Origin of the sequence: Micromonospora sp. NPDC093277 (assembly GCF_044765245.1) — a bacterium.
In the GTDB taxonomy this organism is placed as follows: Bacteria; Actinomycetota; Actinomycetes; order Mycobacteriales; family Micromonosporaceae; genus Micromonospora.
Genome location: NZ_JBIWJO010000004.1, coordinates 292,396 through 407,269, shown reverse-complemented (window position 1 = coordinate 407,269; position 114,874 = coordinate 292,396). Strand labels below are relative to the sequence as shown.

The 114,874-nt window shown below is 72.2% G+C and carries 101 protein-coding genes, 1 tRNA gene and 2 pseudogenes (1 of these 104 cut by a window edge); 40 read left to right on the top strand and 64 right to left on the bottom strand.

Features of this window, described 5'->3' with window-relative positions; all coding sequences use genetic code 11:
* Positions 1-2 precede the first annotated feature (2 nt).
* The 5 genes from thpR to ACIRG9_RS12160 all read right to left on the bottom strand — a co-directional run bounded on the left by thpR (position 3) and on the right by ACIRG9_RS12160 (position 3,234).
* Positions 3-581 carry an RNA 2',3'-cyclic phosphodiesterase gene (gene thpR, locus ACIRG9_RS12180; protein ID WP_402854045.1) on the bottom strand — a complete coding sequence of 193 codons (579 nt, stop codon included), beginning with the start codon at positions 579-581 and terminating at the stop codon, positions 3-5.
* A gap of 13 nt (positions 582-594) precedes the next feature.
* Positions 595-1,098, bottom strand: a complete 504-nt coding sequence (locus ACIRG9_RS12175; RefSeq protein WP_402854043.1) for a hypothetical protein — start codon at positions 1,096-1,098, stop codon at positions 595-597.
* Positions 1,099-1,217: 119 nt separating this feature from the next.
* On the bottom strand, positions 1,218-2,504 hold the full coding sequence (locus ACIRG9_RS12170) for an MFS transporter (RefSeq protein ID WP_402854040.1): 1,287 nt from the start codon (positions 2,502-2,504) through the stop codon (positions 1,218-1,220).
* A 72-nt stretch (positions 2,505-2,576) separates the two neighbouring features.
* Entirely contained in the window at positions 2,577-3,026 is a 450-nt protein-coding gene (locus ACIRG9_RS12165; protein WP_197673931.1) for a MarR family winged helix-turn-helix transcriptional regulator, read from the bottom strand.
* Positions 3,027-3,078: 52 nt separating this feature from the next.
* Positions 3,079-3,234 (bottom strand): hypothetical protein, encoded by a 156-nt coding sequence (locus ACIRG9_RS12160; RefSeq protein ID WP_402854037.1) that lies wholly within the window; start codon positions 3,232-3,234, stop codon positions 3,079-3,081.
* 17 nt (positions 3,235-3,251) lie between these two features.
* Between ACIRG9_RS12160 and ACIRG9_RS12155 the strand changes: the two genes are divergently transcribed.
* On the top strand, positions 3,252-3,512 hold the full coding sequence (locus ACIRG9_RS12155; RefSeq protein ID WP_402854034.1) for a DUF2530 domain-containing protein: 261 nt from the start codon (positions 3,252-3,254) through the stop codon (positions 3,510-3,512).
* A 20-nt stretch (positions 3,513-3,532) separates the two neighbouring features.
* Here ACIRG9_RS12155 and ACIRG9_RS12150 read toward each other — a convergent pair whose 3' ends face one another.
* Complete coding sequence (locus ACIRG9_RS12150) at positions 3,533-4,372, bottom strand: DUF3027 domain-containing protein (RefSeq protein WP_402854031.1); 840 nt, start codon at positions 4,370-4,372, stop codon at positions 3,533-3,535.
* An 86-nt stretch (positions 4,373-4,458) separates the two neighbouring features.
* Here ACIRG9_RS12150 and ACIRG9_RS12145 point away from each other — a divergent pair, with 86 nt between their 5' ends.
* From ACIRG9_RS12145 to ACIRG9_RS12135, 3 genes are all read left to right on the top strand, one after another.
* The gene (locus tag ACIRG9_RS12145) at positions 4,459-6,072 is read left to right on the top strand and encodes an MFS transporter (protein WP_402854028.1); all 1,614 of its coding nucleotides are present in this window, start codon (positions 4,459-4,461) and stop codon (positions 6,070-6,072) included.
* Entirely contained in the window at positions 6,069-6,719 is a 651-nt protein-coding gene (locus ACIRG9_RS12140) for a futalosine hydrolase (protein WP_402854025.1), read from the top strand. Before ACIRG9_RS12145 ends, ACIRG9_RS12140 begins: the two co-directional genes overlap by 4 nt.
* Positions 6,720-7,268: 549 nt before the next feature.
* Entirely contained in the window at positions 7,269-8,099 is an 831-nt protein-coding gene (locus ACIRG9_RS12135; protein WP_402854023.1) for a 1,4-dihydroxy-6-naphthoate synthase, read from the top strand.
* On the opposite strand, the gene ACIRG9_RS12130 is transcribed toward ACIRG9_RS12135, so the two are convergent.
* Both ACIRG9_RS12130 and ACIRG9_RS12125 read right to left on the bottom strand, forming a co-directional pair.
* Positions 8,060-8,446: a cold-shock protein gene (locus tag ACIRG9_RS12130; RefSeq protein ID WP_088997128.1), complete on the bottom strand. Its 387-nt coding sequence runs from the start codon at positions 8,444-8,446 to the stop codon at positions 8,060-8,062. The genes ACIRG9_RS12135 and ACIRG9_RS12130 overlap by 40 nt on opposite strands.
* Before the next feature lie 28 nt (positions 8,447-8,474).
* Positions 8,475-9,098 (bottom strand): HAD family hydrolase, encoded by a 624-nt coding sequence (locus tag ACIRG9_RS12125; protein WP_402854020.1) that lies wholly within the window; start codon positions 9,096-9,098, stop codon positions 8,475-8,477.
* Positions 9,099-9,181: 83 nt separating this feature from the next.
* Here ACIRG9_RS12125 and ACIRG9_RS12120 point away from each other — a divergent pair, with 83 nt between their 5' ends.
* The gene (locus ACIRG9_RS12120; RefSeq protein ID WP_402854018.1) at positions 9,182-11,650 is read left to right on the top strand and encodes a helicase-associated domain-containing protein; all 2,469 of its coding nucleotides are present in this window, start codon (positions 9,182-9,184) and stop codon (positions 11,648-11,650) included.
* A gap of 19 nt (positions 11,651-11,669) precedes the next feature.
* Here the strand turns inward: ACIRG9_RS12120 and ACIRG9_RS12115 are convergent, their stop codons facing one another.
* Positions 11,670-11,906 carry a hypothetical protein gene (locus ACIRG9_RS12115; protein ID WP_402854016.1) on the bottom strand — a complete coding sequence of 79 codons (237 nt, stop codon included), beginning with the start codon at positions 11,904-11,906 and terminating at the stop codon, positions 11,670-11,672.
* A 110-nt stretch (positions 11,907-12,016) separates the two neighbouring features.
* Positions 12,017-12,901 carry a L,D-transpeptidase family protein gene (locus ACIRG9_RS12110; protein ID WP_402854014.1) on the bottom strand — a complete coding sequence of 295 codons (885 nt, stop codon included), beginning with the start codon at positions 12,899-12,901 and terminating at the stop codon, positions 12,017-12,019.
* Between the two features lie 173 nt (positions 12,902-13,074).
* On the opposite strand from ACIRG9_RS12110, the gene ACIRG9_RS12105 reads away from it, so the two are divergent.
* Both ACIRG9_RS12105 and ACIRG9_RS12100 read left to right on the top strand, forming a co-directional pair.
* Positions 13,075-14,754, top strand: coding sequence for a DNA repair helicase XPB (locus ACIRG9_RS12105; protein ID WP_402854011.1), 1,680 nt, complete (start codon positions 13,075-13,077; stop codon positions 14,752-14,754).
* Positions 14,755-15,116: 362 nt separating this feature from the next.
* Positions 15,117-15,242 (top strand): hypothetical protein, encoded by a 126-nt coding sequence (locus tag ACIRG9_RS12100; RefSeq protein WP_402854008.1) that lies wholly within the window; start codon positions 15,117-15,119, stop codon positions 15,240-15,242.
* 338 nt (positions 15,243-15,580) lie between these two features.
* On the opposite strand, the gene ACIRG9_RS12095 is transcribed toward ACIRG9_RS12100, so the two are convergent.
* Positions 15,581-16,450, bottom strand: a complete 870-nt coding sequence (locus ACIRG9_RS12095) for a GNAT family N-acetyltransferase (RefSeq protein WP_402854292.1) — start codon at positions 16,448-16,450, stop codon at positions 15,581-15,583.
* A 334-nt stretch (positions 16,451-16,784) separates the two neighbouring features.
* Between ACIRG9_RS12095 and ACIRG9_RS12090 the strand changes: the two genes are divergently transcribed.
* Positions 16,785-17,231 carry a DUF1801 domain-containing protein gene (locus tag ACIRG9_RS12090; RefSeq protein ID WP_402854006.1) on the top strand — a complete coding sequence of 149 codons (447 nt, stop codon included), beginning with the start codon at positions 16,785-16,787 and terminating at the stop codon, positions 17,229-17,231.
* Between the two features lie 74 nt (positions 17,232-17,305).
* On the opposite strand, the gene ACIRG9_RS12085 is transcribed toward ACIRG9_RS12090, so the two are convergent.
* Positions 17,306-18,058, bottom strand: coding sequence for a TIGR03089 family protein (locus tag ACIRG9_RS12085; protein ID WP_402854003.1), 753 nt, complete (start codon positions 18,056-18,058; stop codon positions 17,306-17,308).
* 228 nt (positions 18,059-18,286) lie between these two features.
* Between ACIRG9_RS12085 and ACIRG9_RS12080 the strand changes: the two genes are divergently transcribed.
* Positions 18,287-18,727 carry a sigma factor-like helix-turn-helix DNA-binding protein gene (locus ACIRG9_RS12080; RefSeq protein ID WP_402854001.1) on the top strand — a complete coding sequence of 147 codons (441 nt, stop codon included), beginning with the start codon at positions 18,287-18,289 and terminating at the stop codon, positions 18,725-18,727.
* Positions 18,724-19,302, top strand: coding sequence for a hypothetical protein (locus tag ACIRG9_RS12075; RefSeq protein WP_402853998.1), 579 nt, complete (start codon positions 18,724-18,726; stop codon positions 19,300-19,302). Before ACIRG9_RS12080 ends, ACIRG9_RS12075 begins: the two co-directional genes overlap by 4 nt.
* 58 nt (positions 19,303-19,360) lie before the next feature.
* On the opposite strand, the gene ligD (ACIRG9_RS12070) is transcribed toward ACIRG9_RS12075, so the two are convergent.
* A complete protein-coding gene (gene ligD, locus ACIRG9_RS12070) occupies positions 19,361-20,272 on the bottom strand; it encodes a non-homologous end-joining DNA ligase (protein ID WP_402853995.1) in 912 nt (303 codons plus the stop codon).
* Positions 20,262-21,203, bottom strand: coding sequence for a non-homologous end-joining DNA ligase (ligD, locus tag ACIRG9_RS12065; RefSeq protein WP_402853993.1), 942 nt, complete (start codon positions 21,201-21,203; stop codon positions 20,262-20,264). The genes ligD (ACIRG9_RS12070) and ligD (ACIRG9_RS12065) overlap by 11 nt, the downstream gene beginning before the upstream one ends.
* Before the next feature lie 85 nt (positions 21,204-21,288).
* Between ligD (ACIRG9_RS12065) and ACIRG9_RS12060 the strand changes: the two genes are divergently transcribed.
* Positions 21,289-22,335, top strand: a complete 1,047-nt coding sequence (locus tag ACIRG9_RS12060) for a Ku protein (RefSeq protein WP_402853990.1) — start codon at positions 21,289-21,291, stop codon at positions 22,333-22,335.
* An 85-nt stretch (positions 22,336-22,420) separates the two neighbouring features.
* On the opposite strand, the gene ACIRG9_RS12055 is transcribed toward ACIRG9_RS12060, so the two are convergent.
* Positions 22,421-23,380, bottom strand: coding sequence for a zinc metalloprotease (locus tag ACIRG9_RS12055; RefSeq protein ID WP_402853987.1), 960 nt, complete (start codon positions 23,378-23,380; stop codon positions 22,421-22,423).
* Positions 23,381-23,716: 336 nt separating this feature from the next.
* Between ACIRG9_RS12055 and ACIRG9_RS12050 the strand changes: the two genes are divergently transcribed.
* The 4 genes from ACIRG9_RS12050 (at position 23,717) to ACIRG9_RS12035 (ending at position 27,240) form a co-directional block, all read left to right on the top strand.
* The gene (locus ACIRG9_RS12050; RefSeq protein WP_402853985.1) at positions 23,717-24,385 is read left to right on the top strand and encodes an FKBP-type peptidyl-prolyl cis-trans isomerase; all 669 of its coding nucleotides are present in this window, start codon (positions 23,717-23,719) and stop codon (positions 24,383-24,385) included.
* A gap of 137 nt (positions 24,386-24,522) precedes the next feature.
* The gene (locus tag ACIRG9_RS12045; protein ID WP_402854290.1) at positions 24,523-25,380 is read left to right on the top strand and encodes a hypothetical protein; all 858 of its coding nucleotides are present in this window, start codon (positions 24,523-24,525) and stop codon (positions 25,378-25,380) included.
* Positions 25,381-25,424: 44 nt separating this feature from the next.
* Positions 25,425-26,078, top strand: a complete 654-nt coding sequence (locus tag ACIRG9_RS12040) for an HAD family hydrolase (protein ID WP_402853983.1) — start codon at positions 25,425-25,427, stop codon at positions 26,076-26,078.
* A gap of 148 nt (positions 26,079-26,226) precedes the next feature.
* Entirely contained in the window at positions 26,227-27,240 is a 1,014-nt protein-coding gene (locus tag ACIRG9_RS12035; protein ID WP_402853980.1) for an NADPH:quinone reductase, read from the top strand.
* 186 nt (positions 27,241-27,426) lie between these two features.
* Here the strand turns inward: ACIRG9_RS12035 and ACIRG9_RS12030 are convergent, their stop codons facing one another.
* Complete coding sequence (locus ACIRG9_RS12030) at positions 27,427-29,076, bottom strand: fatty acid--CoA ligase (RefSeq protein WP_402853978.1); 1,650 nt, start codon at positions 29,074-29,076, stop codon at positions 27,427-27,429.
* An 84-nt stretch (positions 29,077-29,160) separates the two neighbouring features.
* Between ACIRG9_RS12030 and ACIRG9_RS12025 the strand changes: the two genes are divergently transcribed.
* Positions 29,161-29,652, top strand: a complete 492-nt coding sequence (locus tag ACIRG9_RS12025) for an NUDIX domain-containing protein (protein WP_402853976.1) — start codon at positions 29,161-29,163, stop codon at positions 29,650-29,652.
* Between the two features lie 20 nt (positions 29,653-29,672).
* On the opposite strand, the gene ACIRG9_RS12020 is transcribed toward ACIRG9_RS12025, so the two are convergent.
* Positions 29,673-31,322, bottom strand: a complete 1,650-nt coding sequence (locus ACIRG9_RS12020; protein WP_402853974.1) for an MDR family MFS transporter — start codon at positions 31,320-31,322, stop codon at positions 29,673-29,675.
* A gap of 123 nt (positions 31,323-31,445) precedes the next feature.
* On the opposite strand from ACIRG9_RS12020, the gene rfaE2 reads away from it, so the two are divergent.
* Together rfaE2 and ACIRG9_RS12010 are read left to right on the top strand one after the other, a co-directional pair.
* The gene (rfaE2, locus tag ACIRG9_RS12015; protein ID WP_402853971.1) at positions 31,446-33,293 is read left to right on the top strand and encodes a D-glycero-beta-D-manno-heptose 1-phosphate adenylyltransferase; all 1,848 of its coding nucleotides are present in this window, start codon (positions 31,446-31,448) and stop codon (positions 33,291-33,293) included.
* Positions 33,290-34,138 (top strand): annotated as a pseudogene (locus ACIRG9_RS12010) (glycosyltransferase family A protein); the annotation flags it as partial. The gene rfaE2 and the pseudogene ACIRG9_RS12010, both read left to right, overlap by 4 nt.
* Positions 34,139-34,143: 5 nt before the next feature.
* Here ACIRG9_RS12010 and ACIRG9_RS12005 read toward each other — a convergent pair.
* The 3 genes from ACIRG9_RS12005 to ACIRG9_RS11995 are packed head-to-tail and all read right to left on the bottom strand — an operon-like array spanning position 34,144 to position 36,297.
* Positions 34,144-35,250: a glycosyltransferase family 9 protein gene (locus tag ACIRG9_RS12005; RefSeq protein ID WP_402853969.1), complete on the bottom strand. Its 1,107-nt coding sequence runs from the start codon at positions 35,248-35,250 to the stop codon at positions 34,144-34,146.
* Positions 35,251-35,257: 7 nt separating this feature from the next.
* Positions 35,258-35,794 (bottom strand): Hsp20/alpha crystallin family protein, encoded by a 537-nt coding sequence (locus tag ACIRG9_RS12000; RefSeq protein WP_402853967.1) that lies wholly within the window; start codon positions 35,792-35,794, stop codon positions 35,258-35,260.
* Positions 35,791-36,297, bottom strand: coding sequence for a DUF2231 domain-containing protein (locus ACIRG9_RS11995; protein ID WP_402853964.1), 507 nt, complete (start codon positions 36,295-36,297; stop codon positions 35,791-35,793). The genes ACIRG9_RS12000 and ACIRG9_RS11995 overlap by 4 nt, the downstream gene beginning before the upstream one ends.
* A gap of 162 nt (positions 36,298-36,459) precedes the next feature.
* Between ACIRG9_RS11995 and ACIRG9_RS11990 the strand changes: the two genes are divergently transcribed.
* The gene (locus ACIRG9_RS11990; protein ID WP_402853961.1) at positions 36,460-37,089 is read left to right on the top strand and encodes a pyridoxamine 5'-phosphate oxidase family protein; all 630 of its coding nucleotides are present in this window, start codon (positions 36,460-36,462) and stop codon (positions 37,087-37,089) included.
* Positions 37,090-37,159: 70 nt separating this feature from the next.
* Here the strand turns inward: ACIRG9_RS11990 and ACIRG9_RS11985 are convergent, their stop codons facing one another.
* Positions 37,160-39,994, bottom strand: coding sequence for a S8 family serine peptidase (locus ACIRG9_RS11985; protein WP_402853959.1), 2,835 nt, complete (start codon positions 39,992-39,994; stop codon positions 37,160-37,162).
* A gap of 312 nt (positions 39,995-40,306) precedes the next feature.
* Between ACIRG9_RS11985 and ACIRG9_RS11980 the strand changes: the two genes are divergently transcribed.
* Entirely contained in the window at positions 40,307-40,621 is a 315-nt protein-coding gene (locus tag ACIRG9_RS11980) for a hypothetical protein (protein WP_402853957.1), read from the top strand.
* A gap of 284 nt (positions 40,622-40,905) precedes the next feature.
* A complete protein-coding gene (locus tag ACIRG9_RS11975; RefSeq protein ID WP_402853955.1) occupies positions 40,906-41,505 on the top strand; it encodes a hypothetical protein in 600 nt (199 codons plus the stop codon).
* Between the two features lie 272 nt (positions 41,506-41,777).
* Here the strand turns inward: ACIRG9_RS11975 and ACIRG9_RS11970 are convergent, their stop codons facing one another.
* On the bottom strand, positions 41,778-42,140 hold the full coding sequence (locus ACIRG9_RS11970; RefSeq protein ID WP_402853952.1) for a VOC family protein: 363 nt from the start codon (positions 42,138-42,140) through the stop codon (positions 41,778-41,780).
* A gap of 130 nt (positions 42,141-42,270) precedes the next feature.
* Positions 42,271-42,344: transfer RNA gene (locus ACIRG9_RS11965), tRNA-Thr, on the bottom strand.
* 172 nt (positions 42,345-42,516) lie between these two features.
* On the opposite strand from ACIRG9_RS11965, the gene ACIRG9_RS11960 reads away from it, so the two are divergent.
* Positions 42,517-44,220, top strand: coding sequence for a metallophosphoesterase family protein (locus ACIRG9_RS11960; RefSeq protein ID WP_402854287.1), 1,704 nt, complete (start codon positions 42,517-42,519; stop codon positions 44,218-44,220).
* A gap of 115 nt (positions 44,221-44,335) precedes the next feature.
* Here ACIRG9_RS11960 and ACIRG9_RS11955 read toward each other — a convergent pair whose 3' ends face one another.
* From ACIRG9_RS11955 to tmk, 6 genes are all read right to left on the bottom strand, one after another.
* Entirely contained in the window at positions 44,336-45,175 is an 840-nt protein-coding gene (locus ACIRG9_RS11955; protein ID WP_402853949.1) for a stage 0 sporulation family protein, read from the bottom strand.
* A gap of 319 nt (positions 45,176-45,494) precedes the next feature.
* On the bottom strand, positions 45,495-46,157 hold the full coding sequence (locus ACIRG9_RS11950; protein ID WP_402853946.1) for a hypothetical protein: 663 nt from the start codon (positions 46,155-46,157) through the stop codon (positions 45,495-45,497).
* Positions 46,157-46,462: a hypothetical protein gene (locus tag ACIRG9_RS11945; protein WP_402853944.1), complete on the bottom strand. Its 306-nt coding sequence runs from the start codon at positions 46,460-46,462 to the stop codon at positions 46,157-46,159. Before ACIRG9_RS11945 ends, ACIRG9_RS11950 begins: the two co-directional genes overlap by 1 nt.
* A gap of 1 nt (position 46,463) precedes the next feature.
* Entirely contained in the window at positions 46,464-46,793 is a 330-nt protein-coding gene (locus ACIRG9_RS11940) for a YbaB/EbfC family nucleoid-associated protein (protein WP_402853941.1), read from the bottom strand.
* A gap of 194 nt (positions 46,794-46,987) precedes the next feature.
* A complete protein-coding gene (locus tag ACIRG9_RS11935; RefSeq protein ID WP_402853938.1) occupies positions 46,988-48,331 on the bottom strand; it encodes a DNA polymerase III subunit delta' in 1,344 nt (447 codons plus the stop codon).
* On the bottom strand, positions 48,331-50,394 hold the full coding sequence (tmk, locus tag ACIRG9_RS11930) for a dTMP kinase (protein ID WP_402854285.1): 2,064 nt from the start codon (positions 50,392-50,394) through the stop codon (positions 48,331-48,333). Before tmk ends, ACIRG9_RS11935 begins: the two co-directional genes overlap by 1 nt.
* Positions 50,395-50,703: 309 nt before the next feature.
* On the opposite strand from tmk, the gene ACIRG9_RS11925 reads away from it, so the two are divergent.
* Positions 50,704-51,912 (top strand): amino acid deaminase/aldolase, encoded by a 1,209-nt coding sequence (locus tag ACIRG9_RS11925; RefSeq protein ID WP_402853935.1) that lies wholly within the window; start codon positions 50,704-50,706, stop codon positions 51,910-51,912.
* Between the two features lie 117 nt (positions 51,913-52,029).
* On the opposite strand, the gene ACIRG9_RS11920 is transcribed toward ACIRG9_RS11925, so the two are convergent.
* Positions 52,030-52,605 carry a TetR family transcriptional regulator gene (locus ACIRG9_RS11920; RefSeq protein ID WP_402854282.1) on the bottom strand — a complete coding sequence of 192 codons (576 nt, stop codon included), beginning with the start codon at positions 52,603-52,605 and terminating at the stop codon, positions 52,030-52,032.
* 225 nt (positions 52,606-52,830) lie between these two features.
* On the opposite strand from ACIRG9_RS11920, the gene ACIRG9_RS11915 reads away from it, so the two are divergent.
* Positions 52,831-54,138: a D-arabinono-1,4-lactone oxidase gene (locus ACIRG9_RS11915; protein ID WP_402853932.1), complete on the top strand. Its 1,308-nt coding sequence runs from the start codon at positions 52,831-52,833 to the stop codon at positions 54,136-54,138.
* 72 nt (positions 54,139-54,210) lie between these two features.
* On the opposite strand, the gene topA is transcribed toward ACIRG9_RS11915, so the two are convergent.
* From topA to ACIRG9_RS11885, 6 genes are all read right to left on the bottom strand, one after another.
* Entirely contained in the window at positions 54,211-56,961 is a 2,751-nt protein-coding gene (gene topA, locus ACIRG9_RS11910; RefSeq protein WP_402853929.1) for a type I DNA topoisomerase, read from the bottom strand.
* A gap of 377 nt (positions 56,962-57,338) precedes the next feature.
* Positions 57,339-57,944, bottom strand: coding sequence for a hypothetical protein (locus ACIRG9_RS11905; protein WP_402853927.1), 606 nt, complete (start codon positions 57,942-57,944; stop codon positions 57,339-57,341).
* Entirely contained in the window at positions 57,935-58,474 is a 540-nt protein-coding gene (locus ACIRG9_RS11900) for a hypothetical protein (protein ID WP_402853925.1), read from the bottom strand. The genes ACIRG9_RS11905 and ACIRG9_RS11900 overlap by 10 nt, the downstream gene beginning before the upstream one ends.
* Before the next feature lie 125 nt (positions 58,475-58,599).
* Positions 58,600-60,951: a sodium-translocating pyrophosphatase gene (locus ACIRG9_RS11895; RefSeq protein ID WP_402853923.1), complete on the bottom strand. Its 2,352-nt coding sequence runs from the start codon at positions 60,949-60,951 to the stop codon at positions 58,600-58,602.
* A 319-nt stretch (positions 60,952-61,270) separates the two neighbouring features.
* Positions 61,271-61,705 (bottom strand): ATP-binding protein, encoded by a 435-nt coding sequence (locus tag ACIRG9_RS11890; RefSeq protein ID WP_402853920.1) that lies wholly within the window; start codon positions 61,703-61,705, stop codon positions 61,271-61,273.
* A complete protein-coding gene (locus ACIRG9_RS11885; RefSeq protein ID WP_402853918.1) occupies positions 61,705-62,061 on the bottom strand; it encodes an STAS domain-containing protein in 357 nt (118 codons plus the stop codon). Before ACIRG9_RS11885 ends, ACIRG9_RS11890 begins: the two co-directional genes overlap by 1 nt.
* A gap of 49 nt (positions 62,062-62,110) precedes the next feature.
* On the opposite strand from ACIRG9_RS11885, the gene ACIRG9_RS11880 reads away from it, so the two are divergent.
* Together ACIRG9_RS11880 and ACIRG9_RS11875 are read left to right on the top strand one after the other, a co-directional pair.
* A complete protein-coding gene (locus tag ACIRG9_RS11880; RefSeq protein ID WP_402853915.1) occupies positions 62,111-64,738 on the top strand; it encodes a DEAD/DEAH box helicase in 2,628 nt (875 codons plus the stop codon).
* A gap of 70 nt (positions 64,739-64,808) precedes the next feature.
* Positions 64,809-65,387 (top strand): hypothetical protein, encoded by a 579-nt coding sequence (locus ACIRG9_RS11875; protein ID WP_402853912.1) that lies wholly within the window; start codon positions 64,809-64,811, stop codon positions 65,385-65,387.
* A 148-nt stretch (positions 65,388-65,535) separates the two neighbouring features.
* Here ACIRG9_RS11875 and ACIRG9_RS11870 read toward each other — a convergent pair whose 3' ends face one another.
* The 7 genes from ACIRG9_RS11870 to ssd all read right to left on the bottom strand — a co-directional run bounded on the left by ACIRG9_RS11870 (position 65,536) and on the right by ssd (position 70,982).
* A complete protein-coding gene (locus tag ACIRG9_RS11870; protein ID WP_402854279.1) occupies positions 65,536-65,904 on the bottom strand; it encodes an Rv3654c family TadE-like protein in 369 nt (122 codons plus the stop codon).
* Between the two features lie 83 nt (positions 65,905-65,987).
* Positions 65,988-66,371 carry a TadE family type IV pilus minor pilin gene (locus ACIRG9_RS11865; protein ID WP_402854277.1) on the bottom strand — a complete coding sequence of 128 codons (384 nt, stop codon included), beginning with the start codon at positions 66,369-66,371 and terminating at the stop codon, positions 65,988-65,990.
* A gap of 131 nt (positions 66,372-66,502) precedes the next feature.
* The gene (locus ACIRG9_RS11860) at positions 66,503-66,670 is read right to left on the bottom strand and encodes a DUF4244 domain-containing protein (protein WP_091062778.1); all 168 of its coding nucleotides are present in this window, start codon (positions 66,668-66,670) and stop codon (positions 66,503-66,505) included.
* A 22-nt stretch (positions 66,671-66,692) separates the two neighbouring features.
* Positions 66,693-67,430, bottom strand: a complete 738-nt coding sequence (locus tag ACIRG9_RS11855) for a type II secretion system F family protein (RefSeq protein ID WP_402853909.1) — start codon at positions 67,428-67,430, stop codon at positions 66,693-66,695.
* Positions 67,430-68,677: a hypothetical protein gene (locus ACIRG9_RS11850; protein ID WP_402853906.1), complete on the bottom strand. Its 1,248-nt coding sequence runs from the start codon at positions 68,675-68,677 to the stop codon at positions 67,430-67,432. Before ACIRG9_RS11850 ends, ACIRG9_RS11855 begins: the two co-directional genes overlap by 1 nt.
* A complete protein-coding gene (locus ACIRG9_RS11845; protein WP_402853903.1) occupies positions 68,674-69,882 on the bottom strand; it encodes a TadA family conjugal transfer-associated ATPase in 1,209 nt (402 codons plus the stop codon). The genes ACIRG9_RS11850 and ACIRG9_RS11845 overlap by 4 nt, the downstream gene beginning before the upstream one ends.
* Positions 69,879-70,982, bottom strand: a complete 1,104-nt coding sequence (gene ssd / locus ACIRG9_RS11840; protein ID WP_402853901.1) for a septum site-determining protein Ssd — start codon at positions 70,980-70,982, stop codon at positions 69,879-69,881. Before ssd ends, ACIRG9_RS11845 begins: the two co-directional genes overlap by 4 nt.
* 232 nt (positions 70,983-71,214) lie before the next feature.
* Here ssd and ACIRG9_RS11835 point away from each other — a divergent pair, with 232 nt between their 5' ends.
* A complete protein-coding gene (locus ACIRG9_RS11835) occupies positions 71,215-71,400 on the top strand; it encodes a hypothetical protein (protein ID WP_402853899.1) in 186 nt (61 codons plus the stop codon).
* Between the two features lie 15 nt (positions 71,401-71,415).
* On the opposite strand, the gene ACIRG9_RS11830 is transcribed toward ACIRG9_RS11835, so the two are convergent.
* Entirely contained in the window at positions 71,416-71,655 is a 240-nt protein-coding gene (locus ACIRG9_RS11830) for a hypothetical protein (RefSeq protein ID WP_402853896.1), read from the bottom strand.
* A 494-nt stretch (positions 71,656-72,149) separates the two neighbouring features.
* Here ACIRG9_RS11830 and ACIRG9_RS11825 point away from each other — a divergent pair, with 494 nt between their 5' ends.
* On the top strand, positions 72,150-72,956 hold the full coding sequence (locus tag ACIRG9_RS11825; RefSeq protein WP_402853893.1) for an HAD family hydrolase: 807 nt from the start codon (positions 72,150-72,152) through the stop codon (positions 72,954-72,956).
* 53 nt (positions 72,957-73,009) lie between these two features.
* Here the strand turns inward: ACIRG9_RS11825 and ACIRG9_RS11820 are convergent, their stop codons facing one another.
* Positions 73,010-73,756, bottom strand: a complete 747-nt coding sequence (locus ACIRG9_RS11820; protein WP_402853890.1) for an oxidoreductase — start codon at positions 73,754-73,756, stop codon at positions 73,010-73,012.
* A 241-nt stretch (positions 73,757-73,997) separates the two neighbouring features.
* Between ACIRG9_RS11820 and acs the strand changes: the two genes are divergently transcribed.
* The 5 genes from acs to ACIRG9_RS11795 all read left to right on the top strand — a co-directional run bounded on the left by acs (position 73,998) and on the right by ACIRG9_RS11795 (position 85,500).
* Positions 73,998-75,989 carry an acetate--CoA ligase gene (gene acs / locus ACIRG9_RS11815; RefSeq protein ID WP_402853887.1) on the top strand — a complete coding sequence of 664 codons (1,992 nt, stop codon included), beginning with the start codon at positions 73,998-74,000 and terminating at the stop codon, positions 75,987-75,989.
* A 235-nt stretch (positions 75,990-76,224) separates the two neighbouring features.
* The gene (locus tag ACIRG9_RS11810) at positions 76,225-79,014 is read left to right on the top strand and encodes an immune inhibitor A domain-containing protein (protein ID WP_402853884.1); all 2,790 of its coding nucleotides are present in this window, start codon (positions 76,225-76,227) and stop codon (positions 79,012-79,014) included.
* Positions 79,015-79,389: 375 nt separating this feature from the next.
* A complete protein-coding gene (locus ACIRG9_RS11805) occupies positions 79,390-81,693 on the top strand; it encodes an immune inhibitor A domain-containing protein (protein WP_402853881.1) in 2,304 nt (767 codons plus the stop codon).
* A gap of 281 nt (positions 81,694-81,974) precedes the next feature.
* Positions 81,975-84,377: an immune inhibitor A domain-containing protein gene (locus tag ACIRG9_RS11800; RefSeq protein ID WP_402854275.1), complete on the top strand. Its 2,403-nt coding sequence runs from the start codon at positions 81,975-81,977 to the stop codon at positions 84,375-84,377.
* Positions 84,378-84,567: 190 nt separating this feature from the next.
* Positions 84,568-85,500: an alpha/beta fold hydrolase gene (locus ACIRG9_RS11795; RefSeq protein WP_402853878.1), complete on the top strand. Its 933-nt coding sequence runs from the start codon at positions 84,568-84,570 to the stop codon at positions 85,498-85,500.
* A 1-nt stretch (position 85,501) separates the two neighbouring features.
* Here ACIRG9_RS11795 and ACIRG9_RS11790 read toward each other — a convergent pair whose 3' ends face one another.
* Both ACIRG9_RS11790 and ACIRG9_RS11785 read right to left on the bottom strand, forming a co-directional pair.
* The gene (locus tag ACIRG9_RS11790; protein WP_402853875.1) at positions 85,502-85,867 is read right to left on the bottom strand and encodes a hypothetical protein; all 366 of its coding nucleotides are present in this window, start codon (positions 85,865-85,867) and stop codon (positions 85,502-85,504) included.
* Positions 85,864-88,617, bottom strand: a complete 2,754-nt coding sequence (locus ACIRG9_RS11785) for an SseB family protein (RefSeq protein ID WP_402854272.1) — start codon at positions 88,615-88,617, stop codon at positions 85,864-85,866. The genes ACIRG9_RS11790 and ACIRG9_RS11785 overlap by 4 nt, the downstream gene beginning before the upstream one ends.
* Positions 88,618-88,808: 191 nt before the next feature.
* On the opposite strand from ACIRG9_RS11785, the gene mycP reads away from it, so the two are divergent.
* A complete protein-coding gene (mycP, locus tag ACIRG9_RS11780; RefSeq protein WP_402853872.1) occupies positions 88,809-90,035 on the top strand; it encodes a type VII secretion-associated serine protease mycosin in 1,227 nt (408 codons plus the stop codon).
* Positions 90,036-90,134: 99 nt separating this feature from the next.
* On the opposite strand, the gene ACIRG9_RS11775 is transcribed toward mycP, so the two are convergent.
* Both ACIRG9_RS11775 and ACIRG9_RS11770 read right to left on the bottom strand, forming a co-directional pair.
* Positions 90,135-90,428: a WXG100 family type VII secretion target gene (locus tag ACIRG9_RS11775; protein WP_402853870.1), complete on the bottom strand. Its 294-nt coding sequence runs from the start codon at positions 90,426-90,428 to the stop codon at positions 90,135-90,137.
* A gap of 18 nt (positions 90,429-90,446) precedes the next feature.
* Complete coding sequence (locus tag ACIRG9_RS11770) at positions 90,447-90,764, bottom strand: WXG100 family type VII secretion target (RefSeq protein WP_402854270.1); 318 nt, start codon at positions 90,762-90,764, stop codon at positions 90,447-90,449.
* Between the two features lie 234 nt (positions 90,765-90,998).
* Here ACIRG9_RS11770 and eccE point away from each other — a divergent pair, with 234 nt between their 5' ends.
* From eccE to rarD, 4 genes are all read left to right on the top strand, one after another.
* Positions 90,999-92,807 carry a type VII secretion protein EccE gene (gene eccE / locus ACIRG9_RS11765; RefSeq protein ID WP_402853867.1) on the top strand — a complete coding sequence of 603 codons (1,809 nt, stop codon included), beginning with the start codon at positions 90,999-91,001 and terminating at the stop codon, positions 92,805-92,807.
* A 66-nt stretch (positions 92,808-92,873) separates the two neighbouring features.
* Positions 92,874-93,260 (top strand): phage holin family protein, encoded by a 387-nt coding sequence (locus ACIRG9_RS11760; protein ID WP_402853864.1) that lies wholly within the window; start codon positions 92,874-92,876, stop codon positions 93,258-93,260.
* 297 nt (positions 93,261-93,557) lie between these two features.
* On the top strand, positions 93,558-94,046 hold the full coding sequence (locus ACIRG9_RS11755; protein ID WP_402853861.1) for a GNAT family N-acetyltransferase: 489 nt from the start codon (positions 93,558-93,560) through the stop codon (positions 94,044-94,046).
* Positions 94,043-94,969 carry an EamA family transporter RarD gene (gene rarD / locus ACIRG9_RS11750; protein ID WP_402853858.1) on the top strand — a complete coding sequence of 309 codons (927 nt, stop codon included), beginning with the start codon at positions 94,043-94,045 and terminating at the stop codon, positions 94,967-94,969. The genes ACIRG9_RS11755 and rarD overlap by 4 nt, the downstream gene beginning before the upstream one ends.
* A 9-nt stretch (positions 94,970-94,978) precedes the next feature.
* Here the strand turns inward: rarD and ACIRG9_RS11745 are convergent, their stop codons facing one another.
* Entirely contained in the window at positions 94,979-95,668 is a 690-nt protein-coding gene (locus ACIRG9_RS11745; RefSeq protein ID WP_402853855.1) for an anti-sigma factor family protein, read from the bottom strand.
* The gene (locus tag ACIRG9_RS11740; RefSeq protein ID WP_402854267.1) at positions 95,665-96,159 is read right to left on the bottom strand and encodes a sigma-70 family RNA polymerase sigma factor; all 495 of its coding nucleotides are present in this window, start codon (positions 96,157-96,159) and stop codon (positions 95,665-95,667) included. The genes ACIRG9_RS11745 and ACIRG9_RS11740 overlap by 4 nt, the downstream gene beginning before the upstream one ends.
* A 245-nt stretch (positions 96,160-96,404) precedes the next feature.
* Here ACIRG9_RS11740 and ACIRG9_RS11735 point away from each other — a divergent pair, with 245 nt between their 5' ends.
* Positions 96,405-98,540: a PhoX family protein gene (locus ACIRG9_RS11735; protein WP_402853852.1), complete on the top strand. Its 2,136-nt coding sequence runs from the start codon at positions 96,405-96,407 to the stop codon at positions 98,538-98,540.
* 164 nt (positions 98,541-98,704) lie between these two features.
* On the opposite strand, the gene ACIRG9_RS11730 is transcribed toward ACIRG9_RS11735, so the two are convergent.
* Positions 98,705-99,487, bottom strand: coding sequence for an IclR family transcriptional regulator (locus ACIRG9_RS11730; RefSeq protein WP_402853849.1), 783 nt, complete (start codon positions 99,485-99,487; stop codon positions 98,705-98,707).
* Between the two features lie 155 nt (positions 99,488-99,642).
* Here ACIRG9_RS11730 and ACIRG9_RS11725 point away from each other — a divergent pair, with 155 nt between their 5' ends.
* Positions 99,643-100,848 carry an MFS transporter gene (locus ACIRG9_RS11725; RefSeq protein ID WP_402853846.1) on the top strand — a complete coding sequence of 402 codons (1,206 nt, stop codon included), beginning with the start codon at positions 99,643-99,645 and terminating at the stop codon, positions 100,846-100,848.
* A gap of 72 nt (positions 100,849-100,920) precedes the next feature.
* Here ACIRG9_RS11725 and ACIRG9_RS11720 read toward each other — a convergent pair whose 3' ends face one another.
* The 12 genes and pseudogenes from ACIRG9_RS11720 to ACIRG9_RS11665 all read right to left on the bottom strand — a co-directional run.
* Positions 100,921-102,003, bottom strand: a complete 1,083-nt coding sequence (locus tag ACIRG9_RS11720; protein ID WP_402853843.1) for a polyprenyl synthetase family protein — start codon at positions 102,001-102,003, stop codon at positions 100,921-100,923.
* Positions 102,004-102,091: 88 nt separating this feature from the next.
* Positions 102,092-103,645 (bottom strand): NADH-quinone oxidoreductase subunit NuoN, encoded by a 1,554-nt coding sequence (gene nuoN, locus ACIRG9_RS11715; RefSeq protein WP_402853840.1) that lies wholly within the window; start codon positions 103,643-103,645, stop codon positions 102,092-102,094.
* Positions 103,642-105,174 (bottom strand): NADH-quinone oxidoreductase subunit M, encoded by a 1,533-nt coding sequence (locus ACIRG9_RS11710; RefSeq protein ID WP_402853837.1) that lies wholly within the window; start codon positions 105,172-105,174, stop codon positions 103,642-103,644. The genes nuoN and ACIRG9_RS11710 overlap by 4 nt, the downstream gene beginning before the upstream one ends.
* A gap of 64 nt (positions 105,175-105,238) precedes the next feature.
* A complete protein-coding gene (nuoL, locus tag ACIRG9_RS11705) occupies positions 105,239-107,182 on the bottom strand; it encodes an NADH-quinone oxidoreductase subunit L (protein WP_402853834.1) in 1,944 nt (647 codons plus the stop codon).
* Between the two features lie 26 nt (positions 107,183-107,208).
* Entirely contained in the window at positions 107,209-107,508 is a 300-nt protein-coding gene (nuoK, locus tag ACIRG9_RS11700; protein ID WP_088959269.1) for an NADH-quinone oxidoreductase subunit NuoK, read from the bottom strand.
* Complete coding sequence (locus tag ACIRG9_RS11695; RefSeq protein ID WP_402853832.1) at positions 107,505-108,275, bottom strand: NADH-quinone oxidoreductase subunit J; 771 nt, start codon at positions 108,273-108,275, stop codon at positions 107,505-107,507. The genes nuoK and ACIRG9_RS11695 overlap by 4 nt, the downstream gene beginning before the upstream one ends.
* A complete protein-coding gene (gene nuoI / locus ACIRG9_RS11690) occupies positions 108,272-108,847 on the bottom strand; it encodes an NADH-quinone oxidoreductase subunit NuoI (protein ID WP_402853829.1) in 576 nt (191 codons plus the stop codon). The genes ACIRG9_RS11695 and nuoI overlap by 4 nt, the downstream gene beginning before the upstream one ends.
* 1 nt (position 108,848) lies before the next feature.
* Positions 108,849-110,207, bottom strand: a complete 1,359-nt coding sequence (gene nuoH / locus ACIRG9_RS11685) for an NADH-quinone oxidoreductase subunit NuoH (protein WP_402853826.1) — start codon at positions 110,205-110,207, stop codon at positions 108,849-108,851.
* A complete protein-coding gene (locus tag ACIRG9_RS11680) occupies positions 110,204-112,720 on the bottom strand; it encodes an NADH-quinone oxidoreductase subunit G (RefSeq protein WP_402853823.1) in 2,517 nt (838 codons plus the stop codon). The genes nuoH and ACIRG9_RS11680 overlap by 4 nt, the downstream gene beginning before the upstream one ends.
* Positions 112,720-114,036, bottom strand: a complete 1,317-nt coding sequence (gene nuoF / locus ACIRG9_RS11675) for an NADH-quinone oxidoreductase subunit NuoF (RefSeq protein WP_402853820.1) — start codon at positions 114,034-114,036, stop codon at positions 112,720-112,722. The genes ACIRG9_RS11680 and nuoF overlap by 1 nt, the downstream gene beginning before the upstream one ends.
* Positions 114,036-114,734 (bottom strand): annotated as a pseudogene (nuoE, locus tag ACIRG9_RS11670) (NADH-quinone oxidoreductase subunit NuoE); the annotation flags it as partial. The gene nuoF and the pseudogene nuoE, both read right to left, overlap by 1 nt.
* A protein-coding gene (locus ACIRG9_RS11665) for an NADH-quinone oxidoreductase subunit D (protein WP_402853817.1) crosses the window boundary here: on the bottom strand, positions 114,731-114,874 show its end. It continues 1,185 nt past the right edge of the window; 144 of the gene's 1,329 nt are visible here — the last part of the coding sequence; its start codon lies off the right edge, out of view; the stop codon is at positions 114,731-114,733. The pseudogene nuoE and the gene ACIRG9_RS11665, both read right to left, overlap by 4 nt.

The window sequence follows — 114,874 nt, the reverse complement described above, 5'->3', positions numbered from 1 at the left end:
GGTCAGACGGGCCAGGCGGCGAGGCGATCGTAGGTGGGACGGGGGCCCGGGTGGCTGCGGACCAGCACCAACTCCTCCGCCGGCCACTCCGGGCCGAGGTAGGCGTGCAGGGCCTCCCGGTCGGCCAGCACGTCGGCACGGTCGACCCGGTCGCCGGGACGGGCGACGGTCAGATGTGCCCGGAACGGCTTCTCGTCGTGCGGCAGCTTGGCGCGGCGCAACCCGAACCGGATCAGCCGGACCAGCACCGCCAGCGCCTCGACGTCACCCTGGACATCCACCCAGAGCACGGTGAACCGGCCCCGCCCGAAGCTGCCCCCGCCCCCGAGGCGGAGCCACGGCGAGCTGTCCCGGCCGCCCCGGAACGTCTCGGCGGCCAGGCCGAGCGCGCTCTCCACGTCGACCAGCCGGTCCTCGGGCACGTCGCCGAGGAAGGCCAGGGTGAGGTGGGCGTTGGCCGGGTCGGCCAGCCGGACGTTGGTGCCGGCCGCGGAGGCGGCGCCGATCCGCAGCCGGGCCACCTGGGCGGTGAGATCGTCGACCGCCGGCCGGGGTGGGTAGACCGCGACGAAGAGCCGCATCCGAGTCGCCGGGTCAGCGGTGTCGCTGGTGGTGGCCGGGGCGGGCCGCGGGCAGCGTGAGCCCGGCGGCGTGCAGCAGCCCCTCCACCCGTACCCGCTCGATCTCCCGGTCCACGCCGTCCAGCTCGGCGAGGTGCTCGGTGATGCCCAGCGCCCGGCAGGCGGCCCGCAGCCGCTCGTCGTACGTGTCGATGATCGCGCCGTGCCACACCACCGGGCGGTCGACGGCGGCGAGCCGGTGGCCGCCGAGCCGGCGCAGGTCGGTGGCGAGCTGTTGCAGGGGACGCCGGTCCGCCCGGTCGAGCTCGGTGAGGTCGATGTCGCGGGTGAGCGCGTCGGCCTCGATGGCCCGGTCCAGCCGGGCGATGGTACGCCGTTCCCGCCGCTGTTCGCGCCATTCTGCCCACCAGCAGATCACCCGGTCGAGGATCTCGTCGGCGCAGAAAATCAGCGCGAAGACGGCGGGCAGGCAGCAAACAGCGAGGATTGCCAGCACCAGCAGTAGTCCCCGCGCCACGTATCGACGCTAAGGCCCTTCGTTGCGGCCCGCCACCGGATTCCCCAGATCCGGCTGAATGAATAACGCCGAGGATCGGTCCCCGGGGCGGGAACCGGTCCTCGGCGTCACTCAACGGGTCATTCGGCGCCGGGCGACACCACGTAGAAGCGGGGCATGGGCAGCACCCGCATCCGCAGCCGGGCGCCGGAGCGACGCAGCTGCCAGGTGAGCGCGAGGAGCGCCACGGCCAGCGAGATCAGCCCGCCGATCCAGATGCTCGCCCCGGCGCCGTAGGTCTCGGCCACCCAGCCGATGACCGGCGCGCCGACCGGGTTGGTGCCGAGGAAGACCAGCACCCAGAGCGCCATCACCCGGCCCCGGAAGGCGGCGTCGACGCTGAGCTGGACCCGCTGGTTCGAGGCCTGGGCGAAGAAGACCATGAAGAACCCGGTCGGCAGCAGCAGCGCCACCACCAGCCAGTACGCCGGGGCTAGCCCGACCAGGGTGCCGAAGGTGGCGCAGCCGATCGCCGCGCCGAGCACCAGCCAGACCGAGGGGCGGGTGCGCCGTCCGGTGCCGGCCAGGGCGCCGGCCAGCGCACCGGCCGCGAGGGCGGTGCTGAACAGGCCGAACGAGGCGGCACCGGTGTTGAACACGGTCTTGGCCAGCGCGGCGAGAGTCAGCTGGAAGTTGAACAGGCTCATCCCGATCACCGACATCAGCGCCATCGGCAGCAGTATGTCGGGGCGGCGGGCGACGTATCGCAGGCCGTCCACCACTCGGGCCTGGTCGCGCTCGCCGGCCGGCGGCAGGTCCTTGCGGTACAGCTCGGAGGTACGCATCCGGACCACGTTGACCAGCGGGGCGATCGAGCTGAGCGCGGTGAACATGAAGACCGGCCCGACGTCGAACGCGGCGATGGCCAGACCGGCGACGGCCGGGCCGACTATCCGGGCCGAGTTGAAGGTGGCCGCGTTGAGCGAGAGCGCGTTGGGCAGCAGCGGCACGCCGACCAGCTCGGAGACGAACGCCTGCCGGACCGGGGTTTCCACCGCGTTGGCGACGCCGAGCAGGAGGGCGAACGTGAAGACGTGCCAGAGCTGCACCAGCCCGGTGATCACCAGCAGGCTCATCACCAGCGCCAGCGAGGTCCAGAACGCGTTGGCGATGAAGAGCAGCATCCGCTTGTCGTACCGGTCGGCGAGCCGGCCGGAGAGCAGGGTCAGCAGCAGGACGGGGGTGAACTGGAACGCGGTGACCACGCCGAGCGCGGTGGCGGAGTTGTCGCTGAGCTCGAGGACGAGCCAGTCCTGGGCGATGAACATCATCCAGACGCCGATCAACTTGATCAGCTGTCCGGTGGCAAAGAGCCGGTAGTTACGGACTCGTAGGGACTGGAACATCGTGCTCAGCTTCGCCCGCACTCTTGGTGCGCCTCCTCGCGTCGGTACGCTTCATCCACGCCGGACGGGGCGGAGAGCACGACGCGTCGTGGCTCAGGCGCGAGCGATCCCTTGGAGGATGTTGGCGGCCCGCCGCAGCGTGTCGCGTTCCTCCTCGGTCAGCGCGGCCAGCCGGTCGGCCAGCCACTCGTTGCGGGCCCGCTCGAACTGTTCGAGCACGGCCCGCCCTCCCTCGGTCGCCGCGAGGATGACCTGCCGGCCGTCGGTCGGGTGGGGGGTGCGCTGCACGAGGCCGCGCTCCTCCAGCTTCGCGACGATCTTGGTCATCGTTGGCGGCTGCACCCGCTCGACGTCGGCCAGCTCCCGGGGCGTCAGGGCACCAGCCAGGTTGAGGCTGGTGAGCGCCGAGACCTGGGTGACCGTCAGGTCACCGACCGGGCGAGCCTGTCGGACCCGCCGGTTGAGTCGGGTGATCGCATCACGCAGCTGAGTGGCCAGCTGCGCCGGTGGCACGCGTTTCGCCGTCACCGTCCGCTCCGTCACACTAGTTAGCTTAACTAATAAGCCTGGCTAACGACATGCGATATGACCAGACTCACCAGAAGATCGTTTTGTCCCCGCGCCGGAACACCACGAACCCGATCGGCCCGCGCGGGAAGTACAGGATGAACGCCAGCGCCGCGACGTACAACAGGGGGTGGATGTCAAGGGCGTTATCCCTGGCCAACCTGATCACCACGTACGCGCGCACGCCCGTATGCTGTGCGCGTGTCCCAGGAGCAACCGCCGCGGCCCGAGCCGCTCGACCCACCGATGGTGCCGTTCGCCGTCGCCGGGCTGATCGCCTGGGCGGTGGTCGGGCTGGTGCTGCTGATCTTCTTCCGCGGTTGGCTCACCGAGCACGGGCACCAGGACTGGCTCTGGACCTGCCTGGCCGGTTTCCTGTGGGGCTTTCCCGGTCTCGCCGTGATGATGCGGCACGACGCCAACCGGCGTCGCCGCCGGGAGGCCGCCGCCCGCCAGGGCTGACCGTCAGTCGCGGCCGACCGTCACGGGTGGCCGTACGGCTCGGCCGGCTCGGCCGCCTCCACCGAGCCGGGAGCCCGGCTCACCGACACCGCCTCGACCGCGCTGTCGTCGTAGACCGTGGGCAGCTCGTCGACCGGGGTCTCGGTCGTCTCGGCCAGCGTCTCCGAGTGCGCGCCGCAGCCGTGGTCGGCGCTCACCACCCGGCCGTCGTCGGGCGCGTAGAAGTTGCCGCAGGCGCCGAAGGACTGCCGCAGCGAACCGGCGAGCGGCAGATAGAAGCCACAGGTGCCGCAGCGGGCACCGGCCGGCGCGGCCACCGAGATCGCGGCGTCCGGGCCGTGTTCGCCGTCGTACCAGCGCTGGGCGGCCTCCGAGCGGCCCTCCCGGGACAGCACCCGGGGCCGGCCCAGGCCCAGCTCCCACGCGGCCTCCTCGACCGCCGGATCGTCGGAGAGCAGGTAGCCCGGGGCCAGGCGCTCGTCGTCCGCCGGAGTCGGCAGCAGGTCGCCCGGGCCCAGGTCGCCCGGCTTGAGCCGCTCCTGCCAGGGCACCCAACCGGGGGCGAGCAGCGCGTCGGGGCCGGGCAGCAGGACCGTCTCGCAGATCGTGACGTTGCGGCTGCGCGGCACCCGGGTCACCGTGACCGCCCAGCGCCAGCCGCGGTAGCCCGCCAGCCGGCACTCGAAGTAGTGGGTGACGAGCCGATCGCCCTCGGCGACGGCCTGGAGGTGATCGCCGACGTCGGCGGGGTCCACCTCGATGATGGCGGCGCGGGCCACCTCGACGGCGGCGGCGCACACCTGGTCGAGCCGGGGAGCGCGGGCGGAGGCGGGCCTGGTCACCCGCCCATTGTTCCCCATGCCCACCGTCGACTGTCAGGCACTCCCCGGAGTCGTTCTACCGGGTGGCGGAGCGCGCATGGATCAGATGGGCAAGGATGGGACACATGCCGCTGTCCTCCCGCTCCGGCCGGTCCGCCCTCGGGCGCGCCGTCGGCACCGGCATCCGCGCCACCCGCCTGCTGCTGCGCGGCTCCGTGCACAGCGGCCGGTGGATGACCCGACGGGCCGGTTCGGCCCGGGCCCGCAGCGCCGGCAACGAGGTGGGCATGGTCCGCCTCTTCGACCTGCACGCCCTCTCCTGCGCCGGGGACACCCTGATCGCCATCGGCCTGGCCGGCACGATCTTCTTCGACGTGCCGCTGGGCGAGGCCCGCAACAAGGTCGCGCTATACCTGCTGGTGACCATGGTGCCGTTCGCCATGCTCGCCCCGGTGGTCGGGCCGCTGCTGGACCACTTCCGGCACGGCCGCCGGTACGCGCTGGCGACCACCATGCTCGGCCGGGCCTTCCTCGCCTGGCTGATCTCCGACTACATCGGCAGCTTCGGGCTCTACCCGGCGGCGTTCGGCGTGCTCGCCCTCTCCCGGGCGTACGGGGTGGCCCGCTCGGCGGCGGTGCCGAGGCTGCTGCCCGAGGGCCTGGGGCTGTCCCAGGTGGGTGCCCGGGCGAGCGTCTACGGCACGGTGGCCGGTGGCCTGGTCGCCCCGCTCGGGCTGGCCGCGTTCTGGTTCGGGCCGCAGTGGTCGGTCCGGGTGGCCTCGCTGATCTTCCTGGTCGGCATGGTGATCGCGCTGCGCCTGCCGCCGAAGGCGGATTCCGAGCCCCCGGAGCGGGTGCCGCAGCCCTTCCGGGCGCTGCGCCGGCGGAACGGGGAACGACCGCTGGGCCGGGGCCGACCCGCCGGCCGCCTGGTGATCGCCACCCTGATCGGCGCGGCGGCGCTACGTGGCGTGTACGGCTTCCTGCTGCTCTTCCTGGCCTTCGCGATCAAGGCCGGCGACCTGACCACCGACTTCTTCGGCCGGACACTGGGCGCACAGGGCGCACTCGGCCTGGTCGGTGGCGCGCTGGCGGTGGGCAGCTTCCTGGCCACCGCGGTCGGCACCCGGCTGCGGATCCACCGGCCGACCGCGATCCAGTCCAGCGGCATGGTCATCGTGGCCGGGGTGGCGGCGCTGGCCGCGCTGAAGTTCTCGCTGCCCATGGTGGCGTTGTTCTGCCTGGTGGCAGCCCTGTTCAGCGGGATCGCCAAGCTCGCGGTCGACGCGTCGATCCAGGAACGGATCCCGGAGCGGCTGCGGGCGAGTTCGTTCGCCCACTCGGAGACCGCGCTCATGCTCGCGTTCGTGGCCGGCGGCGGGCTCGGGCTCGTCCCGTTCACCGGCCGGGTCGGAATCGCCGTCGCCGCCTGCGGCGCGGCGCTGGTGGCCGCACGCGGTGTGCTGGTGGCCAGCCGGCTACGCAAGGAACGCCTGATCGGCCGGCCGCTCGGCGACGACGAGCTGGCCGACGAACAGACGGAGGAGTCGGCCGACCCGACCCCCACCTCGCCGGCCCCGACGTCGGGCGGTACGCCCACCGGTACGCCCACCACCGAGCAGGACGACGCACTCGTGCCGCCCGGCTTCCACATCTACCGGCCCTCCTCCTCCACGGTCGGCGGGCCGGGCGGGGTGGACGAGGAGAACCGGCGGGGGCCACGGGGGCCGCTCGGGTGACCGGACTGCTGGTGGTGACCGCCGTACCCGCCGAGGCGGAGGCGGTCCGGGCGGGCCTGACCGACCCCACGGTCACCGTCGCCCCGGTCGGGGTGGGCCCCGCCGTGGCCGGAGCCGCCACCGCCCGGCTGCTGGCGCTCGCCGAGGCGGCCGGTCGGCCGTACCGGGCGGTGGTCAGCGCGGGCATCGCCGGCGGCTTCGTCGACCGGGTGGCGGTCGGCGACACGGTGCTGGCGACCCGCAGCGTGGCGGCCGACCTGGGGGCCGAGTCGCCGGAGGGCTTTCTCCCGCTGGAGGAGCTGGGCATGCCGGCCGATCTGCTGGGCATCGGCAGCGGCGTACCCGCCGACCCAGGGCTGCTCGACGCCCTGCGTGCCGCCCTGCCGGTGGCCACGGTCGGCACGGTACTGACGGTCAACACGGTGACCGGCACCGCCGCGAGCACCGCGGCGCTCGCGGCACGGCACCCGGACGCGGTGGCGGAGGCCATGGAGGGGTACGGCGTCGCCGTCGCCGCCGCGCAGGCCGGCCTGCCCTTCGCCGAGCTGCGTACGATCTCCAACCCGATCGGGCCTCGGGACCGGGAATCCTGGCGGATGCGGGAGGCGTTCGCCGCCCTCACCGCGGCGGCGGTCGCGCTGCACTGACTTCCCGATCCATGCGGACGGCAGCGTTGCGCCGTCCGGGAGAACCAGCCGCACCGCGGCGGGTCGGCTCGCCTCCAGCTTGAACCCGCAGGCGAGCAGGAAGCTGATGCCGGGCTCATCGGCTAGGGCCATGCTCCACACGGCCTCCCGCCCCGGATTCAACAGCCGAACACCGGCCTGTGGATAACCCTGTGGACATCCGCTCTCTGGCTGGCAGAGGTGTGGATAGCGAGGCCCTTTGGAGCTGAATCGCCGGTGATATCGCTGGCCGCGCCAAGCGGCGCGTCAAACCGCCCGCCCGCTGGTCCACCTCCCCCGCCACCCCGGGGCCGATCAAGGCCTGCCGAGGCGACGCGGCTCGGGTGATCCACTCCGTGTCGCGTAAACGGCGGCTTCCGCCGCAGCGGTGGCCACCACATACCGCACACGAAGTCGATCAAGGGGTAGCGATTCGTCTGTGACATCAGGTCCAAAGGCGGCGACAAGTCTTCAGCCCGTCGGCGGGACCGGGGTGGCGGTCGGGCTTCGGCCCGGGGTTACGGTGGGGGCGTGGCGCTCTCCCTGGCGATCTCCCCCTGCCCCAACGACACCTTCGTCTTCGACGCCCTGGTGCACGGCCGGGTGCCGGGCGCGCCACCGGTCGAGGTGACCTACGCCGACGTGGACGTGACCAACACTGCCGCCGAGCGTGGGGCGTTCGACCTGGTGAAGGTGAGCTACGCGGCGCTGCCCTGGCTGCTCGACGACTACCACCTGCTGCCCTGCGGCGGTGCGCTGGGCCGGGGCTGCGGGCCGCTGGTGCTCACCCGGGGCGACCGGGCCGATCTGTCCGGCGCGACCGTGGCGGTGCCCGGCGAGCGGACCACGGCGTACCTGCTGTTCCGGCTCTGGGCGGCGGATCGCCCGCCGGCGCGGATCGAGGTGGTGCCGTTCCACGAGATCATGCCGGGCGTCGCCGCCGGCCGGTACGACGCCGGGCTGGTGATCCACGAGGCCCGGTTCACCTACCCCCGGCACGGGCTGACCGCGCTGGTCGACCTCGGCGAGTGGTGGGAGCGTGACACCGGCCTACCGATCCCGCTCGGCGCGATCCTGGCCCGCAAGGGCGCGGTCGACCCGGTCGAGGCCGCCGCCTGGATCCGCGAGTCGGTACGCCAGGCGTGGGCCGACCCGGAGGCCAGCCGGGAGTACGTCCTCGCGCACGCGCAGGAGATGGAGCCCGACGTGGTGGACCGGCACATCGCCCTCTACGTCAACGACTTCACCGCCGACCTGGGAGAGGCCGGCCTCGCCGCCGTCGAGGCGCTGCTGGGCCGGGCCGCCGACGCCGGGCTCGTCCCTCAGACCTCCAGCTCGCGCGCCACCGCGTGGACCAGCTGAGCAATCTTCTGCGCGGTCTTCCGGTCGGGGAAGCGACCCCGGCGCAGGTCCGGCTGGACCTTCGCCTCCAGCACCTTGATCATGTCCTCGACCAGGCCGTGCAGCTCCTCGGCCGGCCGGCGGCGCAGCTCCGCCACGGACGGCGGCGCCTCCAGCAGCTTCACGCCCATCGCCTGCGCGCCGCGCCGGCTGTCGACCACGCTGAAATCGACCCGCTGGCCGCCCTTCAGGTCGGTGACGCCCGCCGGCAGCGCGCCCTTGGGCAGAAACACGTCGCCACCCTCATCACTGGTGACGAACCCGTATCCCTTGGCCGCGTCATACCACTTCACTCGACCCGTCGGCACCTGACAACCCCTGCTTCGCTCGAGACAACTACCCCCTCAAGGCTAGCCGGATGATCCGATCCAGCGCCGCCGGGAATCCACTGAGATCATCCAGAACCGTGTGCGCTCCGGCGTCCCGCAGTTCGTCCTGCGTACAGGGCCCGGTCGCCACTCCCACACCTGGGATTCCCGCCGTTTTCGCGGCCACCATGTCCGCCACGTGATCCCCGACGTAGAGGGCCGCGCCGTGCTCCCGCAACGCGGTCGCCTTCTGCTCGGCGAAAAGATCCCCGGCCAACTCGTCGACGGACAACCCGAGGTGGTCCAGGTGCAGCTTCGCCAGCCGGCCGATCTTCGAGGTCACCACCATCACCCGGCCGCCACGCGCGTGCACCGCCTCGATCGCGGCCTCCGCACCGGGCATCGGCAGGCTCGGGGTGATCGCATACGCCGGGTACAGGTCGCGGTAGACGGCCGCCGCCTCCTCCACCCGCTCGGGCGGGAACCAGCGGGCGATCTCCACCCGCAGCGGCGGGCCGAGCCGCGACACCGCCGCATCCGCGTCCACGAACACACCGGTACGCGCGGTCAGCGCCCGGTACGCGGCGGCGATGCCGGGGCGCGAGTCGACCAGGGTCATGTCGAGGTCGAAACCGACCATCAGTGCGGGCATGCCGAGAACCTACCCGCCCAACCGGACCGAGCCGGACGTCCGAGGGGCGCGACGGCCCCTCGCCGGGCTAGCGTGGTACGACGATGACCACCTCACTCGCCGACCATCTACGGGCCCTCCCCGACGAGTCCCTCGCCGCCCTCCTCCAACTGCGGCCGGACCTCGTCGTGCCGGTGCCGGCCGACGTCTCCGCCCTCGCCATCCGGGCCCAGTCGCGGGTCTCCGTGGCCCGGGCCCTCGACGGGCTGGACCAGTTCACCCTCCAGATCCTGGACGCCGCCCGCCTCACCCGTGACCCCGAGGGCGGCGGCACCGCGACCGACGCGATCCTGGCGCTGGCCACCACCGGCCCGCACCCGCCCGCCCCGACCGCCGTCCGGCGCGCGGTCGACAGGCTCCGCGCGCTCTTCCTGCTGTACGGGCCGGAGCACGACCTGCACGTGGTGGACGGAGTCGACGAGGTCTCCGCGTACCCGGCGGGGCTGGGCCGGCCGGCGGCGGACCTGGACCCGCGGACGGCGGCGCTCTGCGCGGACCCGGCGAAGCTGCGGCGGACACTGCTGGCCGCGCCGCCCTCGGCCCGGGCGATCCTGGACCGGCTCGCCGCCGGGCCACCGGTCGGCACGGTGCCCCCGGGCGCGCTCGACGCCCCCGCCACCGGCGCCGAGGACGAGCTTCCCCCGGACCCGACCAACGGCGGCGCACCGACCGGCTCACCGATCCGCTGGCTGGTGGAGCACCGGCTGCTCGTCCCGGTCTCGGGCGTCCGGGGCAGCGCCGTCGAACTACCCCGCGAGGTGGGTCTGCTGCTGCGCCGGGACAGCGGTCCGCTCGGCCCGCTGCGTACCGACCCGCCCGTGGTGACGAGCCCGCCCCGGGAACCGAAGGCCGTGGACTCCGCCGGGGCCGGGCAGACCATGGAGGTGGTACGCCACACCGAGGCGCTGCTGGAGAGCCTGGCCGGCGAGCCGGCACCGGTGCTGCGCTCCGGCGGCGTCGGCGTACGCGACCTGCGCCGGCTGGCCCGCCTGCTCGGGCTGGACGACTCGACCACCGCGCTGCTGTTCGAGGTGGCGTACGCGGCCGGGCTGCTCGGCGAACTGGACCTGACCGGCAGCGCCACCACCCGCTACGGCGGCGACCAGCAGATCCTGCCCACCGGCGGGTACGAGGCGTGGCGGGCCAGCTCCCTGGCTCAGCGCTGGGAGCAGCTGGCCCGGGCCTGGCTGGGCATGACCCGCCAGGTGGGCCTGGTCGGCCAGCGCGACGACCGGGACCGACCCATCTCGGTGCTCTCCGCCGAGGCGGAACGGGCCGGTGCCCCGGCCGCCCGACGTGCGGTGCTCGCCGTCCTGGCCGACCTGGCACCGGCGACCGCCCCGACCCCGGACGAGGTGCTGGAGCTGCTGGACTGGCGGGCGCCCCGCCGGGCCCGGGGCCGGGAGGTCGCGCACCGCGAGGTGCTGGCCGAGGCGGCCCAGCTCGGGGTGACCGGGCTCGGCGCGCTCACCTCGTACGGGCGGCTGCTGCTGGCCGACGTGACCGAGGCCGACGAGCGGGCGGAGGACCCGCTCGGGCTGCTCTCCGACACCGAGTCGGACGAACCGTCCACCGCCGTACGCGCGCTGGACGCGCTGCTGCCCGCCCCGGTCGACCATTTCCTGCTGCAGGCCGACCTGACCGTGGTGGTTCCCGGCCCGCCCGATCCGGGGCTCGCCGCCGAACTGGACGTGGTGGCCGAGCACGAGTCGGCGGGCGGGGCGAGCGTGCACCGGGTCACCACGGCCAGCGTCCGGCGCGCCCTGGACGCCGGCTACTCGGCCGACGACCTGCACGCGCTGTTCCGCCGCCGCTCGCGTACCCCGGTGCCGCAGGGGTTGACGTACCTGGTGGACGACGTGGCCCGCAAGCACGGCGGGCTGCGGGTCGGCTCCGCCGGCGGGTACGTGCGCAGCGACGACGAGGCGCTGCTCACCGAGGTGCTGGCCGACAGGCGGCTGGAACAGTTGGCGTTCCGCCGGCTGGCCCCGACGGTGCTGGTCACCCCGTACCAGGTGGGGCGGATGCTGACCGCCCTGCGCGACGCCGGGTACGCGCCGGTGCCGGAGGACGCCAGCGGCTCGGCCGTGCTGTCCCGGCCGAAGACCCGGCGGGCACCGGCCCGGGTGCCGGCCGCCGGCCGTGGCCTGGACCCGCTGGCCTCGCCGAGGCTGCCCATGCCCCGGCTGCTCGGAGTGGTGGAGCAGATCCGCCGGGGCGACGCGGCGGCACGGGTGGCCCGTCGGGCCCCAGCGGTGGTCCGGGGCGGCGCGACGCGCACCGGTCCGGCACCTGCGCACACGCACAACGATGCGCTCGCCGTGCTCCAGCAGGCGGTCCGCGACAAGGCGCTGGTCTGGGTGGGCTACGTCGACGCGCACGGGGCGACCGCGTCGAGGCTGGTCCGCCCGGTGTCGATCGGGGCGGGCTACCTGCGCGCCGAGGACGAGCGGACCGAAATGATGCACACCTTCGCGCTGCACCGGATCACCGCGGCGGTGCTGGAGGACTGAACGACCCGGGCTGGCCCGTTCAGCCGCCGTTGTGCCGGATCATGCCGACCACCGAGACGGCGAGCAGCAGCCCGAACGCCGCACCGGCCGACTCGCCGACCGAGTCGACGAAGCCCTGCCGCTGCACCAGCAGCCCGAACAGGAACCAGCCGAGGATGCCGACGGCGGCGATCGCGTATCCGATCAGGGTTGCCGTGGAGACCTCGCCGCCCGGCGCCCGGTCATCCTCGGGAAGTACGTCGTGGTCGACCGTCATCGTCAGCCCCTCCCGCCCCGCTGGACCCGGTTCCCAGCGTGGCACCGAAAAGGACTCTCGGACAGGGGATAAAACCCGGATCCGCGCCGGCCGGTCAGGGTACGGGCGGCTCAGGTGCCGGGACGGTGCCCGAAGACGACCACCCGGGTGCCGACCGAGCCCAGCTCCCAGAGCCGGACCGCGTCCCGGTGCAGCAGGTTGACGCAGCCGTGCGAACCGATCGACTTGTTGTGCAGGTACGTGGTGGTCTCGTGGAAGCCGATCCCGCCGTTGAACTGCTGCCAGTACGGCAGCCACACCTCGTACGGGTTGGACCACTCCTTCCGGTTCCGCCAGCCGACCCGGTAGGTGCCGGTCGGGGTGGCGTACCCGGCCATGCCGGTGCGGGTGACCGTCGGGCCCATCACCACCTTGCCGTCCCGCATCGCCCAGACGGTCTGCCGGGTCAGGTCGACGCAGAAGGTCAGCCCGGAACCGGCCTTGCAGCGGCTCACGTCGGTGCCGGCCAGCCGCCGCGCCACGTCGTAGGTGGTGGCACCGGCACGGCCGGAGGCGGGGCTGATCCCGTACCGGACCTGGAACTTCTTGATCGCGGCGCAGTCGGCGGCGGACTGCTTCCCGTCCACGGTCACCGTGCCGAACCCGCCCAGTTCGGCGAGGTATCCCTCCACGGCCCGCTGCTGCTCGCCCTGCGGGCAGCCGGTGAACCCGCTGGCGCTCGGCTTCGGTGCCGCCGTCGTCCGGCTGGGCTTCGGCGTGGCCGGCCCGGTGGACTCCGGTGCGGCCGCCCGGCTCGGCTCCGCCGACGGGGATCCGGTCGGCTGGCCCGGTGTGGGTGCGGGCGCGCTCGCCCCCGATGGCTCCGTCACGCCGACGGGCACCTGGGCAGCCACCCCGGTGCCGTCGCCCTGCGCATCGAGCGCACACGCACCCACGCCGACCAGCACGACCATGGCCAGGGCAACGGCCCGAACCGTGAGTCGGACACGCTTCATGGACCCTCCCCTGGACAGGTGTTCCCTTCCTAGACGTGTGAGGCCGATATCGCGTTGCCTGTCCGGTGTGACTTTTTCCCGACACCTCCGCGCGTGCAACACTGGATGGTCCGCCTCGGGCAGGTCAGCCGGCATGCGGGCGACGAAGTTCCGGCAAGGGAGAGGGCGCTGGCGTGAGCGGTGGACCACTGATCGTGCAGTCCGACAAGACCCTGCTGTTGGAGATCGACCATCCCGACGCGCAGGCCTGCCGGATGGCCATCGCGCCCTTCGCCGAGCTGGAGCGCTCCCCGGAGCACGTGCACACCTACCGGCTCACCCCGCTGGGGCTGTGGAACGCCCGGGCCGCCGGCCACGACGCCGAGGGCGTGGTGGACTCGCTGATCAAGTACTCCCGCTACCCGGTGCCGCACGCGCTGCTGGTCGACGTCGCCGAGACCATGGACCGGTACGGCCGGCTCCAGCTCGTCAACGACCCGGCGAACGGCCTGGTGCTGCGCGCGCTGGACCGGGTGGTGCTGGTCGAGGTCGCCAAGAGCAAGAAGCTCGCCGGGATGCTCGGCGCGAAGCTCGACGACGACACGATCGCGGTGCATCCGTCCGAGCGGGGCCGGCTCAAGCAGGCGCTGCTCAAGCTCGGCTGGCCGGCCGAGGACCTCGCCGGTTACGTGGACGGCGAGGCGCACCCGATCGAACTGGCCGAGGCCGGCAAGGACGGCGTGAAGCCGTGGACCCTGCGGTCCTATCAGCGGGAGGCAGTGGAGGCGTTCTGGGCCGGCGGGTCGGGCGTGGTGGTGTTGCCGTGCGGGGCCGGAAAGACGCTGGTCGGGGCGGCGGCGATGGCCGAGGTGAAGGCGACCACGCTGATCCTGGTGACCAACACGGTCGCTGGCCGGCAGTGGAAGCGGGAGCTGGTGGCCCGCACGTCGTTGACCGAGGACGAGATCGGCGAGTACTCGGGCGAGCGCAAGGAGATCCGGCCGGTCACCATCGCCACGTACCAGGTGCTCACCTCGCGGCGCGGCGGCGCGTTCACCCACCTGGACCTGTTCAGTGCCCGCGACTGGGGCCTGGTCATCTACGACGAGGTGCACCTGCTGCCCGCGCCGATCTTCCGCTTCACCGCGGACCTCCAGGCCCGCCGCCGGCTGGGGCTGACGGCGACGCTGGTCCGCGAGGACGGCCGCGAGGGGGACGTGTTCAGCCTGATCGGCCCGAAGCGGTACGACGCGCCGTGGAAGGACATCGAGTCGCAGGGCTGGATCGCCCCGGCCGAGTGCACCGAGGTACGCGTCACCCTCACCGACGCCGAGCGGATGGCGTACGCGACGGCGGAGGCCGAGGAGCGCTACCGGATGGCGGCCACGGCCCGCACCAAGCTGCCGGTGGTTCGCGCACTCGTGCAGCGGCACCCCAACGAGCAGGTCCTCGTGATCGGCGGGTACATCGACCAGCTCCACCAGCTCGGCGAGTATCTGGACGCGCCGATCGTGCAGGGCTCGACCACGAATCGCGAACGCGAGCGGCTGTTCGACGCGTTCCGGTCCGGCTCGCTGCGGACATTGGTGATCTCGAAGGTCGGCAACTTCTCCATCGACCTGCCCGAGGCGGCGGTGGCGATCCAGGTGTCCGGCACGTTCGGCTCCCGCCAGGAGGAGGCGCAACGCCTCGGCCGGGTGCTACGCCCGAAGGCCGACGGCCGGCAGGCGCACTTCTACACGGTGGTCTCCCGGGACACCATCGACACCGAGTACGCCGCCCACCGCCAGCGCTTCCTCGCCGAGCAGGGGTACGCGTACACGATCATCGACGCCGACGACGTCCTAGGCCCGACGCTGCCCTCGTTCGACTGACCCGCTTTGGCGTTGATCGACCCCTTGTCTGGGTCGATCAACGCCCTTTCGGGGTTGATCGGCTTCCTTTCGGCGTTGATCGACTCCACGTGCGGCACATCGCGGTCTCCACGTCCCGCTGACAGCGCCATGTCCCGTACATGGAGCAGCAGTTGCCCCAGATCAGCAACGAACGCCGCGAGGGGCTGGGATCCGGCCATTTCCGTCAACCGGGCGTCGGCGCGGCGGTGCGGGCCGACGCTGAATGACCGCCGCCTCGTCGGGTAGGCGGCCTGCGACACGGCCAGCAGGGTCCCGCGCCGCTGCCATCCTTCGGCGCGGATTCGTCGGGCCGATCTGACGCACCGAGAAAGAGGCATGCGATGAAGGACAGGATCTTCAAAGGGCTGACGCGGAAGGTGAACTCGATCATGGTGCGCCGTCGGCGCCGGGACTCCATGATCACCAAGCGCGGCCGCTCCAGAAGGCCCGGCCGGCTCTTTCAGTGACAGCGCCACCCGTCGGACGCCGCTACGCTGGGCTCGTCAGCGGCGGGCGGACGCCACGACGAAGACGCCGCGACCGGCTGGCACGGCTCACCCCGCGCCCGCCGCGCAATGGCTTGATCGCCGGTGGAGCGACCGGGCGCGGGCGTTCGGGCAGGTAATCAAGCTGCCGGACGCCGCAGGCCAAGTCCCAGTAGATCTCGCCCTCCGCGAAGGGCATCCAGTCATGCCCCGATCACGCAGTCAAGCTCGGACGGCAGTCCACGGCCTCAGACACCTGGCGTGGTTTCGTAGGCCATGATGGTGACCCAGTCGGCGTCCATAGCGACCATGACGCTGTTTCACGACCGGCGGCGCAGGTAGCGGGCTCGACGGCCGGCGTCGCGGAGGCCGAGCCGACGGTACAGCGCGGCGGCGACCGGGTTGTTGTCGTTCACGCAGAGCCACGCCTCCCGGGCGCCCTCCCCGGCCAGCGCCCGCAGCGTGCTGGCCACCAGGTACGCCCCGACCCGCCGGCCCCGCCAGCCCGGGACGACGCCCACCGTGTCGATGCAGTTGTCGATGACATTGAGGAAGCCGACGGCCCCGCCATCGGGGCCGCGCGCGATCAGCGACAGGTCCGGCCGGTATTCGTCGTCCGCCCGCAGCTCACCCAGCCAATCCTCGGCGCTGGGCGCGGCGAAGCCAGGCCGCTCGGCGAATGACGCGCAGTAGGTCTCGAACAGCTCAGTCCCGAGCGTCACCGGCTCGGTACGCACCCCGTCGGGGTGGGCGACCGCCGGAACGGCGTCGAGGTCGTGCCGCAGCACCCACTCGGTGAAGGTCCACTCGAAGCCGCGTGCCCTGAAGAGGGCGTCCGCGCCGGGGCTCCACGACTCGGTGGTCAACAGCAGGTCGACGTCGCCGGCCTGCTCCTGCGCCCAGTTCAGCAGTTGGCCGCCAAAGCCCCGTCCCCGCCAGGCCGGATGCACCAGCCCGGTGCTGGTGGCCGGCTGCTGGCCGGCGCCGACGCCGATGGCCGCGACCAGGCGGCCGTCGTGCCAGGCGCCGAGGGTACGGGTCTGGAACAGCCGGGCCCGCAACAGCGGAGTACGGGCGAACAGCGGCAGCCCACCGTCAACAGCCAGACACGCCTGAGCCAGCTCAGTCAGCTCCGCAAGGTGTTCCCCACCGAACTCCTTCCACCTCAGCGCGCCGGCACCCAGCTCCATCCGCTCCACCAGGGCTCCCTGTCCCCCGCCACACCACCGCCTCACGCCAGATGATCATGAGGTCAGCGGCGAAGTTGATCGCCGAGCCGCCCGCCAACCTCATGATCATCGGGGCGTCGGCGGCGGGTCGGCGCGAGGGCAGTAGGCACCCTCGCCGGGTCTGGTGTCAACGGATTTCACGCCGCAGGCCGGCCGGCAAGCGGCAATCGGGCAGTAGAGCCGTCCGGACGGGTGGGCGCGGTCCCGGCGCCGTCGGCCGTTGTCGCGATTGTCGTGCCGGGGTGGGCATCATCGCCCGGGTGCCGCTGTCGTACTCGTCTGAGAGCATCGGGCCATGGCGACGTCGAAGCAGCCGGTGACCGTTCCGACCGACGCCAGCGTCGATGCTTTTCTGGCGGCGGTCCCGGACCAACGTCGTCGTGCCGACGCGGAGCGTCTGTGCGCGATGCTGCGCGAGGTCACCGGCGAGCCCCCGGTGATGTGGGGCCCGAGCATCGTGGGCTTCGGCAGCTACCGCTACACCTATCAGAGCGGGCGCACGGGCGACTGGCCGCTGGCCGGCTTCTCGCCGCGAAAGCAGCAGCTCGTCGTCTACCTGGTGGGTGGGTTCGAGGAGCGGCACGCGTCGGTGCTCGCCCGGCTCGGTCCGCACAAGGCGGGCAAGGGATGCCTCTACCTGAAACGACTCGACGACGTCGACGAGGGCGCGCTACGCGAACTCGTCGACCGCACGGTCCGGGTGCACAAGGGCGTCGACCGGGCCAGCGAACGCCGAGGATAGGCGGGTAACCGGCCAGCGAACGCCGCGGCTAGGCGGCTGACCGGGCCGGACTCGCCCCGGCCGCGCCGGACGCGTCACAGCACCCGGGTGGCCTGCTCGGCGGCGACGTGGGTGGCCAACTGTTCCCGGTCGACGTTCGCGCAGATCACCACGGACGCGCTCGCGGCGAGCGGGGCGAGCAGCCACTTTAACGGTTGCTCGTGCTCGGCCGCGTCGACCAGGAGCCGGTCGCCGGCCCGCAGGTCGAGCTGTCCGGCGATCTCCGTCGCCAACTGCCGCCACTCGCCGTAGCTGGTGCCGTCGGGGCTGGCCGGGTCCCACGGGCGGACGGCGGCGTAGTCGGGCGGGATGTCGGTGTGCCGGAGCACCTCGGTGGACCAGTCGAGCCAGCCGGCGGGCACGTCGGCCAGCGGCGCCGGCCCGGTGCCGACGAGGTAGCGGTGCACCCCGTCCGGCACGTCCTCCAGCCAGTCGTCGAGGCGTTCCGGGGTCACGAAGACCGCATCGTACGGCTGGTCGCCGCCCGGTTCCAGGACCGGCAGCCCGGCGGTGGCCCGTGGCCGGAGCGACACCGCCATCCCGATCGACCAGGCGCCGATCAGCACCGCGGCGGTACGCCAGTGCGGTGGCAGCAGCACCGCGACCCGGCTGCCGGGGGCCAGCCCGCAGCCGTCCCGCAGCAGGCTCGCGCTGCGCGCCGCCCAGCCGCCCAGCTGCTGCGCGGTCAGCTCGACCCGCTCCCCGGTGGCGCCGTCGAGGTACGTCAGCAGCGGCGGCCCGCCGTCGTTGGGAGCGACCGCCGCGACGGTGGTGGGCTGTCCGCTCATCGGGCTCTCCTCACTCCGGATCGCCTCACCCTACCGACCCGCTGCCGGAGCCTCCGCTCGTCGGATCGGGTGGCTGGTCGGGGTGCGGCCAGGCATCGTTCTCTGCCGTAGGCGTCAAGAAACATGTCGGCCGGAGGTAAGCGGGCCGACGGGCTCAGGCGTGGACGAGACGTGGGACATGAGCAAGCACAGTTCGCAGAGTTCTATCGGGTCCACCGAGCTGCCTGTGTGCGGGCGGTGGTGGCCGGCACGGGCGATCGCGAGGGCGCCGAGGACCTGGTGGCAGAGGCGTTCACCAGGGCCTGGATGTCCTGGCGGAAGGTCAGCCGGCATCCGGCACCCCAGGCGTGGGTGGTGCGTACCGCCCTGAACGTGCGGGTGTCGGCCTGGCGGCGCCGCCGCCGCGAGGTCGCCCTGGCCGACGGGCACGACGTGGCGGTCGGCCCGGACGTCGGGGGCGTGGACGCGGCGCTGATGGCGGCGCTGCGGCGGCTGCCCGCCCGCCAGCGCGAGGTGATCGCGTTGCGGGCGTTCCTGGACCTGGACACCGAGACCACCGCCCGGGTGCTCGGCATCGCTCCGGGAACTGTCACCGCTCACCTGTCCCGGGCCGTCGCGGCGCTGCGCGGCCAGTTCGTACCCGCCGAGACTCAGGAGATCAGGCAGTGAGAGACCAAGACGTACTGCGTGCCGTGGCAGACGGCCTGTCGGGCCTGGACATGGACAGGCCGGCCGAGGACATCATCGCGGCGGGCACCTCGCGGCGCCGACGGCGGCTGGCCGCGGTGACCGCGGCCGGGGTGATGCTCGCCGGGCTGGCCTTGGCCGTACCGGCGCTCACCGGCTCGGAACCCGCCGCGCCGCCGTCCGCGGAGCAGCCGACCAGCATGGCTCCGGCACAACTGGTCGCCTTCTCCGTGGTCAGCAATCCCAACGGGACGGTGACTCTCAAGCTGTCGAAGAAGCAGTTCTTCGACCCGGACGCGGCCCGGAAGGCGCTGTCCGAAGCCGGCGTGCCGGCGGAGATCAGGATCGGCAAATCGGGCTGCTACTCGATACCCGCCCCGCCCGGACTCGATCAGGTCTTCCCCTCCGTGAGCGAGGCGGAGGGGAACACCGTCCTGGTGATCGACCCGTCGGCCATTCCGCACGGCGCCGTGGTGACCATCAATTATCGCGCCCCGTCGACCAACGGTCCGGTGGGGATCGGCCTGGCCTGGAAGGACAGGATGAGCTGCAAGTGATCATCCTGGGCGGGCAGCCTCCATGCGGTACGTCATACCCCTGGAGGCTGCCTTACCGTTACGCCGGCAGTTCGGGGCCGCGGTCAAGGAGCGGGGCCAGCAGGTCGCCCTGCTTCTCCACCCGCTTGAGCACCTCGCCCGCCGCATAGGGGCGGATCGAGGGGCGCTTGCCGGCGGCGCCGGCGGAGACCTCGTCCCAGGTCAGCGGGGTGGACACCGACGGCACGTCCTGGGCGCGCAGCGAATACGGCGCCACGGTCGTCTTGGCCGCGGCGTTCTGGCTCCAGTCGATGAACACCTTGCCGGGGCGCAGGTTCTTCGCCATCTTCGACACGATCAGCTTCGGGTGTGCCTTCTCCAGTTCCTGGGCGATCCGCCGGGCATAGGCCGACACGTCGTCGGACGACTGGGTGCCGGCAATGGGGCAGCAGAGCTGCATGCCCTTCTTGCCGGAGGTCTTCGGATAGGCCGCCACCCCGTCGGAGGCGAGCCGGTCCCGCATCAGCAGCGCCACCTGGCAGCACTGTTTCAGCGCCGCCGGAGCGCCCGGGTCCAGGTCGACCACCATCATGTCGGGGTGTTCGCCGATCTTCCACTGCGGCGTGTGCAGCTCCAGGGCGGCGAGGTTGGCCAGCCAGACCAGGGTGGGCAGGTCGTCGGCGACCACGTAGTCGATGGTCTCCCGCCCCTTGCTCGACCCGGGTGCGGGCAGCGTCTCGGTGCGTACCCAGCCCGGGGTGGCCGCCGGGGCGTTCTTCTCGAAGAACGAGCCGCCCTCGACGCCGTTCGGGTAGCGGATCCGGGTGAGTGCCCGGTCGCGCAGGTGCGGCAGCAGCACCGGGGCGATCCGGCTGTAGTAGTCGATCACCTCGCCCTTGGTGAAGGCCGCCTTCGGGTAGAGGACCTTGTCCAGGTTGGAGAGTTCCAGCGCGCGCCCCTCGACGTCCACCCTGAGCCGGTCAGCTGGCATCGTCGACCTCCTCGGGCGGCTTGTCGGGACGCAGGCGCAGGATCCGGGGGAACCGCAGCCGCCCGTCGGGGGTGCGCTGGCCGTACTTGACCTCCACCACGATCCGTGGGGTTACCCAGATCGCGCCCCGGGCATCCTCGCGCGGCACGTCCCCGGCGAACGGCGACGTGACGGTGCGTAGCGGCTCCAGCTCGCGCAGCAGCTCGCGTTCGAGGGCCGCGCCGATCCCGCCGCCGACCCGGCCCCGGAAGGTGAGCCGCCCGTCCGGCCGGGGCGCCCCGACCAGCAGGCCGCCGATCCGGCGCGCGCCGGGCCGCCAGCCGCCGATCACGAAGTCGCCGGTCACCTCCAGTTTGACCTTCACCCAGTCGGGTGAGCGGACGCCGGGCCGGTAGGCCGAGTCGATCCGCTTGGCCATCACTCCCTCAAGGCCGTGTTCCCCGGCGACCTCGAACGTGGCCGGGCCGTCGGCGAAGGCGGGCGGCACCGCCCACCGGGCGGCACCGAGCCCGAGCGACTCCAGCGCCGCACGCCGCTCCCGGTAGGGCCGGCCGGTCAGGTCCGCACCGCCCAGCCGGAGCAGGTCGAAAATCATGTACGTGACCGGCGCGGTCGCGGCCAGCCGGGCCGCCTTGGCCGGGTTACGCACGTGCATCCGCTCCGCGAGGGCGGTGAACGACGGCTGCCCGAGCTCGTTGAAGAGGACCACCTCGCCGTCCAGCAGCGCGTCGTCGACCTGCTCGGCCAGCGGAATCAGTTCGGGGTACGCGGTGGTGATCTCCGCGCCGGAGCGGGCGTACAGGTGCTTGTCGCCGTGGGAGACATCGGCGAGCGCCCGGACCCCGTCCCACTTGAATTCGTACGCCCAGCCGGCACCCGCCGGGAGCTGCCCGGACATCGCGAGCATCGGCTTCAACGGCGCGCCGGGCACCTCCTGACTGTAGTTGCACCCGGAAGCGCGTGCGTCCCGTTCGTTCGTTTGCGATCCTGGTCAGAGCCAGGGAGAGGAGCGCGGGATGCGGGCCATCTGGAAAGGAGCGGTGTCGTTCGGCCTGGTGTCGATCGGGGTGAAGGTCTACTCGGCCACCGAGGAGAAGGACATCCGCTTCCACCAGGTGCACCGGGAGGACGGCGGCCGCATCCGCTACAAGCGCACCTGCTCCGTCTGCGGCGAGGAGGTCACCTACGACGACATCGCCAAGGGGTACGACATCGGCGGCGGCGAGATGGTCATCCTCACCGACGAGGACTTCGCCGACCTGCCGCTGACCACCTCGAAGGCGATCGACGTGCTGGAGTTCGTCCCCGCCGAGCAGGTCGACCCGATCCTCTACAACAAGGCGTACTTCCTGGAGCCGGAGAGTTCGGCCGCCAAGCCGTACGTGCTGCTGCGCGACGCGCTGGCCGACTCGGAGCGGGTGGCGATCGTCAAGGTGGCCCTGCGCCAGCGGGAGCAGCTGGCCACCCTGCGGGTACGCGAGGGCGTGCTGCTGCTCAACACGATGCTCTGGCCGGACGAGGTGCGTACCCCGGACTTCGGGTTCTTGGACGAGGACCTGAAGGTCCGCCCGCCGGAGTTGGCGATGGCCAGTTCGCTGATCGACTCGATGGCCGGCGAGTTCGAGCCGGACGCCTTCACCGACGACTACCGGGCGGCGTTGCAGGAGGTCATCGACGCGAAGATCGAGGGCCGCGAGGTGGTCCAGCCGGAGGAGGAAGAGGCCGCCCCGGCCGCCGCGGTGGACCTGATGGCGGCGCTGAAGGCGTCGGTGGAGCGGGCCCGGGTCGCCCGGGGCGAGGCGCCCGCCGGTGGTGGCGGCGAGCCCACCCCGATCACCTCGGCCCGGTCGGCGCAGAAGGCGGCCAAGGCGGCGAAGACCACGAAGGCGCCGGCAAAGAAGGCGGCCCCGGCGAAGAAGACCGAACCGGCGAAGAAGACCGCCGCCAAGAAGGCCGAGCCGGCGAAGAAGGCGGCGGCCAAGAAGACCGCGGAGAAGAAGGCCGCCAAGCCCCCCGCGAAGAAGGCCGCCGCGAAGAAGGCCGCCCCCCGCAAGACCGCCTGAGCCCGGCGCGGGTGTCAGGAAGGGGCCCCTCTACTACCACAGGCGTCAACAAGGGCCCCCTCCTTTCCGCTCTTACTTGCCGTTCTTACTTGCCGCCGCCGGCGCGGAACGCCACCCAGGCGTCGCTCATCCGGTCCGCCTGTCCCGGCGTGAACATGTTCATGCAGGAGTCCTGCGTGTAGTCCATGAAGTTGTGGATCGGGTCCAGGCCCGGTGCGGTGCAGGTGTCCGCGCCCTCCGGGCAGTTGAACTGGGGCGCCGCTTCCCGCGGAGTGTCCGCGACGTAGTCGCCGGAGGCGGAGCACCCGTGCGCGAAGGTGTGCTCCAGCATCAGCCAGTGCCCGACCTCGTGGGTCAGCGTGTCACCCAGGGCGTACTTGCCCGCCGTGCCGCCCGGCATCGACTCGTCCAGCATCACCACGCCGTCGATGTAGTCCCGGCCGTTGTTGTAGTCCTTCGGGAAGTACGCCCAGCCGAGGAGCCCACCGCCGATGTTCGCCGCGTAGACGTTCAGGGTGCGGGCGTCACCGGTGTACAGCGCCTTCTTCATGTCCCGCTCGTTCTTGCCCGGCACGACCGTGTACCAGTCGCTGTTCACCGTCCACGTGGTGTCGGCGAGCGAGAACCGGAACGGCGTGTCGGAGGCGTCCGCCGCCGTACGGCCGCCGAAAGAATCATTGAGCACCGCGATCTGCGCCGCGATCATGGTGTTCCATCGGTTCGTCTCCGCCGCCGTCACCGGGTGGTCGGAGACCATGTGAAAGACCGTGGGCACGGTGACGCTGCCGTCGGGCAGGCGGGGCGAATCCTTGATCACGCCGTAGGCTTTTGCCTCGTTCTTCGCGTACAGCTCCGGCTCCTCCGCGCGGGAGCCCTCCTTCACCCGCGCCGCGCTGTGCTCGGCACCCGGCTCACAGGCCGCAACACCCGGCGAGGCGGTCCCGGGCGCCGCCGTGGCGAACGCGGCGGATGCTCCACCGCCCGCCAGGAACGTTGCGGCGGTGGCGGTCAGGACTGCCAGTTGAAACGTGGATCTTCTGCGCATCGTTGCACCTCTCACGCACGGGGGCGGCCGCAGAGCGGAATGGACGAGATCAGGGCGACGAGATCACTGACGTCGTTCCGGTATCAGAACACGCCAATGGCGCCGACAAAAGACCCACGCGGGACCGCATTGATCGCTGCGGTTCTCCGCCCTTTCACCTCGGCCGCGGCCGGCAGGTCGTTCGTCACCGACTTCCCGCCGTGGGCGTCGGGGGCCAAGCTGTCCGGAACTCCACCGGCCGTAGGAGCACGGCCGGCCTCCGGCCGGGTACCGTGTGCGCTGGCCTCGGCAGCGGCCGCTGGGCCGCACACCCACCCACCCAGCAGGGGAGTCGACGTGAGCGAGCGCGTGGAAAACGGTTCGGCGGGCCAGAGCCCGGGTACGAAGGCGGAGCGGCGGCTGGCCGCGCAGCTGGCGGCGAAGAAGGCTGCCGAGGCGAGGCGCCGCCGGCAGTCGATGCTGGGTGCGTTTGTCGGTGTCCTCGCGGTCGGCGCGCTGATCGGCGGCCTCGTCTGGATGAACAGCGGCGACGACGACAAGAATGCCACCGCCAGTTCGTCGACGAGCCCCACCGCTCCGGTTGACCCGGCCGATCCGGCCGCCGCTCCCGAACCGCAGCTGCCCGAGGGCGCCGACCCGGCGCTGAAGACCAAGCCGCAGGTCGCCGCGGGCACGGGCGAGCTGAAGAAGCTCAACGTGACCACCCTGATCAAGGGCTCCGGCCCGGAGGTCAAGGCCGGCCAGCAGATCACCACCAACTACGTCGGGGTGTTCTACAAGGACGGCAAGGAGTTCGACTCGTCCTGGGACCGGGGCCAGCCGGCCACCTTCGGGATCGGTGTGGGCCAGGTCATCCAGGGCTGGGACCAGGGCCTGGTCGGCGTGCCGGTGGGCAGCCGGGTGCAGCTCGACATTCCGGGCGAACTGGCGTACGGCAACGAGTCGGTGGGCGGCCGGCCGGGCGGGCCGCTGCGCTTCGTCGTTGACGTGCTCGCCGCGCAGTAGGTCACAGCAGGCTTCCTTCTCGTCACCCTGCGGCAGTAGGTTCGGGGGTCAACCGCGGACGGTCCACCCGTCCGCGGCGACTGCCCGACGACGCGGAGGTGCACGTGGCGCTGGACGACCCCGGGCTGGCCCGGCTGATGTGGACGCACTTCGAGCCGGTCCACGCGGTGACCTACTTCCACCCCCGGGCCCAGGCCGCCTACGAGGCCGTCGGGCTGCGCGGCTACTGGCGGGGCTACTTCGCCGGCCGGTCCGCCCCGCTCGGGCCGGTCGCCGCGCCGGTGGCGGTGGCCGCGTTCTACAGCTTCGCGCCGGCCATGGTGGCCCGGGCGCTGCCCTCGGTGTGGCGGCTGGCCACCCCGGAGGAGGCGCTGCGGGCCCGACTCACCGGTGCCGTGCAGGCGCTCGCCGAGTTCACCTACGAGCTGCCTGAGGCGCACCTGGTCGAGACGGCGGAGCTGCTGGAGGAGGCGGCCGGGCGGGTCGAGACGGCCGGCCGGGTGCTCGGCGCGGTCAACGCCGCCCTGCCCCGGGGCGAATATCCGCTGGCCCGGCTCTGGCAGGCCGCCACCACGCTGCGCGAGCACCGGGGCGACGGCCACATCGGGGCGCTGGTCACCACCGGGCTGGACCCGGTCGAGGTGGTGGCCTGGCGGTGCCGGGTCGACCAGTCCCGCGAGTTCCACCAGAAGGCCCGGGGGTGGACCGACGAGGAGTGGGCCGCCGCCGAGGAGCGCCTGGTCGAGAGGGGCTGGCTGACCGCGGACCGGACGCCGACCGAGCAGGGCACCGAGGCGTTCTGGGCGGTCGAGGAGGCCACCGACCGGGCCGCCCTCGGACCGTGGCGGGCACTGGGCACGGAGGGTACGGCGCGGCTGCGCGAGCTGCTCGAACCGATCGCCGACCGGGCCTGCACGATCATCCCGCCGCAGAGCCCGATCGGCCTGCCCGCCCAGCGCAGCGCCGCCCGGGGCGCACCGACGCCGGCCCGCTGACCTGCCGGCCGGCGCCCGAACGGGCCGTCCGGCAGGATGGGTACGTGTTGGACGCGGTGCTCTTCGACCTGGACGGCGTGATCGTGGACTCCGAGCCGCTCTGGGAGGAGGTCCGGCGGGCGTACGTGGCTGAGCACGGCGGCACCTGGCAGCCGGACAGCCAGCGGCGACTGATGGGGATGAGCACCGGCGAGTGGGCCGCGTACCTCAGCGGAGAACTGGGCGTCGACCGCGACGCCGGGCAGGTCGCCACCGAGGTGGTCGCCGAGATGACCCGGCGGTACGCGCAGCACGTACCGCTGATCGACGATGCCGACACGGTGGTGCGCCGGACGGCCGCGCGGTGGCCGCTGGGGCTGGCCAGTTCCTCCCCCACCCGGTTGATCGCGGCGGCGCTGAACGCGACGGGCCTGGTCGACTGCTTCGGTGCGACGCTGTCCACCGAGGAGACCGCCCGGGGCAAGCCCGCGCCGGACGTCTGGCTGGCGGTGGCCGCGCGGCTCCGCGTGGACCCGGCTCGGTGCGTGGCGGTCGAGGACTCGTCGAACGGGGTCCGCTCGGCAGCCGCCGCCGGGATGCGGGTGGTGGCGGTGCCGCACGGGTCGTACCCGCTGGATCCGGACGCGGAGGCGCTGGCGGTGGCGGTGCTGCCGGCGATCGACGCGCTCACCCCGGAGCTGGTGGCGCGGCTCGGCTGATGGCCCGCCTCCGGCGGTATGTCCCTGCTCACTCCGCTCCTCCCGGCGATCACCTCGTTGTACGTTTTCCCGAACGCGTCGGATCGGCATGACCGGGTACGCCCCCGGGTGGCGCGGCCGGTACGTGGTGACGGTGAGAGGACGGGCGATGAAGGCGATCGTGTACGAGCGGACCGGCGACCCGTCGGTGCTGGAACTGGTCGACCGCCCGGTGCCGGAGCCCGCCCCGGGCGAGGTGCTGGTGCGGATGGCCGTCTCAGGGGTGAACCCGACTGACTGGAAGGCCCGCAGCCAATGGCCGCTGCCGGCCGGCTGGCAGATCCCCGGGCAGGACGGCGCCGGGGTGATCGAGGCGGTCGGCGAGGGCGTCGACCAGATTCTGATCGGCGCGCGGGTGTGGCTCTGGGAGGCGGCCTGGCAGCGCCCGTGGGGCACCGCCGCCGAGTACACGGTGGTGCCGGTCCGGCACACGGTCCGGCTCGGTTCGGCCTCCTTCGATCTGGGCGCCTGCCTCGGCATCCCGTTCATGACCGCGCACCGTTGCCTGACTGCCGGCGAGTTCATGCCGGACAAGCTGCACGCCGGCGCGCTGAGCGACCACGTGGTGCTGGTGCAGGGCGGTGCGGGCGCGGTGGGCAACGCGGCGATCCAGCTCGCCCGCTGGGCCGACGCCTGCGTGATCACCACGGTCAGCAGCCCGGAGAAGGCGAACCTGGCGGCGGCGGCCGGGGCCAACTTCGTGATCAATTACCGCGAGCAGGACGTGGTCGAGGAGGTCCGCAAGATCGCGCCCGACGGGGTGCACACGATCGTCGAGGTCTCCGCTGCCCGCAACGCCGCCACCGATGTGCAGGTCCTGCGCAACGGGGGCGCGGTCTGCGTGTACGCCGACGACGGCGGGTCCGAGGTGGCCCTGCCGATCCGGCCGCTGATGGTGCCGAACGCCCGTTGGCAATTCGTGCTGATCTACACGGCACCGAAGGCGGCCAAGGCGCAGGCGGTGACCGACGTGGCGGCGGCGGTGGCCCAGGGCGCGATCCGGGTGGGCGCGGAGGCGGGGCTGCCGCTGCACCACTACCCCGTCTCGGCGGCGCGGGCGGCGCACCAGGCGGTGGAGGACGGCGCGGTCGGCAAGGTGCTCATCGCCACGGCCGAGGCGTGACAACGCGAAACGGATTTTCCCGACACGGGGACAGAGGCGAACAAGTTTCGCGACAATGGCAGTGCGGGTCGCCCCGTATGGCGGGCGGCCCCGGCGCGGTGCGAACGCCGGGGCCGCCCTCTGGGGAGGTAAGTCGTTCCGGGGAACTGCCCCCTACCCGTGCAGGCGACGGTACGCCGGAAAGTGTTACGGCGCGGTCAGTTCGCGTACCTCCAAGCCACCTTCCGCGTACCGGGAACGCACCACCTTCTTGTCGAACTTGCCGACACTGGTCTTCGGCACCGCGTCGATGAACGCCCAGCGCTCGGGCAACTGCCAGCGGGCCACCGACGTCGCCAGGAAGTCCCGCAGTTCCTCGGCGGTGACCGAGGCGCCCGCCCGGACCACCACCGTGGCCAGCGGACGCTCGTCCCAGCGCTCGTCCGGTACGCCCACCACGCACGCCTCCAGCACCGCCGGGTGCGCCATCAGGGCGTTCTCCAGCTCGACCGAGGAGATCCACTCCCCACCCGACTTGATCACGTCCTTGGCCCGGTCGGTCAGCGTGAGGTAGCCGTCCGGCGAGAGCATCCCCACGTCGCCGGTACGCAGCCAACCGCCCCGGAACTTCTCCTCGTCCGGGGTCTCGTCCCCGACGTACCGGTCGGTCACCCACGGCCCGCGGACCTCCAGTTCGCCGACGGCGGTCCCGTCGGCGGGCAGCGGCTCGCCCAGCGGGCCGACGAGGCGCGCCTCGACCCCGGCCGGGACACGGCCCTGGGTGTAGCGGTAGCGCCAGGCCGTCTCGCCGGCCGCGCCGGCCGGCGCCCGGGAGACCGAGCCCAGCGGCGACATCTCGGTCATGCCCCAGGCATGGATCACCTCGATGCCGTGCCGCTCGTGGAACGCGTGCATCAGCGCCGGTGGGCAGGCCGAACCGCCGACGATCACCTCCTTGAGCGAGGAGACGTCCACATCGTGGCTGTCCAGGTAGGCCAGCAGGTCGGTCCAGATGGTCGGCACCGCGCCGGCCAGCGTCGGCCGCTCGGCGGCGATCATCGCGGCGATCGGCTCGGCCTGGAGGAACCGGTCCGGCATGATCAGCGACGCGCCGGAGAGGAATGCCGCGTACGGCAGGCCCCAGGACATCGCGTGGAACATCGGCACGATGGCCAGCTCCCGGTCCTGCGGACCGAGCCCGAAGCTCTCCGGCATGCAGACCTGGAGCGAGTGCAGGTAGATGGAGCGGTGCGAGTAGGCGACCCCCTTGGGGTTGCCGGTGGTCCCGGAGGTGTAACAGAGGGCGGCGGCGTCACGCTCGTCGACCTCGGGCCAGTCGTAGCTGTCCGGCTTGTCGGCCAGCAGCGCGTCCCAGTGGTGTACGGCGATCCGGCCGCCGGCCGCCGCCACCAGCGGGGCCGGGTCGCCACCGCCGACCACCACCACGTGCCGGACCGTGGCGAGTTGGCCGATCACCCTTGCGAGGAGCGGGATCAGCGTGCTGTCGACCAGCACCACCCGGTCCTCGGCGTGGTTGGCGACGTAGGCGACCTGGTCCGGGAAGAGTCGGATGTTCAGGGTGTGCAGCACCGCACCCATGCTCGGCACGGCGAAGTACGCCACCAGGTGCTCGTTGTTGTTCCACATGAACGTGGCGACCCGCTCGTCACCGGTCACCCCGCACTCGTCGCGCAGCGCGTGGGCCAGCCGGGCGGCGTTCCGCCCGACCTCGGCGTACGTCATCCGGCGGGGCTCGGCGCCGGTCCAGGTGACCACCTCCGCCGCCCCGTGCACTTCTGCGCCGTGTTCGAGGATCCGGGCGACCTGGAGCGGAACGTCCATCATCGTGCTACGCATGGGTGACAAGTTAGTGGCGTCCGTCACATTCGGGGAACCCCCGGAACGGCCGACCCGCCTGACAACGGTGCGTAGATTGTCCGGGTGAGCATCTCGTGGGCCGACTCGTACGTGGGACAGCTACGCGCCCTGGCCGGCGACCGCACCCTGATGTTCGTCGGGGCCCGCGCCGTGGTCCGGGACAACGCGGCCCGGGTGCTGCTGATCCAGCGCTCGGACAACGGCCAGTGGGCGATGCCGGCCGGCGCCATGGAGCTGGGCGAGTCGATCGCCGACTGCGCCGTCCGGGAGGTACGCGAGGAGACCGGCCTGCGCGCCCTGCGGGTCAGCGCCTTCGCCCTCTACACCGGCCCCGACCGCACCCACACCAACATGTACGGCCACACGTACCAGATCTTCACCACCGCGTTCCGGGTCGACGAGTGGGACGGGGACCTGCTCCGGATGACCGACGAGACCATCGACGCCGGCTTCTTCGACCAGAAGGAACTGCCCACCCCGCTCTCCGCCAGCGTCACCGAGACCCTCGCCGACCTGGACGTCTTCGAACAGACCAACCGGCTGATCCTCAAATGATCCAGGGCCCGGCGGCCGGGTCAGAGCATCGTCTGGGACTTCGACTCCATGTCGGCAGCGGCCTCGTCCTTCGACTCCTTGGGTAGCGGCTTGCCACCGGGGGCGGCGGCCTTCCCGCCGAGCGGATCCGCGCCGCCGGTCGCGCCCTGCGGGCCGGCGCCCCGCAGTTGTTGGTTCGGCATGGCCAGGGTGACCAGCACCGCGAGGATGGCGATCAGCCCGGTGGTCAGGAACACCAGGTGCAGCGACTCGACGAACGCGGCCTGGATCGCGGACCGGACCGGAGTGGGCAGGGCGAGGATGGTCGCCGGCTCGTTGATCGAGATCCTGGTGCCGCCACGGGCCGCCACCGCCGCCTGCTCCGCCGGCGGAAGCTGCGCGATCGCGGCCGGCAGCCGGCTGGCGAGCTGGCTCGTGAGCTGCGTCGACAGCACCGCCCCGAGGATCGCTACGCCGAACGAACCGCCCAGCGAACGGAAGAAGGTCGCCGACGAGGTGCCGGCACCCAGGTCCCGCGGGTGCACCGCGTTCTGCACCGCCAGGATCAGCGACTGCATGCACAGGCCCAGCCCGACGCCGATCACCACCATGTAGAAGAAGGCCGCCCAGATCGAGGTGGCCACCTGGAGCTGCCGGAACAGCAACATGCCGGCGACCAGCACCGCCGAGCCGGCCACCGGGAACCACTTGTAGCGGCCGATCCGGCTCATCGCCCGGCCGGTCAGCACCGAGGTGATGATGATGCCGGCCATCATCGGCAGCATCAGCAGACCGCTGCGGGTCGGCGAGGCGCCCTTGACGATCTGGAGGTAGAGCGGGATGAAGATGATCGACCCGAACATCACCAGACCGAGCACGAAGCCCGCCATGTTGGCCAGCGTGAAGGTGCCGCTGCGGAACAGCCGCAGCGGCAGGATCGGCTCGCTCACCCGGGCCTCCTGAAGGACGAAGAGCACGCCCAGCACCGCCCCGGCCACGAACAATCCGATGATCACGCCGGAGCTCCAGGCGTACTGGGTGCCGCCCCAGCTCAGCGCCAGCAGCAGGCTGCTCACCCCGGCGACCAGCAGCCCCGCCCCGAGCCAGTCGATGGCGTGCTGGCGTCGCTGGAACGGGACCAACCGCATGACGTGGTAGCAGACCACGATGGCCAGGATCGCCAACGGCACGTTGATGTAGAAGATCCAGCGCCAGTTGGTCTGCGCGAAGTAGCCGCCGACCAGCGGGCCGGCCACCGAGGACAGGCCGAAGACCGCGCCGAATAGCCCCTGGTAGCGGCCGCGTTCCCGGGGGCTGACCACGTCCGAGATGATGGTGAAGGCCAGCGTCATCAGGCCACCGGCACCCAGCCCCTGCACCCCCCGGGTAAGGATCAACTGGGTCATGTTCTGCGACAGCCCGGCCAGCAGCGAACCGACCAGGAACGTGCCGATCGAGAAGAGGAACACCGGGCGACGCCCGCGCAGATCGGCCAGCTTGCCGTACAGCGGGGTCGAGGCGGTGGACGCCAGCAGGTACGCGGTGACCACCCACGAGTAGTGGTTGATCCCGCCCAGCTGGCCGACGATGGTCGGCAGGGCCGTACCGACGATGGTCTGATCCAGCGCAGCCAGCAGCATCCCGGTCATCAGACCGAACATCAGCAGACGGATCTGGCGGGCGTTCAGCACGGGACGACCGTGGGCCTGGGCAGTCATCACGCCCGCTTTCCCACCTCCCACAGAACATGCCCCCCGAATCCCCTGCCGCAGCGGACAGGTTTGGCCGGACCGGCGTGGGGGACCCGGGGAAACATGGCAGGAGCAGCGGAAGAACGCCGGCTCGCCACCGTTGTGGAGAGCTGGCAGAGGCGCCCCGTGCTGATCGTCGGCGACGCCATGCTGGACGAGTGGCGGTTCGCGGAGTCCGAGCGGCTCTGCCGCGAGGCCCCCGCCCCGGTCCTCACCCTGCGCCGACGCATCTCCGCGGCCGGCGGCGCGGCGAACACCGCCGTCAACGTCTCCGCCCTCGGCGGACGTGCCGTGCTGGTGGCCCCGGTCGGTGCCGACGCGGCCGGCGACGAACTGCACGACTGCCTCGACCGCGCCGGCGTCTGGGACCGTACGGTCAACCAGCACGGCCGCCCGACCCCGGTGAAACGGCGAATGCTCGCCGGCAACCAGATCCTGCTCCGCGAGGACTCCGGCGAGCCGGACGACGCCCTCGACGACGACGGGGTGGCCCGCCTGCTCACCGCGCTGCACTGCGCGACCGAGGAACTGCGCGCCGCCTCCGCCGGGCAGCCACCCACCCTGGTCGTCTGCGACTACGGCCTGGGCGCGCTGCCGCGGGCGCTCCGCGCCTGGCTGGTCGCCAACCGGGACCGCTACGCCACCGTGGCGCTCGACGCGCACGACCTGGCCGACTGGCGCGGCCTCAACCCGACCGTGGTGACCCCCAGCTTCGCCGAGGCGACCCGGCTGCTGGCCCGCGCGGCAGCCGGATTCGGCGCCGGGAACCGCACCTCGGCGCTCGGTGCCACCGCCGGTGACCTGCACCTGGATCCGGCCGAACCGACCGACGGCCCGTCCGAGATGGTTGTCGGCGCGGCACCGGGCGGGGCCGGCGAGCGGACCCCGGGCACTCCGCACCCGACCTCCGGCGCGCCGTCCGCCGACAGGCCCGGCCCGGTCACCGGGCCGACCGGAGAACCGACCCCCGGCGAGGACCGGGTGGCGCTGACCGGGGACGGGCTCAGCGTCACCGGCACCGGCGTCACCGTCAACGCCGTGGCCGGCGAGGGCGTCGACCGGGCGGTGCTGGCCGAGTCGCGCCTCGCCGAGCTGCACGCGCACACCGGCGCGGATGTGGTGGCGGTGACCCTGGACACCGAGGGTGCCGTGGTCGGCGGGGCCGACGGCGAGCGCCGGCGCAGCCACAGCACCCCGGTCCCGGCCAGCCACGCGGTGGGCGCGGGAGACGCGTACCTGGCGGCGATGACCCTGGCACTGGCGGCGGAGGCGAGCCTGCCGACCGCCGCCCAACTCGCCCAGCTCGCCGCCACCATCACCGTCTCCGACACCGGCACCTGCGTCTGCCGGCGGGAGGACCTGCTCGACGCGCTGGGCGCCGGGGCGGAGGAGACCGGCCACTCGACGCTGGTCGACCCGGACGAACTGAGCGCGCTCGTCGCGGAGCACCGCCGGGCCGGCCGGTCGATCGTCTTCACCAACGGCTGTTTCGACGTGCTGCACCCGGGACACGTCCGGTACCTGACCCAGGCCCGCGCGCTCGGCGACCTGCTGATCGTGGCCGTCAACTCCGACGGCAGCGTTCGCCGGCTCAAAGGACCGGACCGGCCGGTCAACCCGGTCGAGGACCGGACCGCCCTGCTCGCCGCGCTGGAGTGCGTCGACCACGTGGTGGTCTTCGAGGAGGACTCGCCGGCGAGGCTGATCGAGGCGGTGCGCCCCGACGTGTACGTCAAGGGCGGCGACTACCCGCCGGAGATGGTGCCCGAGGCGCCGCTGGTGCGCCGGCTCGGCGGGCAGGTCCGCACTCTCGGGTACGTGCCGGACCGCTCCACCTCGGCGATCATCGACCGGATCCGGGCGCAGTCGGTCGCCCCCACGGTCAGCGAGGGGACGGGCAGGCCGACGTGAACCGGCCGCTGGACCCCGGCACCCCGGAGCGGTTCCGCCGTCCCCGGCGACTCGACGTGCTGATCCCCACTCGCAACCGGCCGGCCGAGCTGGCGGTCACCCTGTCCGGGCTGGCCGCCCAGGAGGGCGTACCCGACTTCGGGGTGGTGGTCAGCGACCAGTCCGACGGGGAGCCCGCGTACGCCCACCCGGCGGCGGCCACCATGGTCCGGGCGCTGCGCCACCGGGGTCACCCGGTGCTGCTGACCCGGCGGCTGCCCCGGCGCGGGCTGGCCGAGCACCGGGCGTACCTGCTGGACCGGTCGGCGGCCCGGTACGTGCTCTGCCTGGACGACGACGTCTGGCTGGAACCGGGCACCCTGTCCCGGCTGGTCACCGCGATCGAGGAGCTGGGCTGCGGGTTCGTCGGCAACGCGGTGCACGGCCTCTCCTACCTCGACGACGTCCGTCCCGAGACGCACGTCCACTACGAGGAGTGGCACGGCCGACCCGTACCCGAACGGATCCGTCCCGGCACCCCGGAGTGGGACCGAGCCACCATCCACCCGGCGGCGAACCTGCTGCACGTCACCGCGAAGCTGCGGCTGCCGGCGGGCGCCTGGCGGGCGTACAAGGTCTCCTGGATCGGCGGGTGCGTGCTCTACGACCGGGCCAAGCTGGTCGACTCCGGTGGCTTCGAGTTCTGGCGCCGGTTGCAGGAGCGGCACCAGGGCGAGGACGTGGCCGCGCAGCTCGCGGTGCTGGAGCGGTACGGCGGCGCGGGAGTGCTGCCCAGCGGGGCCTACCACCTGGAGTCGCCGACCACAGTGACCGAGCGGGAGGTGGAGGCGTGGGAGGTCGTCCTCGCCGGTCAGCCGCCCAACAGCTCGCGGGCGGCCTCGACGACCTCGATCACCGGCACGTCGGCGACGAACGAGTCCCGGTGCGGGCAGTCGCCGTCGCCGGGCCGGTGCGGGTAGATCCCGGGAGTGCAGTCGACGCCGCAGACCGGGCAGTGCGTGGTCCAGGCGGCGATCGGGCGGTGCCGGGCGCGCAGCGGCGTAGCCCCGTTGATCAGGTTGCCGATCCAGTAGACGCCCACCGTCGGGGTGCCGACCGCGCCGGCCAGGTGCAGCGGCCCGGTGTCGTTGGAGACCACCAGCGCGCAGTCCGCGTAGCAGGCAGCCAGCCCGCCGAGGCTGAGCGTGCCGACCTGCGGGCGGAGCGGGACACCGGCCGCCGCGACCACCGCGTCGACCGTCTCCCGCTCGGCGGGGGTGCCGGTGACCAACACCTCGTACCCGTCGCCGACCAGCGCGCGGGCGACCTCGCCGAAGCGCTCTGGAGGCCAGCGCCGCCGGGTGTCGGTCGCGCCCGGATGCAGCGCCACCCGGGGACGCGTCGGCTCACCGAGCACCTCGCGGGCCTCGGCCCGGTCGGTCCCGGTGACGGCCAGGGCCGGGATGATAGTGGTGGCCGCCGCGCCGACCAGGGCCACCGCCTCCAGGTAGCGGATCACCTCGTGCTGGTAGTAGACGTACCGGATCCAGCGGTCCAGCGGCGGCGCGTCCTCGGCCCGCAGACCGGCGGTGACCCGCGCACCCAGGCCGGCGACCAGTGGGTTGGAGTTGGCCCCGCCGCCGTGCAGCTGCAACGCCAGATCGAAGCGCTCCGCGCGGGCCGCCGCCAGGAAGTCCGCCAGCTCCGCCGGTGGCTCGCCCGGCCCGGCGGCACGGATGCCGGGCGCGGGAGGCACCACCAGCACCCGGTCCACCGGGCCGGGGCGGTCGCGCCAGAGCACCGCGTGCCACGGCGCACCGAGCAGCACGATCTCCGCCCCCGGGTACGTGGCCCGCAGCGCCGCCAGCGCGGGCAGGATGAAGATGAAGTCGCCGAGCGCGTTCGCCCGCAGCACGGCGATCCGCTCGACGTCGGGTACCCGCTCGCCGACCGGGCCGAGCACGGACGGGCTGGCCACGCGACTCCTACGGCCGGTCGATCTCGTCGAGCGTGGTGTCCGGGTGGTGCATTTCCCGGTCGGCGGCCGGGTCGGCCAGGGTCCGCGTACCCCTGGTGACGGCGCGGGGGCCGGCGCGGCCGACGGTGATGGTGCGCGGCGCGGGCCGGGTCGCCCGGGGCAGCTGTACCCGCAGCAGGCCGTGGTCCATCACCGCGTCGATCCGGTCCGGGTCCGCCCGGGACGGCAGGTCCACCCGGTACTCGAAACCACGCGTCTCGAAGCCACCCGGGATGCCCTGGTCCGCGTTCACCTCGGCCTCCGAGCGGGCCCGTACGCACAGCTCCCGGTCGTCCAGCTCGACGGCCACCTCCTCGGGTGCCACGCCGGGCAGCCGGACGATCACCTCCCAGCCGTCGGCGATCTCACCGATCTCGACCTCCGGTGGGCCGGACCGGCCGCCGACCAGCCGGCTCAGCTCGGACCGCAGGGACTGAAGTTCGGCGATCGGATCCCAGCCCTGGTACCGGGCGCGCCAGCTCCGGCCGCCGTTCTGTTCGGTCATCGCACGTCTCCGATCCGCTCGGTCGCTGAGGAGGGCCGCAGCGAGCTGGGGGCGTTCAGGTCGGCGTCCCGGTCGACGCCGACGCCCAGCCGGTCCACCAGCTCGCCGCCGAGCCAGGCGCTGATCCCGAGAATCGCCACCGCGACCACCTCGATGGCGATCAGGGCTCCCCCGGCGGCCCGGGAGTCGGCGTTGAACCGAACCACCCAGACCGCGGCGAAGAGCAGGAGCACCGCGAGATTCGCGGCGGCGTGGGTGAGCCCCACCCGCTTGGCGCGGGTGCCGGCCGGGATGGCGAACAGGTCGACCGCACCGGCCGCCGCGGCCAGCACGCCGCCGATCAGGCCGGCCGCGATGTTCCAGTACGCGGCCTCGGCCAGGTAGTCCGGCCCGCCGGCGGCGTCGACCACATCGAAGATCACCCCGATGGTCAGGAGCGCCACCGGGAACATCACCAGCATCGGGTGCAGCGGGTGACCCAGCACCTTCAGTCGGCTCTCCATCCGGCCTCCAACGGTCTGCGTCCGAGCGCTGCGGATCAGCCGTACCCGTCACTCTCGGGGGCAAACCTCGCGTTAACCGCGCTCACCTAGGCTGACGATGGCGGAAGCCGGCCGGTCGCGGGCCGGAATCCCCATCAACGTCAACGGACGGGGGAGGAAGTCGTGACGACGGAGATCACCTCATCGGAGGAACTGCGCGCGCTGCTGGGGCCGCCCAACCGCCGGTCGCTCGACAAGGAACGCACGGTGCTGCACGCGCGGGACCGGGAGTGGCTGGCCGCGTCGCCGTTCTGCCTGGTCGCCACCGCCGGGGCGGACGGCAGCTGCGACGTCTCGCCGAAGGGCGACCCGCCCGGCTTCACCCAGGTGCTGGACGAGGCGACCATCGCGATCCCGGAGCGGCCCGGCAACCGGCGGGCCGACGGCTACCACAACATCCTGGCCAACCCGCACGTCGGGCTGATCTATCTGATTCCCGGCCGCACCGACACGCTGCGCATCAACGGTCGGGCCCGGCTGGTGCGGGACGCCCCGTACTTCGCCGACATGGTGGTTCGGGGGCATCGGCCGGTGCTCGCCGTCGAGGTGGCCATCGAGCAGATCTTCTACCACTGCGCGAAGGCGTTTCTCCGCTCGGAGCTGTGGCAGCCGGAGACCTGGCGGCCGGAGTTCCTGCCGACCCGCGCCCGGCTGATCAAGGAGGTGGAGGCCCCGGCGGAGAGCCTCGCCGACCTCGAACGCCACTACGGCCCGGAGTACGTGCAGGGCATCTACTCACCGGTGCCGCAGTGACCTGCCCCTGAAGACGACGGTTCCCCCGTCGCGGGCGCGGCGGGGGAACCGATCGGAGCTGCCGACGAGATCAGGTGACCTTGAAGCTCCGCCGCGGGCTGTACCCGGCGGCATGGTCGGTGTCGGCGGGCTTGTACACCCGGTAGGTGAAGGTGCCCCTACTGGTCGGCTTGATGGAGAACGAGTAGCTGCTCGACGAGGAGAGCTTCTTGCTCGTGACGTTCTTCCACGAACCGTTGACCAGGCGCTGGAGGTAGACCGTCTGCCCCGCGTGCTTGGGCGAGACCGAGCCGGAGAGGGTCACGGTGCCACCGCGGCGGAACGAGGTCTTCGACAGTTTCGAGGACACCACGGTCGCCACGGTCACCGTCCGCAGGCTGCTGACGCTGCCCAGGTAGGTGGTGGAGCCCCGGTACAGCCACTCGTAGCTGACGCCCTTGGCGGGCTTGTGGGTGTAGGAGAGCGCTCCGTTGGTGCCGCTGGTCACGGTGGCGATCAAGGTGAACGACGTGGCGCCCTTGTACCTGCCGTACACCTGGACGGTCTGGCCGGCCAGGCCGGCCCCGGTGTCCTTGCGGGCCAGCTTGCCGGTGAGGGTCACCGCGCCGCCGTAGTTCAGCGCGGTGACCTTGCTGCTGATGGTCGCGCTGGTGCCGAGCAGCTGGGCCACCGGGCCCGAGCCGTACCGGCCGGACCGGTCCCGCACCCATACCCGGAAGGCGTAGGAGGTTCCGGCGGCCAGGCCGGTTGCGGTGGCCGAGCTGCCGGTGCCCGCGTACACCGCGATCCCGGCGTTGGGCGAGGACGGCGCGACGGTACCGGCGGCGGCCCGGACGACGACCTGGTCCAGGTCGGTGATGTTCGGCAGGGTCCAGCTCAGCGTGGCCCCCTGGAGGGCGCCCACCGCCTTGAGGTTGCCGACCGCCGGCGGGGCGAGGTCCTCCGTACGGAAGACGGTGCTGAAATTCTCCACCTGGGCGGCGCCCGCGCTGTCCGCGACCCCGCTCACGGTGATCCGGTACGGGGTGTTGTCCTGCAGCGCCGCGGCCGGGGCCAGGGTCACCTCGTTGCCGCTGATCGACACGGTAGCGGCCACGACCGCCCCGGTACGGCCGTTGATCAGGCGCACGGTGGACGAGGTCACCGTGGCCGGGTCCACGTCCCGGGCGAAGGTCACCGTCGGCGCCACCGCGACCGGCACGCCGGCGGCGAAGTCGGCCGGCGACACGTCCCGCACCCAGCGCTGCTCGCCCACCGGGCTCGGCTGCGCGTCGGTGTTCGCCACGGCCAGTGACAGGGTGTACGGCCGGGTGTCGGCGGAGCCGTTGTAGTTGCGCACCGAGACGTAGTAGGTACCGGCGTCGACCTTCGCGGAGACGTTCTCCGGAGCCCCGACGGTGTCCAGGTCGGACTCGCCGACCAGGCGCAGGTCGCTGTCGTAGACGGCGAGCACCGGGTCGAGGTTCTGGTACATGTACGGGTTGAACGCGGCCGGCCGCACCGTCACGTCGACGGCCTTGAGGCCGTCGGTGCTGAACTTGTACCAGTCGACGTCACCCTCGGCACCGATGGTGCCGGTGATCGACGCGCCGAGCGCGGTGGCCCGGGCCGGTACGTCGTTCGGCTCGTTCGCGCCCAACGAGGGGGCCGGGAACTCCGCCGCCCAGGTGCCGCCGACCGCGGCGTACGCGTCGAGGATCCCGTAGCCGTAGTACGGGTCGATGCCCCGCGGCCCGGCGTCCCGGGCGTTCGAGCGGATCTGGGAGAGGACCTGCGCCGGGGTCAGCGACGGGTACAGGGTCCGGACCAGCGCGGCGGTGCCGGAGACGAGCGGAGCGGAGAAGGAGGTGCCGTCGCCGATGTAGTAGTCCGATCCGAGACCGGTGGAGACGATTTCGGCGCCGGGCGCGGCGACGTCGATCCAGTCGCCGTACGAGCTGAAGTCGGTGAGTTTGCCGGCGCCGTCGGTCGCGGCGACCGAGAGAACCTCGGAGTAGGCCGCGGGATACTGCGTCACGCCGTCGCCGTCGTTGCCGGCGGCGGCCACCACCAGGGCGCCCTTGCCGGTCGCATAGGTGATCGCGTCGTGCAGGGCGGTGTTGTCGCCCGGACCGCCGAGCGACATGTTGATGATCTTGGCACCGTGGTCGGCGGCCCAGATGACGCCATTGGCGATGTCGGAGTCGTACCCCCAACCCCGGTTGTCGAGCACCTTGATCGGCATCACGCGACCGGTCCAGGCGGCACCCGCCACGCCGACCCCGTTGTTGGTGTTGGCCGCCGCGATGCCCGCCACCATCGTGCCGTGGCCGTTGTCGTCGGCCGGCGAGGCGCCCGGCCTGATCGCGTTGTAACCGGCCACGGTCCGACCGACCAGGTCGGGGTGCGTCGTGTTCACACCGGTGTCGACCACCGCGATGATCTGGGCGGTGGAGCCCTTGGTGCGGTCCCACGCCTGGGGCAACCGGACCAGATCCAGATAGGACTGGTCGCCGTAGTAGTACCCCGGGTCGTTCGGCTTGACGCTGGCCGTGCGCTTGTAGTCGAGGCTGACGCCGGCGACCGCCGGGTCATCACGCAGGGTGCGCATCAGGTCGGCGGCCGGGGCGTCACCGTGCACCTTGACCCAGCGGGTCCCGCTGACGTCGGAGGTGGCACGGATGCCACGCCGGGAAAGGGCCTTGTCCTTTGCCGACTTCGAGGCGTCGGGCTTGAAGCGGACGAGGACGGCGCGCGGGTCGAATTCGCGTTCCTTCCGGTCACGCGAGTGTTCCGGCCGCGGCAACCGCTTGGCGCTGAACTCGTGGTCGGGCGGCTGGGCGGCATGCGCTGCCTGTACGCCCGGGACGAGCGTCCCGGTGACGGCCAGTACGAGCGCAGCCACCGCCGAGCGGCGGAGTGCCATGTAATCCCCCGTGGGTCGAATCGATCAGAGCACCGCAGCCAGGGAAGGCATTGCGGGCCGTCGAAGCGTTGCAGACCGGGGATGGCGACGCTACCGCCGAACGGGCGAAGCCGTCGAGCCCACCGGCCACGGCCCGGTCGCCGGCTGCTGACCCCGCCCGCGGCAGTGAAACCGTCTGCCAGAACCGGACCGCCCTGCGACTCTTGCCCGCCCGCCCGACCCCTCCTAACGTGGTGCGTTCCCAATCGGATGGTCGGGCCTCGGCGCGCCACCCAGAGCATCCGCGCGGCCAGGAGAAGGGTGGGACCCGCCATGAGCGGTCAGCAATCTGAGAATCAGCGGGGGCACAACGTTCTGGCGATCGCGGCCTGTTGCGTGGGGCTGGGGTCGCTGCTGCTCATCAGCGTGGGCCTGGCCGGCCAGCTGGAGCTGCCGATCAGGGCTCTGATCCCGCTGCTGCTGGTCACCGGAGGCGCGGTTGTCCTCGGCGCGGTCGGACTGAAGCAGATCAAGGCGAATGGGCAACGCGGTCGCGGGCTGGCGGTTGCTGGATGCGGGGCTGGCGCAGCCGGGTTTCTGGTCATGTCTGTCGTCTTCGGAGCTCTGACGTCGGGGCTGGCCGGCTGATATCCAGACTTACGGATGCCTGCCGAGGCGGATCTCCTCGGCAGGCATCCGCAGACCGTCCAGCCCTTGTGGTGCCAACTCGCGGGCCAACGCGGGCGCGGGCAGCGTCATACACTGTGCAGCCAGCGGTCGGTGGCGGCTCAAGAAGTTCGGAACCTAACCCATGGGCAACGGAAGGGCGCTCGGCCTGCGGGAACATCGGTTAAGGGCCTACCCGCCTGCCGGGCTTCGACCTCGGTAGCCCTGATTTCCTGTCGATGTGGCACGGTCCGGGCAAGCACCTGATGGAGTGGCGCGACGTGGCATCTCAGGGGACACCCACAAACCCGGCGGGCCGTCGTCGCCCGGCCATCACCATCGCGCTGTGCGGAGGCCTCGCCGCGATTGTTGTCCTCCTGGTCGTAATCCCTATCAGGACCGGTGGCAGCTGGGGCGTGCTCAACAGCCTGCGTTCATCTTCTTCAGCTACGCCTGAGCCGGGGCCGACCTCGAAACCGACGTCCGACCTGGGGGCCGGGGCCCCTGCGGCGCCGCTCATCAGGGCTTGCCTGAAGCAGACCAAGGGCCTGGAGGTGTACGACTTCTACCTGCGCGACATACCTGAGGACCGGTGGGGAGAGCCGGTCAGCGGCACTCTCATCGCACTCGGTGAGCCATACGTGCTCTGGCTCTTCGACGCTGATTGCAAGCCTTACCGGGCGGTCGCCGTGCCACGGGGAGACAGCCGCACGTTCACGGCGTACGTGGGCCAGGTTTGGCACTACGCCGAGGCGCCAGCGAAGCAGCCTGGTGACAGCTTCAACTACCGCGTCTTCAGTCCGTCCAACAGTGACGCCTGGGTGACATTCAGCGACACCGGACGTCTTATCTACCGCACGGAATAGCCGAGCTGCGGATCTCCTCGGCGGGGCCCCCGGCAAGCCGGGCCGGCGCGGCGCGGGATGCGGACCAGTTGTTGGCCCACGCCACTGGCGGCGGCGTGGTCGACCCCGGAAAACGGCGAAGCCCAGGCCGTTGACCTGGGCTTCTTGACCGAGCCGCCGGACGGAATCGAACCGTCGACCTACGCATCACGAGATCAAGTTGCCCACCACCGTCTACCTGCTCCAACCCCGGCTGGCCTGCGGAAACCCCTCTCGGCATCGCTGAAGAGCCGTCAGCTCTTGTGGGTGAGGACGTTGATGACCCTGCCGTTGGGGTCACGCATGAAGAAGCGTCGGACTCCCCATGGTTCGTCGGTGAGTGGGTGCACGATCTCAGCGCCGGCCTTTCGGGCGGCCTGATGCGCGGCATCGACATCATCGACCTCCACGGACACGTCGGGAATGACCGGTGCGGTGGCATCGTGGGTCATGAGACTCAGCTGGGCTGTCGGGTTGGCGCGATCGCTCAAAGTGACGATCCAGCCCAGGTCCATGACGACCTCGAAGCCAAGCACCTCGACGTAGAAGGCGGTGGCCGCCGCGATGTCTTCGGTTGCAAGGTCGGGCATTGTGCGCTTTATGACCATGAGGGCCATCGTGCCTCGCGACAGCCTCGTCGACCAGGCCTGCCCGTCTTGTACGGCGGGCGCTCGCCCTGCCGGACGAGTCTCAATAGCACCTCGGGAAACGGCGAAGCCCAGGCCGTTGACCTGGGCTTTCTCACCGAGCCGCCTGACGGAATCGAACCGTCGACCTACGCATTACGAGTGCGTCGCTCTAGCCGACTGAGCTAAGGCGGCAACGATCGCCAAGTGTACGGCACATCGCGCCGGGAACCGAACGGGATCCCTCGGCCCACCTCCGGGATCCGGACATCGTGGCGGAATCGGTACGTCCGCAGGAGAGCATTCCTGGTCGGGCAGGACTACCCTGCGGAAGGTGAGCGAGGATCACGTACCGCCGCACCAGCCGATCCCCGAGGCGCACCCCGGCGAGCGGGCCGACCGCAGGCCGCGCAGCCTGGACCCGCTGGAGCTGGGCTTCACCCCGCGTAAACCGGTCCCCTGGCTCGCGCCGCTACTGCTGATCAGCACCGGGCTGCGTACCCTGCTGGCGTTGCTGTTCGGGGCGTACCTGGACAAGCGGGAGCTGCAGAACGCGTTCGGCGACGGGACGTTCCGGCAGGTCGGGCCGGACGGCGGGCTCTGGCTGGACTACGTGGCCGACCTGGGTGACGGCTTCGACGCGACATACTCGGTGGCGTATCTGCTCGCGCAGCCGGAGCTGACGGTCGACGGACATCGGCTGCCACGGGCGCAGACCCTGGTGATGGGGGGCGACCAGGTCTACCCGTCGGCCGCCTACGCGGCGTACGAGGACCGGTGCAAGGGGCCGTACCAGGCCGCGTTGCCGGTGCCGCCGCCCGCACAGCCGACGATCTTCGCGGTCCCCGGCAACCACGACTGGTACGACGGCCTCACCGCCTTCCTGCGGCTGTTCGTCCGGTCCCGGGATCGGAACTTCGCCGGCTGGGTCACCGGCCAGTCCCGGTCGTACTTCGCGACCGAACTGCCCGCCGGCTGGTGGCTGCTCGGCCTCGACGACCAGTCCGGGTCATACCTGGACGACCCGCAGCTCGCCTACTTCGACAAGGTCGCCCAGCAGCTCACCCCGCAGTCGAAGGTGATCCTGGCCGTGCCGGCGCCGACCTGGGTCAAGGCCGCCGACCACCCCACCGCGTACGACTCGATCGACTACTTCATCCGGACGATCATCGCCCCGACCGGGGCGCAGGTGCGGCTGTTGATCTCCGGCGACCTGCACCACTACGCCCGCTACACCGGCCCGGACCGGCAGCTCATCACCTGCGGGGGCGGCGGTGCCTACCTCTACCCCACGCACACGCTGCCCGAGCGGCTGGAGGTGCCGCCGCGCGACACGCTGTCCCGCCGCGCCAGCCGCACCCGCGAGTACGATCTGGCGGCCCGCTTCCCGGAGAAGGCCCGCTCGCGGCGCTACGGCTGGGGGATCTTCGCCCGGCTGCCGTTCCGCAACCCGGGGTTCACCACCCTGCTGGGCACCCTGCACACGCTGCTGATGCTGGCCATGGCGGGGGTGACGGCGCACCGGGCGGGCGCCACCGAGCAGCGGCTGTTGAGCGTACCGCTGGTGATCATGTTCGTGGTGACCATGCTGAGCGCGGCGTTCTTCGCGAAACCGCCCGGCGCCGAGGGGAAGCGGCATGCCCGGCACTGGATCCTCGGCGTCTCACACGGGCTGGCCCACGTCGCGTTGGCCGCCGCGGGCACCTGGCTCTGGCTGAAGCTGCCCTTCTATGACTGGCCGTGGCCGTTGCCGTTGGCTGCGGCGGCGGTGCTGTACGGGCCGGTGATCGGCCTGGTCGCCAGTCAGCTCGTGGCGTTGTATCTGCTGGTGGCCGGGTCGTTCGGGGTGAACGTGAACGAACTCTTCGCCGGCCAGGGCATCGAGGACTCGAAGGCGTTCCTCCGGATCCGCATCGATCCGGACGGCACGCTGACGATCTACCCGATCGCGCTGGACCGCGTCTCGCACACCTGGCAGCTCAACCCCGACCAGTCCCCCACCGCCTCCTGGCTGACCCCCCAGACTCCCCTGCACCCCCACCTCGCCGAACCCCCCATCGTCCTCCGCTGACCGCCCAGCGATGTCGATCAAGGAGTTCGCGTCGCCGCCACAGCGATTTCTGACGCAAACTTCTTGATCAACGCGGAACCGCGGGGTGGGTGGGGGCAGGGGTGGGGGGTGGGGGTTAGGGGGTGTAGTGCTGGTCGTGGGCTTGGCGGGGGGCGCAGACGGAGGCTCGGCTGCACGAGCAGCGGCTGCCGTCGGCGTCCAGGCGGACGGTGACCGAATCCCTCGGGACGCTGTGGCCGACGACCTTGCCCTCTCCCTCGGGCGTGGACACCCGGCTGCCGATCGCCGGGGCGGACTCCTGGAACCGCTGGTAGAGCGGGTGCTCGTACTTGAGGCAGCACATCAGCCGGCCGCACGCCCCGGAGATGCGCAGCGGGTTGAGCGGCAGGTCCTGGTCCTTGGCCATCCGGATGGTCACCGGCTCGAAGTCGTTCAGGAAGGTGGCGCAGCACAGATCCCGGCCGCAGGAGCCGATCCCGCCCTGCACCCGCGCCGAGTCGCGGGCCGAGAGCTGCCGCAGCTCCACCCGGCAGTGCAGGGTGGCGCCCAGGTCGCGGACCAGCGAGCGGAAGTCGACCCGGTGCGGCGCGGTGAAGTAGATCGTGGTGCGGTCGCTGCCGGTCTCCGGCGTGGCGAAAACGTGGTCGACGGCCACCACCTTCATCGGCAGCCCGTGCTCGCGGATCAACTGTTTGGCGGCGACCTTGGCGTCGGCCTTGCGGCGGCGTAGCAGCTCGTCGCGGCGCAGGTCCTCCTCCTGGGCCAGCCCGGCCAGCCGGGGAAAGCCGGCCGTGTCCTCGTCCACCCACTGCGCGGCCCAGACGCACTCGGCCACCTCTGGCCCCTCGTCGGTGGGCACCAGCACCTTGTCGCCCACCTGCGGGCGCAACTCGCCCGGGTCGAGATAGTAGAGGCGCCCGTACCGGTTGAAACTGACCGCGCAGAGCATGCCCATGCCCACCACCCTACGACCCCGGCGCGGTTTCCGGCCCGCCCCCCGTCGCCGTCCGGTCACCCGGCGCAGCGATCCATGACTGTCGACTCGACCGAACCGCACCCACCCCCTCGTGCCGAAGGTCCTCGCCCGGACGGCTGAAACATCGGCCAGCCGCACGACAAACGACGACGCACCGCGTTGAGTGGAAGCAGACCTGCGGGGGGTGCAGGGGATAACCACGGCGTCGCCGGCCGAGTTGCCGGCGGCGCCGTGGCGTTGTACGCCGCCTCGGACCTGCGTCAAAGCCCCTGGCCGGCGGAGGACCTCGACACCGGCCCTAGCCGATCCGCATGGTCGAGTTGGCTGCCCGGACGCCGGTGGGCCGCTCCCGCCACGTCGACTCCGCCAGGCTCGGCGCCCACTGGCGCAGCAGCGTCTCCGCGCCGTCGTACGCCACGCCGAGCACGCCCAGCACCCGGGTGGCGATCTCCGCCGCCGCAAGCGCCCCGGCACGATCGTCGCCGCCCACCCTGGTGGCCGCGTGCACGGTGACCGCCTCGGCCGAGGGCAGCACGTCGGCCAGCGCCCGGGCCAGGGCGAGCCGGCTCCCCTCCACCCAGTCGGCCAGCGCGTCGGCATAGCCGGCGGTCGACTCCAGGCGCCCGACCAGGCTCTCCGGCCCCTCGTCCAGGTGGCGGAGCAGGGTGGTGCGGGCCTCGTCGTACGCCGAGGCGGCCGGCCCGGACCAGGCGACCGGATCGGCGAGCATGGTGCAGGCGTCGTCGTATCCCCGGATCAGCCGGCGCACGGCGTGGCCAGCGTCGGCCAGCGGCGCCGGATGCAGGTCGAGGAACTCGCGCACCGCCGCGCCGGGGAGCACCTGGATGCGGCGCAGCAGCGGCCAGAGCCGGTGCCCCTCGGGCGCGCCGGCGGCGAGCAGCGTGTCGACCCGGGCCAGCAGGTCGAGGCCCGGCTCGGCGAGGCGGTCCAGGGCGTCCATCACGCCTCCCGGGCCAGCCGGTGACGGACCGAGTCGTCGGTGCTCGCGTACCGGTCGGCGGCGTCGCGCAGGGCGGACGCGGCGGCGGCCAGCCGGGTCGCGGCACCGTGGGCTTCCCGGGCCCGGTCGCCGGTGGCACCGGTCCACTGCCCGTGCAGGGCGCGGCCGACCTCACCGGGCCGGCCCTCGGCGTGCGCGCCGAACGCGGGGTGCGGCGGGTCGGTGGCGGTAACCGTGCGGGCCACCGTGGCGAGGGTGGTGCTGGCCTCCTCGAGGCGGGCGGCCAGCACGCGCAGCGTCTCCATGTCAGGCTCCCGCCAGCGGCCGGTACGCCGCGAAGGTCTCGTTGTGCAGCTTCTCCCGGGCCCACTGGGCGGCGTCGGCGGCAGCGGTGACCGCGGCCCGCACCGAGCCGGCGACGTCCCGGGGGTTGCGCTGGTGCAGCGGCGCGAGGAAGCGGACGTCGGTGATCCGCCCGCCAGCGGTCACCGCCACCTCGACGAGCCCGTCGGGTGAGCGGACGGTGACCTCGACCGCGTCGACCGCCTGGTCGAACTCGGCCTGCAGGGTCTCGATGCGCCGGTAGCGCCGCACCGCCTCCTCGATCCAGGCCTCGTCGATCTCGCCCCGCGGCATCGGCGGACTCCTCCCGGGCTGTCCATCACTGAGCGTGCCGCCACCGTCACCGCGGCACCCCGGACCGTACCGCACGTCAATCGAGCCTGTCGATGCCCTGTGGACAACCCCGGACGCCGGTCCAGGGGTGCCTCCTGGGTCCCCGTCGAGCCGGGACGTGGCCCAGGCGGCGGCAAAGATCCGGGAGAGACCGGCTAGCCCTTCCAGAGGGAAAGCATCATCGCCTCCACCGCGATCCGCGGCTTGACGTTCGCCTCGATCGCCGCCCGGCACTCCAGCACCGCCTCCAGCCGGCGCAGCGCCCCGTCGGCGTCCCACTTCCGCGCGCCGGCCTCGGCCATCGCGGCGGTGTCGCTGTGCACCGGGGCGACCGGCGCCCGCAGCGCGCTGGCCAGCGCGTCCCGGTAGAAGCCGGCGAGGTCGACCAGCGCCCGGTCGAGGGCGTCCCGCTGGGCCCGGGTGGCCCGCGACTTCTGCCGCTTCTCCAGATCCTTGAGCTGGCCGGCGGCACCCCGCATCGCCCCGGCCGCGCCGCGGCCGGTGCCGCCCGCGCCGAGCGCGGTCTGCAACGCGGCCCGTTCCGCCTCGTCGATCTCGGCGACCGACGCCGCCGCCTCCGCCTCGGCCGCCTCGATCAGCGCCGAGGCCGCGTCGAACGCCGCGCCCACCCCGGTCAGCCGGCGCGGCACGGCGAGCACCGCGTCGCGGCGCTGCCGGGCCTCCGGGTCGCGGGCCAGCCGCCGGGCCCGGCCCACGTGCCCCTGGGCGGCCGCCGCGGCCCACTCGGCCACGTCGGGCGCGATCCCGTCCCGGCGTACGAGCACGTCGGCCACGGCACCGGCCGGCGGCTGCCGCAGCGCCACGATCCGGCACCGCGACCGGATGGTCACCGAGACGTCGTCCGGGTGCGTGGACGGGGCGCAGAGCAGGAAGACCGTACGCGGTGGCGGCTCCTCGATCGCCTTGAGCAGGGCGTTCCCGGCCGCCTCGGTGAGCCGGTCGGCGTCGGAGATGATGACGACCTGCCAGCGCCCGCCGGACGGTGTGCTCGCCGCCCGGAGGACCAGCGCGCGCATCTCGCCGACGCCGATGGAGAGTCCCTCGGGCACCACCAGCCGGACGTCGGCATGGGTGCCGGCCAGTGTGGTGTGGCAGCCGGGACACTCGCCGCAGCCGGTGCCGTGCCGGCACTGCAACGCGGCGGCGAAGGCCCGCGCGGCGACGGACCGGCCGGAGCCGGGCGGCCCGGTGAAGATCCAGGCGTGGGTCATCCCCGCCCCGGGTCCGCCCGCCTCCGCCGGTCCACCCGGCTCGGCGGTCACCCCGGTCGGACCGGCCGCCGGCTCGACGTCGAACTCCTCGGCGAGCGCGTCGAGTTCGTCGTAGGAGTCGCCGGACGCAGCACCCGCCGCCGGCCCGGCGACGCGGGTCACGGGCGCGGCGGAGGCACGCAGCAGGGCGGCGGCCGAGTCGGCGGCACGGCGCAGCACCACCACCGCCTCGTCCTGCCCGACCAGGTCGGCGAAGACGTCCGGCATCAGGTGGGGCGCTCCATGGCCACCATCTCCGCCTCGGATAACTCGGGCTGGACCGTGGTGTCCGGGCCGTGGGCCGGCCGCGGGTGCACGATGCCGGCCGGGTCGACCAGGAACTCCTCCACGCGGCGGGCGACCGCCTCGGCGATCTCGTCGGCCGTCCGGGCGGCGTCGAGCACCAGGTAACGCTTGGGGTCGGCGGCGGCCAGGTCGAGGAAGGCGTACCGGACCCGCTCGTGGAACGCGATCGACTCGGCCTCCAGCCGGTCGGCGCCCTGGCTGCGGGACTCGACCCGGCTCAGGCCGACGCGCGGGTCGACGTCGAGGAGCACCACCAGGTCGGGCTTGAGCCCGCCGGTGGCCCACGAGGAGAGCCAGGAGACCTCCTCCGCCGGCAGCGTACGGCCGGCTCCCTGGTAAGCCAGGGACGAGTCGACGTACCGGTCGCTGATCACCACCGCGCCCCGGACCAGCGCCGGCCGGACCACGGTGGCGACGTGGTGTGCCCGGTCGGCGGCGTAGAGCAGCGCCTCGGCGCGCGGGGACGGGGCCTCGGTGCCCTCGTTCTCCAGCACCAGCGCACGGATCCGCTCACCGACGGCGGTGGCACCGGGCTCGCGGGTGACCAGCACGTCCCGCCCCTGGTCGCGCAGCCGGTCGGCGAGCGCGGCGAGCTGGGTGGACTTGCCGGCGCCCTCGCCGCCCTCGAAGACCACGAAGAGGCCGCTGGAGACGAAGGGCTCGGCCGGCATCAGCGGGCGGCCCCGGATCGAGCCCCACAGGTCGGCGAGGACCGGCACGCCCTTCTTGTCGTCCATCTGGCCGAACGCGCTGATCCCGGCGAAGATGCCGGCGACACCCGCGGCGAGCAGCAACAGCCGGGTCGACGAGACCGAGATGCCCAGGTCGGCGATGGGCAGCTGGCGCGAGCCACCGACCCCGACCAGGATGCTGCTCAGCGCGATGGCCAGGATCAGCACCAGCCGGGTGCCGATCTGCACCACCGCGAAGACGCGGCCGCGTACCTCGTCGGCGACCTCGCCACCGAGCAGGGTGGTGCCGGCCAGGAAGGCCATGCCGGCGCCCGCGCCGACCAGGATCGCGCCGAGGATCGCCATGGAGAGGTGGATCGCGAAGGCGAGCACCAGCACCGAGGCGCTGGCCAGCACGATGCTCATGCCGAACCAGCGCCGCCGGGACATGTCCCGGACGATCATCGGGCCGGCCCCGATGCCGATCGCCAGGCCGATGAAGATCGCGCCGAAGAGCAGGAAGAACGCGGCGTCGCCGGCGCCCAGCGAGGCGGCGAAGAACTTGGCGGTGCCGACCACGATGCCACCGCCGGCGAAGGCGCCGAAGATGCCGAGCACCAGGCCGCGGACCAGCGGGGTCTGGCCGATGAACCGCCAGCCCTCGGCGAACTGGCGCATCATGCTCTGCTCGGCGTCGTCCCGCTCGCCGGTACGCGTCTGGCTGATCTCCTTGATCCCGACGGCCACCACGATGGCGGTGGCCAGCCGGGAGAACGAGTTGACCCAGAGCGCGAGCTGGGCCGGCTCGGCCCAGCTCGGCAGGCTGCCCCCGACCAGGCCGCGCACGCTGCGGTCGAGCACCGCGGCGATGAGGGCGGCGGCGATCGGGGTGAGCCCGTACGTGGTGATCAGGGTGAGCTGGTTGGCCGTCTCCAGCCGGGCCCGGGGGATCAGGTTGGGGACCGCGGCCTCCTTGGCCGGGATCCACATCAGGGTGACCGTCTCGATCAGGAAGGTCGCGATCGCGGCCCAGGTGACCACCAGCGCGCCGCTGGCGCCGGTGAGCGCGTAGAGCGGGATGGAGGCGAAGAGCACGAAGCGCAGCAGGTCACAGATGACCATCGTCCAGCGCCGGTCGAAGCGGTCGGCGAAGACGCCGGCGACCGGGCCGAGCAGCAGGGCGGGCAGCAGCCGGATGGCGATCACCGAGCCGAACGCCGCGCCCTTGGCCGTGTCGCCGGAAACCTGGGCGGCGGCGAAGACGGAGGTGGCGAGCAGGCCGAGCCAGTCGCCGAAGGACGCGACACCGAGCACGATCCACAGCCGGCGGAACGGCCGGATACGCAGCACCGAGCGGATGGCGGCGGTCCCGGACCGGTCGGCCTGGGCCGCGGGCGACGACACGCCGGGCGACTCGCCGTTCTTCTGGCTTTCGATGGCCGTACCTCCACGTGCCGGCCCAGAGTTGGGCATCCCCGGTGGAACACTTTAGTCGCGGGCGGGAAGCGCTCCCTCTTGCGACATTCGCCTGCGTGCCGAGCCTAGGCCGCCGGCACCGCAGCCCGCAGCCCGGACAGACGCGAGGGTATTTCGCATTGCCCCCCAGACAGTTAGCGTTCAGACGTGGCCACCGAATCTGACAAACTGCGCGATCGACTCGATCGCGCAACCGCACACCTCGATCCGCCGTACGCCGTGGTAGACCTCGCCGCCTTCGATGCCAACGCGGACGCGCTGGTCAGCCGGGCCGCCGGCAAGCCGCTCCGGGTCGCCAGCAAGTCGATCCGCACCCGAGAGCTGCTGAGCCGGGTGCTGGCCCGGCCCGGCTGGCAGGGCGTGATGGCGTTCACCCTGCCCGAGGCGATCTGGCTGGCCCGCACCGGCGTCAGCGACGACGTGCTGGTGGCGTATCCCACGGCCGATCGGGGAGCGCTCGCCGAACTGGCCGCCGACCCGGCACTCGCCGACGCGGTGACCCTGATGGTCGACGACCCCGGCCAGCTCGACCTGGTCGACGCGGTATGCCCGCCCAAGGGCCGGCCGGCCCTGCGGATCTGTCTCGACCTGGACGCCTCCTGGCGGCCCCTGGGCGGACGGGTGCACCTGGGCGTCCGCCGCTCCCCGGTACACAGCGCCCGGGCGGCCGGCGCGTTCGCTGCCGCCGTCGCCGCCCGGCCGGGCTTCCGGCTGGTCGGCCTGATGTCGTACGAGGCGCAGATCGCCGGGCTCGGCGACGCGCCGCCCGGACAGGCGGTACGCGGTGCGGCGATCCGGGCCGCCCAGCGCCGGTCGTACCGGGAACTGCTGGACCGGCGGGCGGCGGCGGTCGCCGCGATACGCAAGCACGCCGACCTGGAGTTCGTCAACGGCGGCGGCACCGGCAGCGTGGCCGCCACCAGCGCCGATCCCGCGGTCACCGAGGTCACCGCGGGATCGGGCCTGTACGGGCCGATGCTGTTCGACGCGTACCGGGCCTGGCGCCCCACCCCGGCGGCGTTCTTCGCCTGCGCGGTGGTCCGCCGGCCGGCACCCGGGCTGGCCACCGTGCTCGGTGGCGGCTGGATCGCCTCGGGCTCGGCCGGGGAGAGCCGGCTACCGCGCCCGTGGCTGCCGGCGGGCCTGAAGCTGCTCGGGTCGGAGGGCGCCGGCGAGGTGCAGACCCCCCTCGTCGGCACGGCCGCGACCACCCTGCGGGTCGGCGACCGGGTCTGGTTCCGCCACGCCAAGGCCGGTGAGCTGTGCGAGCGGGTCAACGAGCTGCATCTGGTCGACGGCGACGAGGTGGTCGCCACCGCACCCAGCTACCGGGGCGAGGGCCACGCCTTCCTCTAGGAAGAGGCCGGAAGGGTGACGGCGGGTCCCGGCGCACCACGGGAACCCGCCGCTGCTCGTCCCGCCCGATCACACCCCCGGCGCCGCACGATGCCACGCCACCGGCGCCGGCCCGGCTCAGCCGGGCTGGGCAGCCTCCGTCCGGGCGTCGAGCTGCCGGTGCAGGTACTCCCGGACCAGCGCCTTCGCCTCGACCTGCACCCGCTCGTCACCCTCCGGTTGGCGCCGGAACGCCAACTTGATCAGGGCGTCGACCGCCTCCACCGCGACCTCCAGATGGAACCGGAAGTCGGGTACGCCGTCCAGGCCGAACCGCTCGGTGAGCAGCCGGGCGAGCTGGTCGGCGATCACGCCGTTGTTGTCCCGCTGCTCGTCGAGCAGGTGCAGGTCAACCACGTCGCCGAAATGCAGGATACGGAACCCCGGGACGGTGCGGTGCATCGCGATGTACTCGTCGATCGCCGCGTCGACGCCGCCCCACCAGTCGGTCAGATCCTCGGAGGCGAACCGCTCGTCGAGCCGCTGGAGGTAGGACTCCAGCGTACGCAGGGTCAATGCCTGCACGATCGCCCGCTTGTCCGGGAAGAACTGGTAAACCGAACCGATCGCGACCTCGGCACGCTCGGCCAGCAGGGTGGTGGTCAACCCCTCGTATCCCACCTCGTCGACGAGCTCCGCGCAGGCGTCCAGCATCCGCTGGACCCGCGCGACACTTCGACCCTGCACCGGTACGCGGCGCAGCGGCCCGGTCGTGGCGGCTGGTGTGGACACTCGGCGCCACCCCCCTTCGACGGATGAACCTATCTACACGTCACCAGACTGTGACTACCGGTACAACGAGCGGGCCCCGATTGCGGTATTTACCAGGAACAACGTTCCTGATATGAATTCAGTTCTTATTCATGTCGAGGAGCGTCCATGTCGGGCATGCCAGCCGCCTGGTCCAACTGGGCCGGCAACCAGCACAGCACCGCCGCTCTCGTGACGCGCCCCCGGACCGTCGCCGAGGTCGTCGAGGCGGTCGGTGCCGCCGCCGATGCCGGCCGGACGATCCGGGCGGTGGGCAGCGGTCACTCGTTCACCGGGGCCGCCCTGACCGACGGGCACCGGCTCGAGCTGTCCGACCTGGACACCGGTGTCACCGTCGACACCGTCCGCCGACTGATCACCGTACCGGCCGGGATGACCCTGCACGCACTCAACGAACTGCTCGCCACCCACGGCCTGGCCCTGCCCAACCTCGGCGACATCGACGCGCAGACCGTGGCCGGCGCACTCTCCACCGGCACCCACGGCACCGGCGCCCGGCTCGGCTGCCTCTCCACCTTCGTCACGGCGCTGACCCTGGTCACCGGCACCGGCGAGGTGCTGCACTGCTCCGCGGACGCGCACCGCGACGTCTTCGCCGCCGCCCGGGTCGGGCTCGGCGCGGTCGGGATACTTGTCGAGGTCACCCTGCGCTGCGTCGACGCCTTCGTGCTCCGCGCGCACGAACGGCCGGCGGCGCTGGACGCGGTGCTGGCCGACCTGCCGTCACTGGTCGGCCAGCACGACCACGTCGAGTTCTACTGGTTCCCGTACACCACGCGGGTGCAGGTCAAGACCAACGACCGGGTGGACGCCGACGACCGGCCGCTGCCCCGCTGGCGGGGCTGGCTGGACGACGAGTTCCTGGCCAACAGTGTCTTCGCCGGGGCCTGCCGGCTGGGCCGGGCCGCGCCGGCGCTCGTACCGGGAATCAGCGCGGTCTCCGCCCGGGCGCTCACCGAACGCACCTACACCGGCCGCTCCGACCGGGTCTTCTGCACCCCGCGCCGGGTCCGCTTCGTGGAGATGGAGTACGCCCTTCCCCGCGCCGTCCTGCCGGCCGCACTCGACGCGCTCCGGCGGATCGTGGACGGGCTGCCGTTCAAGGTGCTCTTCCCGGTCGAGGTGCGGTTCACCGCCGCCGACGACATCTGGCTCTCCCACGGGTACGGGCGGGACTCGGTCTACCTCGCCATCCACCAGTACGTGGGCATGCCCTTCGAGCCGTACTTCCGGGCGTTCGAGGAGGTGGCGACGGAGCTGGACGGCCGCCCGCACTGGGGCAAGCTGCACTACCGGGACGCGGAATCGCTCACCACCGCGTACCCGAAATTCGCCGACTTCCTGACCGTCCGCGACCGCCTTGACCCCGACCGCCGCTTCACCAACCCCTACCTGACCCGGATCCTCGGCACCTGACCGCCAACCTCCAGACCTTGGAAGATCTCGGCCCCGCGGGCCGATTCCTTCCAAGACCCTTTCGGGTTCCGGTCAGGGGGTCTTCTTGGCCGTCGCCTTCTTTGGCGCGGCCTTCTTGGCCGGAGTGGCCTTCTTGGCCGGAGCTGCCTTCTTCGCGGCTGCCTTCTTCTTGGGGGCTGGGCCCTTGGCTCGCTTCTCGGCGAGCATCTCGGAGGCTTCCTCGAGAGTCAGCGCCTCCGGGGTCTGCCCGCGCCGCAGCGACGCGTTGGTCTCCCCGTCGGTGACGTACGGGCCGAACCGGCCGTCCTTGACGACCAGCGGCTTCTCGGTCAGCGGGTCGGCGCCCATCTCCCGCAGCGGCGGCGCGGCGGCCCGGCGCTGGCGGGTCTTCGGGGCGGCCAGCAGGGCCAGCGCCTCGTCCAGCGTGACGGTGAACATCTTCTCTTCCGAGTCCAGCGAGCGGAACTCGTCACCGCGCTTGACGTACGGTCCGTAACGGCCGTTGTTGGCGAACACCTCGGCCCCGTCCGGGGCCACCCCCACCAGCCGGGGCAGGCTGAGCAGCTTCAGCGCCTCGTCGAAGGTGAGCGCCTCCGGCGACTGCGAACGCAGCAACGAGGACTTGCGCTCCCCGCTGGCCACGTACGGGCCGAACCGGCCGGACTTGAGCACGATCGGCTCGCCGGTGGCCGGGTCGTCGCCGAGCTTGCGCTCGCCCCCGCCGCCGAGGAACAGCTCGTGCACCTTCTCCGGGGTCAGCTCGTCGGGCGCGAGACCCTCCGGGATCGGTGCCCGGTCGCCGTGCGTGCCGCCCTCCTCGCCCTCACCGGTCGGTGTGGGCTGCTCACCCGGCAGCGCGCGCTGGAGGTAAGGACCGTACCGGCCGACCCGGACCACGACCTCGCGCCCCTCGTCGTCGGTGAAGAGCGGGATCGAGTTGACACTGCGCGCGTCGATGTCGCTGAGGTTCTCGGTCACCAGCTTCTTGAGCCCGCCGGCGTGGGCGATCGCCTGGTCGCCGGTGCCGTTGGCGCTGCCGAAGTAGAACGAGGTGAGGAAGTCCACCGCCGCGTGGTCGCCGCCGGCGATCTCGTCCAGCTCGTTCTCCATGCTGGCGGTGAAGTCGTAGTCGATCAGGCGCGGGTAGTGCCGCTCCAACAGCCCGATCACCGCGAACGCCAGGAACGACGGGATCATCGCCTGGCCGCGCTTGACGACGTAGCCCCGGTCCTGGATGGTCTGCATGATCGAGGCGTACGTCGACGGGCGGCCGATGCCCAGCTCTTCGAGCGCCTTGACCAGCGACGCCTCGGTGTAGCGGGCGGGCGGCTGGGTGTGGTGTCCCTGTGCGGCCAGTTCCTCGGCGGTCAGCGGCTGGTCCTTCACCAGGGTGGGCAGCCGCCGCTCGGCGTCCTCGGCCTCGGCGTTCTCGTCGTCGCTCGACTCGACGTACGCGCGCAGGAAGCCCGGGTCGGTGATGGTCTTGCCGGTCGCGCCGAAGTCGGCCTCCTCCTGCGTCGAGGAGACCGCCCGGATCCGCACCGAGACGCTGGAGCCGACCGCGTCGGTCATCTGCGAGGCGATAGTGCGGCGCCAGATCAGCTCGTAGAGCTTGAACTCCTCGGCCGACAGCTCCTTGGCCACCTCGCCCGGGGTACGGAAGTTGTCCCCCGCCGGGCGGATCGCCTCGTGCGCCTCCTGCGCGTTCTTCACCTTGCCGGTGTAGCGGCGCGGCTCCGGCGGCACGCTGCGCTCGCCGTACAGCTCGACGATCTGCCGACGGGCCGCCGCGATGGCGGTCTCCGACAGGTTCACCGAGTCGGTACGCATGTAGGTGATGTAGCCGTTCTCGTAGAGCCGCTGCGCGGTGCGCATCGTCTGCTGCGACGAGAACCGCAGCTTGCGGGCCGCCTCCTGCTGGAGCGTGGAGGTGATGAACGGCGCGTACGGGCGGCGGCGGTAGGGCTTCTCCTCGACCCGGGTGACCGTGAACGGACGACCCTCCAGGCGGGCCGCCAGCCCTCGCGCCCCGCCCTCGTCGAGGTGCACCACGCCCGCGCCGGCCCTCACCCGGCCGGTGGTCGACTCGAAGTCCTTGCCGGTGGCGATCCGGTCGCCGTTCAGCGCGATCAGGGTGGCGTTGAAGGTGCGCGGCCCGTCGCCCTTGTTCACCACCGCGAGGGTGGCCAGGATGTCCCAGTATTCGGCGGTGCGGAAGGCCATCCGCTGCCGCTCCCGCTCGACGACGATCCGGGTCGCCACGGACTGCACCCGGCCCGCCGAGAGCTTCGGCATGACCTTCTTCCACAGCACCGGGGAGACCTCGTAGCCGTACAGCCGGTCGAGGATGCGCCGGGCCTCCTGGGCGTCGACCAGGTCCCGGTCGATCTCCCGCGGGTTGGCCACCGCGGCCTGGATGGCCGGCTTGGTGATCTCGTGGAAGACCATCCGCTTGACCGGCACCTTGGGCTTGAGCGTCTCCACCAGGTGCCAGGCGATCGCCTCGCCCTCGCGGTCCTCGTCCGTCGCCAGGAAGATCTCGTCGACCTCCTTGGCCAGCTTGGTCAGCTTGCTGATCTGCTGCTTCCGGTCGGCGGAGACCACGTAGAGGGCGTGGAAGCCGTTGTCGACGTCCACGCCGAGCCGCGCCCACGGCTCACCCTTGTACTTGGCCGGCACGTCGGCGGCGTTGCGGGGCAGGTCCCGGACGTGGCCGAAGCTGGCCTCCACGACGTACCCCGGGCCGAGGTAGCCCGAGATCGTCTTGGCCTTCGCCGGTGACTCGACGATGACCAGACGGGTGGTTCCAGCGTTGCTCGGCACGTCTCTCTCCGACCCTCACTCCTGTGTTCGGCCCGTGCCCGGGCCGCCCTGCCCACCGCCCGTTTCGGGCAGTGTCATACCAGCCGGACCACCGGTGGTCCGGATGTCCAACGTAACGCGCCGTCCGCGTTCCGGGTTTCGTGGGCGGCAAACGATCCGGTTCGGGCGACTGCCGGCCGGCTCGCGCGGCGGCACCCGCCGAACGGCGTCACCGTACACCGTGGGTAGGGTGTCGAGCAGGTCACTGTGACGATCACTCACCCTCGGGCGAAGCGACACCGACCCGTTTTCCTGGGCAAACCGCCAAGTGGCGGTGTCCGGGATCGGACAGCCGGTGGGCTTGCGCCCAGGCCGGTCGGTGCCCGGCAGCCCGGGCGTCAGCCGGCGCCCGGCCATTCGGCCGCCGGTGCGGCCCGGGGTCGGTCACCCACCAGCTCGGCCAGCCGGGCCACCCGCCGCCCGGTGATTCGGTACGCGGGCCCGCCCTCGTCCGGCTCGACGAACGCCGCCGGCAGACCCACCGCGGCGAGCGCGACCCGTACCCGCGGCCAGCACTCCTCGTCGGCCGGACCGAGGCCGAGCTGGAAACCCGCCGGGTCGGCCGATCCGGCGGCGGCCAGCCAGAGCCGCAGCCGCCGCCCGTTGAGGTGGAAGCCGGCCGGCGGGCGCTTCGCCGCGCCGCGCAGCCAGGCCGTGGCGAGCGGGGCCAGCGTGGTGGCGTACGCGGTGCGGACCAGGTGCCGGCCGTCCTCCGTCGGCTCCCAGGTCGCCGCCACGCCCCGCGCGTCCAGCTCGGCCACCAGCACGTGCACCCGCCAGGCCGCCGCCACCACCACCGCGATCCGGGCGGTACCGCCCATCCGGACCAGCTCCGCCGGCCCGGCGAGCAGCCCGGCCAGGTCCGCCAGGGCCGGGTCGGCCGCCTCGGTGGAGAACAGCGAGGGCTGGCGGATCGGGTTCGGGGATGGTGGCGTCAGCGACACTCCGGGACCTCGTCGAAGGCCTCTTTCAGCTCTGGCGAGTTGAGCTTGCTGGTGTCCAGCGCGCTCGCGCCGTACTCCTTGTTGAGAGTGTCCACCGCGGCCCGCACCCCGTCATAGAACGGGCCCGGTTGGGCGGTGTCCAGCCCTTCGATGGTGACCCGGGCCCGACCGTACGCGTCGCGTACCTTGCTCAGCGAGGCGCGGAACGAGGCGGAGATCTCCTCGCCGTGGTCGGTCTCCGGCACGCCGGCCTGCTCGACCCGGTGCCGGGCGGTCTCGCTGGCCTGCTCGGCCCCGGCGAAGAGCCGGACCAGGTTCTCCTTGGCCTGCGCCGGGGTGGTCTGCGCGGTCATCTGCTGCTGGGTGCTGCTGGTCAGCTTGTTGATCTCCGCGCGCCACGGGGTGAGCGCCTGGCAGACCGACGCGGCCCAGACCCGGGGGCTGGGGCCGCCGCACCCGGCGAGGACCAGACCGAGCGTGGCCAGGACCACCGTGAGCTTTCCGGCGGCTGTCGCCCGGCGCGTACGCATGCGAAGCAGCGTACGGCCTCCCGGTGGAAGTGCCAGTGGTCAGGTTTCGGGCCCGGGGCCCACCGAACGGGCCGGTCCCCGGCCGGCACTCACGCCGACCGGGAACCGTGACCGTCTCGCCGGGATCAGGCGCCGACCGCCTCCACCCGCTCCTCCGGGCTGCCCGCGCCGGCGTCACCGGAATCGGCCATCGCGACGCCCTGGCGCTTGCTGAACACCACGGCCGCCACGATGATCAGCGCGGCCACCAGGGCGATCGTGACCCGCAGGCCGGTGTTCTTGTCCGTGCCCACGCTCCAGGCCACCACGGCCGGCGCGATCAGCAGCGAGACCAGGTTCATCACCTTGATCAGCGGGTTGATCGCCGGACCGGCGGTGTCCTTGAACGGGTCGCCGACGGTGTCACCGATGACGGTGGCGGCGTGCGACTCGGAGCCCTTGCCGCCGTACGCGCCGTCCTCGACCAGCTTCTTGCCGTTGTCCCAGGCGCCGCCGGAGTTGGCCAGGAAGACCGCCATCAACGTGCCCGCCCCGATCGCACCCGCCAGGTACGACGCCAGCGCGCCGGGGCCGAGGCCGAAGCCGACCGCGATCGGCGCCATGATGGCCAGCAGGCCGGGGGTCATCAGCTCGCGCTGCGCGTCCCGGGTGCAGATGTCGACGACCTTGCCGTACTCGGGGCGCTGGGTGCGGTCCATGATGCCGGGCAGCTCGCGGAACTGCCGGCGTACCTCCATCACGACGGCGCCGGCCGAGCGGGAGACCGCGTTGATGGCCAGGCCGGAGAAGAGGAAGACCACCGCCGCGCCGACGATCAGGCCGACCAGGTTGCGCGGGTTGGCCACGTTGAGCGCGTTGAGGATCTCGGTGCCGACGTCGCCCACGCCCGCGTCCGCGTACGAGCTGCGCAGCGTGTCGGTGTACGAGCCGAAGAGGGCGGTCGCGGCCAGGACCGCGGTGGCGATCGCGATGCCCTTGGTGATCGCCTTGGTGGTGTTGCCGACCGCGTCCAGCTCGGTCAGCGTCCGCGCGCCGTGCTCGTCGATGTCGCCGGACATCTCGGCAACGCCCTGCGCGTTGTCGGAGATCGGGCCGAAGGTGTCCATCGCGACGATCACGCCGACGGTGGTGAGCAGGCCGGTGCCGGCCAGCGCGACCGCGAACAGCGACAGGGTGATGGAGCTGCCGCCGAGCAGGAACGCGCCGAAGACGCCGGCGCCGATCAGCAGCGCCGAGTAGACCGCCGACTCCAGGCCGATGCTGATCCCGGCGAGGATGACGGTGGCCGCGCCGGTCTGCGAGCTCTTGCCGATGTCCTGTACCGGGCGCCGGTTGGTCTCGGTGAAGTAGCCGGTGAGCGCCTGGATCGCGGCGGCCAGCACGATGCCGATCAGCACCGCGCCGATGGCGACCAGCCGCGGGTTACGGCTGACGTCGGTCAGCCCGCCCGCCAGCTCGCCGAAGGTCGCCGGGAGGTAGGCGAAGGCGGCGACCGCCACCAGCACCGCGGAGATCAGCGCGGAGAGGAAGAAGGCCCGGTTGATGGCGGTCAGGCCGTTGCGGTCGGTGGTACGCAGCCGGGTGATGAAGACGCCGATGATCGCGACGATCGCACCGATGCCGGAGACGATCAGCGGGAAGACCAGGCCTTCCTCGCCGAACGCGGCCCGGCCCAGGATCAGCGCGGCGACCAGGGTGACCGCGTACGACTCGAAGAGGTCAGCGGCCATGCCGGCGCAGTCACCGACGTTGTCGCCCACGTTGTCGGCGATGGTGGCCGCGTTGCGCGGGTCGTCCTCCGGGATGCCCTGCTCGACCTTGCCGACCAGGTCGGCGCCGACGTCGGCGGCCTTGGTGAAGATGCCGCCGCCGACCCGCATGAACATGGCGAGCAGCGCGGCGCCGAAGCCGAAGCCCTCCAGCACGGTCGGGGCGTCACCCTTGTAGAGGAGGACGACCAGCGCGGCGCCGAAGAGGCCGAGGCCGACGGTGAGGAAGCCGACCACGCCACCGGTCCGGAAGGCGATCTTCATGGCGCCCTCGCGCCCGCCTTCCCGCTCCCGGGCGGCCGCGGCGACCCGCAGGTTGGCGCGGGTGGCCAGCCACATGCCGGCGCCGCCGATGAACGCGCTGAACCCGGCGCCCACCACGAAGAACGCCGAGCGGCCGATCTTCACCAGGGTCTGGCTGCCGTCGGTGTCGTGCACCGGCAGCAGGAACAGCAGCACGACGGCGATGACCACGAAGATCGCCAGGGTGCGGAACTGCCGGAGCAGGTACGCCGACGCGCCCTCCTGCACGGCCCCGGAGATCTCCTGCATGTTCTTGGTGCCCGTACCGGCTGCCAGCACCGCCTTGGTCAGGGTGGCGGCGAAGACGAGCGCCACCAGCGCGATGACCGCGGCGATGACGATGTACGTCATGTTGGCTCCGGTAAGGGACAGAGCGCCGCCGTCGGCGGCCATGGTCCCGGACATCTATGTCCTCCTGTACCGAACACTCGCGCCGATCCGTGGAGACGCACGGACCGACGCCTGGATGCGGACTCGCAAGCGCGCGCCAACCCACCCCGGCGGACCAGCGATGAACACCCATTCCCGCTGACTGCGGGGACGGATCACTTGCTGATAACCCGGGTACTGTAGCCCTCCGACGTGTTGAGGCTCACACCGAGGGGGCACCCGGTCCTGATGATCTTCGTCGCTGTGCTATGTGAAGAAATCTGATATATGGCGCGGGCAGCACGACGAGGCCGCGTTCCCTGAGCGGGAACGCGGCCTGCGACAAAATCTCAGGTCAGCGGCCTACCGGCCACACCATCCGGACCTCGGTGCCGACGCCCTCGTCGACCGGGCGCACCTGAAGGTCTTCGACAAAGCCGGCGAGCAGGGCGAAGCCGACGCCGGTGGTCAACGCGTCCTCGCTGAGCGACTCCTTGGCCAACTCGTCCGGGGGCAAGGCGGCGAGACCGATGCCCGCCTCGATCGGGGCCCGGTCCACCACCCGGACCGAGTACGCCCCGCTGTCGGACATCTCCACCAGCACCGGCTCGGACAGCCCGTACTGCCGGTGCAGGGCGACCGCGCGGGTGCACGCCTCACCGATCGCCAGGCGCACCTCGTCGAGCAGGTCCTCGCGTACGCCGGCCCGCCGGGCCACCGCGACGCCGACCAGGCGGGCGGTGCGGACGTGCACCGGGGCCGGCGAGAAGGAGAGCCTGACCGTCGCCATCACGCGCCGGCGCCGGTCGGGTCGGCACCGACCGCCGCATCGACCGTGGGATGCAGCGGGAAGACCTGGTCGAGCGCGGTGATCCGGAAGATCTTGAGCAGCGGCTCCTTGTCGCAGACCAGCGCGAAGGAGCCACCGGCCGAGCGGAGCCGCTTCAACGCGCCGACCAGCACGCCGAGGCCGGTCGAATCGAGGAAGTCCACCCGCCCCAGATCGACCACGACCCGGCGCGCGCCGCCGTCGATCAGTTCAAGAAGCCGCTCCCGCAGGCGTGGCGCGGTGTACACGTCCACCTCACCGCCGACCTCGAGCACCGTGTGCTCGCCCACGGTGCGGGTCGCCAGCGACAGCTCCATCGGCCCCTCCTCGGTAAGCTCTCCTGGGCATCTAACCATCTCCGCCGGAATGCCCATGTTCACCGGCCGAGGCCCCGTTACCCAGGCCCCCCGCGTTTCATCACTCCGATTCGCGTTTCCGAAGGTGCAGGACGTGACCATCGACGGCTTCAGCTCGGCGAGTCCGCCGCCGCGCCACGACCTGGAGCCTCCGTCCGACGCCACCGGGTCCGCGCATGGCGGCCCAGGGCGACCGCCGGCCGAGTTGCTGCGCCGGCTGCGCGCCCGGCACGCCGCCGACCCGGTCACCCACGTCGAACGGGTGCCGGCCCGCGCCGGAACGCCGGCGCCGTGGCCGGCGTGGGTCTCCGAGGAGCTGCGGACGGCGTTCGCCCGGCGCGGGGTGGTCGCCCCGTGGCGGCACCAGGCCGAGGCCGCCGAGCTGGCGTACGCCGGGCAGCACGTGGTGCTGGCCACCGGGACGGCGTCCGGCAAGTCGCTGGCGTACCAACTGCCAGCGCTGGCCGCCCTGCTCGCCGACCCGCGCGCCACCGTGCTCTATCTGGCCCCGACCAAGGCGCTCGCCGCCGACCAGTTGCGCGCCGTCGCCGACCTGGAACTGGACGGGGTACGCCCGGCCTGCTACGACGGCGACACCCCGCGCGCCGAGCGGGACTGGATCCGCCAGCACTCCCGCTTCGTGCTGACCAACCCGGACATGCTGCACCACGGCATCCTGCCCGGGCACGCCCAGTGGTCCGGGTTCCTGCGCCGGCTCGCGTACGTGGTGGTCGACGAGTGCCACACCTACCGCGGCGTGTTCGGCTCACACGTGGCGCACGTGCTGCGCCGCCTGCGCCGCCAGTGCGCGAAGTACGGCGGCCGTACCCCCGCGCAGGCGCTCGCCGGCTCACGCGGCACCCCCACGCAGTCGCGCGGCGGCTCGCGCGGCGGCACCGGGGCGACGCTCGCCGGATCGCCGGTCTTCGTGCTGGCCTCGGCGACGTCGGGCGACCCGACGGCGGCTGCCGGACGCCTCACCGGCCTGCCGGTCGCGGCCGTCACCGAGGACACCTCGCCGCGCGGCGGGGTGACCTTCGCGCTGTGGGAGCCGCCGCTGCTGCCCCCTTCCTCGGCGGTCGAGAAGACCGCCGACCTGGCTCCGGTCCGGCGGTCCGCGCTGCGGGAAACCGCCGACCTGCTCGCCGACAGCGTCGTCGAGGGGGTCCGCACGCTCGCCTTCGTCCGGTCCCGGCGCGGCGCCGAGGTGGTCGCCGCGAACGCCCGGCGGTCGCTGGACGAGGCGGTACCCGGGCTGGGTGACCGGGTGGCCGCCTACCGGGCCGGCTACCTGCGCGAGGAGCGGCGCGAGCTGGAACGCGCGCTGCTGCACGGCGACCTGCTGGGGCTCGCCTCCACCAACGCCCTCGAACTCGGCGTCGACCTGGTCGGGCTGGACACGGTGCTGATCTGCGGCTGGCCCGGCACCCGGGCGTCGCTCTGGCAGCAGGCGGGACGGGCCGGCCGGTCCGGCGACGAGGCCCTCGCGGTGCTGATCGCCCGGGACGACCCGCTCGACACCTACCTGGTGCACCACCCGGAGGCGCTCTTCGGGCGGCCCGTCGAGGCGACCGTGCTCGACCCGGCCAACCCGTACGTGCTCGCCCCGCAGCTCGCCTGCGCCGCGTCCGAGGCCCCGCTCACCCCGGCCGACCTGGAACTCTTCGGGGCGGGAGCGAAGGAGGCGGTCGACTCGCTGGTCGGGGCCGGCGCCCTGCGGCAGCGGCCCACCGGCTGGTACTGGCGGCACCGGGAACGCCCCGAGGTCGACCTGCGCGGCGAGGGCGGCGCGCCGGTCTGCGTGGTCGAGGCGTCCACCGGGCGGCTGCTCGGCACCGTCGACGGCGGCTCCTCGCACTTCCTCCTCCACTCCGGCGCGGTCTACCTGCACCAGGGGGTCTCGTATGTGGTCGACTCGCTCGACCTGGCCGACGGGTGCGCGCTGGTGCACGCCGAGGAGCCGGACTGGTCCACCCACGCCCGGGACGTCACCTCGCTGTCGGTGGCGTCGGTCCGGTCGTACGTGGACGCCGGGCCGGTCGGGCTCTTCCTCGGCGAGGTGGACGTGACCAGCCAGGTGGTGTCGTACCAGCGGCGGCGGATCGCCACCGGCGAGGTGATCGACACCCGGCCGCTGGACCTGCCGGCCCGCGAACTGCGTACCGTCGCCGTCTGGTTCACCCTCTCCCCGGAATCCCTGGCGCTGGCCGGCGTGGAACCCGCCGACGTCCCGGGCGCCCTGCACGCCGCCGAACACGCCGCGATCGGCCTGCTGCCGCTGATGGCGACCTGCGACCGCTGGGACATCGGTGGACTGTCGACCGCCGTACACCCGGACACCGAGGCACCCACCGTCTTCGTGTACGACGGCCACCCCGGGGGGGCGGGTTTCGCCGAGCGGGCGTACGGGACGGCCGCGGCCTGGCTGCGCGCCACCCGCGACGCGATCGCCGAGTGCGGCTGCGAGTCGGGCTGCCCGTCCTGCGTCCAGTCCCCGAAGTGCGGCAACGGCAACAATCCCCTCTCCAAGTCCGGTGCGGTCCGGGTCCTCGACGTGGTGCTGGCCAACCTGGCGGCGGCCGACCGCCCAACGATGCCGGCGGGCACCGCTCTCGCCTCGGCCGACCCGGCGGTGTGACGGGACCTGGGGCGTACACCGAGGATCGAACTGTGCGAAACTCCGGCGTTCATCAATTGAAGGAGACCTCGTGCAGCTCGACAGTTTGCAGACCCAGCACCAGTTCCACATCCGCCAGCGGATCCGGATGATGGTCAACCAGTACGAGGTCCACTCGGTGGCGCCGGACGGCTCCGAGGGTGGACTGCTCGCGTTCGCGCAGCAGAAGCGGCTCGCGTTCAAGGAGCAGGTGACCATCTACACCGACGACTCCAAGCAGACCCCGCTGCTCGGTTTCAAGGCCCGTCAGCGCCTCGACCTCGGCGCCACGTACGACGTGACCGACCACTCCGGCACCCCGATCGGCCTGTTCCGCAAGGACTTCGCCCAGTCGCTGCTGCGCTCCACCTGGCATGTCGAGCAGGCCGGACTGCCCGCGATCGTCGGACAGGAGCGCAGCCTTCCGGTGGCGCTGCTGCGCCGGTTCGTCGACTCGCTCTCCTGGCTGCCGTACCACTTCGACTTCGTGGCCAACGGCCAGCCGGTGTTCTCGGTCGTCAAGAAGTGGGGCCTCCGCGACCGGTACCTCGTCGAGATCCAGCACCCGCAGATCGACCGGCGGCTGGTCATCGCCATGGCGGTCGGCCTCGACGCGCTGCAGGGCCGCTGAGGCGTCCACCTCGGCGATCGGCCGATGCTCGGGTCGGGTGGTCTGGTGGATCCGGACCGCCCTGCCCGCGTCGTGCGACCGGCAGCGGCTTCCGTGACGGTGCGCGGAGGTCGGGCGCGGCCGTCGTTCCGTGGCCGGCCGGCGTCGATCAGCCGCGCAACGGACCAGCCCGGGACGTCGCGGTCGCGGTGCGCACCAGCCCGGGCAGCGGCGCCACCCTGACCTCCGCCGTGACCACCACGTCGAGCCCGTCGAGCCGGCAGGCCACCAGCCGCCCGCCGTTGGCCCGCACCAGCTCGCCGGCCCGCCCGCACGCGACGTCGTCGCTCTCGAGCGCCCGGCCGGCACCCGCCAGGGCCCCGAAGTCCGCCGAGTTCCGGGCCTGCTGCCCCGCCGTCCGGGCCGCGCCCAGCGCCGCGCCGAAGAGTCCGACCAGCACGAAGACGAGACCCACGGCGAGCAGGCAGATGGTCGCCCCGCCCCGATCCAGCGCCGCCGTCCCCTCGATCGCTTCGATCCTGAACGACCGCTCGCCGCCCGCCGCCCGGCGGCTCGGGTCGCCGATCTGCCGGCCGTACCGCCACCACACGGCGTGCTCTGTCACGATCGTGGCCCCGGCGTGCCGGGTTCGACGGCGGCCACCGCGGTGGCCGACACGGTGATCCGGGGCAGCCGCGCACCGAGCGTGCGGACCGGCGCCCGGACGGTTGCCGTCACCTGGTCACCGGAGACGATGACCGAGATGTCCGCCCCGGCCGGGGCGTGCCGAGCACCGGCCGTCGAGCCCGGCTCGCCACGGGAGGCGGCGAGCACCGCCTCCCGCGCGGCGGCCAGACATCCGGCCCGCGTGGTCACCGCCTCGACCGCGGTGAGGCCGGCGACGAGCAGCAGGACGAGCGCCGGCAGGCCGGCCGCCAACTCCGCGGTGAACGAACCCCGTTCCCCGGCGCCCCACGGCCGTCCCGGGGACGCGGCGGTCGCCACCTCCGGCCCGCGCGTACCGGCGGTCGGGTGGAGCGGGTCCGCCGGGCCCGGCTTCGCGCCGGGCACCGTGGCCCGGTGCGAGGCTCCCGGGCCCGAAGCGCACCGACGGCGGCCGGCCCACCGGCGCCCGGTCACTTCAGCGCCCGGTCGATGACGGCGGTGAGCGCGGACTGCACGTTGCCGGAGGTGAGCACCTTCAGCAGGATGCCGGCGAAGGCCACCGCGGCGAGGGTGCCGACGGCGTACTCGGCCGTGTTCATTCCGGCGTCACCCCGCAGACGGGCGAGAAGTCTGCGCATGTCGTACTCCTTTCCTCGTGGTTCACAGCACGTCGCCGAGGACGGCGACGATCACCGGCACCAGGCCGGCGAGAATGAAGGCGGGCAGGAAGCAGAGCCCGAGCGGCAGCACGATCAGGACGCCCGCCCGCCGAGCCGCCGCCTCGGCCGCGATCGCCCGGTCGGAACGCAGCTCGTCGGCGAGGCGGGTGAGGGCACCGGCCAGCGCCGTACCGCTGTTGGATGAGCGGATCGCGGAGGTCACCAGGCGTTCGGCTCCGGCCAAAGGATTCAGGTGGGCCCACGCCTCCGCCGCCGTTCCGCCGAGTTCCAGCGTCCGGCCCACCCGGCCGAGCCGCTCGGCGAGCGGCCCGCCGAGGGCCTCGGCGACCGCCAGCACCGACCGGTCGACCGGCGCTCCCGCCCGGAGCGCGGCCGCCAGCAGGTCGGCGGCGAGGGGCAGATCGGCGGTCTCCCGGAGCCGCCGGTCGCGGGCCGCCCGCGGCTCGATCCGTCGCAGCATGCGGTCGGCGACCAGGCCGGCCAGCACCCCGGCGATCAGACCGGCCCAGCCACCGACGACGACCAACGTGGCCAACCCGGCCAGCCCTGCGCCGAGCCGGATCCGGTCCGGCCACCACGGTGGCCTGGTCCGCTCCGCCACCGCCGGTCGGGTGAGCAGACGAAGCCGCCGCCCCGGCCGCACGGCCCGACCGCCGGTGGCGGCCAGCAGCAACGCCGCCAGGGCCAGGCAGCCCGCGGCCATCATCTGGCGGGACATCAGTCGTGCCGCCCCGGCGTCGCACCGAGCCGTTCGGCCCACAGCAAACCGCCGAACTGCAACGCGACGGCCGCGAGCGCGCAGCCACCGCCGACGGCCGTGTGCAGGAGCACGGCGACCGGATCCACGCCGATGGCGTAGCCGAGGCCGAGGCCGCCGAGCGGCAGAGCGGCGAGCAGCCACGCGGTCGCCCGCGCCCCGGCGGCCTGGGCGGCAGCCGCGGCGAGACCGCGGTCGGCGGCCCGCGCATCCGCCTCCACGCGTTCCAGCAGCTCGGCCAGTGGTGCCCCGGTCCGGTCGGCCAGCCGCACGGCGGACCGGGCCAGCCGGGCGATCCGGTGCGGACCGTCGGCGACCGAGCCGTTGACCGGTAGTCCGGCACGCAGGTCGGCAGCGAGTGCACAGAGCTGGTCCAGCTCGCGTCGGCGTGCCCGGTCGGTCAGCTGGTGGGCGCTCCGGCGCCGGGCCGCCCGAGCCGCGAGCGCCCCGTAGGCGGCCAGCACGATCGCCGCAACCGGCCCGCCCAGCACGGCCCCCGCCGCGCCGCCAACCAGGACGGCCGGCAGCAGGCCACGCCGGGACGCCACCACCCCCACCCGTTGCAGCAACCGTCCCCGCACGGCGCCGCCGCCGGCCGGCAGCCCGGCTGGCTTCACGGCAGGCAGCACGCCGAGAACTCGGAACAGCCCGGCGACGGGACCATCCTGGACCTGGCCGTTGGCGAGACCGCCGTGGAGCCGGTCACCGACGGGTGCGCCGCTCGGAGCGCGCTGGACCTGCTCGGCCGGTGCCTCGGCCGTATAGCCGCCAACCGGCCCGACCAGCTGGGTGCCGGTGCCACTGGTGGGCGCGCCGCCCAGCGGGTCGGCGATGCCGCCGACCGACCAGGTCACCGCCGGGCCGGCCGAGGTCGGGTTGAGTGACAGGGCGGCCCGGAGCCGGCGCCCGCCCACCGGTACTGGCGTCGCGGCGGTCGGGTGGGTGGCGTCGCGTCGCCCGGGTGGGCGGATCGGCGGCCGACCGGGGACGCCGTGCTCCCCGCCCCGTCCGCCACCGGCCGTAGCACGGGCTCCGCCGATCCGACGCCCGAGGGCGCGGCCGGCGACCTGGGATCCCGACGTCATCCGGTCCCGACCCGCTGGCTCCAGAACGGCACGTCGCCGGGCCCGGCCGGTGCGCGCCGGCCAGGCCACCGCCGTCGCGGCGGCGACCAGGAGCACGGTCACCAGCCAGCCGTGGACCGTCACGACGGACCCGCCGAGCCCGGCCAGGCCGCGCAGACGAGGGGTGGAACGGTCACGTCCCGCTCGCGCAGCAGTGCGCCCAGCGGCCGGGCCGCCAGGCCGATCCCGCGCCCGCGTACCCAGGCGGGAATCACGGTGACGAGCCGGTCCGGTCCCTCCGGGAGCAGCAGGCTGACCGACTCCAACACCCGTCCCTCGGCGGTGCGCCGCATCTGCAGCAGGACCTGGAGCGCCGCGGCGACCTGGGCGTGCAGGGCGGCCCGGGGCAGGCCGCCGAGCAGCCCGAGCGCCTCCAGCCGGGCCGGCACGTCGGTCGCGGCATTGGCGTGCAGCGTCCCGGCGCCACCGTCGTGCCCGGTGTTCAACGCGGCGAGCAGGTCGACCACCTCCGCGCCCCGGCACTCGCCCACCACCAGCCGGTCGGGCCGCATCCGTAGCGCCTGCCGAACCAGATCGCTCAACCCGACGGCGCCGGCGCCCTCCACGTTCGAGGTACGCGCCTGGAGGCCGATCACGTGCGGATGCACGGGACGGAGCTCGGACGCGTCCTCGACGAGCACGATCCGCTCGGTCCCGGGCACCAGCCCGAGCAGCGTGTTGAGCAGGGTGGTCTTGCCGGAGCCGGTGCCGCCGGTCACCAGGTACGCCAGCCGGGCCGCCACGACGGCGGCCAGCAGCGGCGCCACCGGCCGGGGCACCGTGCCCTGGCGTACCAACTCGTCGAGGGTGAACGGTCGCTGCCGGAAGGTACGCAGCGAGAGGTACGGCCCGTCGATCGCCACCGGCGGCAGCACGGCGTGCAGCCGGGTGCCGTCGGGCAGCCGGGCGTCGGCGTACGGGGAGGCGTCGTCGAGCCGCCGCCCGGCGGCCGCCGTGAGCCGCTGGGCCAGCCGGCGTACGTCGTCGACCGTGCCGAGCGGCACCGCCACCTGGCGCAGCCCGCGTCCCCGGTCGACCCACACCCGGGTGCCGTTCACCAGCACGTCGGTGACCTGCGGGTCGGCCAGCAACGGGGCCAGCGGCCCGGCCCCGACGAGATCGTCGTGCACCCGGTCGGCGATCCGCAGCAACGCGGTGTCCCCGAGCACGGTGCCCGGCTCGGCACGCACCGCGGAGACGATCGCCGCGGGGGTGACCGGGGTGGCCGCCTCCGCGAAGCGCTGCCGGACCCGGACGGCCAGTTCCTCCGAGTCGGCCGGGCCGGTCACGCCGCACCCCTCTCCGGTACGCCGGTCAGCTCGTCGAGGATCCGCTGGCAGAGCACGGCGAGCGGCCCCTTCCCGGCGGCGGCCGGCGCCTCACCCCGTTCCAGGCCCCGGCAGATCGCCGGCTCGGGGCGCAGCGTGCCGGCGAGTGGCAACCCGAGCGCCCGGGCCACCTCGGCGGCCTTGAGCCGACCCGGGGCCGGCCCGCGCACGATCACAGCCAGGTCGGTGCAGTGCGGAGCAGCGACCGCCACCACCCGGGCCGCGGCGGCGGTGGCCCGCAGCTCGGCCGGTACGACCACCAGCGCCCGGTCCGCGGCCTGCAACGCGACAATGGCCGCGTCGTCCAGGTAGCGGGGCAGGTCGAGGACCACGACGTCCCGGCCCCGACGGGCGGCGTCGACGGTGGCGACCATCGCCTCGCCGGGCAGGGGCAGCAGGTCACCCCGGTCCCAGGACAGCACCACCAGGTCGCCCCGGCTGGGCAGGGCACGGACGAGCGACGGCGGATCGACCCGCCCGTCGGTGCCGGTCAGGCCCGGCCAGCGCAGCCCTTCCAACTGCTCCCAGCCGAGCACCAGGTCGAGGCCGCCACCGAGCGGGTCGGCGTCCACCAGGAGAGTACGCAGCCGAGCCCGGGCCGCCGTGACGGCGAGCCCGCCGGCCAGCACGCTCGCCCCGGCGCCGCCCCGCCCACCGAGCACCGCCACGACGCGCGCCATGCCGGTGCCGGAGCGGTCACCCGCGCACTCGGCGAACCGGTCGACCAACCACGGCTCGGCGGCGGGCAGGGTCGCCACGTGCTCGGCACCGATCAGCTCGGCGATCTGCGTACCCGGGTCGAGGTGTCCGGAGCGACCGACCAGCACCGTCCGGGGCCGCCGCGGCAGTCGGGCCCGCAGGCAGGCCTGCGCCTGGTCGGCGCCGACGAGCACCAGGGGGGCCGGTGCCCAGCGGGCCCGGGCGGCGGGCGGATCGGCGGCCAGGTCGACCTCGGTGCCGCCCGCCGCGGCGAGCCGCAGCAGCTCGTCGAGGAGTTCGCCGTCGGCGGTGACGAGCAGGGGAAGGCGGTGGTGCGGCGGGAGCGGCGTACGGGGCGGCATGGCGGCCTCCAGCGGTCGGACTCGGACGTGCCGCCGGGAAGCCTGCCGAACCGGCCGGCGTCGCGACCGTCGTCCGCGCCCGCCTGTGGATGGCGAACAGCGCTGTGGACAAAACCCGTCCGGCAAGCTGATCTGCTATGGGCTTGACCGCGCGATCGGTTTCGATGATCAGCTCGACCGTGGGCGAGGATTGCCTCAGCGGGGACAATGGAACCGACGAGGGAGGTCGGCGATGGGTGAAGATCGAGAGCGCACCGAGCGGTCGACGGACGAGGAGTTCGCCCGCCTGCGACACGTCAGGTTCGGCGAGTTGCCCGCCCGAGTCCCGCCGACCGAGGACCTGATCGAGACCGTGGACACAGATCCCGCGCACGAGGAGCCACCGCAGCCTCAGGTGCGCCGGGAGTGGGGGGCGTAGGACTTACGCGGTTGGTCAGGCGGACAACATGTTGGCGAGCAGCGGGATGGCGCAAAGAGCGATCAAGCCGACCCCCCAGCCAAGCCAGGCTCTCCTGGCGAGATCTACGCGCCCACGCTCGTGGAGCAACCTCGCTGCCGTCCCGAATCCGAGGAGGAGCAGGATCTCGCACCCGACAAACGCCCATAGGGCGTAGGGGATTGCGCCAAGCTCTTTCTCCGCGTTCAGCCGGCCCACGAGCCAGGATGTGGCCACGCCGCCAGCGTGGCTCCCCAGGCCAACCACGATAGCGATCAGCCGCTCCGCTCTCCCACTCTTCACATCGAGAGAGTCTCACGGCATCGCCCGAGATTGATCTCCGTGCCGGGACTGCTCTGCGGCGGGAGTATCGCTCCCAAAAGGGACGACCCCCGTCGGGGGGAGACGGGGGTCGTCGGGAGGTTCGGCTCCGGGGGGGTCGAGCCGAACCCGCTCAGCGGTCACGGGGGGTGCAACCGCCGAGGGCCTTCCGGCCGGCGAGAGATTAACTCTCGTCGCGAGCACTAGCATGCCGCAGCGGACCGGTATACGTCGAGTGGTGTCGGCTCCACCCACCGCTAAATTGTGTTCGGAGAGTGTGATCGCCATCACGGTCGGCAGAGCGCTCCCGACGCCGGGCCAGGTCGTCGCCGGAGGCTCCCCCGCCGGCGACGCCGGCAGGCCACCCGGGCATCCGCTCCGGATTCTTCCTCGGGCTAGACTTTCGCGCCGTGGGCCGAGGTGCCGCTTTTTTCGATCTCGACAAGACCGTCATCGCCAAGTCGAGCGCTCTGGCGTTCGGTCGGCCGTTCTACCGGGACGGGCTGATCACTCGGCGTGACGTGGTCAAGTCGGCGTACGCCCAGCTGATGTTCCGGCTCGGCGGGACCGACGAGCAGACCATGGCCCGGACGCGGGACTACCTCGCCACACTCTGCAAGGGCTGGCAGGTGGACCAGGTTCGCCAGATCGTCGCCGAGACGCTGCACGAGCTGATCAACCCCTACGTGTACGCCGAGGCCGCCGCCCTCATCGAGGAGCACCAGGCGGCCGGCCGGGATGTGGTGCTGGTCTCCGCCTCGGGCGAGGAGATGGTCCGGCCGATCGGCGAACTGCTCGGGGTCACCGACGTGATCGCCACTCGGATGGCGGTCGAGGACGGCCGCTACAGCGGCGAGGTCGAGTTCTACGCGGCCGGCCCGAGCAAGGTCGACGCCGTCGGCGAGCTGGCCGCCGAACGCGGCTACGACCTGGCCGACTCGTACGCCTACTCCGACTCGTACAGCGATCGGCCCCTGCTGGAGTGCGTGGGCCACCCGACCGCGGTCAACCCGGACCGGGCGCTGCGCAAGTTGGCCGTGGAGAACTCGTGGCCGGTGCTGGAGTTCCGGCACCCGGTCCCGCTCGGCCGGCGGCTGCGGGAGCGGCCCGCTGTGCCGGTCGCCGCCGCGGCCCTCGGCGTCGGTGTCGGCGTCGCCATCGGGATCGCCTGGTACGGCCGGCACCGCCGGACCCGTGCCGCCGCGCCCACCACCTGATTCCCGGGCCCCGTCACCCGTCCGACCCCACCTGAGTGGGCGTCGGGCGGCGGTCAGGAGGCGGCGAGGACCTCGTCGCCGATGAGGGAGATCTGGTCCGCACCGACCTCGACGGCGCTCATGTAGTGGCGCAGCCAGGAACGCAGCCCGTCCGGCGTTCCGGTCGCGAAGGCGCCGGCCGCGCCGACGTACTCGGGTTCGCGCTCCTGGTGGCCGACGTCGACGGCGACCAGCCCACGCGGGTCGAAACCGGTCGAGATCAGCACCAACCGGGCGGCGGCCCGGGCCACCACCCCGGACGGGCCGGCGAACGGTCGCAGGTTCAGCAGCTCACCGTGCACCACCGCGGCCAGCACCAGCGGCGACACCTGCGTGCCACCGGCGACCAGCCCGGCCAGCCCGTCCAGGCGCGCCGCGACCACCGGATCGGCCACCGGCCGGCCCAGTTCCGCTTCGTCGACGACGTCCCGGGCGGCGAGGACGTGCAGCCGGGCGAGGACCTGGCGGGGGGCCTTCGGCCAGAGTTCACTCAGCCCGGGCAGCGCCCCGGCCACCCGCAGCGCGCCCTGGAGCACCGGATCGGTGACCGTGCCGGCGCGTACCTCCTCCCGCTCGTGCGCCCGGCCCTCCAGCGCAGCGCTGGCCACGGCGCTGCGCAGGCTGACCTCGGCGGCGACCGGGCCGCCGTGGCGGCGCAGCGCGCGGTGCCGGTGGGCCAGGTCGACCCGGTCGCGGGCCCGCTCGACGGCGGGCGCGATGTCGGCGAGCGCGAGCAGCGGGGCGAGCGGATCGGTGGTCACCCAGCCACGCTATCCACCCCACCACCCGGCCGACCCACCACCCACTCCCGCACGCCGCCGAGTCGGCGCGTGAGAGGGGAGCCCTTCTCTACCGGAGGCGTTAATAAGGTGCCCTTCCTTACAACTCGGCGCGCGGCGAGGGCCGCTGGGCGCGGTGTCGGAACAGGCTGTCGCGGGGTGGCTGCCGCGCGACTAACCTCAGCGGCGTACGAGACGCAGGTCACGCGACGAAGGAGCACGCATGAGCGAGGCATTGGCCAACTTGCTGAACGAGACGCGCCAGTTCCCGCCGCCGGCCGAGCTCGCCGCCAACGCCAACGTCAAGGCCGACGCGTACGCCGAGGCGGAGCTCGACCAGGTCGGCTTCTGGGAGCGCCAGGCCGACCGGCTGACCTGGGCTAAGAAGTGGGACCGGGTGCTCGACTGGTCGAACGCCCCGTTCGCGAAGTGGTTCGTGGGCGGGCAGCTCAACGTGGCGTACAACTGCCTGGACCGGCACGTGGAGGCCGGCCGGGGCGACAAGGTGGCGATCCACTGGGTGGGCGAGCCGGGCGACACCCGCACCATCACCTACGCCGACCTGCACAAGCTCACCTGCCAGGCGGCGAACGCGCTGACCGACCTGGGTGTCGTCGCCGGCGACCGGGTGGCGATCTACCTGCCGATGATCCCCGAGGCGGCGGCGGCGATGCTGGCCTGCGCCCGGATCGGCGCCACGCACAGCGTGGTCTTCGGCGGTTTCTCCGCCGACGCGCTGACCAACCGGATCCAGGACGCCACGGCCAAGGTGGTGATCACCGCGGACGGTGGCTTCCGGCGGGGCAAGCCGTCGGCACTCAAGCCGACCGTCGACGAGGCGGTGGCGAACTGCCCGTCGGTGGAGCACGTGCTGGTCGTCCGCCGCACCGGCGAGGACGTCGCCTGGTCCGCGAAGGACCACTGGTGGCACGAGACGGTGGAGACCGCCTCCCCGGCGCACACCGCGCAGCCGTTCGACGCCGAGCACCCGCTGTACATCCTCTACACGAGCGGCACCACGGCCCGCCCGAAGGGCATCCTGCACACCACCGGCGGCTACCTGACCCAGGTGTCGTACACCGCGCACGCCGTCTTCGACCTCAAGCCGGAGACCGACGTCTACTGGTGCACCGCCGACATCGGCTGGGTCACCGGCCACTCCTACATCGTCTACGGCCCGCTCTCCAACGGCGCCACGCAGGTGATGTACGAGGGCACGCCGGACACCCCGCACAAGGGCCGGTTCTGGGAGATCGTCGACGAGTACAAGGTCACCATCCTGTACACCGCGCCGACCCTGATCCGCACCATGATGAAGTGGGGTGAGGACATTCCGGCCGGGTACGACCTGTCCTCGCTGCGGCTGCTGGGCAGCGTCGGCGAACCGATCAACCCGGAGGCGTGGATCTGGTACCGCCAGCACATCGGCCGGGGCGAGCTGCCGGTCGTGGACACCTGGTGGCAGACCGAGACCGGCGCGATCATGATCTCGCCGCTGCCGGGGGTCACCGAGGCCAAGCCGGGTTCGGCGATGACCCCGCTGCCGGGCATCGCCGCCGACGTGGTGGACGACCAGGGCCAGTCGGTGCCGAACGGCGGTGGCGGCTACCTGGTGCTCAGGGAGCCGTGGCCGTCAATGCTCCGTACCATCTGGGGCGACGACAACCGGTTCATCGAGACGTACTGGTCGCGGTTCGGCGCGGGCACGACCGGCGGGCAGGGCGAGTGGGTCTACTTCGCCGGTGACGGGGCGAAGAAGGACGATGACGGGCACATCTGGCTGCTCGGGCGGGTCGACGACGTGATGCTGGTGTCCGGGCACAACATCTCCACCACCGAGGTGGAGTCCGCCCTGGTCAGCCACCCGTCGGTGGCGGAGGCGGCGGTGGTCGGCGCGACCGACCCGACCACCGGCCAGGCGATCGTGGCGTTCGCCATTCCGCGCGGCAACGCGGACACCTCCGGCGCGGCCGGCGAGCAGCTCATCGCCGACCTGCGCAACCACGTGGCGAAGACGCTCGGCCCGATCGCCAAGCCGCGGCAGATCATGCTGGTACCCGAGCTGCCGAAGACCCGCTCCGGCAAGATCATGCGCCGGCTGCTGCGGGACGTCGCGGAGCACCGCTCGCTCGGCGACGTCACCACTCTGCAGGACTCCTCGGTGATGGAGCTGATCTCCGCCGGCATCGGTGGCGGTAAGTCCGACGAGGACTGACGTGCGCTCGTGACGCAGCGTGGGTGACGGCCCGGGTGGGCCGTCACCCACCGTTGTTTTTCGCCACCAAGGTCGGAAGTTCGGTGGAGGCGGGACAGGCTGAACGGCCAGAGGGACAACCCACCCCTGTCGGCGAAGGCCGTTGTCCTTTAGGTTCAGCGACATCGGACGGTTGATGATCTTCGCTACGGCGTTAACCGTCCGTTTCGCCTACCATGCCGACGAACGGAGTGGCATGCACACGTTTCCACAATCCGGGCCGCGCAGACGCCTACTCGCCGCGCTGCCCGCCATCGCCCTCGCGGCCACGTCACTGACCGTGACGGGCAGCGCGGCCGCCCAGGCGTCCGGTCCAGCACCGGCCACGATCGGGGCGGACGAGTACTACATCAACTACGCCGAGCCCGAGGTACAACCGGACGGCGGCAAAGAGGTCAAGGGCAAGGACGGCATCTTCACCTCGCCGGCCGACGAGGCCCGGGCCTACGACCGCAAGTACGCCGGCGGCAACCCGGCCACCGCGCGGGAACTGGCCAAGCTCGAGGCCAAGGCGATCAAGACGGGCCAGAGCCCCCGCAAGATCAAGCAGGCCAAGAGCACCCAGACCGCCAAGCTGCTCACCCTGCTGGTGGAGTTCAACGACCAGGCCAACGACGACTTCTCCAACGTCATGGTCCCCAACACGGTCTTCGACGACCGCACCTGCGTCCCCGGCACCGTCCAGAACGGCCCGACGCACAACAACATCGCCGACCCGGCCACGCTGTCCCACGAGGACAACAACTCGATGTGGGTGCCGGACTTCTCGTCGGCGCACTACAACAAGATGCTCTACACCAAGGAGGGCATCACCGAGCGGGTCCGGAAGGACCTGACCGGGCCGGACGGCAAGCCGGGTGTCAGCCTGGCCGGCCGGACCATGCACAACATGTACCTGGAGATGTCCAAGGGCGCGTACACGGTCGACGGGCAGGCCAGCCCGTGGATCAAGCTGCCCCACTCGGAGGCCTGGTACGGCGCCAACCGCTGCACCCGCGACGAGAACGGCAACTGGGTGCCCGGGCGTGAGCAGTCCATGAACGGCCACCCGGACAACCCGCTGGGTGCCGCGCGGCTCGCCACCGACGCGATCGACGCGCTGGCCAAGATGGACCCGAACTTCCCCTGGGCCGACTACGACATCGAGGACCAGAGCGACCGGGACGGCGACGGCAACTACAACGAGCCGGACGGCGTCATCGACCACCTGGTGCTGGTGCACGCCGGCAAGGGCAAGTCCAGCGGCGGCGGTGACCAGGGCGTCTACGCGATCTGGGCGCACTCCTCCTCGGTGGCCGGTGGCTACACCATCCCCGGCACCAACCTGAAGGTGTCGAACTACATCGTGCAGCCGGAGGACGCCGGCGTCGGCGTGTTCTCCCACGAGTTCGGCCACGACCTCGGCCTGCCGGACCTCTACGACACCTCGGGCAACGCCGACTCGGACGTCGACTTCTGGGACCTGATGGCCTCGGGCTCACACTCCGGCGAGATCTTCCAGGCGATGCCCACCCACATGGGCATCTGGGACAAGTGGGTGCTCGGCTGGGCCGACCCGCTGACCTTCAAGCCGGGTAGCAACGGGCACGCGGTGCAGCTCGGCCAGACCTCGCGTACGCCGGTCGGCACCGAGGACGGCATCAAGATCGACCTGCCGGACAAGGTGGTCAAGCTGGCGGACCCGCACAGCGGCACGAACATGTGGTACAGCGGCGCCGACCAGAGCTGGGCCGACATCAAGCTCAGCCGCGAGGTGACCGTGCCGGCGGCGGCCGACGCCAAGTTCTGGATGTGGAACAACTACATCATCGAGCAGGACTGGGACATGGGCTTCGTCGAGGTCTCCACCGACGGCGGCGCCACCTGGACCGAGCAGAAGGTGTACGACGAGGCCGGCAAGCTGGTCTCCACCAACGACGGCTACTCCGACCCGAACGGGCGGATGGCCGACTACGGCGGCAAGAAGTACGGCCTGACCGGCACCACCAACGGCTGGCGGCACGACTACGTCGACCTGTCGGCGTACGCCGGCAAGACGGTGCAGGTGCGGCTGCGCTCCGCCACGGACGCGGCGTTCGAGGAGCGCGGCTGGTTCGCCGACGACTTCTCGGTCACCGGCGGTGGGGCCACCACCTGGAGCGACGACGTCGAGGGCGGCGCGAACGGCTGGACCCAGAGCGGCGGCACCTGGACCGACACCACGGGCGCGGGCTGGCACAACGACCCGGGCACCCAGGTCAAGGCGCAGTACTACCTGGCCGAGTGGCGCAACTTCGACGGCTTCGACGCCGGCCTGAAGTACACCTACGACACGACCTACTCGCACGACGCGTGGAAGGTCGAGAAGGTCGCGTACAACGCCCCGGGCATGCTGGTCTGGTACCGGGACACCATGCTGGGCAACGTCAACCACGTCACCGGTCAGATGACCGCGCTGCCGAGCTACGGCGCCAAGGGTGGCCTGCTCATCGTCGACTCGCACTTCGACCCGCTGCGCCGTACGGGCGCGGCGGCCGCCAAGGACACGTCGACGCTGAAGAACCTGCCCAGCCGTCCGCAGTCGTCCAACGCGGCCTTCTCGCTGAACCCGACGTACCCGTTCCGGGAGTGCGTGGAGGCGGCGAACGAGCCGTACAGCGAGTACTGCAGCAACTACGGCGCCCAGGCTCCGGTGTCCGTCTTCACCGACGCCAAGGGCTGGTACCCGGGCATCGAGATCCGCGACGGCGCGGCGTACGCCCGGGACAACGACGCCTCGGTGGTGCTTCCGTCGAGGGAGAACGCGCCGTACACCACCCGCGTGGTGAACCCCGACGGCACGCCGGCGGCGGAGTACTACGGGGCGACCCTGAGCGGTGGGGCGATCGTGCTCGGCACCGGCAACCCCGGTGACGCGGGCGTCGCCTACGGCGTCTCGATCACCATCAAGCGGGCCGCCAAGGACAACTCGTACGCCACGGTCTTCGTGACCCCGGCAAAGCGGTGACCTGACCCGCCACGGCGGATCGGGCAAACCCGGCGGGGCCCGTCCTGGAGCGCACTGCTCCGGACGGGCCCCGTCGTTCTTCTCCGTCCGGAATGGCATTTGGGGTCGAGGCGTGACATTTCTGGGCTTCCCGGCGCTGCCCTGGGGGATGCCCGAAACCATTGTCACGCAGGGTGACCGTTGCCAAAACGTAACGTGAATCGCCATTGGATCAGTGGGGGATCTGATCCGGATTTGGCCGGATATGAAGGGCGCCTGAACCGGCAATTGGCCGGTGACAAGGATCCATGCCTCTGCCATTGTGAGTGACGCACAGCATGACAGTGATGGCTATAGCTATCCCTGTCGTGTAACAGATCCACAAAGGAGGAACCTTTGAGGAGACGAGTCACCGCAGGCTTGGCCGCGGCCACGGCCGCGCTGCTGGCGGCCAGTGCCGTCACGACGCCGGCGTCCGCCGCGCCGGCGGCCGAGCCGACCGCTGGCGTCGAGAAGGCGAAGCACGGCAAGGACAACCTCCCGGACCCGAAGGCGGACCAGCATCGGGAGGTCCGAAAGCAGGCCGTCGCGGACCTGCTGACGGGCAAGGCCAAGCTTCAGACGCGCAACGGCTCGAAGGTCATCCAGGTAAAGGACGACCTGTTCGTCGAGTACCAGCAGGCGCCGAAGGTCGACAAGGTCTTCACCATCCTGGTGGAGTTCGGGGACAAGACGGACCCGCGGACCGCCGGCACCCCCGGACCGGTCCGCAACCAGATCCCCGAGCCCGACCGCAACTGGGACGGCGACGCCACCGACGACAACAGCACCCTGTGGCGTCCCGACTTCGGCCGCGACCACTACCTGGACATGTTCTTCGGTGAGGGCGAGTCGTTCCGGGACTTCTACCTGCAGCAGTCCGGCGGCCGCTACACCGTCGACGGTGACGTCACGGCCTGGGCGAAGCTCCCCTACAACGAGGCCCGGTACGGCAGCAACGCCATCCCGGAGTCCGACGGGTACTGGAACCTCGTCAAGGACAGCGTCACCGCCTGGTACAACTCCGAGATCGCGGCGGGCAAGACCCCGCAGCAGCTCAAGGACTACCTGGCCCAGTTCGACCAGTGGGACCGGTACGACTACGACGGCGACGGCGACTTCAACGAGCCCGACGGCTACATCGATCACTTCCAGATCGTGCACGCCGGCGAGGGGGAGGAGGCCGGCGGCGGCGCCGAGGGCGAGGACGCCATCTGGTCGCACCGCTGGGCCGCGTTCCCGAACCTGGCCGGCACCGCCGGTCCGGGCGCGAACAAGGCCGGCGGCGTGGGCATCGGCGACACCGGTTTCTGGGTCCGGGACTACACCACCGAGCCGGAGAACGGCGGCCTGGGTGTCTTCACCCACGAGTACGGCCACGACCTCGGCCTGCCGGACCTGTACGACACCGCGGGCGGCGACAACGGAGTCGGCTTCTGGAGCCTGATGTCCTCGGGTTCGTGGCTGAGCCACGGCACCGACGACATCGGTTCGACCCCGGGCTACATGGACCCGTGGTCGAAGCTCTTCCTCGGCTGGCTGAACTACTCGACGGTCGACTACGGCACGGGCACCACCCAGGTGACCCTGGGTCCGGCCGGTGACAGCGACGGGCCGAAGGCCCAGGCGGTCGTGGTGAACCTGCCCGCGACGACCCAGACCACGAAGTACAACACGCCGTTCGGCGGGTCGTACGAGTGGTGGGGCGGCAGCGCGGACAACCTGAACACGACCCTGACCCGGCAGCTGGACCTGACCGGCGCGACCACCGCGTCGATCACGGCGAAGGCGCAGTACGACACGGAAGAGGACTACGACTTCTTCTACGCCGAGGTCTCCACCAACGGTGGGGCGACCTGGACGCAGCTGGGCAACTCGCTCATCGACCGGGGTGAGACCGGGATCGACGGTTCCACCAACGGCAACTGGGTCGACCTGACCTACGACCTGTCCGCCTTCGCCGGGCAGACCGTGCAGTTCCGGTACCGGTACGCCACCGACGGCGGCGTGCACTTCGCCGGTCTCTTCCTGGACGACATCTCGCTGGTCAAGAACGGTTCGGCCGTCTGGACCGACAACGCGGAGACGCAGGACGCCGCGTGGACGGCCAAGGGCTGGACCCGGATGAGCGGCTCGGTGACCGACGCCTACCCCCGCTACTACATCGCCGAGAACCGGACCTACGTCGGCTACGACGACACGCTGCGGACCGGTGGGTACAACTTCGGCTGGGGCAACACCCGACCGAACTTCGTCGAGCGGTTCTCGAACCAGCCCGGCCTGCTCGTCTGGTACGTGAACTACGCGTACGGCGACAACAACACGTCGAAGCACCCGGGCTACGGCCTGAACCTGCCGGTCGACGTCCGTCCGGACGCGATCACCATCGGCTCGGGCAACATCACCAACCGGCGCAGCGGCTACGACTCGACGTTCAGCCTCTACACCAAGCCGGCGCAGACGTTCCACCGCAACGGCGTGGCGTTGACCGTGCCGAAGCTCACGCCGAACCCGGTCTTCCACGGCAACAAGGTCGACCGGTACTGGAGCCCCGGCAACCCGCAGAACTCGGTCAAGGTGGCGGGCACCGACACCAAGATCGTGATCCTGCAGCAGGGCACCAACCCGACCGACCCGATGGTCGTGGAGGTCACCAACTGACCGGTTGATCCGCGGTCCGAGAGGGGCCGGTGGCGGCGACGCCACCGGCCCCTCTTCGCGTACCCGGGACGTTCGCGGCGGTGGTGGTGATCGAGCGGTGCGGATGTGACGGCGAGGAGCACCGACCCCAGAAAGTTGCTACAAATCGATGCGTCATCCTTCCCACCGGTCACCGGAATGTCTATCTTCACCAGTGGTCCCACTAGTGGGACGTCTCACCGGCCCGTACCCCCGTTGGGCCGGTTCCCTCACACCGGAGGTACCACGTGCGCAAAGTCGCAGTGGGTCTGCTCGGGCTTTCGCTGACCGCGACGGGACTGGTGGCGGGCACGGCCGCCAGCGCCGCGCCGGCCGCGAAGGTGCCGGCCGCCGCACCGTCGGTGGCCGAGCCCGCCCGGGCCGACCATGACCTGCCGAACCCGCTGGAAGAGAAGCGCCGGGCACTGCGCCAGGAGGGCCTGAGCGAGGTCCTCTCCGGCCGGGCGAAGGCCGAGAAGATCAACGGCAGCACGGTCGTCAAGGTCGGCCAGAAGGCGGCCAAGGGGCCCAAGGCGGGCAAGGCCGCCAAGAGCACCAAGGCCGGCAAGGGCCCGACCCAGGATCAGTACGTCGAGCTGTCGCGCGAGAAGACCGACCACATCTTCGTGATCCTCGCCGAGTTCGGCAACGAGCGGCACCCCGACTACCCGGACCAGGACACCGATCCGAACACCGAGGGTCCGATCCGGTTCGACGGGCCGCTCCGCAACGAGATTCCTCAGCCCAACCGCGCGGTGGACAACTCCACCGTCTGGCAGCCGGACTACAACGCCGACCACTACCGCAAGCTGTACTTCGGCACCGGCCCCGGCGACGAGTCGCTGAAGCAGTACTACGAGGCGCAGTCCTCGGGCCGCTACAGCGTCGACGGAGAGGTCACCAACTGGGTCAAGGTGCGGTACAACGAGGCACGCTACGGCCGCTCCGACGGCTTCCCGTGCGCCTCGACCATCTGCACCAACACCTGGGAGCTGGTCCGCGACGCCGCCAACCAGTGGGTCGCCGACCAGAAGGCGCAGGGCCGGACGGACGCGCAGATCGCCGCCGACGTGCGGGCGATGGACCAGTGGGACCGGTACGACTACGACGGCGACGGCGACTTCAACGAGCCCGACGGCTACATCGACCACTTCCAGATCGTCCACGCCGGCGGCGACCAGGCCGACGGTGACCCGAACCAGGGTGAGGACGCCATCTGGAGCCACCGCTGGTACGCGTACGCCTCCGACATCGGCAACACGGGCCCGGGCGACAACCCGCTCGGTGGCACCGAGATCGGCAACACCGGCGTCTGGATCGGCGACTACACCATGCAGCCGGAGAACGGTGGCCGCAGCGTCTTCTACCACGAGTACGGCCACGACCTCGGCCTGCCGGACGACTACAACATCAACAACGGCGGGGACAACAACAACGAGCACTGGACCCTGATGGCCCAGAGCCGCCTCGGCGACAAGAACGACGGCGGCATCGGCGAGCGCGGCGGCGACATCGGCGCCTGGAACAAGCTCCAGCTCGGCTGGCTCGACTACGAGGTGGTCAAGGCCGGCCAGAAGCGCACCCTGGAACTGGGCCCGCAGGAGTACAACTCCACCAAGGCCCAGGCCGCCGTGGTGGTGCTCCCGCAGCGGGAGTACACCTTCCAGAACGGCAAGCCGTTCGAGGGCACCAAGCAGTTCTTCTCGGGCAACGCCGATGACCTGAACAACACCATGACGCGGAGCATCGACCTCACCGGGAAGAGCAGCGCCGCGCTCACCATGAAGGGCCGCTACACCATCGAGGAGGACTACGACTACCTCTTCTTCGAGGCGTCCACCGACGGTGGCCAGACCTGGTCGCCTCTGCCGGGCACGGCCAACGGCAAGGCCCTCAAGGAAATCTCGACCGGGCGCTTCGCCCTGGACGGCTCCAGCAACGGGCAGTGGGTCGACGTCAACATCCCGCTGAACTCCCTCGCCGGCAAGGTCGTGCAGTTCCGGCTGCGCTACCAGACCGACGGCGGCCTCTCCGCCGGCGGCTTCTATGGTGACGCGATCACCGTGACCGCCGACGGGCAGACGCTGCTCAGCGACGGTGCCGAGGCGGGCGCCGGCGGCTGGACCCTCAACGGTTGGAGCATCACCGAGGAGACGTACCAGCGGAAGTTCGACAACTACTACATCGCCGGCAACCGGTCCTACGTCTCGTACGACAAGTACCTGAAGACCGGCCCGTACTACTTCGGCTACGGGAACACCCGCCCCGACTACGTGGACCACTACGCGTACCAGGAGGGTCTGCTCATCTCCTACTGGAACCTCCGGTGGCCGGACAACGACACGTTCGACCACCCGGGTGAGGGTCGCAACCTCATCATCGACGCGCACCCTCGGCCGATCTACAACCTGACCGGCAACCCGTGGCGGGCCCGCGTCCAGGTCTACGACGCGCCGTTCAGCCTGAACAAGGCCGACTCGGTCACGCTGCACATCAACGGCCAGGCCCAGTACATCCGGGGCCAGGACGCGCAGCCGGTGTTCAACGACACGAAGCAGTACTGGTACCCGGAACTGCCGAACCACGGCGTCAAGCTGCCGGCCGCCGGCGTCAAGATCACTGTTCAGCAGCAGAAGGGCACCTCGATGAAGGTGAAGTTCTCCTGAACCGCTGACCCGCACGACCACGTACCACCCGATGCCCGGGCAGGTCACCTGCCCGGGCATCGCCCTTCGCGTAACCGGCATTCTGGCCGGCCGATCCCCGAACCGGACCCTCCGGCGGTCTCCCGGAGAATCCCCTGATCCTCGCCACCTACGCGGCAACCGGTGCGCTGCCGGCCCTAGGCTGTGCCACATGACCGACCAGCGAAGCGGACCCGTCGACGAGTCCTGCGTCCTCCCCGACGGGCCGTGGACGCACCGGTTCGTCGGCGCCAACGGGAGCCGCTTCCACGTCGTCGAGGCCGGCACCGGCCCGATGGTGCTCTTCCTCCACGGCTTTCCGGAATACTGGCTGGCCTGGCAGGAACTGCTGCCGGCGGTCGCCGACGCGGGGTTCCGGGCGGTCGCGATGGACCTGCGTGGATACGGCGCGAGCGACAAGCCACCCCGGGGGTACGACGGCTACACCCTCGCCGCCGACGTGGCCGGCCTGATCCGGGCGCTCGGCGAACGGTCGGCGACCCTGGTCGGCTCCGGGGCCGGCGGCCTCATCGCCTGGACCGCGGCCTCGTTCCACCCCAGCCTGGTCCGGCGGCTGGTGGTGCTCGGGGCGCCGCACCCGCTCCGGCTACGGGCCGCCATCTTCGCCGACCCGCGTGGCCAGTTCGCCGCCTCCACCCCGACCCTGAAGTTCCAGCTTCCCCGGTACGAGCACGTGCTGACCCGGGACGACGCGGCCGAGGTCGAGGCGATCCTGCGCCGCTGGGGCGGGCCACGCTGGGTGAACAGCCCCGATTTCGCGGCGTACGCCCGCAGCTGCCGGGAGGCGATGCAGATCCCGCAGGCGGCCTTCTGCGCCCTGGAGGGCTACCGGTGGGCGTTCCGGTCGGTGCTGCGGCTGCACGGCTACCGGTTCGTCAAGCTGATGCAGCGGCCGCTGGTCACGCCGACCCTCCAGCTGCACGGCGCTCTCGACCGCTCGTCCCTGCCGCGTACCGCCCAGGGTTCGGGCCGCTACGTGACCGCCCCGTACGAGTGGCGGCTGCTCGACGGGGTCGGGCACTTCCCGCACGTGGAGGTCCCGGACGTGGTGCTCGGAGAGATCCTCCGCTGGGCGAAGTCCTGACTCACACCCGCTGCTCGCGCAGGTCGACGACCTCGCTCGCCGGCGCCCAGCCCTGATAGACCCCGAAGTCGAAGGCTTCCAGACCCAACGCGCGGGCCACCGGCCACCGGCCGCCGGTGTACTCCACCCGCAGCCAGCCGTCGTGCTCGGCCAGCACGATGAACGGCTGCCCCTGCCAGGTGCAGGTGGTCCGGACGTACGCCAGCTCGTCGACCTGGGCGGCCGGCACCACCCGGACGTGCCGGCCGGGGCGTACCTCCTCGAAGCCCTCGCCCGGTTCGGGCTGGTAGAGCCGGACGTCGTCGCCGTCCGGGCTGGCCTGGTACTCCCGGCCCCGCCAGCGGGCCACGTAGCCGTCGCGGCTCACGGGTCACCCACCTGTCGCCAGAGCAGCGCGTCGGTGTCCAGGGCCGCCACCACCCGGTCGCTGCCGTCCGCGCCGATCCGGCACAGCTGCGCCCCGTGCGGCAGCCGGGCGCTGTCCACCTTGAACTCGGCGACCACGTCGCTGCTCTCCCCCGGCGCGAAACCGTTGCCGCGGAACGGGGGACGCTCGATCACCCAGCCCTCCATCGCCCGCATCGCGGCCTCGTTCTGGCCGCCGTACGGGATGCGGTAGAGGCTCGGCCGGTACGCCGGCCAGCGCAGCACGTAGATCTCCTCGGCGTCCCGGGCGAACAGCGAGTCGGGGTGGCCCAGGCCGAGCGCGTCGTAGAGCTGCGCCGGGGTGCTCAGGTGGGCCAGTTCGCCGGCCCGGTGCACGAAGCCGGACACCCGGTCGTAGCCGCGCTCCAGGTAGTAGGCGAGCTGGCTCGGAGCGAGCGCCTTCTGCATGGTCACCGGCAGGTTCGGGTCGACCGGCGGCGCGGCGGGCCGGGTCACGGAGGTGGGTTCGGCCTCGGCGGGCGGCTGTTCCGGCTCGCCCTCCGGGTCGTCACCGAGCCCCACCTCGGCGGCCCAGTTGGCCAGCGCGAGGACCTGCTCGCCGGGATACTTCGCCCCGACCGGGGTGCCCGGGTTCACCGCGAACGACCAGCTCTCGTCCGGCCAGCGGCGGATGAGCTGGACAAACTTCACCCGTACCGTGTCGACCGGCCCGTCGACGCGGTCGGCCAGCCGCTCCGGCGAGCTGTAGACCACCACGTACGTCTCGCCGTCGAGCTGCTCCGTCCGCCAGACGAAGCCGGGATCGCCGGGGCGGCTGCCAGGCACGGAGTCGGCCGCGACGGGCAGCAGCACCCGGGCCAGCAGCAGGGTGGAGAGGAAGCTGTCGGTGCTGCCGCTGCCCGCCGCGGTGAGCAGTTCCTCCTCGACGCCGTTCGAGGGCACGAAGTCGGGCGGCACCGGCGTCGGCGGTGCCGGCACCGGCGGCTCCGGCTCCGGTCCGGCGCGCACCGCCGGCTCCGGCGCGGCGGACGACGCAGCCGGCGCGGGCGTCTCGACAAGCGGAACCGTCGGCTCGGCCGGCGGCGCGGGCGCCTCGAACAGCGGAACGTTCGGCTCGGCCGGTGGATCGATCGTGATCGGCATGGTGGGGTCGGCGGGGCCGGCCCAGGGCGTGCCCGCCTCGTCGCCGTCGGTCCGGTGCGGCGAGCCGGTCGCGGTCGCCATCGCCGAGGCGGCGGGAAGGGTCGGCACCGTGTACGGCTCGGGCGGCGCGCCGGAGGCCGGGGGGTCCCAGGTCGGCTCCGCGGGCCCGGTGAGGTCCCGGGATTCGATCACGGTGCCCTCGATGACGATCGGCTTGAAACCCCGGTGCGACGGGGGTGGGCCGGACACCGGCTCGGTGATCGACGGGGGCAGATCACCCGTCCCGGCCGGCGCGAAGGCGTTGGCACCCGGGGGAATCGGCTGGGTCCGCTCGTCCGCTCCCGGCCCGTCGCCAGCCACGGGGTGCCGACGGGGCAGTGCCTGGGTCGCCTCCGCGGCCGGGCTCGGGGTGGATCGGAACGGCCAGGCCGTTTCCGGGTGCAACGCCTGGGTGGCCTCTCCGGGATCCGCTCCCGACGGTCGGGTGGGCCGCTCCGGCACCGGCTCGCTCAGCGGGCGGCGGCGCGGAAACGGCTGGCCGCCCTGGCCGAGCCGGGGAGGCGGGACGGCACGCTCACCCGACTGGAGGGCCGGGTCCGGGGAGGGCGAAACGGCACGCTCACCGGCCCGGCGGGGGTCCGGGGTGGGCGTCCGGCGGGACGCGCGGCCCGAGGCGGGTTCGAAGAACGACCGGGCGGGGGGTGGCGCGGGCTCGCCGGTCCGGCCGTTCGCCGAACCGGTACGCCCGGCGTCGGCGAACGGGTCCGACTCGTCCGGACGCCGGCGCAGGTCGTTGAGCCAGCCGGAGAGGCTGTCGGAGCCGGACTCGGGCCGATCACCGGCTGGGCCGGTGGTGCCGCCGCCGGAATCGGTGCGGTGTGGCCGGGCTGGCCAGCCGTCGCGGGCCGGCCCGTCATCCCCGGGACGCTGGTTGGGTGGGGTCGGGTGGTCGATCGCCGGCGCCGGCCGGTGGACCGCCGCTGAACCGACCCGTCCTGCCGCGCGGGGCGCGGCGGGAGGGGCGGCCGGCGCGGGGATCGGCATCGTCGGCGGCTCGTCCCCGGTTGCCGGAGTGCGGCCGCCCGAGCTGGATGGGACCGGTGCGGCCGGGGCCCGACCTGCGAACGCCTCGGGGAGCGACGACGGTGTGGCGGCCCGGCCGGGTGTGCCGGTGCCGGCGCGGAGCCGGGCGGCCGTCTCCACCCGCTCCAGCCGGGCGCGGGCACCCATGGTCCGGCCCGGCAGCCGGACGTCGCCCCGGGAGAGCTGCGCCACGTACCAGGCGGGCAGGTAGCCCTCGATCGGCAGGCCGGGATTGACGGCCAGCCACCACTCGTGGTTCGGCCAGCCGGCGGCCAGGTCCGCGTAGGGGAGGCGGCGGGTGGCACCGGCGTTCTCGCCCAGGCAGGCCCGCAGCGCGGTGACGGAGGTGAAGGCGAGAATGTGCGTCCGGCCCCCGGTGGTCCAGGTGCCCCAGCCCACCGGGGCCTGCCCGGGCGCCTCGGCGGCGACCGGCAGCAGCAGATCGACGCGGGTCAGGACGCGGAAGTAGAGCTGCTGATCCTGCGCATGCAACGCGTCACGCATCGCCACCTCGGCCTCGGTGGCCGGCTCCCATCCGGTCACGGCCACCTCTCCTTCAGCGAACAGGCCACAGGCATCGCCTACAACCTACAAGGTGGTAACAAGATCACAATGGCTGGCCGGCAGTGGTGCGCGGGGCCGCCCGCAGGCCGCTAACATCCTGTTCCGGAGCCGACACGTTACGGAGGCGGTCGATGTCCCGGCCCATCGCGCGACCGGCCCTGGGCCCTGCGTCAAGGGCCCTGGCCGGCCTGGCGGCCGTCCTCACCGCCGTGCCGATCGCCGGTCCGGCGGCGGCCCGGGCGGCGTCGGCCTGCGCCACGCCGCCCGCCCCGGCCCGCCCGGTGGCGGACCAGCCGTGGCCACAGCAACGGTACGCGCCAGACCGCCTCGCCCCGCTCGCCACCGGCGTCGGGGTGACCGTAGCGGTGGTCGACTCCGGGGTGGATCGCACCCATCCGCAGCTGGCCGGGCGGGTGCTCGCCGGCGCCGACTTCCTCGATCCGGGCGGCGACGGCACGCGGGACTGCGCCGGGCACGGCACCGGCGTGGCGAGCATCATCACGGCGACACCCCGGCCGGGAGTGGCGTTCCGGGGACTCGCCCCGGACGTCCGCATCCTGCCGGTACGGGTCAGCGAGCAGCAGGTGGTCGAGGGGCGGGAGTCGGGGCGTACGGTCGGCGCGGCCGACTTCGCCCGGGCCATCCGGTGGGCGGTGGACCACGACGCCGACGTGCTCAACCTCTCCGTCGTGCTGTACGTGGACAACCCCGCGGTCCGGCTCGCGATCGCCTACGCGGTGCGCCACGACGTCGTCGTGGTGGCCGCCGCCGGCAACCTGCACGACAGCGGCAACCCCCGGCCCTACCCGGCCGCGTACGACGGGGTGCTCGGGGTGGGTGCGATCGGCGCGGACGGTGTCCGCTCCACGTTCTCCCAGACCGGCCCGTACGTCGATCTGGTGGCACCCGGCAGCGACGTGCTGATGGCGGCGCCCGGGCAGGGACATCACCGGGCGGAGGGGACGAGCTACGCGACGCCGTTCGTGGCCGCGACCGCCGCGCTGCTGCGGCAGTATCGCCCCGAACTGACCGCCGCCGAGGTGGCCCGGCGGATCGTGGACAGCGCCGACCCGGCCCCGGGGAGCGGAGGCGGGTCCGGTGCCGGGGTGCTGAACCCGTACCGAGCGATCACCGAGTCGGCCGGGCCGGCGGTGGCGCACCCACACCGGGGCGCGGCGCTGCCGGTGGACCGGCCGGACCCGGCGGAGGTGGCGCAGCGGACGCGACGGGCGGCGGCCCGGGACCGGGCACTGCTGGTGGCCGGCGTGACCGGGGCGGCGACCTGCATGGTCGTGCTGCTCGCCGTGGTGCTGCCGCGCGGGGCCCGGCGCCGCTGGCGCCCGGCCGGCCCGGCCTGACCCACGTCACGCGCCACGCGTCCAAGGTCAGCACGACCGTGGGGAGGCCGAGCGTCTCCTCCGGGCGGCTGTGCGGGCCTTGGACGCGGGCGGCGACGACTACTGGAACAGGTTGGCGTTCCGCTTCTCGGTGTCGAGATAGTCGGCGGCGGAGTCCTCCACCGCAAGCTTGATGTCGCGCAGCATGGCCTGCAGGTCCTGCGAGGCGGCCCGCCACCGCGCCTGCCGCTGCTCGTACGCCTGGCGGGCCTCGCCGTCCCAGCTCGCGACCAGCGGCGCGGCGTCCCGTTCGAGCTGCCCGAGCTGGCTGTCGAGCATGTTCAGCGCCTTCTGGATGTCCGCGCCGGCCTGCTGCAGCGCGGCGAAGTTGACGACCAGCACACCGTGGTCCATCGGATCCGTCCTTCCCTGTCAGAGCGGCAGCTGGATGCTGCGATGGGTGCTGGCGACCCGGCCGGCGGCCTCGGTGTCCGAGACGTCGTACTGCGCTCCAGCGGTGCGGATCGCGGTGGCCGTCTCGCGCAGGGCCCGCTGCAGCGCCGCCTGGTCCTGAGCCCACTGTTGCTTCACCTGCTCGAACGAGCGCCCACCGGCGCCTCGCCAGGCCTGCTGCAACACCTCCAACTCGGCCATCAGGCCGCTGAGCATGCTCTGCAACGACTGGTCCACCTGCTCGAACTTCGCGGCGGTCTGCTGCATCACCGCGGCTTCTGCCTGGGTCTGGGACACCCGGGACGTCACCTCGTCTCCTCGGTCGTGGCTGGTCGCCGCAGCGACCGCCAGGGACTCGCCGGGCGCGGATCCGCAAATGGTGGGGTGGGAACGGCGCGCACTCGGCGGAACTCGTCGCTGACGGTAGTCGTCCGACTTCGGTTGTGCTACCCCCTCCGCTCCCCTGTGGACAACGGAAGGCCTACCATGAGCCACGCCAACGTCACGCGGTGAACAGGCGGAGGAGGCGCGGTGACGGCGACCACGACCGGACGGCCGGCACCGGCGCCCGGGCGGCCAGCACAGCGGATCCGTCCCGTGCCGGGCGTACGGGCCGGGCAGGTGGCGGCGGCGCAGGTCGCGGTGGCGCTGCTGGTCGCCGCCGCCGGCCGGGGAGCGGCGGTCACCGTGGCAGCCGCGCTGTCGGCGACACTACTGCTGCCCGCCGCCTGGGTGCGGTTCCGCGGCCGGTGGCTCTACGAGTGGCTGCTGGTGGGGCTGGCGCACCTGACCCACCGGCGCTCCCTGCCGGCGGCCTCCGGGGCAGGCGCGGTGCTGGAGTTGACGGCCCCCGGCGCCACCGTCCGCCCGGTCGACCTCGCCGGCGATCCGGCCGCGGTGGTCGACGACGCCGACGGGATGACCGCGCTGCTGGAGGTCGGTGACCCCGGCGACCTGCTCGGTGACGGCCCGCGGGCCCTGCCCGCGCCGCGGACCCTGCTGCCGCCGGCCGGCGCGGAGAGCCCACCGGTCCGGCTGCAACTGCTGCTCTCCGCCTCCCCCGCCCCGGCGCCGGCCGCCGGGATGGGCACGGTCGGGACGTCGTACCGCCAACTCACCGACGGGCGGCTGGCGGGCCGGGCCCGCGCGGTGCTGGCCGTCCGGGTGCTGCGGGCCGACGGTTGGTCGGACGAGGAACTGCGCCGGGCGCTCTCCGGCGCGGTCCGGCGCATCGTGCGCCGGCTCGGCCCGCTGGCCGGCCGGCCGCTGGGCGGGGCGGCGGCGCTCCGGGTGGTCGCCGAACTGGCCCACCACGACGCCGGCGCGCCGCTCCGCGAGAGTTGGGGGTCGCTGGCGGTGGGCGGGCTGGCGCAGGCCACCTGGCGGCTGCGGCGCTGGCCGGATCCGCGTACCGACGGGGTCCGGCAGCTGGTGCCCCGGCTGCTCGCCCTGCCGGCGACCGCCACCACCGTCGCACTCCGCGTCGGCCCACGCGCCGGAGCCGACACCGCGCCGGTCCCGGCCGAGCTGACCGTACGCCTGGCCGCCGAAACCGCCGTGGAGCTGTCCGCCGCCGAGCGGGCACTGCGCCGGCTCGCCGGCGACCTCGGCGCGGAGATCCGCCGGCTCGACGGCGAGCACCTGGCCGGCCTGGCCGCGACCTTGCCACTGGCCTCGGCGGGGGCCGCGACCACGCCGGCCCCGGCCGAGCTGGACGCGCTGGAACTCAGCCTCGGCGAGTCCGGCCTGATGGTGGGCGCCAACCGGCAGGGCGGCCCGTTGACCGTACGCCTGTTCCGTCCCGGGACGACCCGGCTGCTGCTCGTCGGTGGGGTACGCGCCGCCCAGCTCATGGCGCTGCGGGCGCTGGCGCTGGGGGCCCGGGTGGTGGTGCAGACCAACCGGCCACGGGCGTGGGAGCCGTTCGTACGCGGCGTGGGCCGCCCCGGCGGGGCGGTGCCGCTGATCCCGCCGGGGCGGCCGGTCGGCGGCGCACCGGGTTCACCGCTGCACCCGTTGCTGCTGGTGGTCGACGCCGGGCCGGCGTCGCCCGAGGCGGGGCCGGAGGTGGCCTGGCGATCCGTCCTGGTGGTACGCGACGAGCTCACTCCGGCCGACACGGCCGCGCTGGCCCGGGCCGACCTGGCGATCCTGCAACCGCTCGATCCGGGCGAGGCGGCGCTGGCCGGTGCCGCCCTGGGACTCGGTGGCTCGGCGGAATGGCTGACCCGGATCCGGGACGAGATGGTCGCCGTGGTGAACCGCCGGGCGCTGCGCTGGGCGCTGTTGTCGCCGACGCCGATCGAGTCGCAACTGGTCGGTCGCCCGATCCGCCGCTGAGCCGGCCGCGGTCCGTCGATCTCCGCGGGGTTCCGCAGGTGGACGGAGCGTGGCACGATCCCGGCCATGGATTTCCTGAAAGGCCTTCTGATCAGGCTCGCCTCGACGGCGGTGGCCTTCTGGCTGGCCACTCTGCTCATCCCGGGGATCACCCTGAACGCCGAGACGGTCACCGAGAAGGTGACCACGCTGGTGCTGGTCGCGGCGATCTTCGGGGTGGTCAACGCGGTGCTCCAGCCGATCATCAAGACCGTCGGCTGCGGCTTCTACCTGTTCACCCTCGGCCTGATCGCGCTGGTGGTCAACGGCCTGCTCTTCCTGTTGACGAGCTGGATCGCCGGTCAGGCGGAGCTGCCGTTCCACGTGGACGGCTTCTGGCCGGCCGCGGTGCTGGGCGCGCTCTTCGTCAGCATCGTGACCTGGCTCCTCGGCATGGTCCTCGACCGCGACTGACGACCGAAAGCTTGAATCTTGGACAGTTGCCGTCGGCAGCGGACGGTAACTGTCCAAGATCTCCGACCGGGACCGCCGCCGAGCTGCTTTGCCCGGCTCGGCGGCCGGGGCGCCGACGCGCTGGTGCTCGACGACAACGAGCTGGGCGGGCTGGCCTGGACGGCCGCCGGCTACCGACGCCAACCCGAGTGGCGGCGGTGGGTCAAGCCGCTGTCGCCCTGAACCGACCGACCGGCCGGGCCAGTGGCCGGGAATTGGCTGGCGAGGAGCGGGGCGAGCGGCGCTAGCGTGACGAGGGTGTTCACTCTGACCCGCCCTGACGGCTACCAGATCAGCACCGATCCGACCCGGCTCGACCTCGACCGGGTGCACCGCTGGCTCGCGACGGACGCGTACTGGGCGATCGGGCGGGAGCGGGACATCGTCGAGCACGCCTTCGCCGGCTCGATCGGCTTCGGCGTCTACCGGCCCGGCGACGGGCAGCAGGTGGCGGTGGCCCGGGTGGTCACCGACCGGGCCACCTTCGCCTGGCTCTGCGACGTCTACGTGGATCGGGCCGAGCGGGGGCGCGGGCTGGGCAGCTGGCTGGCCGGCGCGGTCCGCGACCACCTGGCCGAGTTGGGCGTACGCCGGATCGTGCTGGCCACGCTCGATGCCCACGAGGTGTACGCCAAGGTGGGCTTCAGCCCGGTCGAGCCGGACCGCTGGATGCAGCTCGACCAGCGGGTGAGCCAGATCACCGGAAAGGAGCAAAACCCCGCTTCACCACTTACCGTGGAGGCGTGAACCAGACCCGCCTCGGTTACCTGTACGGTCTCGGCGCGTACCTGATCTGGGGATTCTTCCCGATCTACCTGAAACTGCTCCGCCCGGCCGGGCCGGTGGAAATCCTCGCCCACCGGATCGTCTGGTCGGTGGTCTTCGTGGCCCTCGTGCTGGCGGCGATGCGCAACATCGGCTTCCTGCGGGCGCTGACCCGGCGGCCCCGGGCACTCGCCGCCGTCGGCGCGGCCGCCGCGTTGATCGCGGTGAACTGGGGCACCTACATCTACGGGGTGAACTCCGACCGGGTGGTGGAAACCGCCCTCGGCTACTTCATCAACCCGCTGGTCATCGTGCTGATCGGGGTCTTCCTGCTGGGCGAGCGCCTGCGCCCGGCGCAGTGGGTGGCGCTCGGCGTGGGCGGTCTCGCCGTGGCGGTGCTGACCATCGACTACGGCCGGCCGCCCTACCTGGCGCTCGTGCTGGCCTTCAGCTTCGCCGGGTACGGCCTGGTCAAGAAGCGGCTGGCGCTGCCCGCCGCGGAGGGACTCTTCGTCGAGTCGGCCGTGCTGGCGCTGCCGGCGCTGGCGTACCTGGGCTGGCTCAGCCGGGACGGCGCGGCGACGTTCGGGCACGTCTCCGCCGGGCACACCGTGCTGCTGGTGCTGGCGGGCGCGGCCACCGCGATCCCGCTGCTGCTCTTCGCCGGGTCGGCGAACCGGCTGCCGCTGTCCACCCTCGGCATGCTGCAGTACGTCGGCCCGATCCTCCAGCTCGGCTGCGGGGTGCTGATCTACCACGAGCCGATGCCGCCGGCCCGGTTGGCCGGATTCGCCCTGGTCTGGCTCGCCCTGCTGGTGTTCACCGCCGACGCGCTCCGCAACGCCCGCCGCACCCGCGCCGCCGCGCGGGCCGCCACCACTCCGGTCCCCGCCCCGACCCACTGATCAGGCGGATCAGCGGACGTCGTAGGCGAGGACGGCGGTGTCGTCGGCGCGCAGCAGTTCGAGGCGGACCAGCTCGCCCCGGGTGAACCGGGTGGCGCCGGTGAACCGCAGGTCGTCGCCGGGAGCGGCCAACCAGGAGCCGACCTGCTCCCTCGCCCCGTCCGGGCCGTACGCCACCAGCCGGAAGGTGTACGCCTCCCGGTCCCCGGCCCGCCGGTCGTAACCGCAGTGCATGGTGACCTCGCTGCCCCAGTCGGCGTTGGCCAGCCCGATCTCGGCGTGCACCGGGACCGGGCCGGCGACCGGGCGCATCGCGGCCATCGGCACCCGCGGGGCCGGCGGGGCGGCCGGGCGGAGCAGGGCCACCCCACCGACCCCGACCAGCACGGCGAGGACGGCCGCGGCGAACGCCGTCAGCGCGTACCGTCGCCGGGACCGTGACCGCTCGCGAAGCCGGCGTTCCCGCGCGCTGTCGAGCAGCGCGGGCACCTGGGAGGTCTCCGTCTCCGAGGGCAGCAACTCCGCCAGGCCGGCCGGGTCGAGCCGCCCCAGCAGGCCGGGCAGCACGGCGAGCTCGGCCACCGCCTCGCGGCAGGCGGCGCAACCGGCCAGGTGCCGCTCGTAGGCGGCTCGTTCGGCGGGAGCGAGGGCACCCAGCACGTACGCGCCGTCGTCGTGCGCGAACTCGCACCGGGTCATTCGGTCACCCCCATCTCGGCCAGCACCAAACGTAGTGAGCGCAGCGCGTAGTGGGTGCGCGACTTCACGGTGCCCGGCGGTACGCCCAGCCGCGCCGCGGCCTCCGCCACCGACCGCCCCTGGTAGAAGCACTCGACCAGCACCTCGCGGTGGGTCGGGCTGAGCCGGTTCAGCGCCTCGGCGACGGTCCACGCCTCCACCGCGCGCTCCGCCTCGTCGACCGTCTCGGGAGGCTCGGGCAGTTCGTCGGTGTAGACCTCACCGATCCGGGCGGACCGGCGCCGCCAGGCGTCGATGGCCAGGTTCCGCGCGGTGGTGAACAGCCAGGCACGGACCGAGCCCCGCTCCGGGTCCAGCGACCCCGGGTGCCGCCAGGCCCGCAGCAACGTCTCCTGCACCAGGTCCTCGGCGCGCGACCGGTCGCCGTCGACCAGCCGGAGAGCGTGCGCGAAGAGCGCGTCGGCGTGTTCGTCGTGCAGCGCGCGCAGCAGTTGGGCGTCGTGGTCGCTGATGGCGGTCTCCTCGCTCCCGTACGGCGAGTCCAGGATGCCTTCCGCCTGTGGATACGTGCCACGCCGCCGATCGGTTCAGCCCGGCCGGCTCGCCGCGCACTTGTTCACATCCGGTTAACGTTCGGGCCGATCGCAGCTCACCGCATCCTGGCAGCCTCCGGCCCATACGCGGGCGGGCGCTCCTCGCGGCCTGCCACCCACGTCCCTACCAGGAGGCCCTTCTGATGAGCGACCGTCCCCGGCTGCTCCCGTTGCTGGGTGCCACTCGCCACGGCAGCCGCGACGCCATGACCTGCCTGTACCGCTGCGGCAACGCCTGCGACCACCCGGTGCCGAACCCGTCGGACAACCCCTACTTCGGGGACCTGGTCGACGCCGAGGTCTCCCGCCGCGGCGTGGTCCGGGCCGGTGCGGTCGGCGCCCTGGTCCTCGGCTTCGGCGGCACCGTCGCCGGCGCCCTGGCCGGCGCGGCCCCGGCCGCCGCCGACCCCGGCAAGGGTGCCGCCAACGGTGCCGCCAACGGCAACGGTGCCGCCAACGGCGCCGCCGGGAACGGCGGCGTGGGCAACGGCGCGCTGACCTTCAAGCCGATCCCGCCGAACCGGCTCGACACCCTGGTCGTCCCGAACGGGTACGACCACGCGGTCGTGATCAAGTGGGGTGACGCGGTCGTCCCGGACGCGCCCGCGTTCAACGTGCACCGCCAGACCGCCGCCGCCCAGTCGATGCAGTTCGGCTACAACAACGACTTCGTCGGTGTGCTGCCGATCGACCGCAAGCGGGCGCTGCTCGTGGTCAACCACGAGTACACCAACGAGGACCTGATGTTCCCCGGCTTCCCCGGCCTGGACAAGCTCTCGGTGGAGCAGCTCCGGGTGGCGATGGCCGCGCACGGCATGTCCGTGGTGGAGCTGGAGCGGGTGGAGAGCACCGGGCAGTGGCGGCCGGTGCGCAACGGTCGGAAGTACAACCGCCGGGTCACCGCGCTGGCCACGAAGTTCGAGCTGACCGGCCCGGCCGCCGGCTCGGCCTGGCTGTGCACCGCCGCCGACCCGAAGGGTCGTACGGTGATCGGCACGCTGAACAACTGTGCCGGCGGGGTGACCCCCTGGGGCACGGTTCTCTCCGGCGAGGAGAACTTCAACCAGTACTTCGTCGGCGGGGACGGCGCGCCGGAGGCGCTGAAGCCGAAGCTGGCCCGGTACGGCATCCCGACCGACGTGCGGTACCCGAGCGGCAGCCGCATGTGGGACCGCGCCGACGAGCGCTTCGACCTGGCCAAGCACCCGAACGAGGCGCACCGGTTCGGCTGGATCGTCGAGATCGACCCGTTCGACCCGGACAGCAAGCCGCGCAAGCACACCGCGCTGGGCCGGGTCAAGCACGAGGGCGCCAACGTCATCGTGGCGAAGGACGGCCGCGTGGTCGCGTACATGGGCGACGACGAGCGGTTCGACTACCTCTACAAGTTCGTCTCGGACAAGAAGTTCATGGAGGGCTCCTCCATGGTGGCCCGCCGGCACAACCTGACCCTGCTGGAGTCCGGCACGCTCTACGTGGCCGCCCTGGAGGGCAACAGCGCCGCCGAGATCGACGGCACCGGCAAGCTCCCCTCGGACGGCGCCTTCAACGGCCGGGGCCGGTGGATCAAGCTGGTCAGCGGCAACAAGTCGTACGTCGACGGGATGACCGCGGCCGACGTGCTCACCTTCACCCGCCTCGCCGGGGACAAGGTCGGCGCGACGAAGATGGACCGGCCGGAGGACGTCGAGCCCAACGAGCTCACCGGCAAGGTGTACGTGGCGCTGACCAACAACACCGACCGGGGCAAGGACGGCAAGGCCGCCGCCGACGAGGCGAACCCGCGCAACGCCAACAAGCACGGGCAGATCCTGGAGCTGGTCGAGGACCGCGGCGACAACACCGCCGAGACCTTCACCTGGTCGCTGCCGATCGTCTGCGGCGACCCGACCGACCCGTCGACCCACTTCGCCGGGTACGACAAGAGCAAGGTCTCGCCGATCTCCTGCCCGGACAACGTCGCCTTCGACGCCACCGGCAACCTCTGGATCGCCACCGACGGCAACGCCCTGGGCAGCAACGACGGCCTCTTCGCCACCGCGCTGGAGGGCCCGGAGCGGGGCCACCTGAAGCAGTTCCTCACCGTGCCGTACGGCGCCGAGACCTGCGGCCCGTTCATCACGAAGGACAACCGCTCGGTCTTCGTGGCGGTGCAGCACCCGGGTGAGATCACCGGCGCGACGGTGGAGAACCCGGCTTCCACCTGGCCGGACGGTGACTTCGCCAAGCCCGGCGTCGTGGTCACCTGGCGCCTCGACGGCAACCCGATCGGCAGCTGACCTCTCCTCCGGGCGGTTCGGCGCTGGACCGCCCCCGAAGGGCCCCTTTCCCCGCCGGGAAGGGGCCCTTCGGCCTCACCGGGTCGCGGCCGTTCCGGGTCCGGCGGACACCCCTCCTCCGTTCCGGGCCCGGCGGGCATCTCTCCGCCGGGCGCCCGACGGGGTCACTGCTCGGTCGCGAGGCCGTCGGCGATCGCCCGAGCAGCGCTGAGCAGCTTCGCCCGGACCACCCGGGCGGAGGTCATCATCTCGCCGGCCGGCAGCGCGCAGGCCAGCACCACCCGGCGCTCGATGTCCTTGTCCGGGGTGACCAGCACGGCGGCGCAGGCCACCCCCTGGCGGAACTGCCCCAGTTCCAACTGCATGCCGCGCCGGTCACCGGCGGCCAGGTCGGCCTCGAACGCCTCGGCCGTGGTCAGGGTGGCGGTGGTGAACGGGCGCATGCCGTACTCGCGCAGGTAGCGGACACGCTGGTCGGCGGTGAGCGTGGCGAGCAGGCTCTTGCCGAGGGCGGTGGCGTGCGCCCCCTCGTCGAAGCCCGGCACCAGGTCCTCCAGGTACGGCGAGCGCGGCCCCTCGGCGACCGCCGTGACGGCCACCTGGCCGCCCACGAAGCGCCCCAGGTAGTGGCTCCAGCCGGTGTCCGCCGCCGCCCGTCGCAGCGACTCGCCGACCGCCGGCGGCCCCCGGAACGCCGTCACCAGTTCCCGGTACCGGTCGGCCACCTCCAACCCGACGATGTACGTCCCGTCCTCGCGCCGGATCACGTAGCCCTCGTAGGCCAGGGTGCGCACCAGGTGGTACGTGGTGGCGACGGTCAGCTCGCACCGACGGGCGATCTGCTTGACGGTGAGTCCCCTCGGCGCACGGCCGACCGACTCAAGCACTCGAAGCGCGCGGGAGACACTTCGGATCAGGTCCGAGGGTTCCGCCAAGGGGTCGCGCACAACCACCTCCGCCGCCGGGGACTTACACCATATGAAAATCAGGGCGAGTGCGAAATGCCTGTTCGGATCGAGGATGCCAGATCACCGGGCACAGTCCGTACTCCGACAGACACGATCAGCTGTCAAACTGTGATCGGCGTAGGTTTGGCCTCACCATGACCGACACCGCCCTGCGTCCCGTACCCCCCGCGTCCCGGTCCGCCATCCGCGTCAGCGCGGGTGCCGTGGTCACCACGATCGCCTGCGTCCTGCCGGTCTTCCTGGTCGGCGGCCTCGCCGTGCAGATGGCCGACGATCTTCGGTTCTCCCCCGCCGGGCTGGGCCTGGCCGTGTCGGTCTACTTCGGGATCAGCGCGCTGGCGTCGGTCCCCTCCGGCGTGCTCGTGGAGCGGTACGGCCCGGCCGTGGTGGCCCGCGCCGGCATCCTGCTCTCCGCCGGCTCGCTGCTGGCCGTGGCGGGGCTGGCCCGGTCGTACCCGGTGCTGGTCGTCCTGCTCGGGCTGAGCGCCGCCGCGAACGCGCTCGGGCAGCTCGCCAGCAACGCCGTGCTGGCCCGGCATGTGCCCGCCCACCGGCAGGGGCTCTCCTTCGGGGTGAAGCAGGCGGCCATCCCGGTCTCCACCCTGCTGGCCGGCGCGGCGGTGCCGGCGATCGCGCTGACCGCCGGCTGGCGCTGGGCGTTCGTGGCCGCCGCCGGGGCGGCGCTGGCCGCGCTGCCGGCCGTACCCCGGGCGGAGGGCGCCCCGGGGCGGCGGTCGGCCGCCGGGCGGGCGGGTGGGGCCAGCCTGGCGCTGGTGGTGGTCGGCCTGGCCGCCACGCTTGCGGCGGCCGCCGCGAACGCCCTGGGCACCTTCGTGGTGGACTCGTCGGCCGGGCGCGGGTTGTCCCCGGCCCTGGCCGGTCTCACCCTGACCCTGGGCAGCGCGGTCTGCGTGGTGGCCCGGGTCGGTGCCGGCTGGCTCGCCGACCGCCGCGAGACCGGGCATGTCGCGCTGATCGCCGGGATGCTGGTGGTCGGCGCGGTCGGGCTGGCCCTGCTGGCCCTGGCCGGCACCGGGCCGCTGGTGGCCGGCGTGGTGCTCGGCTTCGGGCTCGGCTGGGCCTGGCCCGGGCTGGTGAACTTCGCGGTGGTCAAGCTCCACCCGCAGGCCCCGGCCGCCGCCACCTCGATCACCCAGACCGGGGTGTACGCGGGCGGCTGCCTCGGCCCGCTGGGTCTCGGCGCCGTCGCCGGCCAGCTCGGTTACCCGACCATGTGGGGGACGGCGGCGGCCGCCATGCTGCTGGCCGCCCTCCTCATGCTCGCCGCCAGCCGCCTGCTGCCCCGCCCCACGGCCCCACTCACCGCCCCAACCCGATGATCATGAGGTGGTTACCCCTGCCCCGGCATGTCATGGCAACAACCTCATGATCACGCCTCGGGGCCGGGGGGGTCAGCTGGTGCGGTCGGCTATGTAGTCGCAGAGGGATTCGAGGGCGTGGCGGGCCGGGTTCGCGGGCAGCGGGGCTAGCCGGGCGCGGGCATCCTCGGCGTAGCCGCGGACCGTCTCCCGGGCACGCTTGAGCGCGGGCGACTCCCGGAGCAGGCCGAGCGCCTCGGCGTGCAGGGCATCGTCGACCAGCGCACCGGTGGCCAGGATCTCCCGCAGCCGCACCGAGGCGGCGTCGGAGTCGTCCGAGGCGAGCGCGTAGAGCACCGGCAGGGTCGGTACGCCCTCCCGCAGGTCGGTGCCGGGCGTCTTGCCGGACTGCCCCGACTCGGAGGCGATGTCGAGCAGGTCGTCGGAGAGCTGGAAGGCCATCCCGATGGTCTCGCCGTACCCGGCCAGGGCCTCGGTGTGCTCGGCGGAGGCGCCGGCGAACAGGCCGCCGAAGCGGGTCGAGGTGGCGATCAACGAACCGGTCTTCTCCGCGATGACGTGGAGGTAGTGCGCCACCGGGTCGGCGTCGCGCGGGCCGACCGTCTCGGCGATCTGCCCGTGCACCAGCCGGGCGAAGGTGCGCGCCTGCAGGCGTACGGCCTCGGGGCCGAGTTCGGCCGAGAGGTCCGCGGCCCGGGCGAAGAGGTAGTCACCGACCAGGATCGCCACCGAGTTGGTCCAGCGGGAGTTGGCGCTCGGGGCGCCCCGCCGCACGGCCGCCTCGTCCATCACGTCATCGTGATAGAGCGTCGCCAGGTGAGTGAGCTCCATCACCACCGCGGCCGGCACGACCCGCGCGTCGGCCGGGTCACCGAACTGGGCGCCCAGCGCCACCAGCAGCGGGCGGAACCGCTTCCCGCCGGCCTCGAGCAGGTGCCGGGCCGCCTCGGTGACGAGCGGGTCGGCGCTCGCCACACTGGACCGCAACTCGTTCTCGACCTGCTCAAGCAGGCCCAGCACGGACGCCTCGACGCGCGGGTCGGCAAGGTGCAGGCCGAGCGCGCCGAACTGACCCGTGCTATCCGGCCCCCGACGACCGCCGGAGCCGGTGACACCTGAACGCTCGCCAGCCGGAATCACCACGCCTTCCACCATGCCACACCCGTTCGACCTGCCCGGAAAGGGGATACGGACCGGGGGCCGGTACGCCACCGCGTACCGGCCCCCGGGGGAAGAACCACTGTCATCGCACGAATTCGGCGGCCCCGTTGGCCAGGTCGAGCAGCGGTGCCGGGGCGACGCCCAGCGCCAGCGTGGCCAGCACGCCGATGACCAGGGCCGCCGAGGTGAGCGCACCCGGGATGGCGACGGTCGGGGTCGCCTCGCCCGGCTCGGAGAGCCACATCATCACCACGACCCGCAGGTACGGGAAGGCCAGCACCATGCTGGTCAGCACGCCGGCGATCACCAGCCAGGTCTGGTTCGCGTCCAGCGCCGGCGCGAAGATCGCGAACTTGCTGGTGAACCCGCTGGTCAGCGGAATACCGGCGAAGGCCAGCAGGATGAAGGTGAAGACCGCGGCGAAGAACGGCGACCGGCGGCCCAGCCCGGCCCAGCGGGACAGGTGGGTGGCCTCCCCGTCGGCGTCCCGGACCAGGGTCACCACGGCGAACGCGGCGAGCACCGAGAAGCCGTACGCGACCAGGTAGAACATCGTGCCGGAGAGCCCGTCCTTGCTCGGCGCCAGCACGCCCACCAGCAGGTAGCCGGCGTTCGCGATCGACGAGTAGGCCAGCAGCCGCTTGATGTCGGTCTGGGTGACCGCCAGGACCGCGCCGACCAGCATGGTCAGCACCGCCAGCACGCCGAGCACCGGGGTGAAGTCCCAGGCGGCTCCGGCGAAGGCGACGTGGAAGACCCGCAGCAGGGCGCCGAAGGCGGCGACCTTGGTGCAGGCGGCCATGAAGCCGGTCACCGGGGTCGGAGCGCCCTGGTAGACGTCCGGCGTCCAGACGTGGAACGGCGCGGCGGCCGCCTTGAAGAGCAGGCCGATGGCGAGCAGCGCCATGCCGGCGAAGAGCAGCACCGGGCTGGACGAGGAGTCGCCGACCGCGGCGTGCACGGTGGCGAAGTCGACGCCGGCCGACCGGCCCGGGGTGCCCGAGGTGAAGCCGTAGATCAGCGCCACGCCGAACAGGAAGAACGCCGAGGCGTACGCGCCGAGCATGAAGTACTTCAGCGCGGCCTCCTGGCTCAACAGCCGCCGGCGGCGAGCCAGCGCGCAGAGCAGGTAGAGCGGCAGCGAGAAGACCTCGAGCGCGATGAACATGGTCAGCAGGTCGTTCGCCGCCACGAAGATCAGCATGCCGCCGATCGCGAACGTGGTCAGCGGGTACACCTCGGTGGTGCCGCCGGCCCGCTCGGCCTGCCGCCGGTCGTCGGCCGAGTCGGCGGTGACCGCGGCGTGGGCCACGAAGGCCCCACCCCGCTCCACCGCCCGCTCACCGATCAGCAGCAGCGCCATCGCGGCCAGGATGAGGATCGCACCCTGCAGGAAGAGCGTCGGCCCGTCCACCGCGATGGCCTGCCCGGCGGTGATCAGCCGGTCGTCGGCGTTGAGGATCACCATCGTCAGCGCGGCGAACACCGCTGCCAGGGCGAGCAGCAGCTGCACCGGGTTACGCAGGCGCCGCGGCACGAACGCCTCGACCAGGACGCCGACCAGGGCCGCGCCCAGCATGATCAGGATCGGAGCGAGCGCCGCATAGTCGATCGACGGCAACTTCAACTCGGTCATTTTGCGGCCTCCTGGACGCTACCGACCGTCGGGGCGGGGTCGGTCCGACCGACGTCCTGCATGGTCGCCTTGACGGCGGGGTTGATGACATCGGTGACCGGCTTCGGATAGAAGCCGAGCAGCACGATGAGCGCGATCAGCGGGGCGACCACGATCTTCTCGCGCAGGCTGAGGTCACGGCGCATGCCGTCCACCTCGGTCAGGGCCGGGTTGAGGGTGCCCTGGGTGGTGCGCTGGATCATCCACAGCACGTACGCCGCGGCCAGGATGATGCCGAGCGTGGCGATCACCGCGGCCGGCTTGTTGGTGGTGAACGTGCCGATCAGCACCAGGAACTCGGAGACGAACGGTGCCGTGCCGGGCAGCGCCAGCGAGGCGAGACCGGCGAAGAAGAGCACCCCGGCCAGCACCGGCACCAGCTTGCCCGCGCCACCGAAGTCGCTGATCAACGCCGAGCCGCGGCGGGCGATCAGCATGCCCACCACCAGGAAGAGCAGACCGGTGGCCAGACCGTGGTTGAGCATGTAGAGCACCGCGCCGGTGCCGGCCTGGGTGGTGAAGGCGAAGATGCCGACCCCGATGAAGCCGAAGTGCGCGATCGAGGTGTACGACACCAGCCGCTTGAGGTCGTTCTGCCCGACCGCCAGCAGTGCGGCGTAGATGATGCCGATCAGGCCCAGCGCCAGCGCCCACGGAGCGAACCACTTCGACGCCTCGGGGAAGAGCGGCAGGCAGTACCGCAGGATCCCGAAGGTGCCGACCTTGTCCAGCACGCCGACCAGCAGCGCCGCCGCGCCGGCCGGGGCCGCGCCACCGGCGTCCGGCAGCCAGGTGTGGAAGGGGAAGAACGGCGCCTTGATCGCGAACGCGAGGAAGAAGCCGAGGAAGAGCCAGCGGGCGGTGTTGACGTCGAGGTCCGCCTGAACCAGCGCCTGCCAGTCGAAGGTCTTCCCACCGACCACCCAGAGGCCGATCACCGCGGCCAGCATGAACAGGCCGCCGACCAGCGAGTAGAGGAAGAACTTGACCGCCGCGTACTGCCGCTGGTGGCCGCCGTAGCTGCCGATGAGGAAGTACATCGGCACCAGCATGACCTCGAAGAACACGTAGAACAGGAAGACGTCGGCGGCGGCGAAGACGCCGATCATCGTGCACTCGAGGATGAGCAGCAGCGCGAAGTAGACCGGCACCGACCGCTTGGACGACTCGGCGTCGTGCCAGGAGGCCAGGATCACCAGCGGCACCAGGATCGCGATCAGCATCAGCATGACGAGCGCGATGCCGTCGGCCGCGAAGGTGAAGCTGGCACCCCAGCGCGGGATCCACTCGTACGACTCGCGGAACTGGAACCGGTCACCGTCGGCCTGGAAGGCGATCCACATGACCACCGAGAGCACCAGGACCAGCAGCGACCAGCCGAACGCCACCAGTTTGGCCAGGTCCGGCCGACGCCGCGGCAACAGGGCCACGACCAGGGCGCCGACCAGCGGTGCCACGGTCAGCACCGAGAGGAACGGGAAGTTGGACATTATTCGGCCTTACCTCCGTCGTGACTGCGTGGCCCGCCGGCGGGGGCGGCCGCGTTGAGGTCGATCACGCCAGCCACCCCGCCTGCACCGCCAGGAACGCCGCCACCACGAGCAGCGCGCCGGCCATGATCGAGGTCGCGTACGACCGCACGAAACCGGTCTGCAGCCGCCGGAGCCGGCCCGAGCCCCCGCCCACCGCGGCGGCCAGGCCGTTGACCAGCCCGTCGACGCCCCGGTTGTCGAGGAAGACCAACGCCCGGGTGAGGAAGATGCCCGGCTTCTCGAAGACCGCCTCGTTGAAGGCGTCCGTGTAGAGGTTCCGGCGGGCGGCGGTGACCAGCACCCCGGCCGGCTGCGGCTCGGTGGCCGTGCCGCCGCGGAACAGCATCCAGGCCAGCCCGGCGCCCAGCACGGTGACCAGCAGCGAGAGCACGGTGATCAGCCAGTGCGCGAGAACGGGCTCGTGCTCCACGTGCTCGCCGCCCAGGCCGGCGGTGGCGGTCAGCCAGTCCGGCACCGAGCTCTTCATCAGGAAGCCGGCCGCGATCGAGCCGATCGCCAGCAGGATCAGCGGGACGGTCATCAGCCGCGGCGACTCGTGCGGGTGCTCGATCTCCTCGGTCCACCGCTTCGGGCCGTGGAAGGTGAGCACGAAGAGCCGGGTCATGTAGAAGGCGGTCAACCCGGCGCCGAGCAGCGCGGCACCGCCGAAGAGCCAGGCGGTCCAGTCCTCCCGCTCGAACGCGGCCGCGATGATCGGCTCCTTGGAGAAGAAGCCGGAGAGCGGCGGGATGCCGATGATGGCCAGCCAGCCCATCATGAAGGTCAGCCAGGTGATCTTCATGTGCTTCGACAGCGCGCCGAAGCGGCGGATGTCCACCTGGTCGTTCATGCCGTGCATGACCGAGCCGGCGCCGAGGAACATGTTGGCCTTGAAGAAGCCGTGCGCCAGCAGGTGCACGATGGCCAGCGCGTACGCGCCGCCGCCCAGGCCGACGCCGAGGAACATGTAGCCGATCTGGCTCACCGTCGACCAGGCCAGCACCCGCTTGATGTCGTCCTTGGCCGCGCCGATGAGGCAGCCCATCAACAGGGTGACCGCGCCGACGCTGACCACCACGAGCTGGAGCGTGGTGTTGGCGGAGAAGATCGGGTTGGACCGGGCGATCAGGTAGACGCCCGCGGTGACCATGGTGGCCGCGTGGATGAGCGCGGAGACCGGGGTCGGGCCCTCCATCGCGTCCGGCAGCCACGCCTGGAGCGGGAACTGGCCGGACTTGCCGGCCGCGCCGAGGAGCAGCAGCACACCGAGCACCAGCACCGTGGTCGCGCCCAGCGAGCCGACCCCGTTGAAGACCTGGTCGTACTGGGTGCTGCCGAGGGTGGCGAACATGACGAAGATGCCGATGGCCAGGCCGGCGTCGCCGACCCGGTTCATCAGGAACGCCTTCTTACCGGCGGTGGCCGCGCTCGGCCGGCCGTACCAGAAGGAGATCAGCAGGTACGACGCCAGACCGACGCCCTCCCAGCCGAAGTAGAGCATCACGTAGTTGTTGCCGAGCACCAGCAGCAGCATCGCGGCGACGAAGAGGTTGAAGTACCCGAAGAACCGTCGCCGGCCCTCGTCGTGCGCCATGTACTCGACCGCGTAGAGGTGGATCAGGAAGCCCACCCCGGTGATCAGCAGAACGAATACCGCGGCCAGCGGGTCGAAGAGCAGGCCGAAGTCCACCTTGAGGTCGCCGACCGTGATGAACTGCCAGAGGCTCAGCTGGACCTGCTTGTTCTCCAGGCCGCGGAGCTGGAGGAAGTAGGTCAGGCCGAGCACGAAGGCGGCGCCGATCGCGCCGACCCCCAGCCAGTGGCCCCAGCGGTCCGCCCGCTTGCCGAGCAGCAGCAGGATCGCCGCGCTGACCAGCGGGATCGCCACCAGCAGCCAGACGCTGCCGAGCAGGCCGTCCGCCGAAGCGAAGGAGACGGCGTCCGCCGGGGCAGCCGAAGCATTCATCAGAATCTCATCCACCGGTGGACCCCTCAGTACTTCAGCAGGTTGGCGTCGTCGACGCTCGCCGAGCGCCGAGTCCGGAAGATCGACATGATGATCGCGAGCCCGACCACGACCTCGGCCGCCGCCACCACCATCACGAAGAACGCCATGATCTGGCCGTTCAGGTCGCCGTTGATCCGGCTGAAGGTGACCAGCGTCAGGTTGGCCGCGTTGAGCATCAGCTCGACGCACATGAACAGCACGATCGCGTTACGCCGGACGAGCACGCCGACGGCGCCGATGGTGAACAGCACCGCCGCGAGGATCAGGTAGTAGTCCGGGGTCATTTCTCCGTCCCCTTCAGAGAGGTCTCGTCCGCGGTCAGCTCCCGAACCGGCAGGATCTCGGAGATGCTGCGGTCGGTCAGCCGGCCGTCGGGCAGGCGGGCCGGGGTGGCCACCGAGCTCGAGGTCGCGAAGACGCCCGGCCCAGGCTTCGGGCCGGGATAGTTGCCGGGGCGGAACCGGGCCTTCATCGTGGCGACCTGGTCCATCCGGTCCTCCTTGCGCCGCTCGACGTGCGCCAGCACCATCGCGCCGACGGCCGCCGTGATCAGCAGCGCGGAGGTCAGCTCGAAGGCGAAGACGTACTTGGTGAAGAGCAGCCGGGCGATGCCCTGGACGTTGCCGTCGGCGTTGGCCTTGTCCAGACCGACCGCCTGGACGCCCACCATGGCCCGGGAGAGGCCGCTGCCCACCAGGCCGGCGAAGCCGAGGCCGAGCACCACGGCGGCGACCCGCTGCCCGCGCAGGGTCTCGATCAGCGAGTCCTTGGAGTCCCGGCCGACCAGCATCAGCACGAACAGGAAGAGCATCATGATCGCGCCGGTGTAGACGATGATCTGCACCATGCCGATGAACGGCCCGGCCTGCAGGACGTAGAACACGCCCAGGCAGAGCATGGTCAGCACCAGCCAGAGCGCCGAGTGCACCGCGTTGCGCGCCCACACCATGCCGATCGCGCCGACCAGCGCCAGCGGCGCGAGGATCCAGAAGGTCACCGCCTCGCCACCGGAGACCGAGGCCGCCTCGGCGAGCACCGTCTGCGTGGTCATGCCGTGTCTCCCTTGCCAGCCGCGGCCGGGCTCATCGGCGAACGCTCGGCGCCGGCCGAGGTGCCCGGATTGGTCAGCGAGCCGACGTAGTAGTCCTTCTCGCTGTCGCCCAGCCGCATCGGGTGCGGCGGCTGCTCCATGCCGGGCAGCAGCGGCGCGAGCAGCTGCTCCTTCGTGAAGATCAGATCCTGCCGGCTGTCCCGGGCCAGCTCGTACTCGTTGCTCATGGTGAGCGAACGGGTCGGGCAGGCCTCGATGCAGAGCCCGCAGAAGATGCACCGGGCGTAGTTGATCTGGTAGACGCTGGCGTACCGCTCACCCGGGGAGAAGCGCTCCTCCTCGGTGTTGTCGCCACCCTCGACGTAGATCGCGTCCGCCGGGCAGGCCCAGGCGCACAGCTCGCAGCCGATGCACTTCTCCAGGCCGTCCGGGTGCCGGTTGAGGATGTGCCGCCCGTGGTAGCGCGGCGCCGACACCGGCGGCTTGAACGGGTAGTCGGTGGTGACGACCTTCCTGAACATGTGCGAGAAGGTGACCCCGAAGCCCTTGAACGTTCCGGTGATCGTGCCCACGTCACACCTCCCTGCTGGGGTCCGAGCCGGCGACCACGTTGGCCGGCTCCCGCTCGGCGACCACGCGCACGGTGCGCGGGCTCGGTGGTACCTGAAGATCCATCGGGGGCAGCGGGAAGCTGCCGTGCGGACGGCTGTTGACCTGCTCCTGGACCGTCGGCTTCGGCTCCTTCTTCCTGGTCGGCCAGAAGAGCGTGGCCAACAGCAGCACGCCCGCGCCGATGCCGGTGGCGAGCAGCCGGTCCTTGGTCTGCCAGTCCTCGATCGAGCGCAGCCCGCTCAGCACCAGGATCCAGACCAGGTTGATCGGCAGCAGGACCTTCCAGCCGAAGCGCATGAACTGGTCGTACCGGAGCCGGGGCAGGGTGCCCCGCAGCCAGACGAAGACGAAGACCAAGAGGATCACCTTGCCGAAGAACCAGAGCATCGGCCACCAACCCGAGTTGGCGCCCGCCCACATGGTGATCGGCCAGGGGGCCCGCCAGCCGCCGAGGAACAGCGTGGTGGTGACCGCGGACATGGTCACCATCGCGACGTACTCGGAGAGCATGAAGAGCGCGAACCGCAGCGAGCTGTACTCGGTCATGTAGCCCGCGACCAGCTCCGACTCCGCCTCGGGCAGGTCGAACGGCGCCCGGTTGGTCTCACCGACGGTGGCGATGAAGAAGATGATGAAGCTGGGCAGCAGCAGGATCGCGTACCAGCCGGGGGCCTGGAGGTCGGCCCCGAAGAGGTTCAGCCGGGTGCCGTGCGCCTGTTCGTGGACGATCCCGCTGGTGGACATCGTGCCGGCGGTCATGAACACCGCCACGATGCTCAGCCCCATCGCGACCTCGTACGAGATCATCTGGGCGGTGGACCGGAGACCACCGAGCAGCGGATAGGTCGAGCCGGAGGCCCAACCGCCGAGCACGATGCCGTAGATGCCCATCGAGGAGCAGGCCAGCAGCACCAGCACCGCCACCGACACGTCGGTGACCTGCAGCGGCGTCCAGTGGCCGAAGATGCTGACCATCGGGCCGAACGGCACCACCGACAGCGAGGTGACCGCGCAGACCACCGAGATGGTCGGGGCGAAGAAGAAGACGACCTTGTCGGCGGTCCTCGGGAGGATGTCCTCCTTGAAGGCCATCTTCAGACCGTCGGCGAGCGTCTGCAGCAGGCCGAACGGGCCGACCTGGTTGGGTCCGGGCCGGACCTGCATGTAGCCGACGACCCGCCGCTCGAACCAGACGCCGAGCAGCGTGGCCAGCACGGCGAAGACGAACGCGAAGACGATCTTGATCAGGACCAGCCACCACGGGTCGTGGCCGAAGTCGGCCAGCGACGGGTCCTGCGCGGCCAGGATGACCGGGCTCATTGCACACCCCCTGCGTTGAGGAGCGGACCCGGGCCGTCAGCCGCGTCCGAGGCGACACGTCCGGCCGGGACGGCCACACCGCCGAGCGCGCCGGCGGAGACCTGTACGACCTCGCCGGCCGTCGCGCCGAGGCTGCGCCGGACGGTCGAGCCGGGTGAGTTGGTCGGCAGCCAGACCACACCGTCCGGCATCTCGGTGATCGCCGCCGGCAGGGTGACCGCGCCGCGGTCCGTGCCCACGGTCACCGGGTCGCCGTCGGTGACACCGATCGCCTCGGCGGTGCCCTTGCCCAGCCGGACCACCGGCGGACGGGCGGTGCCGGCGAGATGCTCGTCGCCGTCGGTGAGGGTGCCCAGGTCGATCAGCTGATGCCAGGTGGCCAGGACCGCCTGACCCGCGCCCGGCTGCGGCACGGCGGTCGGCTCGACCATCGGCGCGGCCGGACGGTCGACCCGGGTCGGCGGCAGCGCGCCCAGCTCCCGGCGGACGCCGGCCACGTCACCGGTGCCGAGCCGGACGTCGAGCTGCGCGGCCAGCGCGTCGAGCACCCGGCCGTCGCTCATCGCCGCGGTCTCCAACACCTTCTCGAAGGTGCGCAGCCGGCCCTCCCAGTCCAGGAAGCTGCCGGCCTTCTCGACCACCGGGGCGACCGGGAAGACCACGTCCGCCCGGCGGGCCACGGCGCTCATCCGCAGCTCCAGGCTGACCAGGAACGGCACCGCGTCCAGGGCCTGCTCGGCCAGGCGCGGGTCGGCCAGGTCGGACGGGTCCACGCCGGCCACCACGAGGGCGCCGAGTTGGCCACCGGCCGCCGCCCCGAGGATGCCGTCGGTGTCCCGGCCGGCCTGGCTCGGGATCACCCCGGCCGCGATGTCCCACGCCTCGCCCAGCTCGGCGCGGGCGGCCGGCTCGGTGACCGGACGGCCACCGGGGAGCAGGTTGGGCAGGCAGCCCGCGTCGACCGCGCCGCGGTCACCCGCGCGCCGCGGCACCCAGGCCAGCTTCGCACCGGTACGCCGGGCGACGTCCGCCGCCGCGGAGAGCCCGCCCGGCACCGCGCCCAGCCGCTCGCCGACGATCAGGATCGCCCCCGGCCGGCTCAGCGCCTCGGCCACCGTGGCGTGCTCGGCCAGCACGCTGGCCTCCTCGCCCGGCACCACCCGGGCCAGCTTGGCCCCGAGCTTCTCCAGGCCGCGCGTGGCGAACGGCGCGATCGCGTACACGGCGAGCTTGTTCTTCAGGTGCGCCTTGCGCAGCCGCAGGAAGAGGATGGGGCACTCCTCCTCCGGCTCCAGCCCGACCAGCACCACCGCCGGCGCGTTCTCCACGTCCGCGTAGGTCACGTCGGTGACTCCGGCGACCCGGCTGGCCAGGAAGTCGGCCTCCTCGCGGGAGACCGGGCGGGCCCGGAAGTCGATGTCGTTGGTGTGCAGCGCGACCCGGGCGAACTTCGCGTACGCGTACGCGTCCTCGACGGTCAGCCGGCCACCGGTCAGCACCGCCGTGCCCGAACCGCCGTCGCGGGCGGCGCGCAGCCCCTCGGCGGCCCGGGTCAGCGCCTCGCTCCAGGACGCCTCGCGCAGCTCACCGGTCCGGTCGTCGCGGACCAGCGGGGTGGTGAGCCGGTCGGACGCGCGGGTGTACTGGAAGCCCCAACGGCCCTTGTCGCAGTTCCACTCCTCGTTCACCGCCGGGTCGTCGCCGGCCAGCCGGCGCAGCACCTTGCCGCGCCGCCAGTCGGTGCGCTGGGCGCAGCCGGCCGAGCAGTGCTCGCAGACGCTCGGGGTGGAGACCAGGTCGAACGGGCGGGCCCGGAACCGGTACTGCGCGCCGGTCAGCGCACCCACCGGACAGATCTGCACCGTGTTACCGGAGAAGTACGAGTTGAACGGGACGTCCCCGCTGTCCTCGCCGGACTCCGCGCCGTACGCGTCGTCCCGGTAGATGTTGATCTCCTCGGCGGACGAGCGGTTCATCAGGTCGATGAACTTGTCGCCGGCGATCTCCTCGGAGAACCGGGTGCAACGCTGGCAGAGCACGCAGCGCTCGCGGTCGAGCAGCACCTGGCTGCTGATCGGCAGCGGCTTCGGGTACTCCCGCTTGTGCTCGTGGAAGCGGGAGTCCGTGCGGCCGGTGGACATCGCCTGGTTCTGCAGCGGGCACTCGCCGCCCTTGTCACACATCGGGCAGTCCAGGGGGTGGTTGAGGAGCAGCAGCTCCATCACCCCCTCCTGGGCCTTCTTGGCGACCGGCGAGGTGAGCTGGGTACGGACCACCATGCCCTCGGCCACCGTCTGGGTACAGGAGGCGACCGGCTTGCGCTGGCCCTCCACCTCCACCAGGCACTGCCGGCAGGCGCCGGCCGGGGCCAGCAGCGGGTGGTCGCAGAACCGCGGGATCTCGGTGCCCAACTGCTCGGCGACCCGGATCAGCAGCGTCCCCTTGGGCGCGGTGACCTGGACGCCGTCGATGGTGAGGGTGACGGTCTCGGTCTGCTTGGCTACATCGGTCATCAGTGGGCTCCCACCAGCTGCTTCTCGGAGAGCTTCGGCGCGGTACGTCCCTCGATGTAGTCGAGGTAGTCCTGCTTGAAGTACTGCAGTGACGAGGTCACCGAGCTGGTCGCACCGTCACCCAGACCGCAGAACGAGCGGCCGAGGATGTTGTCGCAGGTGTCGAGCAGGGTGTCCAGGTCCTCGTGGGTGCCCTGGCCGGCGAGGATCCGCCGGTAGACCCGGACCATCCAGTAGTTGCCCTCGCGGCACGGGGTGCACTTGCCGCACGACTCGTGGTGGTAGAACTCCAGCCACCGGTAGGTCGCGTACACCGGGCAGTCCTGGTCGGAGAAGATCTGCGTGGCCGTGGTGCCCAGGATCGAGCCGGCCGCCGCCACCCCCTCGAAGTCCAGCGGCACGTCCAGGTGCTCGGCGGTGAGCAGCGGGGTGGACGAGCCTCCCGGGGTCCAGAACCGCAGGTTGTGTCCGGGCTGCATCCCGCCGGCCAGCTCGATCAGCTCGCGCAGGGTGATCCCCATCGAGCACTCGTACTGGCCCGGGTTGGCGATCCGGCCGGAGAGCGAGTAGATCATCGGGCCGGAGGACTTCTCCGTACCCATGGTCTTCCACCAGTCCGGGCCGCCCAGCACGATGTACGGCACGCTGGCGATGGTGCCGACGTTGTTGACCACGGTCGGGCTGGCGTAGAGGCCGTGGGTCGCCGGGAACGGCGGGCGCAGCCGGGGCTGGCCCCGGAAGCCCTCCAGCGAGTCCAGCAGCGCGGTCTCCTCGCCGCAGATGTACGCCCCGGCGCCGGAGTGCACCACCAGCTCCAGGTCGAACCCGCTGCCGAGGATGTTCCGCCCGAGGTAGCCCTTGGCCTGCGCCTCCCGCACGGCGTTGCGCAGCCGGCGGGCGGCGTGCACCGCCTCACCGCGGATGTAGATGTACGCGCGGTTGGCCCGGATCGCGTACGAGGCGATGATCACGCCCTCGACCAGCGCGTGCGGGTCGTGGGTCATCAGCGGCAGGTCCTTGCAGGTGCCCGGCTCGCCCTCGTCGGCGTTCACCACCAGGTAGTGCGGCTTGCCGTCGCCCTGCGGGATGAACCCCCACTTGAGGCCGGTCGGGAAGCCCGCGCCGCCGCGCCCACGCAGCCCGGAGTCCTTGATCAGCTGGATCAGGTCGTCCGGGTGCGCCTTGAGCGCCTTGCGCAGGGCGGCGTAGCCGTCCAGCTTCTCGTAGGTGCCGATGCGCCAGGCGTCCGGCGACAGCCAGCGCTTGGTCAGCACCGGCGTCAGCTTGGCCAGCGTCTCCGGCCGAGGCGTCGTCACTTCTGAGCCTCCGCTTCCTTGCTGCGGATCGGGGTGTTCGGGTCGAACCCCGGCACCGAGATGCCGTGCTCCTCAGCCAGTCGTACGCCGCGCAGGGTCGACTCGCCCGGCCCGCCGTCGGCGACGGCGCCCTCCCGCTCGTCGGCGAAGCCGGCGAGCTGGACGGCCATCTCCTTCAGCGTGCAGAGCCGCGCGCCCCGGGTCGGCATCGGCCGGCCCCCGGCCCGCAGCTCCTCGACCACGCCGAGCGCGCCCTGCGGGTCGACCTTGTCGAAGAAGTCGTAGTTGACCGTCATCACCGGGCCGTAGTCGCACGCCGCCAGGCACTCGGCGTGCTCCAGGGTGATCTTCCCGTCCTCGGTGGTCTCGTCGTGCCCGACGCCCAGGTGTTCCGAGAGGGTGTCGTAGACCTCCTGGCCGCCCAGCACGTTGCACATCGTGTTGGTGCAGACGCTGACCAGGAAATCACCGGTCGGCTTGCGCTTGTACATGGTGTAGAAGGTGGCCACCGCGCCGACCTGGGCCTTGTTCAGGCCGAGCACCTCGGCGCAGAACTCGACACCGGCCGGGGAGACGTACCCCTCCTCGGACTGGACCAGGTGCAGCAGCGGCAGCAGCGCCGAGCGGGACCGATCCGCCGGGTACCGGGCGATGATCTCCCGCGCCCGGGCCCGGGTTTCTTCCGTAAAGACACTCATCGGTCACAACCACCCATCACGGGGTCCAGCGAGGCGCCACCGGCGATCACGTCGGCGATCAGGCCACCCTCGGCCATCGCCGGGAGCGCCTGGAGGTTGATGAAGCTCGGCTCCCGGTAGTGCACCCGGTACGGCCGGGT

Coding starts and splice junctions, on each gene's coding strand:
- thpR (WP_402854045.1), bottom strand. CDS start 581: ATGCGGCTCTTCGTCGCGGTCTACCCACCCCGGCCGGCGGTCGACGAT.
- ACIRG9_RS12150 (WP_402854031.1), bottom strand. CDS start 4,372: ATGGGGAACAATGGGCGGGTGACCAGGCCCGCCTCCGCCCGCGCTCCC.
- ACIRG9_RS12145 (WP_402854028.1), top strand. CDS start 4,459: ATGCCGCTGTCCTCCCGCTCCGGCCGGTCCGCCCTCGGGCGCGCCGTC.
- ACIRG9_RS12125 (WP_402854020.1), bottom strand. CDS start 9,098: ATGCCCGCACTGATGGTCGGTTTCGACCTCGACATGACCCTGGTCGAC.
- ACIRG9_RS12120 (WP_402854018.1), top strand. CDS start 9,182: ATGACCACCTCACTCGCCGACCATCTACGGGCCCTCCCCGACGAGTCC.
- ACIRG9_RS12115 (WP_402854016.1), bottom strand. CDS start 11,906: ATGACGGTCGACCACGACGTACTTCCCGAGGATGACCGGGCGCCGGGC.
- ACIRG9_RS12110 (WP_402854014.1), bottom strand. CDS start 12,901: ATGAAGCGTGTCCGACTCACGGTTCGGGCCGTTGCCCTGGCCATGGTC.
- ACIRG9_RS12100 (WP_402854008.1), top strand. CDS start 15,117: ATGAAGGACAGGATCTTCAAAGGGCTGACGCGGAAGGTGAACTCGATC.
- ACIRG9_RS12095 (WP_402854292.1), bottom strand. CDS start 16,450: ATGGAGCTGGGTGCCGGCGCGCTGAGGTGGAAGGAGTTCGGTGGGGAA.
- ACIRG9_RS12090 (WP_402854006.1), top strand. CDS start 16,785: ATGGCGACGTCGAAGCAGCCGGTGACCGTTCCGACCGACGCCAGCGTC.
- ACIRG9_RS12085 (WP_402854003.1), bottom strand. CDS start 18,058: ATGAGCGGACAGCCCACCACCGTCGCGGCGGTCGCTCCCAACGACGGC.
- ligD (WP_402853995.1), bottom strand. CDS start 20,272: ATGCCAGCTGACCGGCTCAGGGTGGACGTCGAGGGGCGCGCGCTGGAA.
- ACIRG9_RS12060 (WP_402853990.1), top strand. CDS start 21,289: ATGCGGGCCATCTGGAAAGGAGCGGTGTCGTTCGGCCTGGTGTCGATC.
- ACIRG9_RS12055 (WP_402853987.1), bottom strand. CDS start 23,380: ATGCGCAGAAGATCCACGTTTCAACTGGCAGTCCTGACCGCCACCGCC.
- ACIRG9_RS12045 (WP_402854290.1), top strand. CDS start 24,523: ATGTGGACGCACTTCGAGCCGGTCCACGCGGTGACCTACTTCCACCCC.
- ACIRG9_RS12035 (WP_402853980.1), top strand. CDS start 26,227: ATGAAGGCGATCGTGTACGAGCGGACCGGCGACCCGTCGGTGCTGGAA.
- ACIRG9_RS12030 (WP_402853978.1), bottom strand. CDS start 29,076: ATGCGTAGCACGATGATGGACGTTCCGCTCCAGGTCGCCCGGATCCTC.
- rfaE2 (WP_402853971.1), top strand. CDS start 31,446: ATGGCAGGAGCAGCGGAAGAACGCCGGCTCGCCACCGTTGTGGAGAGC.
- ACIRG9_RS12000 (WP_402853967.1), bottom strand. CDS start 35,794: ATGACCGAACAGAACGGCGGCCGGAGCTGGCGCGCCCGGTACCAGGGC.
- ACIRG9_RS11995 (WP_402853964.1), bottom strand. CDS start 36,297: ATGGAGAGCCGACTGAAGGTGCTGGGTCACCCGCTGCACCCGATGCTG.
- ACIRG9_RS11985 (WP_402853959.1), bottom strand. CDS start 39,994: ATGGCACTCCGCCGCTCGGCGGTGGCTGCGCTCGTACTGGCCGTCACC.
- ACIRG9_RS11980 (WP_402853957.1), top strand. CDS start 40,307: ATGAGCGGTCAGCAATCTGAGAATCAGCGGGGGCACAACGTTCTGGCG.
- ACIRG9_RS11975 (WP_402853955.1), top strand. CDS start 40,906: ATGGAGTGGCGCGACGTGGCATCTCAGGGGACACCCACAAACCCGGCG.
- ACIRG9_RS11970 (WP_402853952.1), bottom strand. CDS start 42,140: ATGGCCCTCATGGTCATAAAGCGCACAATGCCCGACCTTGCAACCGAA.
- ACIRG9_RS11955 (WP_402853949.1), bottom strand. CDS start 45,175: ATGGGCATGCTCTGCGCGGTCAGTTTCAACCGGTACGGGCGCCTCTAC.
- ACIRG9_RS11950 (WP_402853946.1), bottom strand. CDS start 46,157: ATGGACGCCCTGGACCGCCTCGCCGAGCCGGGCCTCGACCTGCTGGCC.
- ACIRG9_RS11945 (WP_402853944.1), bottom strand. CDS start 46,462: ATGGAGACGCTGCGCGTGCTGGCCGCCCGCCTCGAGGAGGCCAGCACC.
- ACIRG9_RS11940 (WP_402853941.1), bottom strand. CDS start 46,793: ATGCCGCGGGGCGAGATCGACGAGGCCTGGATCGAGGAGGCGGTGCGG.
- ACIRG9_RS11935 (WP_402853938.1), bottom strand. CDS start 48,331: ATGCCGGACGTCTTCGCCGACCTGGTCGGGCAGGACGAGGCGGTGGTG.
- ACIRG9_RS11920 (WP_402854282.1), bottom strand. CDS start 52,605: ATGCTGGACGCCTGCGCGGAGCTCGTCGACGAGGTGGGATACGAGGGG.
- ACIRG9_RS11915 (WP_402853932.1), top strand. CDS start 52,831: ATGTCGGGCATGCCAGCCGCCTGGTCCAACTGGGCCGGCAACCAGCAC.
- ACIRG9_RS11900 (WP_402853925.1), bottom strand. CDS start 58,474: ATGCGTACGCGCCGGGCGACAGCCGCCGGAAAGCTCACGGTGGTCCTG.
- ACIRG9_RS11895 (WP_402853923.1), bottom strand. CDS start 60,951: ATGTCCGGGACCATGGCCGCCGACGGCGGCGCTCTGTCCCTTACCGGA.
- ACIRG9_RS11890 (WP_402853920.1), bottom strand. CDS start 61,705: ATGGCGACGGTCAGGCTCTCCTTCTCGCCGGCCCCGGTGCACGTCCGC.
- ACIRG9_RS11885 (WP_402853918.1), bottom strand. CDS start 62,061: ATGGAGCTGTCGCTGGCGACCCGCACCGTGGGCGAGCACACGGTGCTC.
- ACIRG9_RS11880 (WP_402853915.1), top strand. CDS start 62,111: ATGCCCATGTTCACCGGCCGAGGCCCCGTTACCCAGGCCCCCCGCGTT.
- ACIRG9_RS11860 (WP_091062778.1), bottom strand. CDS start 66,670: ATGCGCAGACTTCTCGCCCGTCTGCGGGGTGACGCCGGAATGAACACG.
- ACIRG9_RS11855 (WP_402853909.1), bottom strand. CDS start 67,430: ATGTCCCGCCAGATGATGGCCGCGGGCTGCCTGGCCCTGGCGGCGTTG.
- ssd (WP_402853901.1), bottom strand. CDS start 70,982: ATGCCGCCCCGTACGCCGCTCCCGCCGCACCACCGCCTTCCCCTGCTC.
- ACIRG9_RS11835 (WP_402853899.1), top strand. CDS start 71,215: ATGGGTGAAGATCGAGAGCGCACCGAGCGGTCGACGGACGAGGAGTTC.
- acs (WP_402853887.1), top strand. CDS start 73,998: ATGAGCGAGGCATTGGCCAACTTGCTGAACGAGACGCGCCAGTTCCCG.
- ACIRG9_RS11810 (WP_402853884.1), top strand. CDS start 76,225: ATGCACACGTTTCCACAATCCGGGCCGCGCAGACGCCTACTCGCCGCG.
- ACIRG9_RS11795 (WP_402853878.1), top strand. CDS start 84,568: ATGACCGACCAGCGAAGCGGACCCGTCGACGAGTCCTGCGTCCTCCCC.
- ACIRG9_RS11785 (WP_402854272.1), bottom strand. CDS start 88,617: ATGCGTGACGCGTTGCATGCGCAGGATCAGCAGCTCTACTTCCGCGTC.
- mycP (WP_402853872.1), top strand. CDS start 88,809: ATGTCCCGGCCCATCGCGCGACCGGCCCTGGGCCCTGCGTCAAGGGCC.
- ACIRG9_RS11775 (WP_402853870.1), bottom strand. CDS start 90,428: ATGGACCACGGTGTGCTGGTCGTCAACTTCGCCGCGCTGCAGCAGGCC.
- ACIRG9_RS11760 (WP_402853864.1), top strand. CDS start 92,874: ATGGATTTCCTGAAAGGCCTTCTGATCAGGCTCGCCTCGACGGCGGTG.
- ACIRG9_RS11745 (WP_402853855.1), bottom strand. CDS start 95,668: ATGACCCGGTGCGAGTTCGCGCACGACGACGGCGCGTACGTGCTGGGT.
- ACIRG9_RS11735 (WP_402853852.1), top strand. CDS start 96,405: ATGAGCGACCGTCCCCGGCTGCTCCCGTTGCTGGGTGCCACTCGCCAC.
- ACIRG9_RS11725 (WP_402853846.1), top strand. CDS start 99,643: ATGACCGACACCGCCCTGCGTCCCGTACCCCCCGCGTCCCGGTCCGCC.
- ACIRG9_RS11720 (WP_402853843.1), bottom strand. CDS start 102,003: ATGGTGGAAGGCGTGGTGATTCCGGCTGGCGAGCGTTCAGGTGTCACC.
- nuoN (WP_402853840.1), bottom strand. CDS start 103,645: ATGACCGAGTTGAAGTTGCCGTCGATCGACTATGCGGCGCTCGCTCCG.
- ACIRG9_RS11710 (WP_402853837.1), bottom strand. CDS start 105,174: ATGTCCAACTTCCCGTTCCTCTCGGTGCTGACCGTGGCACCGCTGGTC.
- nuoL (WP_402853834.1), bottom strand. CDS start 107,182: ATGAATGCTTCGGCTGCCCCGGCGGACGCCGTCTCCTTCGCTTCGGCG.
- nuoK (WP_088959269.1), bottom strand. CDS start 107,508: ATGACCCCGGACTACTACCTGATCCTCGCGGCGGTGCTGTTCACCATC.
- ACIRG9_RS11695 (WP_402853832.1), bottom strand. CDS start 108,275: ATGACCACGCAGACGGTGCTCGCCGAGGCGGCCTCGGTCTCCGGTGGC.
- nuoH (WP_402853826.1), bottom strand. CDS start 110,207: ATGAGCCCGGTCATCCTGGCCGCGCAGGACCCGTCGCTGGCCGACTTC.
- ACIRG9_RS11680 (WP_402853823.1), bottom strand. CDS start 112,720: ATGACCGATGTAGCCAAGCAGACCGAGACCGTCACCCTCACCATCGAC.